Below are 115343 nucleotides of genomic sequence, written 5' to 3' on the forward strand. Positions count from 1 at the left end.
AAATTGATTTTTAAATAAAAGAAGTATGCAATCTTATTCAGGTTTATTCGCTATAAAATTGTCTTTACTGCATTTTTAAGAAGCCCAGTTTTCTTCTCATTACTATCGCTCATTTTGGGATTTCGAGAACATATTGTTACAATTAAATTAACGCAGGAACTGTAAATTTCGCTACTACACACAGTAAGAATACCTTATAACGATAAATTATCCTTTTTCTATTCGAAGGGCCTTATTACTTTTTTTCAATCTGTATGGGGAGACTTTTAATATAACTACGGAATATTACCAGACATCACGATTCGATGCCCGAAGACTTTCCCGAGCATAATTCGCTACTTCATCATTTTCGTCTCCAGTTTTTAAACGTACCTGTAAATTTTCTAGCCAGTCGACTAAAGCCTCTAAAGCCGTTTCACCGTTTCCGAAAATGCCTTGATGCGGATCGGGTCCTAGTAAACACCAATAGGACGTTTCTTCTCTAAATACAACGGGACGTAGCTCACGAATTTCAAAAGGTAATTCTTCTGAATCAAAATCCAATGGTACAATTTTATCTTCAGCTATTTTCATCTGTTCCATAACCCATTTCTACTTTTTTTAAATCTTCCTCTGCCAGGTAAGCAGCTCCTTCAACAGATATGTTTTTGGTCCCCCATCTGCTGTATCATCAGCAAACTGTTTTAAAAATTCCTGTAGATCGCCTTCGACTTTTATTAATTTTCCATCTTGAAGAACATCATAGCCCGCTGCAATCCATTCTTCAATCCTTTCCGTATTAATTTGTAGTTTCTCCATCTGCTGTATTTTGTAGTATTTTAAATGCTGCCTCTTATAACATTTAATAACACCGCATCGATTAAAATTATAATAGCCATCAATAAAAATAGCCTGAGCACTATCAAAGCTTAAAAAAGCAGCTCTCTATAATAAGAACAATACTTTAATATAATAGTTGATTTTTTTTTAGATTATCCATAAAAAAAATCTATTAAAAAAGAGGTAGTTACATATCATTTATTGTTTATCAAAATGTTAAAAAAATCTTTGGCAAACTATTTGTTTCAACAGCGAAAGCTTTCTAATCGGAAACACACAACTTATATTTTTTTAAATTATCATGAAAAAAGCAATTCTACCTTTTCTAACACTTTTTACGCTACTATTTGCTGCTCATCAGCAAGCAAACGCGCAAACTCCTTATCGCACAGCCATTGGTCTTGGCATAGATGTAGGTGATGGTCAAACCCTGTTCGGTCCACAGATAAAACACAATTTTGGTGGAAATGATGCTGGAAATGCACAAGTATTATTTGGAGACAATATTACTGTTATCGGCGTAGATTATTCATACAACAAACGTATTCCTGGATCGCGTGGTCTTTCATGGTATATTGGAGTTGGTCCACAAGTATCATTTATTGATTATGGTAAATGGCACGACGACTGGTATGACGATTACCATTGGAAAGATGGAAAAACACATACTGATTTTGCAATCCGTCCAGCCTTGGGCCTAGAGTTCAAAATTCCGTCTGCACCATTAGCCATGCATTTCGACTGGAAACCATGGTGGAATCTTTCTCATGGCTCCAATTTCGAGCCATCGCGTTTTTCGTTAGGATTTAAATTCGTTTTGAAATAGCATAACGCAAGTACAAAAACAAGAATCCTGCTCATCATCCATATGGCAGGATTTTTTGTTTTCAAAACTGCGATTTCACCAATTCTTGATTACTTAGGCTAGACCTGAAATCAGTATAGCGCTTATCCTTCAATTTGATACGTGATCGGTTGCCCGGTAGCAATCTCCCTTTCCAATATCTGTTCCGGAGAAAGATTTTCCAAAAACATGATCAGTGCCCGTAGGCTATTGCCATGCGCAACGATAAGTACATTTTTACCTTCTTTCAGTTTGGGCAGTATAAAACCTTCGTAATATGGAATAACACGTTCGTATGTATCTTTTAGGCTTTCACCCCCAGGCGGAGGAACATCAAAAGATCTTCGCCAGATATGCACTTGTTCAGCGCCATATTTTTCCGCCGTTTCGGCTTTGTTCAATCCTTCGAGCTTTCCATAACCACGCTCATTTAAAGCAGCATTGATAACAATGGAAATGTGAGGATTACCCATTTCATGCAAAATAATCTCTAACGTATGCTGCGCTCTGATAAGCGTCGATGTATATGCTATATCAATCGGCTCATTTGCCAGCGCCAAGCCCGCCTGCCGAGCTTCCTGTTGTCCCAATTCGGTAATATCAATATCCTGCCAGCCCGTAAAGCGATTTTCTAAATTCCATTGTGACTGTCCATGTCGGACCAAAAAAAGTTTTGCCATTAGTTATTCAAAGTTTACCCAAACTGTTTATCTTTATTTATCTAAATGTTTAATACAATATACTCAATTTTGTTTTATTAATGCCATTGCCGTGCTCCTGAAATATCTATTGCTATACCGCAAATTCTTATCTTATATACACACTGCAACACCAACTAATTAGCCTTCTATTTATTGTTTACATGGCATAAAAACACCTTTTTCATTCTTTCAAAAAATTTACGTTCCCAAAAGACGTCTATTAGCGGCAGATTATTGATGCAAAACCAAGCAATCGCCAGCAAAAAAAAATTTTTTATTATCTTAGATAAGATAAATCGAACAAGAAACAACTTGTTTTTTCATTAACTATAGTTCACATATATGAAATTATATGCCTTTGTTTTGGGAGTAGGCCTACTTCCAGCCGTAGGATTATGTCAAAAGACCGTCAGTCCGGGTAGCAGCGATATCAATACCAACTATATAAAACCAGAAAAATCACTGTATACAGTCTATTATGTCAAAGATAACACTTGGGACAAACAAGGATCATTGACCTACGATATTGTAGCGGCCAACAATCAGCTGACTTTAACCAATACTTATGTTCCGAAAGACAATGCCTGGACTTCGATCCGCACCACTGTCGCTGACGCAAAAACACTTCGGTCTATCAGCTATTCCAGCGATGGCAAAGAAACAAAAGTAAGCCTCAACTTTGGGGAAACAATTACAGGCAATTATTATTCGAAGAAAACTAAAAAGGAAAAAAAGATCAACTTACAGCCAACTAGACCTTTTGTAGATTTTAACTGGACAGATCATCTGATTTCAACTCTACCTTTAGATCTAGGGTATAAAGCGCGCATCCCGCAATTTTATTACAATAGTGATTCCGACATTTTTGTCGAAGACTATACCATCAAGGAAGTAAAAAGCTACAGTTATGGTTCCCCAAAAACGGGCAAACACGATAGTTGGCTGGTTACACTTTTAGAAGAAAGTACCGGAGCCATATACAATTACGTCGTCGACAAGAAGGATCGCCGATTATGGCAAAGGGAAATGTCCATGGGAAACGGCAAATGGGAAATTACCGTAAACGAGGAACTGGACTATCAACCTATTAAAAATAGATTCAACAAAGAACAGTCTGCACAACAGATTTCTCAAGGGAAAAGTGTTATTATCGGGACGGCTTACGCACGATCTAGCTCCGGAAAAAAACTTGGCGGGCTCGTGAATACTGCTAAAAAGCAATATGCTCCAAAAGGAACAGAAATTACGCTGTTTGCCAACTCTGCTTATTATGAAGAATGGCTGGAAGTCAATAAAAAGATCCGAAAACAAAAAAAGGTCCAGGAAGTTCCATTAGATCCTGATTTTGGCTATGCGGTTAAAAAAGCAAAAGTGTATGATGATGAGGGGCATTTCGAGTTTGCAGATCTCATGCCAGGCGCATACGTGATCATGGCCAGCTTCGATTTCACCAATTCATACAACTACTCCTATGTGTCGGGCTACACCAATTATTATAACTATTGGGGGTATACAGGTTCAACGACAAATTATGGTACCGCAAAATCATCTTATGTCGACAAAGCTAATATTGAAAAACATGTCACCATTGACAAAGACGGTGAGAAGAAAGAGGTAAATTTAAAAGAAATGTAATCAAAAAAATGCTGTTAAACCGCTTTGCTTAACGGCATTTTTTGTGCTTTTTGAAACATATTGATAAGACGAGAAAATCTTCGATCCTTCATTTACCGATCCCTCTACTTTTTACGAAGTTCGATATAACGATCTATGCTAATAGGAAAGTTATCAGCTGTACGGAGTAAAAAACAAGCAGCCGCTCCTACCCAGACCGAATAATCAAACGTCGATTTAATCCCTAACGATAAGGTCATCACCATCGCAAAGCTAATCAGTAAAATCCCGGCAATTAGTGCGCTAAAACGCAGCTTATAGCCGATCAACAACAGGATAGCTAAGATAACCTCCAATAATGTCGCGCCGATAGCTAGTATATTACCGAAGGATACTGGCACAAAAAAATTGAGGGTATTTGAATAGGCTACAAAATTGGCCCAATTTCCCCAAGAAACATGTGATGCGCCCGGCGCCCCCCATAGACCCAAACGATCTGCAACAGCAGACAAAAATGCTGTTGATACAGCTATACGTGCAAAAAGTTGATTATACATGGTGTAAATTATATAAATATGGTATAAACGATATGAATCAAATTTAAGCGAACAAAAACAGTCCAAACTTAAACCAGTTTAAGAAATTTTGCACAGCCAGCCCATATTGACTCTGCATCGCCCTATCTATGGTTATGTCTTTATATCGATACATCATCATTCACCAAACCGTCACTTCCATTCAGCATCATTCTAACTAGCGAATTCCATTCCATGGGTAATCAATAAGGCTGCCAACACATGGGTGCTGTACAGCCTTATACATCAATTAATACGAATAAGAATTTAATATCAGGTGTCTACTTCATTATATGATAACACACTGTTATAATGACGACCAAGATGCGCAATAGTCCTAATGGAAATAAAAATTATAAACAAAAACTAAGTATCGTCATAAGATGACCGATCTATCAAAACTGCCTTGTTTTACTGCTAAATCCCCACAATAGTGATATCGCGTGTCAACAAGCCAAAGTACAATACTATATTTCAATCTTCCTATAGAAAATTTGCTACAGCTGCAGGGTTAATTCCTGCTGCTGTTGGTTTCTAAAAATTAACACCTTAGGCTGGTCTGCGTGTACATGCTTTTTAATCGCTTGTTGCAAGTCTGTTAATTGATCTATTTTCTCGCCCTGGTAATTCAGCACAACATCACCGACACGCAAACCGCTTTTATAAAGATTGCCTTTTTCATCCAACTGAAGTAGCAGCACGCCGTTTATCGCGGGTAGGCCCGCAGCTGACTGCTCTCCCAAAGTCTCCACTGATTTAAATACCCCCGACTTCCAGGCCCATCTGCTCCCCTGCTCCTTTGCTTCGGATTGGATCAACTGAGGTATTTCAGGTCTAGCAGCAAGAGTTTTAAGCCTTTTACTCGTAACTCCGAAATGCAGCATGTCAAAATTTTTAAAATCCTGATCTTTCCAGTTCTTCAATCGGAAATCGCCACCGGCAGGATTCATAAAGTTCAATTGAATAACACGACCATGTTTTTCGATACCTTTCGCCCGATCTTTGTCTAGGTCATCCTGCCTTCTGTAGATATTATGGTCTACCTCTTGCCCCCAATACCTGACCTGTATATCCTGATGGGATTCCATCACGATATTATTACGGAAAACATCGTGACTATTCTGAAACCAGACATGTGGATGAAAACCATTGTTGATCATCACATTGTTATACACGTTACGATAAAATCCTTCTCTTAGTTTTAGTCCCCCACTTAAACAAAGATTGTTGTAAATTTCATAGTTGGAAGATCCGTCGTCCAAATCAATATCCCAACCGTGATCACAGCGAAATCTATTATCATGAATTTTAGTTGTTTTGACTGCATCCAACACTATTAAACTGGGATGCTTCCCCGTCAGTTCATCCATCTCCTTTCGATTGGGATGCCAAAATCGGTCGCGCCCCCATGAGTTGAAGGCTCCATGATCGCTGGTTTCCAGGACTGTATTAAAAACATCATTGTAAGCTATCTCATGACCGCCCCAGGTACCATCACCTACATTAATACCTGCTCGAGGCACATTATAAATGGTATTATGCAAAATTCGTAAAGATTCAGCCATAGAGACCTGTACACCTGCTACTTGTTTTTCGATCAATCCAATGTCATGAATCAGATTGTCACTCGCCTCACAGTCCATGGGATAATTATCGGTTTTTGGCCCTTTGATGGTATCCATTTGGTCAAACGGAACAAATTTTTCATATCGAAATTCCGGTGAGCGTACCGCCGCTGGATCTCCTACAAAATTGATCGCTCCGGCACCGATCTGTTCAATCCGGTTGCCTTCAATTTTGACCCCGCGATTGTAATTATTAACAAATATTGCATTGCCGCCCAAAGCGATAAAATCATTCGCGCGGAAGATACAGTTTTCCGCACCTTCAATCTTTACGGCTCCCTGTCGATAGATCGTCCAATCACTACGTAAGAGTGGTTCGCTTGTTTTCATAAAGGTAGGAGCAGCATACATGAAGCGAAGGCCACTAAACTCAATATCATGCACTGGGCTGGAAGATGAACCTGAAAGATGGATTAGATTTTCCAATTGTGGTGCTACAAACTTCAGCTGGTTGGGATCAACTCCTTTAGCAGGCATATAATATAACAGTGCCTTCTCCTCATCCAAATACCACTCCTGAAAGGTATCGAGTTCTTCAAAGATATTTTCTACAAAGCGATAGGTCTCGTGCATTTTGCTGGGACGATTATTTTGCTGTCCACCTTCAAGTGTAACAGTTGATAAGCCATCTTTTCCGGTAATCTTATAATGGAATCCTCCCCAGCGACCAGCATGCAAAGCATGTACAATTCCCCCCTTAGGGTTTTTCCAGGTTGCGACACGTTCGGGACTTAATGCATCTGCAGCATAGCCTTGAAATGGCAAGACTGTGGAATCGTAGTTTGGATAACGTGCCCGGACAAGATGCTTATCATTAGCATATAGACTTTGGAAGTTTACTCCTCTTGGGACCTTAGCCTCCCAAATACCATGATCGCCCTGTTTCCATTTGAGGTTAAGCGATTTGGCCCCACTCAGCGTAACTTGTGCTCCATCCTCGGCCTTAATCCGCAAGGGTTGCCTTCTTGTACCCGATATCCCAGCAGACAATTCAATCGGTTTATCCAGCTGATAGGTGCCTGCCATAAAGATGATTTCGATGCCTGATGTATTTCTCCCTTGTTTCTGTTTTTCTACCGATCGCAATGCGGCTTCAGCTGTGGCATAAGGGCTTCCTATGGTCCCTCGATTTCGGTCATTTCCTTTTGTGCTTATATAAATACGTTTGACAGTACCGGCCTCTTGTCCATGAACGCTAAGCGAAGTAACACAGGACAGGCCGGTAAATATTAATGTTGGAAATAGCATAAGAAATTTCTTCATAATTTTAATCGTTCATAGTAGTTTTTGCTAGAGCCTATATCGAGGTTAAAACCATTTATGTAGGCTCGATAAGTGAATAAAAATAAAGTCGTTTGCTACGCACAAACGACTTTTTTAGTTCGTGTTTCAATAGATTTCGTGTTTCAATAGATCATATCGTATTCCACCTAATACTAGCATTTCGCCTAATTAGCGAACGGTCTATTGAATCACTTCACTGATCTGTACCGCTGGCGTAATATTCGTGTACTTTGGAAAATCTTCGGCAAACTTTTTCCCATTTTCCTTCAAAGGATCCTGATAGGCAGCAACAGAATCAAAATACAAATGGCAAATGGCCAAATACGTCGGGCCTTCTGCTGAGCTACGTCCCGAAAGTCCTTTATCAATGGTTATACCTTTCAATGCTTTACCGTAAACTTTTTTGACAAGCGCAATATGTTTTGGAAGATAATAGCCCCAATCAAATGTCTTTCCAGGCCCATTTGGATAAAAGACCGTCACCTTGATCATCCCTTTTTTATGAAAAGGTGGATCTGCCTTTACATGGTGCTGAAATCCCAAAAGCATGGTTATTAGCACCAGGAATAAAATGAATTTTGTCTTCATATTTGTTGATAAGTAAGATTAAATAACACTCTTTTTTTTAAAATATTTATCATGAGTCAATAAACAGCGAATATTGCTTAGATTAGTTCTTTTTGCGCTCTTCGGCTGCTTTCAACAAAATTTCTTTATTAGCAAGCGGCACGTTGCCATTCCCATCAGGTCCAATATTGAGCAACAAATTCCCCCATTCGGCATATCCTTTGGTTGAATTTCCCTTTATACATCCCTCCAAGTTGACTATAAAGCCCAAAATGAATAAACATTCCATATTTTGCTTCCCTAAACCAATGCATCCGTTCATCAAAATCCTTTTTGGATTCCTGTAAATTATTAACTTGGGCGTTTCCCATGTTCATAAACAACATGGCTAGTAGAGAAAGAATACAATGCGTTGCTTTTATCATATTTATTATAATTGGTTAATCCAACAAGCTCAAGCGGCTGTCAAATCTTCTATTGGTATCTTGCGCATTCGACAAATGCTAAACCATTCTGCTATTGCAAAATAAATATAAAAAATATGAACAACACTTTTTATTTATTGCAAAGAAGTTACGCTTAGCGTACAGGGCTATACCTGCCTCAATTTTACAAAAATGAAAACTTTCAAAGCAACTTATCAAACAGCCTATCTGCTATGAAATTTAATATAAATTCTTTCCAAAAAGGATTTATATTTAGTAAATATTTCATTAAAAACCATCCTATAGATTGAAATTATGAGTTTAAAGACCTTAATCACAAAAAGTGTCGAGTATAACGACTGGGTTGTCAATAAATACATCAATTGGCTGGCTGATAAATCGGACGACCAACTTAACCAGGAGGTACCTTCAAGCTTCCCGACCATTTTGAAAACCTTAAACCACATCTTGCAGACACAGGAATATTGGTGGAGCCACATTGCAGAAAGCAATGATTTTGATTTTGAAAAAAAGCGAACCACAAAAGAAGAAATATTTGAAGCACTAAGAAGAAATTCAGTTCAACTTGTGGATTATGTACACAAGCTATCGGAGTTAGATCTTGAAAAAAATATCAAAGTGGAATCACCATGGTTTCAATGCGATTTCACGAAGTATGAATACATACAACAGCTGATCCTCCACGGAACATATCATAGGGGACAGATCGTTACAATGGGGCGCGCTATTGGAATAACGGATGCCCCAATGACAGATTTTAATTATTGGAATATTTATAAAGATCAAAAATAGGGATTCGAGCAGCGCTATGGACCAAATTACCAGTAAAGTACAGATCCGAGAAATTGTCGCAGCGGCGAAACAGCAAGGACAGCAATCCGGTATTGAATGCCTTATATTAAGCTTACAAGAGTGTTTACTGAAAAAGAAAGTTCGATTTCCACTTCTGGAGTTTGCGGCCAGGGAAATTATGCTATTCATGCCTGAGGCCGAACAGTTACACTTTACAGATCGTCTCATTGCCACAACAGAAATGGGAAGTTATGTTTTAACGGGAATAATTCTTCAGCAACGTCTCCCCGAACACTTTGAAGAATCCATCCATAAAGCCTGCACCTATATAACCATGGGCAATCAATGGTACGTCTGTGATATCATCGGCGAACGCGTACTTGGTCATGCGCTGTTGACTTCACCTAAAAAAGCAATACCATTATTAAAAGAATTAGCCCATCATCCTGATAAATGGATTGTTCGTACCATTGGTGTAGCTACGCACTATGCTGTAAAAAAGGGGCTTCCAGCCACATACGTAGACATTTTGTTGAAGCTGCTCATTTCATTATCAAACACGACAGATTTCCATGTGAAGAAAGGAATCGGCTGGGGGGCCAAAACAATCGCAAAGTTTCACCCTAAGGTAGTTGCTTGCTACAGTAAAGAAATTGAATCGCCAGAAAGCAAACAATGGTTTCGGACAAAAATTACGATTGGTCTCAATCGCCACAAATCGGGGGCTAAACAGATCCAGTAGGAAGCCACAATGGTTTATCATAACCAATGAAATGAATGCGTGATTTTCTTTGCGATAGTTATACATCAAGAAAGGCGAAGTCTACCATTAAACCTCGCCTTTCTTTATACATTTAGTCTATATGTAACCGCGCGCCCTCGGTTAGTGATCTTTTTTCATTGTTCCTTTTTCACGAAGATTAATATGCCAGCTAAAAGCCTCTTCTAACAAATGTGGTGTATGCCCTCCCCTTTCGCAAGCGCGGTTATAATAGTCTGATAACTGCTCCCTATAATCGGGATGTACGCAGTTCTCAATAATTACTTTCGCTCGCTCACGAGGCGCTAAACCTCGTAAATCTGCCAAGCCATAATCTGTTACCAAAATATCGACATCATGTTCGGTATGATCTACGTGAGAAACCATAGGAACAATGTGAGAAATTGCATCCCCTTTAGAGGCTGCCTGTGTAACAAAGATGCTCAAGTAAGCATTACGTGCAAAGTCACCCGATCCACCGATACCGTTCATGATATTTGTTCCCGAAGTATGGGTAGAATTTACGTTTCCATAAATATCAAACTCTATGGCTGTATTAATTGCTATAATCCCCAAACGTTTGATCAGTCCAGGTGTATTGGAAATGTTCTGTGGGCGCAATACAATTTTATCGCGGTATCGATCCAAATGATCGAACACTCTTGAATAACACTCTTCCGAAACAGTAATTGAAGAAGCAGAAGCAAAATCCAGTTTTCCAGCATCGATAAGGTCAAAGGTGCTATCTTGCAACACTTCAGAAAACATCGTTAGATTACGGAACTTACTATGTATAAATCCGGTCAGAACAGCGTTAGCTACTTTTCCAATACCCGCTTGGAGCGGCATCAAGCTTTCTGACAAATGACCTAGCTCTACTTCATTTTCGAAAAACTGTAAAATATGCTTCGCTATCGCTGTAGTTTTGGTATCCGGTTCAGCAATATCGGCTGGGCTATCAAGCTCATTCGTAAACACAATTCCCACCACCTTACTTGCGTCCAAAGGAATAGTTTTACGCCCAATTTTATTTTCAGGAGCTACAATTGGAATAACATTACGGCGAGGGTAATCTTCTGCTTGGTAAATATCATGTATGCCTTTAATCGTCATCGGTATCGCAGTATTGACCTCCAAAATAACCTGCTTAGCCAGTGCAGCAAAAGTAGCCGAATTTCCCACAGAAGTCGTTGGAACAATACTTCCGTCTGATTCTATTGCTGCTACTTCCAAAACAGCAATATCGACCTGAGGCAAATTCTTATTGTGCAGCAATTCGGCTGTTTCGCTTAAATGCTGATCAATAAACAGCACATCCCCGGCATTAATTTTATTACGTAAAATACGATCTACCTGAAAAGGCATACGCTTGGATAGTGCCCCCGCTTCCGCCAATTTACCGTCTGTTCCATGTCCCAACGAAGCCCCAGTAATCAGGGTTATTTTCAATGGATCCACTTTTGCACGTTCAGCCAATGCAGGTAAAACAACCTTACTGTCTCCAGCCTTAGTAAAACCACTCGATCCAACGACCATTCCATTTTGAAATAGCTTAGCAGCTTCTTCCGCTGTAATCACTTTATCATGTAAGCTTTGAACTTTTATTCTTTCGTAAGCCATATTGTTATAGTTTGATTTTATTCCATTATTGTAAACTTAAGAAATTGAAACCTATATATTTCCCTTATTTGTAAAGTTCTTTGTTATACTTTCCAACCGCTTAACCAAACAATTTTAGCATTTTTTTCAACTGCATATTTATTACCATTCGACACAAAATTATCCAAACGAGACTAAAAAGCCACAACTCACTACAAATCAAAAATATACAACAAATCATAATAAAAAAATATTTTATATCACACGGATCGATAATATATATCACACTGATAACAAACAACTTACAACAATAAAGGTAAAACTAAAGTAAGTAAAGACTAACTCTCCGGTCGATTAATTGCCATTTTAACGTAAGCATACACTCACTTTCAAGAAGTAAAGGTGGGGTCTAGTAAAAAAGTCTTACCTTTGTGACATCGTATTATAGGTTAAAATGAATACACAAGATATAACGACAGATGCTAAATATGTCAACCGTTATTATATGACGGAAGTAGACTCATTTGAAGATAGCATTTACTGTCACCACGCTATTATTGCAGAGAATCATATTTCCGAACATTGCCACGAAAAGGACCAATTTTTATATACAGAAGGCGGTGTCGTATTTGTTAAGACAGAGGAAAAATCATATTTTTTACCTGCCCGACATTATTTGTGGATTCCTGCTGGCATAAAACATAGTATTCATCCAAGTACCCCGGAGGTCGTTATGCGTAATTTGTACTTTCCCAAAACCAATAATGACGCACCCTTCTACAGCAAAATGGGAATTTATCCAGTAAATGATCTTTTGATAGAACTGATTATGTTTACCAACCGCTGGAATGGCAATATATTTCCGGTCGAAGAACCTAAATATAGTATCGCTACAGCATTTAAACTTATCCTGCCGGAATTATCGCTGCATGAGCTTCCTTTAGCCTTGCCTTATCCTAATCATCAGAAATTAAAGGATATCGTCACTTACCTCGAAGAGAATATAGAGGAAAATGTCAGCTTTAAAAAACTTGCCGGATTATTTAACATTAGTGAACGTACATTAGCCAGACTATTTCAAAAAGAATTAAATATGTCTTTTATCCAGTACTACACGATTCTCAGAATGCTGACTGCTCTTAAGCTCCTTTTAGCCGAAAAACTAAGTGTAAATGAAGTTGCTCTCAAAGTTGGATACAATAGCCTCCCCACGTTTAGTAACACATTCAATAAGGTCGTCGGTATCCGTCCAAGCGAATATGTCAAACAAAAAGAATTGCTTATTTAAAAATGTTTACCTAATTTAGGTCAATAAACCTAATTCAGGATGAAATTCAAACATATCATTTATAGTGCTGGAATTTTATTGCTCAGCACTTCTTTATTTGCCAAATCTCAAGATAAGAAACCCAAACCCATTCAGTTATTTAATGGGAAAGATTTGAAGAACTGGACCCCAAAAATCAGAAACCACAAAGTTGGGGATAATTATAAAAATACGTTTCGTGTAGAAGACGGTTTACTCAAAGTAAGATATGATGGTTATGATAATTTCAATTTTCAGTATGGCCATCTATTCTACAATAAAGAATTCTCAGCTTATTTATTGCGCGTCACTTACAGATTTGTTGGTGAACAGGTAAATGGTGGAGAAGGTTGGGCTTGGCGTAATAGCGGAGCCATGTTACATGGACAGGATCCAAATACCATGGGTGTTGATCAAGACTTTCCAATATCGATCGAAGGGCAGCTGCTGGGTGGAAATGGCAAGGACGAACGGACCACAAGTAACCTTTGTACACCAGGCACAAACGTTGTGATCGACAATAAGCTATTTACACCACATTGCATCAGCTCAACATCAAAAACCTATGCTGGAGATCAATGGGTAACTGCTGATTTCTTGGTATTGGGAGACTCACTTGTGCAACATATCCTTGAAAACAAGGTCGTATTACAGTATAATAAACCCCAAATTGGTGGCGGCAATGTAAGTGGTTTCGATCCTAAAGTGAAAAAGGATGGTCAGCTTTTAAGTAAGGGGACTATTTCACTGCAGAGCGAGAGTCATCCCATTGACTTTAAAAAAGTGGAACTTTACGATTTGGAACCTTACATGAAAGATCCCAACAAATTGAAAAAGGTCATCGCGGAGTTACTTCCAAATTTGCAACAATAAAAAACACTGCAAGTCAGTTTTAAAATAAAAAAGCATCGAATATCGATGCTTTTTTATTTACCATTCGCTTGGAAAGAGAAATCCAAAGTATATAACATAAAGAAAAGGGATACAGCGAGCTGTACCCCTCTATATCTATACGAAAAGCTTACGCTAAACCGTTAACAAATTTTGTTAACTTAGATTTGTTGTTAGAAGCTTTTTTCTTGTGGATCACATTTTTCTTTGCCAAACGATCAAGCATAGAAATTACGCGTGGTAACAATGTTTTTGCTTCTTCTGCAGAAGTAGTGTGACGTAATTTTTTGATTGCGTTACGTGTAGTTTTTGCTTGGTAACGGTTTCTTAAACGTTTAGTAGCGTTTGCTCTAATTCTTTTGATCGCTGATTTATGATTTGCCATTTTTTTTAGCTAATTTTTATTCAATTTTTTCTTGTAATTCGGACTGCAAAAATAACACCTTATTTTCAATATTCAAAATCTATTTTATTTTTTAGGTTTAGTATATTTGCGACATGCAAAAATTATCGATGGATGAACTTCAACGTACAGATGTTGAATCGTTTAAAAAACAAGAAAAAACTCCTATCACAATCGTTATGGACAATGTACGGAGCATGCATAATGTGGGCTCAGCCTTCCGTACTGCTGACGGATTTGCTATTGAAAAAATATACTTGTGTGGCATTACGGGCACACCTCCCCATCGCGAAATCGAAAAGACCGCCCTCGGGGCTACTCAATCAGTTGCTTGGGAATACCACAAAGATACCACAGCTGTTGTTGATCAGCTTCGGTCAGAAGGGTATGTCATTATTGCCATCGAGCAAGCAGATGATAGCGTTATGTTGCATCAGTTTAAACCAGAAAATGACAAAAAGTATGCGTTGATTTTTGGAAATGAGGTCAATGGAGTAGATGAAGATGTCATGGAAAAAATTGATACCTGCATCGAAATCCCCCAATACGGAACCAAACATTCCTTAAATGTATCTGTCGCAATTGGCATTATTCTTTGGGATTTTATCCAAAAACGCAATTTCAATTAAAAATTTATCAATAAAGGTCACATTCCTATTCACATTGCTTCCATTTTAGAAAGCAAAATAGTAGATTTGTGTGCAAAATTTAAAGAAGAAATGAGTGTATTAGTTAATAAAGATTCAAAAGTAATCGTTCAAGGTTTCACTGGCAACGAAGGTACTTACCATGCTACTCAAATGATTGAGTACGGAACAAATGTAGTTGGTGGTGTTACTCCTGGTAAAGGTGGTCAACAACACTTAGACCGTCCTGTATTCAATACTGTGCAAGATGCAGTTGACACTACAGGAGCTAATGTTTCTATTATTTTTGTACCTCCAGCATTTGCTGCAGATGCGATCATGGAAGCTGCCGCTGCTGGTATCGAAGTGATTGTTTGTATTACAGAAGGTATCCCAACAAAAGATATGATCCAAGTAAAATCTTACTTGAGCGACAAAAACTCTCGTTTGATCGGTCCTAACTGCCCAGGTATCATCACTGCAGGCGAAGCTAAAATCGGTATCATGCCAGGATTTATCTTCAAAAAAGGTAATGTAGGTGTTGTTTCTAAATCAGGAACTTTAACTTACGAAGCCGTAGATCAAACTGTAAAAGCAGGATTAGGTATCACAACAGCAATCGGAATTGGTGGTGACCCTATCATTGGTACAACAACCAAAGAAGCTGTTGAATTATTAATGAATGACCCTGAAACTGAAGCGATCATCATGATCGGTGAGATCGGTGGTGGAATGGAAGCTGAGGCTGCTCGTTGGATCAAAGAACACGGTACTAAACCTGTTGTTGGATTTATCGCAGGTCAAACAGCGCCTCCAGGACGTCGTATGGGACACGCTGGTGCAATTGTAGGTGGTGCAGACGACACTGCTGCTGCAAAAATGAAAATCATGCGCGAGTGTGGTATTCGTGTTGTTGAATCTCCAGCTGAAATTGGAAAAGCAATCGCAGAAGAATTGGCTAAATAATTAGACCATCGAGCATATAAAAAAAGGGAATCAAATTTGATTCCCTTTTTTTATATGTTTGATCAAATACATCTTTTGGTATTGCCTGATGTCCCCAGTTTTGTAGTCCGACCACGCGAGAAGCCAATTCGTCTGGACTCATTGATTTATCGTGCGGGCGCCAATCTAATTATTTATCGTCCGGTATAATTCGAGCATACGGCTGGTATTTTTCGTCTCATGATCCAATTCGATCAAATAGCTCTTTTTGATGCGCATATAAATATTAATTCATTAATTGATAGCTATTCAATGCTGTAACGACATAAGGAGCTTCCACCGCCTTATGTGCTGCTGCCCGCGCAATTTCTCCCTCTACATAGGTTACATTGAGTGGTAAAAATGTATTATTCAACACATTTTCATGGAACAAAGACTCGTACCAGGTACATGCAGCAACAAAACGTCCGTAATCCAAATTTAGATGATAACCATCGCGCGTAAAATGATCTCCCAGAAAGCTGGAACGTGCGTTCTGAACCGCCGTCCCCGATGGAACCAATAAATCAAAATTACCCCAATTAAACACTTCCTGCGAAGTACGAGCAATAGCGTTATACATTTTATCCTGACTACGGCTATAACGGACAAAGCCTTCATGCGATGAACCGTTCTGATATGCCCAAGTCTGATGCAAAATATACTTCGTTTCAGGAAATGCAACATGCTTCGTTACGTAATCATATAAAGGTGGGAGATCTTTCGCATATGAATCATAATCTCCTGACAGTGGGCTTGCTTGCTGAAAGCTAATATAATCCCAAGCCTCATCGATAAGCGCTTCAGATAAGCGCTCATTTGCTTTCTCGGACATTTGCCCGTCAGTATTGATTTTGCGGTAGCGATAAGCCGGCTTATCTTCTTTTGCGTTACTTACATGTAAACTTAAAGGAGCTCCCCCGATATAGAGATTGCCGATCACTATCTTTTTCTTCCCGGCTTTCGCCAATTCATATAAATTCTGTTCAATAGCATCTTCAGAGAAACTATTACCAATAGCCAAAATACGCAACACGCCATCGTCTAAAGATTTACTTTGTGCATATAAACGGTTATTCTTCAAAAAGAACAAGACTAAAAAGCCGAATACCAATACCTGTTTTACTTTCATCATAATACAATGCAATAACAACTAAATTAGCTAATATCTCGTAGAAATACGAATGATAGTAGAAAGAAAGGAAGTGTAGTGGCGGAAGTGTTATGGCCATGGAAGTATCTAAACGAAAGAAGCCCTTGACTGTTTCCAGCAAGGGCTTCCGTGTAAAAAAAGGCACCGACCTACTCTCCCACCTGTTACGGCAATACCATCGGCTCTGGCGGGCTTGACTGCTCTGTTCGGAATGGGAAGAGGTAGACACCGCCGATATAGGCACCTAAAAATCTTTATTGGATGATCTATGATATTCTTATCATGTTATTCATGCCAACTGACATATGTATTGAAAGAGGTTCGTTTCCTGTATGTTTCAAAAATTAAAGAGGAAGACAACAGTGTCTGTCTGCTTGAGAAAGCTTCGGGCTATTAGTACCACTTGGCTTTGGTCTCTCAACCTTTACACCTATGGCCTATCAACGTAGTCATCTTCTACGACCCTATAAGGAAGTCTCATCTCGTGGCTAGTTTCGCACTTAGATGCTTTCAGCGCTTATCTATTCCAGACGTAGCTACCCTGCCGTACACCTGGCGGCATAACAGGTTCACCAGAGGTCTGTCCAACCCGGTCCTCTCGTACTAAGGTCAGATCCACTCAAACTTCCAACGCCCACAACAGATAGGGACCGAACTGTCTCGCGACGTTCTGAACCCAGCTCGCGTGCCACTTTAATGGGCGAACAGCCCAACCCTTGGGACCTTCTCCAGCCCCAGGATGTGACGAGCCGACATCGAGGTGCCAAACCTCCCCGTCGATATGAGCTCTTGGGGGAGATCAGCCTGTTATCCCCAGCGTACCTTTTATCCTTTGAGCGATGGCCCTTCCATACAGAACCACCGGATCACTATGTCCGTCTTTCGACCCTGTTCGACTTGTCGGTCTCACAGTCAAGCAAGCTTATGCCATTGCACTCCACGTACGGTTACCAAGCGTACTGAGCTTACCTTTGAAAGCCTCCGTTACCTTTTTGGAGGCGACCACCCCAGTCAAACTACCCACCAAACAATGTCCTCCCCATAAGGGAGTTAGAAACCGAATACAGAAAGGGCGGTATTTCAAGGTTGATTCCATGACTCCTGGCGAAGCCACTTCAACATCTCCCGCCTATCCTACACATCCTGTACCCAATCTCAATGTTAAGCTATAGTGAAGGTGCATGGGGTCTTTCCGTCCCGTTGCGGGTAATCGGCGTCTTCACCGATACCACAATTTCACCGAGCTCATGGCTGAGACAGCGCCCAGATCGTTACACCATTCGTGCAGGTCGGAACTTACCCGACAAGGAATTTCGCTACCTTAGGACCGTTATAGTTACGGCCGCCGTTTACTGGGGCTTCGATTCAATGCTTCTCTTGCGATGACATCCCCTCTTAACCTTCCAGCACCGGGCAGGTGTCAGGCCTTATACTTCATCTTGCGATTTTGCAAAGCCATATGTTTTTGTTAAACAGTCGCCTGGGCCTTTTCACTGCGGCTGCTCTTACGAGACAGCGCCCCTTCTCCCGAAGTTACAGGGCCATTTTGCCGAGTTCCTTAGCCATGACTCACTCGAGCACCTTAGGATTCTCTCCTCGACCACCTGTGTCGGTTTGCGGTACGGGTCTTCATAACCTGAAGCTTAGCGGGTTTTCTTGGAAGTCTGTTTACCTGCTCTATCAGCGCCACCGGAGCTTTGCTGTACTATTGGGTTTCAGCAGGGTCGGCGGATTTGCCTACCGTCCCTATACCTACGCCTTTCAACGAACTATTCCGTCAGTTCGCGGCAGTGTCACTACTCCGTCACCACATCGCAGTTATGAAGAGTACTGGAATATTAACCAGTTGTCCATCGGCTTGCCCCCTTCGGGTGCGCCTTAGGTCCCGACTGACCCTGATCCGATTAACGTTGATCAGGAAACCTTGGTCTTTCGGTGGGCGGGTTTCTCACCCGCCTTATCGTTACTTATGCCTACATTTGCTTTTCCATAACCTCCACAGTTCATTGCCAAACTGCTTCTCCGGCGATGGAATGCTCCCCTACCAGATGCACATCTTTCAGTGCAAATCCATAGCTTCGGTACCGTTCTTGATGCCCGTTTATTATCCACGCCCGGCCGCTCGACTAGTGAGCTGTTACGCACTCTTTAAATGAATGGCTGCTTCCAAGCCAACATCCTAGCTGTCTGGGCAACCGGACCTCGTTAGTTCAACTTAGAACGAATTTGGGGACCTTAGCTGATGGTCTGGGTTCTTTCCCTCTCGGCCTTGGACCTTAGCACCCAAAGCCTCACTGCCGGCTATATTTGATAGCATTCGGAGTTCGTCTGGATTTGGTAGGATTTGACTCCCCCGCACCCAATCGGTAGCTCTACCTCTATCAAACTCTACGCCGACGCTGTTCCTAAAAACATTTCGGGGAGTACGAGCTATTTCCCAGTTTGATTGGCCTTTCACCCCTACCCTCAGGTCATCCGGAAACTTTTCAACGTTTATCGGTTCGGTCCTCCATTACATGTTACTGCAACTTCAACCTGCCCAAGGGTAGATCACAAGGTTTCGCGTCTACCTCATCTGACTATGCGCCCTATTAAGACTCGCTTTCGCTTCGGCTGCGTCCCTGAAGGACTTAACCTTGCCAGACAAGAGTAACTCGTAGGCTCATTATGCAAAAGGCACGCTGTCACAGGACCTGCCTGCTCCAACCGCTTGTAAGCACACGGTTTCAGGTTCTTTTCACTCCCCTGTTCGGGGTTCTTTTCACCTTTCCCTCACGGTACTGGTTCACTATCGGTCTCTCAGGAGTATTTAGCCTTACCAGATGGTGCTGGTGGATTCCCACAGGATTTCTCCGGTCCCGCGGTACTCAGGATACCACTATGTCAACATTCTTTACCTGTACGGGGCTCTCACCCTTATTGCGCAGTTTCCCACCTGCTTCCAGTTCATAGCGCTGTACAATGTCGTGGTCCTACAACCCCGACCATGCCGTAACATGATCGGTTTGGGCTCTTTCCCGTTCGCTCGCCACTACTTGGGAAATCATTGTTATTTTCTTCTCCTACGCCTACTTAGATGTTTCAGTTCAGCGCGTTCGCGTTTTATACGACTATTCTTCAAATAGTCAGGTTGCCCCATTCGGAAATCTCTGGATCAAGTCGCATTTGCCAATCCCCAAAGCTTATCGCAGCTTATCACGTCCTTCTTCGCCTCTGAGAGCCTAGGCATCCCCCGTGTGCCCTTATTTACTTTCTTCACCGGCATAGCCTTTTGCTACTATGCGGCTGCTTTTGATATATATACACCTATGCTACGTAAAGATTCGTTCGGCCTTGACCGAGGGTCTCCTCTTTACATCAGACACATACACGTATTGTCTCTATACTGTTGTCTTCTCTTGTAATTTTTTTTCTCTTTCAATATGTCAAAGAACTCTTTTTCCGGTATATATGAAGTATATCGCTATATACTTCCCCGGAGATGTGGAGAATAACGGATTCGAACCGTTGACCCCCTGCGTGCAAGGCAGGTGCTCTAGCCAGCTGAGCTAATTCCCCAAACGTTTTCGTAGTCCCGAGCAGATTTGAACTGCTGACCCCTACATTATCAGTGTAGTGCTCTAACCAACTGAGCTACGGGACTAGCTTATCTTGTTCATCTCTTTCTCTCGGTCCTGCTCCCTTAGGGGCGGGCACTTTCTTCTGATGTTTTTTTCTTCTGCAATCATATGTAACGTGACGAGCACCGATCTTCGATACTCTAGAAAGGAGGTATTCCAGCCGCACCTTCCGGTACGGCTACCTTGTTACGACTTAGCCCCAATTATCGGTTTTACCCTAACACGCTCCTTGCGGTAACATGCTTTAGGTACCCCCAACTTTCATGGCTTGACGGGCGGTGTGTACAAGGCCCGGGAACGTATTCACCGCGTCATTGCTGATACGCGATTACTAGCGAATCCAACTTCATGGGGTCGAGTTGCAGACCCCAATCCGAACTGTGAATGGCTTTTAGAGATTAGCATCATATTGCTATGTAGCTGCCCGCTGTACCATCCATTGTAGCACGTGTGTAGCCCCGGACGTAAGGGCCATGATGACTTGACGTCGTCCCCACCTTCCTCTCTGTTTGCACAGGCAGTCTGTTTAGAGTCCCCACCACTACATGCTGGCAACTAAACATAGGGGTTGCGCTCGTTGCGGGACTTAACCCAACACCTCACGGCACGAGCTGACGACAGCCATGCAGCACCTAGTTTCGTGTCCCGAAGGACGAGTGCGTCTCTGCACTCTTCACTAACTTTCAAGCCCGGGTAAGGTTCCTCGCGTATCATCGAATTAAACCACATGCTCCTCCGCTTGTGCGGGCCCCCGTCAATTCCTTTGAGTTTCACCCTTGCGGGCGTACTCCCCAGGTGGATAACTTAACGCTTTCGCTTGGACGCTGGCTGTCTATCGCCAACATCGAGTTATCATCGTTTAGGGCGTGGACTACCAGGGTATCTAATCCTGTTCGATCCCCACGCTTTCGTGCATCAGCGTCAATACCAGCTTAGTGAGCTGCCTTCGCAATCGGAGTTCTAAGACATATCTATGCATTTCACCGCTACTTGTCTTATTCCGCCCACTTCAAATGGATTCAAGCCCATCAGTATCAAAGGCACTGCGATGGTTGAGCCACCGTATTTCACCCCTGACTTAATAGGCCGCCTACGCACCCTTTAAACCCAATAAATCCGGATAACGCTCGGATCCTCCGTATTACCGCGGCTGCTGGCACGGAGTTAGCCGATCCTTATTCTTCCAGTACATTCAGCTTCCTACACGTAGAAAGGTTTATTCCTGGACAAAAGCAGTTTACAACCCATAGGGCAGTCTTCCTGCACGCGGCATGGCTGGTTCAGGCTTCCGCCCATTGACCAATATTCCTTACTGCTGCCTCCCGTAGGAGTCTGGTCCGTGTCTCAGTACCAGTGTGGGGGATTCTCCTCTCAGAGCCCCTAGACATCGTCGCCTTGGTAAGCCGTTACCCTACCAACTAGCTAATGTCACGCGAGCCCATCTCTATCCTATAAATATTTAATCAACTGAACATGCGAACTGTTGATGTTATGCGGTGTTAATCTCTCTTTCGAGAGGCTATCCCCCTGATAGAGGTAGGTTGCTCACGCGTTACGCACCCGTGCGCCACTCTCACCATCTTCGAGCAAGCTCTCCGATGGATCCCGTCCGACTTGCATGTATTAGGCCTGCCGCTAGCGTTCATCCTGAGCCAGGATCAAACTCTCCATTGTAAAATGAAGTTTTTGATTCCAACTATTTATAATAATCAGAATTCTTTTTTATATCTCTGATCTTGGATCGAATTGAACGAATTACTTGAATTTGTTCATGACTTTCGTTTGTCTACTCGTCACGCTTACATGATTGTGTTTTCTTAAAGAACTTTGTCGCTTCAACTTCCGTATCCGCTTTATTCCGATGGGCATTGCGCCACTCTTTATCGTTTTGTTTTTCCCTTCGTTTCCGTTGGGACTGCAAAGGTAGAAATCTTTTCTGAACTTCCAAAAACTTTTTTAAGTTTTTTTTCTTTCCCCTTTTTTCGATTTCCGCGTTTAAAATAAACTGAACGGGATTCTAGATCCTGCCAGACTTCTCTTAAACCCTTCTTTTTTTAGGATTCCCTCTTTCGAGGTAACCGTCCCTCCCTTGCGGAGTGGTGCAAAGATAGGGAGTTTAGGAACAAACTTCCAAGCCTTTTGTTCTTATTATTTTCATTTTTCCCTTAACTACCTGTAACATTGAGAGATTATTTCAGGAAAAGCCTACCGAAGAAAGGCATATAAGGGCAACGAAGACAAAATCCACAATCAATAACGACTTACATTTCCCACCAATTAGCGGATACCGATAAGGGAAATTACCTCCGCTATAAAGCATTTCGGCAGTATAAATTTCCATAATGATAAGAAAATACAACCCATTCCCTTTTCTGATCCCTAAAGATTAGGAGAAAATATACTGTAATCCGGAGGTACATAAAAACGAAAAAAGGTCCAAGTATACACTTGGACCTTTATATAAAATAATCGAGTAACGATTAATCTTCTTCTTTCGAAGCCAACAATTGATCGTATTCCTCGCGAGAACCTACGATTAAGTTGCTGTATTGACGGATACCTGTACCTGAAGGGATCAAGTGACCAACGATTACGTTTTCTTTCAAACCTAATAAGTTATCACGTTTACCTGCGATAGCAGCCTCGTTCAACACTTTAGTAGTTTCTTGGAAAGAAGCTGCTGAGATGAACGATTTTGTACCCAATGAAGCTCTGGTGATACCTTGCAACAATGGACTTGAAGTCGCTGGAATTGCTTCACGAACTTCTACAAGTTTTAAGTCACGGCGTTTCAGACTAGAGTTCTCTTCTCTTAATTTACGTAAAGAAACAATTTGTCCCGGACGTAAACTATTAGAGTCTCCTGCGTCAACAACGACTTTCTTGTCAAACAAGGAATCATTTTCCTCCATGAAATCCCATTTGTTTACAGCTTCTTTTTCTAAGAAACGAGTATCTCCTGGATCTTCAATGTTAACTTTTTGCATCATTTGGTGAACGATCGTTTCGAAGTGTTTATCGTTGATCTTCACACCTTGCAGACGGTATACCTCTTGGATACCATTTACAATGTAATGTTGCACAGCTGATGGACCTTTGATCGACAAGATATCCGCTGGAGAGATCGAACCATCTGATAATGGCATACCAGCTTTCACAAAGTCATTATCCTGAACAAGGATATGTTTAGAAAGTGGCACCAAGTATTTCTTGATTTGACCATCACGAGACTCGATAGACATCTCACGGTTACCGCGTTTCACACCACCTAATGTTACCACACCGTCGATTTCTGTTACTACAGCAGGGTTAGAAGGGTTACGTGCTTCGAATAACTCGGTTACACGCGGTAAACCTCCCGTGATATCTCGCGTTTTACCAGTAGAACGAGGGATCTTAACTAAGATACCACCTTCTTTCACGGTCACACCATTGGCAACAGCAACGTGCGCTCCCACTGGAATATTGTATGTACGGATAACTTCTCCAGATTTATCTAAAATCTTAATGGATGGGTTTTTCGTTTTATCACGTGTCTCGATAATCACTTTTTCTTTGTGACCAGTTTGCTCATCTGATTCTTCACGGAAGGTAACACCTTCAATAATTGCATCAAACTCCACCTTACCAGCAAATTCAGAAATAATTACCGCATTATAAGGATCCCATTCTACCAATTTATCACCTTTAGACACGGAGCTGCCATCTTCAACGAATAACTGCGAACCGTAAGGGATATTTTGTTGGAAAACAATTTTATTATGTGCATCGATGATTTTAACCTCACCAGAACGTCCTAAGACTACCTGATGTGTGCCATTATCGTTCGTTTGCGAAACTGTACGTACGTTTTCAAATTCGATCTTACCATCGTATTTAGAAATGATACTTGAATCAGCAGCAATGTTCGATGCCGTACCACCCACGTGGAATGTACGAAGTGTCAACTGTGTACCTGGCTCACCAATTGATTGAGCGGCGATAACACCCACAGCTTCCCCTAACTGAACACGCTTACCTGACGCCAAGTTACGTCCGTAACAACAAGCACAAACACCACGCTTAGACTCACAAGTTAATACCGTACGGATCTCAATTCCTTCGATACCTGCTTTTTCGATAGTTTCGGCAATTTCCTCAGTGATATCCTCATTTGCAGAAACGATCAATTCGTCAGTATCCGGATGAAGAACATCATGCAATGGTGTACGACCCAAAATACGATCGAACAATGGCTCAACAACATCATCATTATCTTTCAATGCTGTTGTATAAATACCACGTAAACCACCACAATCTTGCTCCACAACGATCATATCTTGCGCTACGTCATGTAAACGACGAGTCAAGTAACCCGCATCCGCTGTTTTCAATGCCGTATCGGCAAGACCTTTACGCGCACCGTGGGTAGAGATAAAGTACTCCAATACAGACAAACCTTCTTTAAAGTTTGACAAGATCGGGTTTTCGATAATCTCACCACCAGAAGTACCTGATTTTTGAGGTTTCGCCATCAAACCACGCATACCACATAACTGACGGATCTGCTCTTTCGAACCACGGGCCCCAGAATCCAACATCATGTAAACGGAGTTGAAACCTTGGTTATCATTCGAAAGAATATCCATAACGTGCGCCGTCAATCTGTTGTTGATACGCGTCCAGATATCGATGATTTGGTTGTAACGTTCGTTGTTTGTAATGAAACCCATGTTATAGTTATTCATTACTTCTTCAACCTCGTTAGTTGCTTGTTGAATCAATTCAGCTTTCGCAGCAGGAATGTTCAAATCTTCCAAGTTGAACGAAAGACCACCTTTGAAGGCTGTTTGATATCCCAATTCTTTCATATCATCCAAGAACTGCGCTGCACGGGCCATACCCGTAGTCTTCACAATTTCACCAATGATATTACGCAAAGATTTTTTCGTAAGCAATTCATTGACAAATCCCATTTCGTCAGGAACAACTTGGTTGAAGATCACACGACCAACAGTTGTTTCTAATAAGGTATCAACGATGCTACCATCTTTTTGTCTAACTTTTGTTTTTACTTTAATCCAAGCGTGAAGGTCAATTTGCTTCTCATTTAAAGCGATGATAACCTCTTCAGCCGAATAGAAAGTCATATCTTGACCTCTTACGATGTGATCGCCAGCAGTTCTACGGCCTTTAGTAATATAGTAAAGACCCAATACCATGTCTTGAGATGGTACTGTGATTGGAGAACCATTCGCAGGGTTTAAGATATTGTGCGCGCCTAACATTAAGATTTGGGCTTCCAAAACTGCAGCATTACCAAGCGGTAAGTGGACTGCCATCTGGTCACCGTCAAAATCGGCGTTGAACGCTGTACACACTAATGGGTGTAATTGAATAGCTTTACCCTCTACTAAGGTAGGTTGGAAAGCCTGAATACCCAAACGGTGAAGCGTAGGTGCACGGTTTAGCAATACAGGGTGACCTTTCAATACATTTTCAAGGATATCCCATACCACAGGATCTTTACGATCAACGATTTTCTTAGCTGATTTTACTGTTTTTACAATACCACGCTCGATCATCTTACGGATGATAAACGGTTTGTAAAGTTCTGCAGCCATATCTTTAGGAAGACCACACTCGTGTAATTTCAAGTGCGGACCTACAACAATTACCGAACGAGCCGAATAATCCACACGCTTACCTAACAAGTTTTGACGGAAACGACCTTGTTTACCTTTCAAAATATCAGATAAAGACTTCAATGCACGGTTACCTTCTGTCTTCACAGCGTTCACTTTACGTGAGTTGTCAAACAAAGAGTCTACCGCTTCTTGAAGCATACGTTTTTCGTTACGTAAGATTACTTCAGGAGCTTTGATTTCGATCAAACGTTTTAGACGGTTGTTACGGATAATCACACGACGGTATAAGTCATTCAAATCCGAAGTCGCAAAACGACCACCATCCAAAGGCACTAAAGGACGCAACTCAGGTGGAATGATTGGAACGATTTTCACAATCATCCATTCTGGACGATTCTCGATATTTTCACGTGAACTACGGAAAGCCTCAACCACATGAAGACGCTTTAACGCTTCATTTTTACGTTGTTGAGAAGTTTCGTTAGCAGCTTGGTGACGTAAATCGTATGACAATTGATCCAAATCAATACGTTTCAACAAATCTTCTAACGCCTCAGCACCCATCTTGGCAACGAATTTTTGAGGATCGTTATCGTCTAAATATTGATTTTCTTTTGGTAAGGTATCTAAAATATCTAAATATTCTTCTTCAGTCAAGAAGTCCATAAAGTTGATACCATCTTCTTCCTTAATACCAGCTTGGATAACCACATAACGTTCGTAGTAAATGATCATATCCAATTTCTTGGTAGGAAGTCCCAATAAATAACCAATTTTATTAGGAAGAGAACGGAAGTACCAAATGTGTGCAACAGGAACCACCAAATTGATGTGTCCCATACGCTCACGACGTACTTTTTTCTCAGTTACTTCAACACCACAACGGTCACATACGATACCTTTATAACGGATACGTTTGTATTTACCACAGTGACATTCGTAGTCCTTCACAGGACCAAAAATGCGCTCACAGAATAAACCGTCACGTTCTGGTTTGTAGGTACGATAGTTAATCGTTTCCGGTTTTGTAACTTCACCACTTGAGCGTTCCAAAATAGTTTCTGGAGAAGCCAAGCTGATCGTAATCGAAGTGAAGTTGCTTTTAATTTTATTATCTTTTTTGTAAGACATACTTATTCAAAAGTTAAAGCTTTATAAAGAAGCTTTGAAGGACTGGAGCCCTTCAAAGCCCTATTTGCTTAATTAATCCAATGTGATATCTAGACCCAATCCACGTAACTCGTGTACCAATACGTTGAACGATTCTGGTACCGATGGTGTCGGAAGGTTGTTACCTTTTACGATTGCCTCGTAAGTTTTGGCACGACCAACCACGTCATCCGATTTCACAGTCAAGATTTCTTGAAGGATGTTAGACGCACCGAATGCTTCCAATGCCCAAACCTCCATCTCACCGAAACGTTGACCACCAAATTGCGCTTTACCACCCAAAGGTTGTTGCGTGATCAATGAGTACGGACCGATTGAACGTGCGTGCATTTTATCATCAACCATGTGACCTAATTTCAACATGTAGATTACACCCACTGTCGTCGGTTGATCGAAACGGTCACCTGTCAATCCGTTGTACAAGTATGTACGTCCAGATTTTGGTAGGCCAGCTTTCGCAACCCAATCTTGTACCTGATCCATTTCAGCACCATCAAAGATAGGTGTAGCAAATTTCACACCCAATTTTTGACCTGCCCAACCCAATACGGTTTCGTAGATCTGTCCCAAGTTCATCCGTGAAGGTACCCCTAGTGGGTTCAACACGATATCAACCGGTGTTCCATCTTCTAAGAATGGCATATCCTCGTCACGTACAATACGTGCAACGATACCTTTGTTACCGTGACGACCGGCCATCTTATCCCCTACTTTCAACTTACGTTTTTTAGCAACGTAAACTTTAGCCATCTGCACAATTCCTGATGGAAGTTCATCACCGACAGATACTGCAAATTTATCACGTTTGAACGAACCTAGCTCTTCATTAATTTTGATGTTGTAATTATGAAGGGCCATTTTGATCAACTCGTTTTTATCTTCGTCAGTTGTCCATCCCATTGGGTTGATGTTGTTGTAATCTAATTCAGCTAAGATTTTTTGTGTAAACTTAGCACCTTTAGCAACCAACAACTCTTTATATACATTATAGACACCTTGGCTAGTTTTACCATTCACGACAGTGAATAATTTTTCAACCAAACGCTCTTTCAATGATTTAACAGCTCTATCGTGAGCAACCTCTAGTTTTTCTAAAGTTTTACGTTCAACCTCTTTAGACATTTTCTTCGCACGCGAGAATAACTTCGTATCGATAACAACACCTTTTAATGACGGTGGAGTTTTCAATGAAGCATCTTTCACGTCACCAGCTTTATCACCGAAGATTGCACGCAATAATTTCTCTTCTGGAGAAGGATCTGACTCACCTTTAGGTGTGATTTTACCAATTAAGATATCACCACCACCAACTTCAGCACCGATACGGATAATACCGTTTTCGTCTAAGTCTTTTGTCGCTTCTTCAGATACGTTAGGAATATCAGCCGTTAACTCTTCTTCACCACGTTTTGTATCACGAACTTCAAGTTCGAATTCTTCAATGTGAAGAGAAGTAAACCAGTCTTCTTTCGCTACACGCTCAGAAATTACGATCGCATCCTCAAAGTTATATCCTTGCCAAGGCATGAACGCTACTTTCAAGTTACGACCTAATGCCAATTCACCATTTTCAGTTGCATAACCTTCACATAATACCTGTCCTGGTTCAACTCGTTGACCTTTCTTAACGATAGGCTTCAAGTTCATACATGTATTTTGGTTGGTTTTCTTGAATTTGATCAATTTATACGTTTTGACATCATCATCGAATGATACAAGACGATCATCGTCGTTTCTGTCGTAACGGATTTTGATTTCATCAGCATCTACATATTCAACTACACCATGACCTTCCGCATTGATCAATGTACGTGAATCTTTCGCTACACGACCTTCAAGACCAGTACCTACGATAGGAGCTTGTGGACGCAATACAGGCACGGCCTGACGTTGCATGTTCGATCCCATCAATGCACGGTTGGCATCATCGTGTTCCAAGAAAGGAATCAATGAAGCGGCAATAGATGTAATTTGGTTTGGAGCAACGTCCATATAATCAAGCATATTAGGCTCGATAATTGGGAAGTCACCCTCATATCTGGCTTTCACTTTCGCATCTTCGAAATTACCTTTGTCATCATACAAAGCATTCGCTTGTGCGATTGTTTTACCATCTTCATCCTCAGCAGATAAATATACGACTGGCTCGTCAACCACAACAACCCCATCTTTCACCTTACGATAAGGCGTTTCGATAAATCCTAAGTGGTTAATTTTCGCATGTACAGCCAATGAGGAGATCAAACCGATGTTTGGACCCTCTGGAGTTTCAATTGTACAAAGACGACCGTAGTGTGTATAGTGAACGTCACGAACCTCGAAACCTGCACGCTCACGAGAAAGACCACCTGGACCTAAAGCTGACAAACGACGCTTGTGCGTAATTTCAGCAAGAGGGTTAGTTTGGTCCATAAACTGAGACAACTGGTTCGTACCGAAGAACGAATTGATTACCGACGAAAGTGTACGTGCGTTAATCAAATCTGTAGGCGTAAATACCTCATTATCGCGGATGTTCATACGCTCACGGATTGTACGGGCCATACGCGATAGACCGACACCAAATTGAGCATATAATTGTTCACCTACAGTACGTACACGACGGTTTGACAAGTGGTCAATATCATCTACTTCAGCTTTAGAGTTGATCAAATTGATCAAATACTTCACAATCGCAATGATATCCTCACGGGTTAATACTTTCGTATCATCCGGAGTTCCCAACTTCAACTTACGATTGATACGGTAACGACCTACATCACCTAAATCGTAACGTTTGTCAGAGAAGAATAAACGATCGATGATACCACGAGCGGTTTCCTCATCTGGTGGTTCAGCGTTACGCAATTGACGATAGATATGTTCTACCGCTTCTTTTTCTGAGTTGGACGTATCTTTTTGTAAAGTGTTATATATAATAGAATAGTCCGCATTGTTTGACTCATCGTCTTTCGCTAAGATAATAGACTTAACACCAGCTTCGATGATTAAATCAATGTGATCATCTTCTAGAACAGTTTCACGTTCAAGGATAATTTCGTTACGGTCGATAGATACAACTTCACCCGTATCCTCATCCACGAAATCTTCCACCCATTTTTTCAATACCCTAGCCGCAAGACGACGACCAACATATTTTTTAAGACCAGATTTACTAACTTTTACTTCATCCGCTAAGTCGAACAATTCTAAGATATCTTTATCCGAATCGTAACCGATAGCACGCAATAAGGTCGTAACTGGGAATTTCTTTTTACGGTCGATGTACGCATACATGACGTTATTTACGTCAGTTGCAAATTCGATCCAAGATCCTTTGAAAGGAATTACCCTTGCAGAATAAAGTTTAGTACCATTTGTGTGTCTACTTTGACCAAAGAAAACGCCTGGTGAACGGTGTAATTGCGATACGATGACACGCTCTGCACCATTTACCACGAAAGTACCTTTAGGAGTCATATAAGGGATAGTCCCTAAATATACGTCCTGAACAATAGTTTCGAAATCTTCGTGTTCTTCATCATTACAAGATAACTTTAACTTAGCCTTTAAAGGAACGCTATAAGTCAAGCCGCGCTCGATACACTCTTGGATATCATAACGTGGTGGATCAATGAAATAATCCAAAAACTCTAGCACAAAAATGTTTCTTGAATCAGAAATAGGGAAGTTTTCCGAGAATACCTTGAACAGCCCTTCCTGATGGCGGTTGTCAGAAGTAGTTTCTAATTGAAAAAACTCCTTGAAAGATTCCAATTGCACATCTAAGAAATCTGGATATTCCAATACTTTCTTACTTGTCGCAAAGTTTATTCTTTCTTGTTGAATATTATTGTTTGCCAAGGGAATATGAATTTTAGTTTTAAAAAAACTGCGCTTACACTTATGCAGTAAACCACCTTTCCACTGTGCCCAGCATATACACAGCATAGTGGCGTATTGATATAAATAGGAATAGACTCTGACGAAAAATCGTCAGAGTCTAAACCTTTTCGGGCTAATTAGTTGAGATTATTTAATCTCAACAACAGCACCAGCTTCTTCTAATTGTTTTTTCAAAGCTTCTGCTTCGTCTTTAGATACACCAGCTTTTAATTCTTTAGGTGCTCCGTCAACTAAATCTTTAGCTTCTTTCAAGCCTAATCCAGCTAAATCTTTAACCAATTTAACTACAGCTAATTTTTGACCACCAGCTTCTTTCAAGATAACGTCAAATGAAGTTTTCTCTTCTGCAGCAGCAGCACCACCTTCAGCTGGAGCAGCAGCTACAGCAACAGCAGCAGCAGCAGGCTCGATGCCATACTCGTCTTTTAAGATATCAGCTAATTCTTTAACTTCTTTTACTGTTAAGTTAACTAACTGTTCAGCAAGTTGTTTTAAATCTGCCATTTTATTTTGAATTTTTGAATGTACTTTATAAAAATTGTTAATTAAATTGTAACGAATGTTTCTGTTCTAGAGGATTCGTTAACCTCTTTCTTCTAAAGCTTTTACTAAACCTGCAACAGTATTTCCTCCTGATTGAAGAGCTGAAATAACATTTTTCGCAGGAGATTCCAAGGCTGCGATAACGTCCGCAATAAGTTCGTTTTTAGATTTAAGATTAACTAATGCAGTTAATTGATTATCTCCAACGAATGCAGTTGCTTCAATGAAAGCCGCTTTTAACAACGGTTTTTCACCTGATTTACGCAATTCTTTGATTAATTTCGCAGGCGCATTAGCGACTTCTGAAAACATCATTGTAGACGCTCCTTTAAGCGTTCCAAAGATTTCTTCTTCATCAACACCAGCTTCGATTAATGCTTTCTTGATTAAAGTGTTTTTCACAGCTTTAATCTCGATGCCTTGTTCAAAACATTTACGACGAATGTTATTCACTTTTTCAACTGACAACTCAGCAGTATCGGTAATGTAGAAGTTACCGTAAGATTTAATCTGTTCGGCCAAAGCTAGAACAATTTCTTGTTTTTCTTCTTTTCTCATGATTAAATACCTGCTACTGATTTAGTCTCAATATGAATACCAGGACTCATAGTTGAGGAAATGTGAATACTTTTAAAGTAAGTTCCTTTAGCTGCAGATGGTTTCAAACGAGCTAGAGTTTGTAATACCTCTAGTGCGTTATCATATATCTTATCTGCATCGAACGACGCTTTACCAATAGAAGTATGGATGATACCGGTTTTGTCAACTTTGAAATCGATCTTACCACCTTTTACATCTGTTACAGCTTTACCAACTTCTGTTGTAACTGTACCAGTTTTAGGGTTAGGCATCAAGTTTCTTGGACCTAAAATACGACCCAATTTACCAACTTTAGCCATAACACTAGGCATAGTAATAATGATATCAACGTCAGTCCAACCACCTTCAATTTTGCTGATGTAATCATCTAAACCTACGTAGTCTGCACCTGCCGCTTTAGCTTCTTCTTCCTTATCAGGAGTACATAAAACTAAAACACGAACAGTTTTACCAGTACCGTGAGGTAATGTTGCAATACCACGAACCATTTGATTTGCTTTACGAGGATCTACGCCCAAACGAACGTCGATATCCACAGAAGCATCAAATTTGGTCAATGAGATTTCTTTAACTAAAGCCGAAGCTTCTTTCAAAGAGTATGCTTTACCAGCTTCAATTTTGGATAGTGCCGCTTTTTGATTTTTTGTTAATCTAGCCACTTTTCTTAAATTGATTTCTTAATTAATTGTTCCAAGGAGCATTACCTGATACAGTAATACCCATACTACGTGCTGTACCAGCCACCATTTTCATAGCAGCCTCTACAGTAAATGCATTTAAATCAGGCATTTTATCTTTAGCGATTGTCTCAACTTGTTCCCAAGTGATAGCCGCAACTTTTTTACGGTTAGGCTCGCCAGACCCACTTTTTAATTTAGCAGCGTCTTTCAACTGAACTGCTACCGGTGGAGTCTTGATGATAAAATCAAATGATTTATCAGCGTAAACTGTAATGACAACAGGCAATACTTGACCTGGTTTGTCTTGCGTACGAGCGTTAAACTGCTTACAGAAATCCATGATATTCACACCTTTAGCACCTAATGCAGGTCCTACTGGAGGTGAAGGATTCGCAGCTCCGCCCTTAACTTGTAATTTTACTAACGCACTGACTTCTTTTGCCATTTTGTTTTGAATTTAATTTTGTTAAATGTCTGTTAGTAAGTTGGAAGCAAATAACGTAACATTCATCGGCCAGGACGTAACACCCCAACCGAGGTGCAAAGTTAATAAGAAGATTTGAATCCTGCAAGTATCTAACTTTTAATTTTTCAGGAATTTATACTTTTTTTAAAAAGCTGGCATCCATTCGTTTATTTTTCAAATATATCACCGACCGCCCTATTCACCCCGAGCATAAAAGCCATCAAAACTATTTACCAATACAATAAAAAAAAACACTAATAACCAACATATATAGCATGTATTTCATCGGGTTAGGTTTCAATTTTTGATAATTCGACCGTAAGCCCCGATAAGGCTACTCTCTAATTTTTAAAATATTTCCCAATTGATCTTTAATCCCTTTAGGCAAAGCGGGAATTCCGTAGCTATCGAGATCATCCCAATAAGTGTTCCGATAATTACTGCTTCCTTTCAGAAATATACTTTTTGCAAATTGCTTTTTGTATTCAGTAAATTGGTCTTTGGTGATATATTCCTTTTCAAGCACATAAAATTCATCATATGACTCTATCGGAGTATATTCAGCTTGGCTCTTTTTCTTAACGCTAGCAACAGCTGACCTAACGACACTGACCAAATGACCCATTGTTAAATTATCCAGATTTACATTCGCATACGTTTCTATCGTTACGCCACTATGTTGACGCCCCTGTATTTTAAATATCCTCTGATCTATTACAGTCCCCGGCGCTACCCGATTAAGATACACCTGCCCTTTTCCCTCCTTCGAAACTTGTACAAAACCCATGTTTGTACTCCCCTGTTTTATAAACCGCCGACCATTATCCACCTCCAACCGAAACCCTTTCGGCAACTGATAGGCGATCGAAGTACTTTTTAAATTGATCACGCTTGGGTTATAGGAAAAAAAAGTTCCCATCTTGTCTGCGAGGTCCTGCGTAGCAACTTTATTTTCAAAAATCCGGTACTCTTTCAAAATAAACCGGACCTTTTCTTTCTTATTCTTTAGTGGAATATAATACGCTATTATACCATCGACAAAATATCCCATCTTATTATTAAGTGAAGCAAGGTTCCGAAAATACCCTTTTAAAACAACATAGTCAGTCTTGGTCCGATCACCTATCGCGACTTCATCAATCTTAATTGAGCGGGAAACCATTTTGATCTTGCCCATCGTCTTTACTTCCGAAAAAGGCACCATCAAACTACTATAGGCAACATGCTGAAAAGTTAGATTAACGGTCTTTTCCTGTTTCAACGAATCCAACACAACTTCTCCGGCTATATTTGTTGCACCAAGTAAGCTACCGTTATCCGCATACAGATTGACACCACTTATAGGTTCCTGTGTTAGGCTATCAAATGACTTTAATTTGTGCATTGGTCAAAACAGAAATCATCATTAGTATCCCGATAATAAACCCTATTCTTATTTCATATTTCATTTCAGTCCTTTTTATTTGTCTTTTATTAATTAGGGATTAACAGTATCCGATAATCTTCTATAATTCTACTTATTTATTTCTAGTTCTATTATACCCTTCATTAAATGCTTCAATAAGAGCGCTACTATTCATGATAACATAAATAATGAAAGTAAGCACCGCTACTACCGCTACAAATTTTAAAAGCTTCTTAATTTCCATAATTATTTAGATTTAAGTACTGTTCCAAAAATAGACATTATGAAATAGTTGTACCACAACCTGTGGTTATATAGCGACAAATTTAACGCGAACTATCAATTAATCAATTGGAGGTTTTCACCAAGTTGTTTTGCCAGTCCATCGTTGATCGCTGGAATATGATAGTCTTCCAACTTCTCCCAAAATCGTATCTTATAATTGCTTTTTTGGGGCGTTGTGTAAATACTCTTCGTCAAGCCCTTTTGATTGGATTTATATTCCTCTTCCGTTATATACTCATTCTCCATGACATAAAATTCATTAAGTATCTCACAAGGGATATGGCCGTATTCCTTTTTGCGTTTTAAAGACGCAACAATATTTTGGTAAAGGGCTGTTAAATTGAAAGGTGTAATACTGTTTAATTCTGTTGCATTATAATTTTCGACTGTAACCTCGTGAAATGTCTTCGCCTCGAGGTTAAAAAGTTTTTCATTTACTACAGTATCTGGCAACACCTTATCCAAATACAATTGAACATTACTTCGATCAGCATCTGTCGTCAGGTACCCCACCTCATTCCCTTTTTTCAACAAGCGAATACGGCTAGACCTATCGTTTTCCTTAACGAGATCATTCAGTCGATCCGCTAATTTTCTATTATCTATTTCCGTAATCCTAGGAATCTGGAAGAAAGATCTCATTTTTGCATTATAATCTTTAGCGACAATAGAATCTACAAACACACGATAATCAACCAATCTATATTTAGGTTTACCCTTCTTTAACGGAATATAAAACTCTACAATTCCGTCCGAAAAATACTTAAACTGATGATCAAATGTCTCCAGCGAGCGGAAATACCCTTTCAAAACCACGACTTCTTTTGGCTTTGCCGTAACAGTGACTTCTTTTAAGACTTGAGGTCTTGGCTCCAAAAAATATAGTTGTTTACCGTCCAGCGATACCAACGAAAAGGTTTTGGTTTCATAGGAGATATGTTGCACCGTAATTACTAAAGGGAGTTTTTGCCTCTTTACTCCATTATCGAGAAACTGAGTTACACCAGTTTTATCTGTAAATCCAATCAATGTCCCCTTTTCATTGTAAATATTTAATGAGGGAATTGGCAACTTATTCTGAACGCCGACAAACTGTATCTGTGCCTTGCATAATAGTCCAGCAAACAAACAGATTAGAACAACTATAAATTTTATCTTCATATACATTAATGTATTCCTTAAGTCAACCTACTAAAAAGCTACTATATTGGCCATTCCTGTTGCGCAACTAATAATTCCTATACCTATATTTTCATGAGAACGGCTATAAAGTTCACCAATATATGTAAGCCCAATCCATAGATAAAGCCATGTTTTAACCTTAGAAAAACTATTAAGTACCCTAAAACTACCTGAGGAAGCACATATATTGGATAGAGAAACCAAATAGTCGTATTGATAGGCGCAAAGTTTGTAAATGTACAAGCCCAAATGAAATAGCACTTATTGACCCCATAGCTATAATAGAAATAAACCTATCAAGATACTCTTTCAGATGCTTATCTTTCAGAACTTGATAAACTACTATGCTGATCATTATAAAAAATAAGATGATAGTTACAGCCTTCAAATTTACGTGAAATAACAATTTAACTCATATAGGCGGCTACCACTGTTTAAAAACGAACGTTAGATGTAGGCACTCAAAAAGGACAGCACATTTGCTAAGGCGTGTAATGCAATTACCAATAGAATTTTGTTCCATTTACCTTGCGACCTCAAAGCCATATAATAATAGGCAAATACAAATACTGAGATAATAGTTGCTAGGAAATACCAAATATTATAACAACGAAATACGCCAAAAATGATAGCAGCAATCAAGACGCTCATTGAAGCTGAAATCTTCAGCTTGTGCAGCAGCTCTAAAACTAGCACTTGGACCAATAGCGTTTCCAAAATTGGCGCTATCACTACCAATGACACAAAAGCAAATCCCAGTCCCTGTTGCTGATATTCTTCAATATCAGCAAAACCTAGAGATAGACAACCAAAAATATAATATGCGACCCAATTTGTTATTCCTTCGATCAAAAAGAATATAAACAGAAAATATAAGTTCCTACTTCTCGGTATTTCTATTATTTTAAAAATATCTCTCATTTTACACAACTAACACAATTTAATCCCCACCTATCAAGGTACTATACTTCCTTTACCTCAAAAAATAACAATCCTAATCAATTGCCGTCAAGCTATAACCTTTTGCTCTAAGTAACGAGATCAAGCCCTTTTCACCAGACAGGTGTCCAGCTCCCACAGCAATAAAGCAACCCTGGTCTTTGATCAAATTCGGAATAATCGTTGTCCAGTTTATATTCCGCCCTGTCAAGAGCTTTTCTTTCTGTTCGACAGACATCCATGTAGGATCCTCAATCAATGCAGTTAATTCTTTGAGGTTTTCATTTTTATAGGCATTGACCATTTTGGCCGTTAGAGCGGGATATTTATCCAACTGCAATACCCAGTCCATAAATAACTTTGGCGTAATCAAGTCTTTCAATAACCCGAATTGATAATCAGCTGTTTCAAGTTCGCCAATTGTTTTACCCTGAGCGGAGGCCAGAGCCGATAGTTCAATTTCATATGATTTCAACTTTGTTGGATCAGGACAATTAAAGCCTTTCATTGAAAATAAGGAAGCCATTGTTACCGGTGAAACATGATCCAATAATTTAATTGAAAGCTGCTGTGCCAACAAGACGCTATCCATTTTACGCACTTCGCTATCGGTAAAGTTTTTAATAAAACTAGGGTCAGGTACGGCAAATGCCTGTAGGACCTCCATATTTTCAGGTTTTGACAGATCCACTTCAAATACGACTTTCTGGCTCGAATTAAGCGCGTCCAGACATTTTTGTTTGATCTCAAAATCGTCAGGACACAACATGTGGATCGTACCAAACAAATAGGAATCTTGTTTAAGTCCATTTCCCGAGATTTTCCACAGCATCGAATTCCCCTGCGCAAAACCACTAAAAGTGATTATAAAAAAGAGTAATAGAAGAATAAAATGTTTTTTCATCCGTTTAAATTTAAGGTTTTTATTTATTTCTGGTCGCATTAAAACCATCTTCAAATCCTCGAATAAGTTCGCCGACATTAGACAGCAGATAGACACAAAATGCCAGAATAGCTATTATTACCACAAATTTTAAAATTGTTTTAGTTTCCATAATGATTTAGATTTTTGTTACCGTCCCAAAAATAGACATTAAGATATATCTACACCACAACCTGTGGTTGTATTTCAATAAATTTTCTATGGAAAAAAGAGCAACAAAACAGCTTATTACATAAGTAATGAAGAAAATCAAGAGTCTTCTATTACAATGGTGGGGCTAAAGGAATTAGAAGGAAGTTAAGAATTTATCACACAAGTATTTAGGCTAGACTCTCAGATCAAATATCGTTTTATAATCACAAATCCAGAATAATCTATTATTTCATTCATTAATTTTCTCACATTATTCTCATCAACTACTCTTCAATTACCCATAGTACAAGTCAAAACACCATTACTTTCTTTAAACTAGGATAGAAAAAGTAATAGTGTCTTCAAATTATATTTATAGAAGATGCGTTTCTCCTATAAATTTATACCGTAGTTTATTTTTATAGTCTGCGATTCACCATTATTTAATGGTGCTAATTTGTATACGAGCTTTATTTTTTTGATTATGTGCAACCATTGCGCCGATAAGCAACGAAATTAGAAAAATTCCCAAGCCAAATATAATAATCAATTTACGACTTTTTACTAACAACATAATTTCAATATCTTAATTTAAAGCTCAATCCAATGGAATAATTCCTATATTCACAACTTTTTAATAATTCCAATTTCATGTTACACTCCCTTTTTTAAACTTATTTTGAACCATAACGCACGTGTGCATTTCTTTCATATCTGGAAACTGTAAATAAGATAACGCCAAACAAGATACTCCTAATCAGAAGACTTGCAAACCCTCCTTCTATCCCATAATTTCCTCCCAACCAATAATCATTGGTTGGCAAAATAAGACTATACAAACCACTTTTTGTTGTTCCACTCATTGGAAGTGAAAATAACCATTGAATATAATTCCAACCAAAGTGTAATCCAACAGGATAATATATAGATTTTGTATGAATATAAGCATATGCATAAATTATACCACCTAGAAAATGGGAAACAAATGCTGTGGTCGTAAAATGAGAATTTCCTAGATGACATGCAGCAAATAAGACAGCTGAAATTAGTACTGATTTTTTCTTATCAAAAAATCTACGCAACCCGCGAATCAAATAATACCGAAAGACAATCTCTTCAAAAAAAGCTGTACAGATACAAATTAAAAAAATATTAAATTGATCAGACATGGTAATAGTATTGGAGGCTATATCCAAGCCAAACAATAGAAAAAACACAATCAAAATAATACTTGATTGTAAAGTACCAAATATTAAAAGTTCTATTTTCTGTTTCAATAAATCAAAATTAAGACGAACCTAAGTAGCAAAGTACTTAGGTTCTTACGTAAAATAGTTTTTATTTTCAAAGCACTAAATTACCCATGAATTGCTGTAGGGCCACCAATGGATCCATCTAGATCTCTCTGTTGAGCCTGAAAAAATCGACCTAAAACCCAAAAAAAAGCTTCTGTCATACCATCTCCACCGTTTACTTCAATAATCTCAGAATTAGTCAATTCTGTTAGTTCTATTTTGTTCATAAATTTACAAGTTTATAAAGCTTCACCATTTATTCCTCTTTCAAATGCAGCAACGTTTTGTCTCCAATCAGCAACGACATTATATAAAAATGTCCCCAAAGCAGCTTGCCACCATCCCCCATCAACTACTTCCATTTCTTTCGCATCCATTTCCTGAACACCGAAACCTTTTAAATCTAATGTATTCATTTTTTTGATTTATAAAAAATTACTTCCTACTCTATTCTTAGCCTTTTCGGATTCCTGCTTTATTGATCAACACTACTAAATTACTTTTGCTCAATGCACAAAAAAAGCATTCAGAAAATGATTTGAAATAAAATTATCACCCGCATTTGCTTGCCTCATCTGATTTAAATCCAGCAAATGAATATTTTCCTGCTGAACCTCTACCTTGATTTGGATTGAATAGTCTTTTTCATAGTAATACGTATTAAGCGATCTATCAAAAGTAATTGGAGCACCAATATCTCTAAGATATTCAATAATACGGGCCAATCGTGACACAGAAAGCCCGAGGCGGACTGCTAGTTCTGACTGTGTTCCCGTCCGTCTCTGGCGGATCAACTTGTCCAACAAATTAATCCGGTCTATATATTGGAATAGCTTCATAATGATTTTAATTTATCGATCCATAAATCTGATAGCGCAGCATGAGCTGATTGAACACTACAGTATATTTGCTGCGGATCGTTTCCGACTCCGCTTTAATCAAATTACTTTTACTCGTATTGACATCATAGATCGATGCCTTGCCCGCTTCAAAACTCCGCAGGGTGTAACCTAGAGATTGCGCTGTTGCCGTGCTCGCTTCTACCGCAATACCATATTGCTTTCTGTTCTCCTCCAGTTCAAGCAATAGCCTATCTAAGATCTGCTGCTGAGCAAACTTTTCATTATCAATCGCCAATTGTATATTTTGCTGGTTCAAGTCGATCTGCTTCAACTGACGTTTAGTCTTGCTTTTGTTGAAGATGGGCACCGAAACCGTCACAGCGAGCTGCTGGGCAAAGTTGTCTTTACTCTGTACAAAAAAAGATCGCGTATTGTCCGCTTTAAAAGCATTGAAATAGGTGCTCCCCAAACCAGCGGATCCTTTTACCGTCGGAAATAACGCTGCTTTAACCAACTTGGACTCGACCTCAAGTCCAACAGCTTGACTTCGAAGCTTAGCAAATACCGGATTATGCACAAAAGCTTCTTCCCGCAGGCTTGATGAATCCGAAAAAGCATGCCCTTGCAGGAGATCATTCTCCACTACTGGGACAGCCAGTTCTAAGTTACTATAGTCCGGATAGTTCATCAGCTGGGCTAACTTAAGCAAGGACTGTCGCCGATCTTTGTGATACTGTTGGTATTGCTGTTTCTCTCGCGCCAGATTGGCTTTTGCTTCGGCAACTACCGACACAGCTGTTGCCCCTACCGCCGTACTTTTCTCGGCTTTATCCAGTAACTGCTGTGAAAATTGCATGGCCGAATCCTGTGAGACCAATAGTGCCTGAGCCAGCAATGTCTGCAGATAGGCTTCCATCAGCTGAACAGTAAGATTCCTTTTCAATATCTCCTTTTCGACACGTTCCTGTTCCGCTTCAGAAGCCGCTTTCTTGGCTTGGTTTCGAAAATAGTTATATTGATATAGGGTCAGTTCCGCATTGATCCCCATGTTGCTATTCAGATTGTCATTGCGCCGAATCGTACCAAACACATCCTGTGATGATCCAAAAGTGGTATACCCATTTGCATAGCCATTCACACTTGGCAAGCGTTCCCGCAATGCCATTTGCTGATCCAGCACTTTTATCTCAGCCTTGATATCCTGCTGTTTTATCGGTAGATTATGAGTCACTGCATAATCAATACAATCCCGTAAAGTCCAGGCTCGTTGCGCCAGTACATTCGTAGATAACAGTACCGCTAAATAAATAAACCAGCACTTTATCCTACATCTTTGATAATTTTTCATCATTGAATAAAAAACAACAGTTAGTTTAACACGATCGATTGCTTTTTCCACATATCCTTATAAGCAGACTCTTGGGTTAATAATTCCTCATGTTCGCCCTGTTCGATAAGTACTCCATCTTTAAGCACCATAATGGTATCGGCCTCAGCGATCGTACTCAGCCGATGTGCAATCACAATCATTGTCTTACCCGAATCTTTAAAGCGACGGAATGCTCGCTGGATTACCTGTTCTGTTGAAGTATCCAAAGCCGAAGTCGCTTCGTCTAAAATGAGAATATCCGGATTGCGGTATAATGCTCGTGCAATGGCAATTCGTTGTCGCTGTCCACCGGATAGCATGGATCCATTTTCACCAAGCTGGGTTTCAAAACCAGCTGGAAGCTTTTCAATAAAAGACATCATGTCCAATTCATTGACTACCTGCAACAGCCGCTGAAAATTGGGAACATCCTCTCCGACGGCAATATTACTAACGACGTTACCCGAAAAAAGATCAATCTGCTGGGGCACAATGGCAATGCGTTCCCGAAGGGAACTCTTCGAAATATAGTTCAAATCGTATTGACCGATAGAAATCTTGCCCTCCTGTAGTCGATACAACTGCTGAATAAGCGCTCCTAGCGTAGTCTTCCCGCTTCCACTCTCCCCGATCACGGCCGTCATCTTGCCTTGTTGTATCCGGCAACTAAAATTTCGGAATACCTCTACCCGTGATCCGTAAGAAAAACGTATATTATCAAAGACGATATCCCCAACCAGATCCGAAGTAAGCTGTAATTTCTCTTCTGATTCTTCACGCTCCAGATCCATAATTTCAAACAAGCGATCTGCTGCAATCAATGCATTTTGCAGTGTCTTATTCATGCCGATCAATTGTGTCACCGGCCCAGTAAAATAACCGATCAAGGCGTAAAATGAGAGTAGTTCTCCCGGCGTGATCGTACGTTCGATCACATAGTATGAACCGGCCCATAAGAGGATAATGGTAAATAACCGCGACAATAACTCGCCAGAGGTGCTGGAAAACAAGCCATTCATCACCGAAGCATAAATGGTTTTCAATAAATGCGAAAACCGATTGTCTGTACCGCTATTAAAATAAGTTTCAATCCCAAACTGCTTGATGGTCTTGACCGAATTGAGCGATTCGACCAGATGAGATTCCAGTTCGGCCCCTTCTTCCATCATCCGGCGCTCTACTTTTTTGTTCAGTTTATTGGAAAGCCAATAGACCCCTAGATAAAAAGGGATAACGAGCAGTATGATCAAGGCCAGTTTCCAGAAATAGGTAAACATAAGCGCGAAGGAAAAGATCACAATCAGCAAATTGACGACAGCCTGTATAGCTATATCATTAATAAAAGCACGAATTTTGACTGCATCGTTAACCCGCGATATAATCTCGCCCACTTTCATTGTATCAAAGAAGCGTTGCGGGAGACTCAGCAAATGTTTATAATAACCTAAAATCAGATATTTATCAATCCTTTGCCCCGTTTGCAAGACCATGACACTTTTCAATGTACCAATGAGCAACTGAAAAATCAGAATGACCAACATACCGATCGAAAGAAGGTTCAATAAGCGCACATTGCCATCGACCAGTACATAATCGGTAATTTTCTCAATGTAAAACGATGTTGAAAGCCCCAGTAGCGTATACACAGCAGCTCCCACCAATGCCTGAACGATCACCGAGCGATGGGGCCGGATCAGATTCCAGAATCGCTTGTAAACAGCGATCTTCTCATTTTTCTGTTCAAAATATTCATTGGGTTCCATTAAGATCAACACCCCAGTCCAAATCTTCTGAAAGGCCTCAAAGTTATATTTTTCCACTTTTCCGAAGCCAGGATCCATCACCGTGATTTTATCCTTTTCCACCTGATAGATTACCACATAGTGTTGGAGCTGCTCTTTGAGCACAACATGGGCAATTGCTGGTAAAGGTATCTGCGGAATGGCATCTATAGCGCCCTTGACACCTTTGGCATTAAAACCCATTTGTTGCAGTCCTTGAACCATACCTAATACATTGGTACCACGCGTATCGGTGTGACAGAATTGTCTGATCTTGGCAATAGGAATATGTGTACCATAATAGCCCGCAATAGATGCCAGACAGGCCGCCCCACAGTCACGGATATCGTGCTGCTTAATGCAAACAGGAGATTTTTTCATTACAAATTTACTGTTGTCAGATAATAAAGAAGTTTTATAATGCGCTCGTCTTAGCGCCAAGATTTGGATTGAACAGATCGTCGGCCCGATCGAACAGGAGCTGCCATAACGTACGGTCTAAGAGGTAAAACCGCGCGTTGAATGTATTTCCCTTTCCTACAAAGGCCTGATTCCCATTGGGAAGACTCAGAAAGTTTTTATCGAGGTGACATCTGACCCTAAAATAAGATCCTTTTTGTTGGTCGCTTACCAGATTGTAGTCAATATCATGCACTGTCCCAGAAAGAAATCCCCATTGGTTATAATTATACGTATCCATCTGGAATTTGACCGATTGATCCTTTTTGATATAGCCGATGGATTTGGCTGGCACCAAACATTCGGCTATAAGCTGATCCTCCGGTGAAATTTCCAGAATATCCTGTCCTTGTACGAGCTGTCCCCCTTTTTGATACCCTTTAAAATTGACCACCGTCCCAGTTATAGGCGCACGAACAATATAGTTTTGACCATCAATCAAGATTGACTTCTTCTCGGAGGACAATGATTGAGATTTCTGTCGCAGTTCGACCAACTTAGCGCTCCATTGCGCCATCTGCTGCTTGCGTATCGTCAAAAACTGATTTTCAAGTTGCTCAAAAGCATATTGTGTTTTATCGAGTTCCGCTTGGGACACCACCCCTTGGCTGAATAGCTGATTATTTCGGTCCAGTTCACGACGTGCTAAGGTAAGCTGCGACTGTATTTCGGACATACGTTGTTCCATGGACAGATATTCCAGTTGATATTGTCCACCTTGCAGACTTTTTGCCCTACCATCAAGAATAAGTTTTAGATCAGCGATTTGTCTCGCATAGTCATCTGTTAAACCCTTATTCAGGGACAGTTTATTTTCCAGATCTTCGGAAACAACGATCAGTAGTGTATCCCCCTGTTTTACCTGCTGATTGTTCCCCACAACACGGTTGTCAATAATACGGCCACTGACCAAGGATAGCATCTTTGTGTTCTCCATTGCAGGCCTGACAATTCCCTGTGCCGAAATTGAAATAGGCACTTTGATAAACGGTAATAATATCAACCCTATAATTATAGCCACTATCAGCAGTAAGTATATGATATTTGTTCTTTTCATCTTGGTTTTTAATCAATATCCAAAAATGTATATTACATTTTTGATCCACCACAACCTGAGGTTGTATTTTAAAATTTATTAATTAACTTACAACGCAAATTAATAGTGGTTAATGAAATTTTTCGACATATTCCCAACTTTCGCCGAAGCCCCCTATTCCTATATTGTCGTACCGATTATATTGATATGCAGCATAATTGGATTTTATAACAAATCGTTTTTCCACGCGCTGATCCTGCACCCCTACGAAATAGCAAGAGGTAAGCGTATTCATACTTTGCTTACCTCTGCATTAATTCACCGGAATTGGATTCATTTGCTGTTTAATTGTATTGTGATTTTTGGATTGGGATATGATACATTTGGTAATTTAAAGCAAGAATCTGGGATTACCATCACATCGCTAGTCACCCCATTGCTATTTATCATGATGATTATACTTCCAAATTTATTCCAATATCTACAAGAAAAAGGCAATTTCATCCACACGTCTATCGGCGCATCTAACCTCACATTTGGCTTATTTGGATTCAGTTTTTTGTATTTTCCTTTACAACCAACACATAGTTTCATTATTCCTTTTATTAACAATAGTGCTCAGTACTGGCTGGCTGTTTTGCTTTTATTATTTTTTTTATTAAAAATTCCTAAAAGTAAAATCAACAAAAGATTACACCTTTTAGCCTATCTGACCGGATCACTTTTAGCAATAATCGTTCGGCCTCAATCCTTTCTTGAAATTCAAACTGTTTTCAAAATTTTCCTTTAACCTAATAGACCTGTTTTTAGCCATTCCCAAAAATTAGTTCTCTTCTCATCCTTCCTTTCCGACCCCCCACCTCCAATTTCTAACACTTCATTTGCATCTAACTCGCTTACATTAATTTCTCCCAATTTTTTTTCCATAATATTTTGATTTTTATTTCCTCAAAATTCATGGAAAAGTGGCTTAGCCACCACAACCTAGGGTTATAGACTATAACTAGAAGTTTTAACATCAAAAAACTTCACAACTATAAGTTATATTTATTAAATTAGGATTTCTAAATTTTGGTATTGAAAAGAATGGCAAGAGAGGAAATCGGAACAATTATTAGACAGAAAAGAGAAAGTCTCAAGATATCGCAAGAAGCCGTTGCATTCGTTTTGGAGATATCACAGGCTGCCTATTCAAAAATAGAACGCAATGAGACGAAGCTAAAGGTAGAGCAGGTTTACAAGATTGCCGAATATTTTGGTATTACCATCTATGAGCTTTTACCACCTGCTTTAGCCAGTGACATAACAGGAGAAAATATCTTTGGCCTAATCTATCATTATAGCAAACTTCTTGCAAAGAAAATAATTGCCTTATTTCAAGGGAAACGATCTCAAGGTGAAGTCTAATCCTTAATTACACTTCGCCTTATTTTTTAATAGACTTCAACACCTTATCCAATACTGGATCTTTCCCCTTGACAACATCATCAACACTCCGTACGACAGGAACATCCGGCATGACACCCCTTCCCTCTTCTGATACTTGATAATAAGGTTTGACATCCATTAAGCCAAAACGCCAACGCAGATGGGAGTTTGGAAGTTTCAGCACAGGAAGAGATCCGGCAACTGTTCCATTGGCAGCCCCACCAGTTTCCTCCCCCACAAAAACAGCCCGCTTCCCAACTTTTAGATTTGTAGCAATTAAACTCGCTGCAGAAAAAGTCCCGCCATCAATCAGTACAAATAAATCACCGCGATAGCGACTGCCTTTTGATTTTTCGACTTTACTTCCTGTAAGATGGGTATAATTTATCCCATCTTTGGAAAAGCTCTTTGTCCAGGATACTACAGCACTTGGTATAATAAATGGTGATAAAATGGGATAAGACCAGCCCGGCAACCCTTTTACCTGATAAAACGGCAAGTTGAATTTTGAGGTGATAACTGCTGGCTGAACAAATTGGAATTTATCCTCTTCCACTAAGTAACTGTATAGTTCACGGACATCGGACAAACGTCCGCCCAAATTGCCACGAAGATCCAAGATCAGGTATTGGACCGAATTAAGCTTAAGCCGATCAAAAATCCTTCTATAGGCTTCTTTTGGACGCCCGTACGAAAAATCAACCACCTTCAGTAAAGCAACGCTGCTATCGCCTTTGACAGGAAAAGAGAGCTGTTTACTCATCCTTTTTAGATTGGCATTATACCCAAAGATTTTACGCTGCTTTTTTAGATCACTTTTCTTCTGATCAGGTTGGCCTACTTTTTTCACAGCCTTGGTCGTTACCCCCGATTTAGCCTTTGTATCGACACTGTCAAACCTTCTGACCACAGTCCGCTGATATGTACTATCGGCGCAAGAAAACAAAACCGAAATAGAATCTTTATACCCCAGTTCCAATTGGTAATACCGCGGTAATAAACGCTCAAAAGCCTGATCTATAAATGTCGTATTATAGCCATCCGACGTAAAGGTTGGACGATATTTTGTATATAAATGTTGTGGTTGTATCCCCTCAATGGCAAGAATTTTAGAGCCTGGGAGCAAGCTTGAATCTAACGTCCCATTTTTTGAGAGATAGAGTGTGTTTTCTTGCCAATGAAAGCCCAGTTGTGAAAAGGGCCCCTTACTTTTTTGATAACGGACTTTATCCTTACCTTTTGCATCAAATTTGGAAATAAGAGGACTCAGCGTCATATGCCCCTGCCGAACCTGGGCCAGTACAGATGCTAATGCCAGCTGAAACTGATTGGGCAATAAGGGTTGGCGGATCGCCCTACGAAGGCTGTCGAACTTAACCTTTAACTGATCTTCCCGCACATACAGAAACAGGTCTGGATGCATTTTCCATAAGTTATGCTCGACATAGTTGATATCTTGCTGCATAGCTTCCACCGCCAGGGGAGTTTCGATAAATCGATTGTACTTCTCGACATTTGCACAGCTCAGCAATGTCAGCACATACACCAATACGAATAGATAAATAGTTGGCCTTTTCATTTGCAGTAAGATACAAAAAAAGCCTTCCAATTTTCATGAAAAGCTTTTCTCTATCGTTAATTACTAATCTTACTCTTTTTCTACTTGCATGTAGTTTAATTCAAGTGGCGTCTTACGACCGAAGACTTTCACCATCACGATTAATTTCTTTTTATCTTCGTGGACTTCTTCGATCTCTCCAGTAAATCCGTTGAAAGGACCATCATTTACTTTCACTGTTTCACCCACATAGTAAGGAACGTTAATGGTTTCACCTTGTTCGGCCATTTCATCCACTTTACCTAGGATACGATTTACTTCTGCTTGGCGCAAAGGAACCGCATTACCAGCTTTATCGCCCAAGAAACCAATTACGCTATTGATATTTTTGATGATGTGCTCTAACTCACCGTCAAGAGCTGCTTCTAATAATACATAACCAGGATAATAGTTACGTTCTTTAGCAACTTTCTTACCATCGCGCATCAAGTAGTATTTTTCCATTGGAATCAACACTTGAGGAATCAAGTGTTCAATACCTAAACGGCTAACTTCGGCATCAATATATTGCTTTACTTTCTTTTCTTTACCACTTACAGCACGAACTACGTACCACTTTAAACCTTGATCTGCCATAAATAAATACGATTGAAAAATTAAGAAGCAATACCGTACAAGAATTCTAACCCTACACTTGAAGCTTTATCCATTACAAAGACAACCAATGCAATAAGAAGAGAAGCAACAAGCACAATAACAGCTGAACTTTGTAACTGAGACCATGTAGGCCAAGTCACTTTCTCAGTGATCTCTACATAAGAGTCTTTAAAAAAATCAAGTACTTTTGCCATTTTAGTTTATCTGTTTTTATAAGCACGGGCACCAGGACTCGAACCCAGACCAAAGGTTTTGGAGACCTTCGTTCTACCTTTAAACTATGCCCGTGTATTTCTTATTTTGTGATGCAAATATAGTGTTTTAAACCACTTTCTGCAAATCTTTTTTCACTTTTTTTTATTCTATTCCGATAAATCGCTTATCGAAAAAATAAGCTAATCAACCTCAGTCGATTAGCTTATTCTATGTGATTCTAAATCTTTATTAAAGACTAGATAATTTCAGTTACCTGACCAGCACCTACTGTACGACCACCCTCACGGATAGCGAAACGTAGACCTTTTTCCATTGCAATAGCAGAAATTAATTTCACGCTGATTGTAACGTTATCACCTGGCATAACCATTTCAGTACCTTCTGGTAAAGAGATCTCTCCAGTTACGTCAGTTGTACGGAAATAGAATTGAGGACGGTATTTGTTGAAGAATGGAGTGTGACGACCACCTTCAGCTTTTGACAATACGTAAACCTCAGCTTTGAAATGATCGTGAGGAGTTACTGAACCTGGTTTACAGATAACCATACCACGTTTGATATCAGTTTTCTCAATACCACGTAACAATAAACCTACGTTATCACCAGCCTCACCGTAATCTAAGATTTTACGGAACATCTCAACACCTGTTACTGTAGATTTCAAGTTCTCAGCACCCATACCTAAGATCTCAACTGGATCACCAGAGTTGATTACACCTCTTTCGATACGACCTGTAGCAACTGTACCACGACCTGTGATCGAGAATACGTCTTCTACTGGCATCAAGAAAGGTAAGTCAGTCAAACGTGGAGGAATTGGAATGTAGTTATCTACAGCATCCATTAATTCCATGATTTTCTCAACCCACTCAGGCTCACCGTTCAATGCACCTAAAGCAGAACCTTTGATTACAGGGATATCATCACCAGGGAATTCGTAGAATGATAATAACTCACGAACTTCCATTTCAACTAAGTCTAACAACTCAGGGTCATCAACTAAGTCAGTTTTGTTCATGAATACTACTAACGCAGGAACACCTACTTGGCGAGCCAACAAGATGTGCTCACGAGTTTGAGGCATAGGACCATCAGTCGCAGCAACTACGATGATAGCACCGTCCATTTGAGCAGCACCAGTTACCATGTTCTTAACGTAGTCAGCGTGACCTGGACAGTCAACGTGTGCATAGTGACGGTTAGCTGTAGAATATTCTACGTGTGCAGTATTGATTGTGATACCACGCTCTTTTTCTTCAGGAGCAGAGTCAATTGAATCAAATGAACGAGCTTCTGACAAACCTTTATCAGCCAATACTTTAGTGATAGCAGCTGTAGTTGTAGTTTTACCGTGGTCAACGTGACCGATAGTACCAATGTTTAAGTGTGGTTTACTACGGTCAAATTTCTCTTTTGCCATGTTTATGCGAATTAGTAATTATAAATTATTTCTATTTGTTATATACTCTTGCTTAACTTTTACACAAGTACGAGCCAAAGATGGGATTTGAACCCACGACCTCTTCCTTACCAAGGAAGTGCTCTACCCCTGAGCTACTTCGGCTTACTAAAAAACCTTATTTACGTATTAATGCCCCCACCTTTAGATACATTATTATCAAAGAAGATAGAGACTAAATTTAATACTTGAAAAATTTGAGCGGAAGACGAGGTTCGAACTCGCGACCTATAGCTTGGAAGGCTATCGCTCTACCAACTGAGCTACTTCCGCTTAATAATTAGAAACTAGAGTAAATCTAACACCCTAATTAAAATAAAGTGTGGAGGGAGAAGGATTCGAACCTTCGAAGCCGAAGCAACGGATTTACAGTCCGTCCCATTTGACCGCTCTGGAACCCCTCCAGACCTGTAACTTTCGTTACATTTAGAGCCTCTTATCGGAATCGAACCAATGACCTACTGATTACAAGTCAGTTGCTCTACCAGCTGAGCTAAAGAGGCTTCTAATATCTTTATTTAAACTTACATTCTATCAACGTCTGACCAAGTATCTCTACCTTTTCAGCGAGTGCAAATATCGAATTTACTTTTGATTTCTGCAAGTTTATTTTTTATTTTTTTCATTTAAAGAACTAAGCAAACTTTCGTTGTTTTGAACCGTTGTTCCCTTGTTTGCTGATGCAAAGATAGACACAAAACTCACTTTACAAAAATATTTATCAAAAAAAAACGACAGTTTTTGGCAATTATACTGATATGCAGCACAATAATTTTTGATTGCATATTTACCTGTTTTGGTTATTTGGCTAATATACTATCTTTGGGCATGCAAATTTTACCGCAATCACTTTCAAAACTTACCCGATACTCTGTACTATTTACGGTACTTTTAATGGGATCGGCCGAATTGAAAGCTCAAAATATTATTCAAAAATTGAGTAAAAAATTTCTTTCTTCCGAAAGGGATTCTACACGTTCCGGTAGTTTTATGGTTTTACCGGCCGTTGGTTATGCGCAGGAAACGGGTGTAGAATACGGCCTGGCCAGCGCGTATAACTTTTATCTGGACAAATCTGATCCCAAAATCCGCACCTCCACCGTCATGGCCATGGGAACCTTTACATCCAATAGCCAGTCCAACTTCAAACTACAGACCGATCTCTGGACTAAAAACAACGACTACCATCTAATAAGTGAAATACGCTACCGTAATTGGCCCTTCAACTATTATGGCATCGGTATGGACACCTGGAAAGCGGATGAGGAACGCGTTGATCAAAAATTATTTCGCGTCAAACTCGAAGCTGAGAAAAAAATCAGCAACTTCCTTTATTCGGGTGTCAACATTCAATACGATAACTTCACCATTCGAAGCGATAGTGCCGATCGCATTTTCAACCATTCCGATCTGATTGGAAAGCGTGGCGGACAACAGCTACTCGTAGGTCTTTCGCAATTGTTTGACAATAGGGACAACGTTTCTTATACAACAAAGGGGTATTATGCAAAATTGCGGCTGGCCTATGCCCCAAAGTTATGGACAAGTACTGATTTTACGGGGGCAAACCTCGATGTGGATCTCCGTGGCTTTATTCCCCTGCACAACCAAGTCACATTGGCCCTGCAAGGAATCTTTCGTTCCACATTTGGAAAAACTGTCCCATTTTACAATTACCGTGAGCTCGGTGGAGACATGATGATGCGCGGTTATTACCTCGGACGTTATCGAGACAAGAATTATCTTGCCTCACAGGCTGAACTGCGCTATCGCTTTCATCCACGCTTTGGTATCGTTGGATTTTCAGGACTCGGATCCACCTTTTCCAAGGAAAATAGCAGCCGATATGTCGCAAGTTACGGTGGTGGTTTACGTTACTTCTTTAGCCTCGAACACAATAGCAGCATACGCTTTGATTATTCTTTTGGTGAACAAAGACCCGGAGAAAAACGGCAGTCGGGTTTTTATCTGTCCTTAAGTGAAGCTTTTTAACGAACAAGAGCATCCATAAATTTATGGGTGCTCTTGTTTATTCTCGTCTAATGAGATCCACCTGTTCCTTTTTCCCTCCTTATCCAATATTGCAAGCATTAAATAATATTTTAGGTCTAAAAGGCGCAGTGGCTGGATGTCTGATCGCTCACCAAGCATTAGCAACAACAGCAGCCTAAAACCGAATCAGAAAATTCTCTTTTCGCTGTTCTTTCCTAAAGAAAACCAGACCAACGCGATATAAATCGATCGTAACCACCACGCGATCATCTTTTTTAATCTTATCCCAATAGGCCTCCCTCTTCTCCGACTGATGAGGTTCGTTTATGATGAATAGATCTCTATCGCCAACATTTCCCAAAAAATTCAGGTCAAGATCTTCCCGATCAATATAATAAATATGTCGATAGGCATAACTTCCACATTGCTGCTGCAGGAGATTAGCATAGCTTTCCTGAGGCCGATCGGCCCAATAGTTAAAATTGTCGTAAGCAAATGTTCTTAATAATCGATCCATTAATGCGTACTTTTTTTGTTCTACCTTGCTTTTGTTTTGAATAGTTGCTGGTAACTCTGAAGCGCTCGCTTTGGATGTCTTTTGATAGATCACTTCGTCTACCAATTTATAAACAAAAGGAGAATGGGTCCCATGGCGACTATGGGATACAAAATAATGCCGCCAATACTTAAGCATGTAGTTCATTTCGCTGCAAACATCGCTAAATTTTATGATTTTTCACATGGAACATCACGCTTTATTTGCTCGACCGACGTGATTACTAAAACAAGAAAGAAGTTTTGTTACCGGACAAAAAAATGTTAAAACTGGAGGACAAAAACACTCCCCTGCCCTTCGGTACTGTTAAGAAAAATGGTCCCTTTGTGCAAGAGCATAATTTGCTTACTTAAAGTCAATCCCACACCTGTCCCCGTTTTCTTCGTTGTAAAAAATGGTGTAAAGATCTGCTCCTGAAGATCAGCAGGAATTCCTGCCCCATTATCTTCAATCCGAATCTGCACCCTACCATCTATCTCTAGCGCAGATAAGCTAATGTAAGCCTCTTCCCTATGTTTAACCGCATCGATGGCATTCAACATTAAGTTAATAATAACCTGTTCGATCAAGTTAACATCCGCAGACAGCACTAATCGGGTATTTTTCAGAATAATATCAACATCAATATTTTTTTGGATCAGTGTAGGCTCAAGCAATTGATAGATATGCTCAAACAGCGGTGCAATCTGAATGGGTGCAAGCTGAGGTTGATCCACTTTATTTATCATGCGATAACTTTTGGCAAAATGCAATAGCCCCTCACTTCGGCGCTTGATGGTAGAAATACCAATTTTCAGATCTTCTATATCCTCATGTCCTTTAAAGTGATCCAAACGTCCATTCAAAGTTTCGGCAAGTGAACTGATAGGCGCAATGGAATTCATAATTTCATGTGTAAGCACGCGCAACAATTTGTGCCAGGCCTTTGTCTCCGTTTCATCGATTGCTTCGTTGATATTTTGGTAAACAACAATCCTAAATACAGCATCCTGGGTCTCAAAGCTTGAACTTTGGATCAATAATTTAATTTTCCCTTTACTCGACTGAACCGACTCCATTTGCTGCTGTCCATTTTCAAGTAGCATGGTCTTTTCATATAGATCGCTGTTTTTTTTCTTTAACCCAGCTATATTCCCGAGATGCGGTAGATGGAAAAGCTGTTTAAATGCATCGTTCACCCACATGACCTTGCCGCTATCTCTTTCGTAAAATATGATAGCAGAATTCAGCATATTGATCACACGATCCAGGTATTGATGTTGAATTTCCTGTTTGATACTGATCTCCTTATAGGTTTCGTTGATTTGATTAAAGGCAAGGAAAAGCTTTCCCTCTACTGATTTGGTATTTTTCACTAAAAACCGCCTCGTAAAATCGCGGTATTTGACCGCCTCGGAAAATTCTATCAATTGCCTCGTTAAAAAATTATATTGTGCATATAAATTAAAACCGAGATAAAGCATGACACAGAAGATCAAAGCCGCCTGTACGTATTCACGTCTTAATAGCAAGTAAGCACTCACAAAAGCTGCTACCAACAGTAAGATAATTTTGATTCCGTTTAGGATTTTTCCGTGTCTCATGGACTAAATATCATATTTCTCCAAACGTCTATAAAGTGCTGCCCGCGTGAGCCCCAATTCTTTTGCTGCTTTACTGATATTTCCATTGTAACGCTCAATCGCTGATTTGATCGCTTTACGTTCCAATTCTTCCAAATTTTGACTGCTGGGGCTAGATTCGGTGACGCGGTTATCGACTTGCTGCTCAATTGGTGAGAAAAAGAGGTCATTTCCGGCAATACTAAGCTGATCAGCCATAATAACTGCGCGCTCGATGCTGTATTGGAGTTCCCGCACGTTACCAGGGAAATGATAGGCAAACATTTTTTTTACTGCATCCGACTCAAAACCTTCTATCCGTTTATTATATTTTTTCGAATAGATATCGAGAAAATGTTCAGCCAAAAGTTTGATATCCTCCCCGCGTTCACGCAAGGGCGGTACTTGAATCTCCACGGTATTGATTCGATAAATTAAGTCTTTTCGAAAACGGCTTTCATCTGCAAGCTGCTTTAACGGCACATTGGTCGCCGAGATTAAGCGTATATCCACCGGGATAGGTTGATAGGACCCCAACGGTGTAACCTGTCTATTCTGCAATACGGTTAACAACTTGGCTTGTTGCTGCAGGGAGATATTGCCAATTTCATCTAAGAACAGTGTCCCTCCGTTTGCCGCTTCGAATCGCCCCTGACGATCTTCACGCGCATCTGTAAATGCGCCCTTTTTATAGCCAAAAAGTTCACTTTCAAACAATGTTTCTGTCAATGCTCCCACGTCAACCTTGACATAAGTCCGGTCCGAACGTAGCGATCTTCGCTGAATGGCTTGAGCAATCAGATCTTTACCGGTTCCATTTTCTCCTAATATTAATATATTGGCATCTGTAGGGGCAATTTTCTCCAATTTATATTGCAGTTCATCCATCACGATGGAATTACCAATCATATCAGGACTGTGTGTACTGCTGAGCAAGGAGCTTTTACTTTTCTTTTCTTTATTTTTTGATTCCGCGAGGGCGCTTTCGATCGTTGCAAGCAACTGCTCATTTTCCCAAGGCTTCACCACAAAATCCGAAGCTCCCTGCTTCAATGATTTTACGGCCAGATCAACAGCTCCATAAGCTGTTATCATAATAACATGTACCTGTGGGAACTTTTCTTTAATTCGAGACAACCAATACAAGCCCTCATTACCGGTATTAATCGTACTTTTAAAATTCATATCTAAAAGCACTAGATCATAGGCGGTCTTCTCCAGGTGTGCAATAAGATTCTCTGGATTAGGTTCAACTTGAATATGACTAACTTTAGGTTTAAGCAAGATTCTTGCCGCAGTTAATAAATCCTGGTCATCATCAACGACTAAAATAGATGCTTTTTTCATACTTCCTGACTTCATTGAAGATACTAAGATAACTATAAATTCAACGAGCCTGCGTAATAATCATTGATATATTTTTGCAGCAGCCATTCGTATTGTTTTACCAACAATTGAATCTGGCTGTTATCGTATTTATTTTTCGCGGTCAAAAATATAACTGAATTACTATTTCCTAATTCGAAAACGACTTTGGCAATGCGAAAAGATTCGGCGTAATTTTCATTTTGACTACGCAATTGTGTAATCATATTGCTTGCGTTCTGTAAGTTAAAAACGGCATTGGACGTCGCAGCTCGTAAAATATTTTGTTGAATCTCTTTTTGAAATTTAGCAGCTTGTAGATCTAATTTTGCCAGGCGGACGTTGTTGTATACCTGCAAATGATTAAAAATGGGAATTGAGAGATTTAAAGAAATAGACTTTCCGACGTTATTACGCATTTGGGACCAATACGTTCCTTGAATACCCAATTTAGAATAATTGGATCCTAAACCAGCTCTCAGACTCAAAGACGGATAATAGTATGACTTTGCGATCTTGATATCGCGTTCCGCCACTTTGATTCGATAATCCAACGCCTGTATATCCGGCAATTGACCAACAGCCATTTCATACAACTGTTTTGCATCCAACCGCTGCCCGCTCTCTTTTATTCCCAGATTATCCAATTCGCCCAATTGATTTTCATCCATATTTAATAGGACCGCGAGTTTCACTCGGCTATTGTATAATAACTGCCTATTATTTTCAATCGTATTGATATCATTTGCCAGTTGTCCTTTCAAATCGAAGTAATCTCCGGGATTAATCGCGCCTTCCTTATGCATACTCTCCGCTCGGCGAACCTGTTCTCGGGTTACCTCAGTCTGCATTTCGGACTGCCGCAATATATCCTGAGCAGTCAAACTTTGGATATAAGCAGTAATAACATCCAGTTTTAAGGCATTAATCTGCGTATCAAAAGTCAATTTACCTGCGGTCTTTGCGTCGGCACGCATCCGTATCTCGTGAAATAAGCGAAACCCTCTAAATATTGGCAGACTTGCGTCCAAAGAAAAATTCCCAGTTGAATTGTTTGATGAAATATATTGAAGGGTAGAATTATCCTGAGATCTTCCTGATGTCAGACTATGCTGTAGGCTTGCATCTACATCGGGCAATCTATTCGCTTTAGCCTGGGCTAAATTCACCTCCGCACGCTTCACATCGAGTTCATTCTGCAATAAGGTTGGATTGGCCTTTATTGCCAACTGGATACACTCAGCTAAGCTCCGCTTGGCAATTTGCTTATCGTCGGTTCTTGTTACTGTTGTTTGCGCCACTTTTTCCGGTAGCCGCTGCTCCATCTGCTGCGCCTCCGTCTTGGCATAACTCAATAAAAAGCATAATGTAGTATATATATAGACTCTCTTCATATCCATTTTTTATTTTCTTGCTGACCATCGCCATGCCAAACAACAAAAACATTAAATATCAGATAGATACAAAAACCATATTTTCAAAAATGTTCGTTAATGAACAGTCGGTGTGCGTAGTTGGACAATTAAAATCTACAAGTGTATAAATAGGAACATGATGAAGATCAAGTTCACCATTTATTCGTTTATTCTATGGATATTCCTCGGTGTTTCTTCGGTATTTCTTCGCTTACAACCGAAGAAGTACCGAAGAAGCACCGAACAAGCTCCGAACAAGCACCGAGTAATCTACGAATACAATAGCTATTAATTAGTTAAAAATGGCGGTATACATCGCTTTGTCCTATACTTAAATAGATCAAAATCCTGACTTTTGAACAAACTGTTTTTGCCAATCTTTGGGATCAATCGGGTAAATAGTGACATTATTTCTACCTGTTGTTAAGTAGACAGAATAACGTTTGCTCCACCGGAACTAATGTGCCTCACCACAACTGAGATTATATTTGATCAAAGCGCTTCAGTTGCTGCACTAAACAGTGAAAAAACTTCAGTTGTACGCCTTCGTACAAGAAGTGTCCGCTATCGAACACCAAACAAGAGACAATACAAAATAAACAACTACAAATCAGCCTATTAAATTATTGGCACAGCTTTCATAGTTACATATAAAATTGATATTAAATTATGGACAGACCTTTAGAAAAGAAGAAGTGGAATAGCAAACGTATCATGACTATTGTAGGGGTTGCTGGCTTAGTTGGATTAATCAGCGCCAGCTTTTATTTTACCTCCGGCAAAAGCAAACTGAATGTTGAAGCTGACCGCATCTCTATTGTCGAAATAAAAAATGGAAACTTTCAAGAATTTATCCCGATAAACGGCACCGTGCTTCCTATTAGCAGCATATACCTCGATGCTTCTGTTGGCGGACGCGTGGAAGAAAAGTTCGTAGAAGATGGGGCTATCTTAAAAAAGGGAGATGCAATTATGCGTCTATCCAATACCGATCAGGAGCTTACTTTAGTACAACAAGAAACGCAAGTTCTGAACTTATTAACCCAGTCTCAAATTGCGCAGACCAATGCACAACAAGCATCTATTAACAACCGTAACCAAATGGCTGATGTAGAACAGGCCTACCGGGAAGCAGAGCGGATCTATAATCTAAACAGAAAATTACTTGCTGAAAAAGCCATTGGCACACAAGAGTTCGAAAAATCAAAGAACGAATATAACTATCAAAAAGAGCGAGTCAACTTGACCAAACAGATCCTAAAACAGGACGAGATCTCCAATGCACAAAAAACTAATCAGGACAAGCAAACTTACCAACGTACACAGAGCGCATTGGAACTAATGAAAAGAAAAATTGGTGATCTGATCGTTAGAGCACCTGTTGACGGACAATTGACAGCCTTCGATGCAGAAATCGGTCAAAACAAAAATGCCGGAGAACGATTGGGACAAATCGACGTCTTGACAGGATTCAAAGTGCGTGCTGATATTGACGAACATTATATCAACCGTATTTTCCCAGATCTACAAGGTGAATTTTCTATTGGTGAAAAAACCTATAAACTCCGTATCAAGAAAGTGTATACCCAAGTTACCAATGGTCGATTCCAAGTTGATATGGAATTTATCAATGATGTTCCAAAGGGGATCCGTCGTGGTCAAACTTTACAGATACGTTTAGCCTTAAGTGACGAAACGAAAGCATTACTACTTGCAAAAGGAGGATTCTATCAACAGACCGGTGGTAACTGGATCTTCAAATTGGATAAAAATGGAAGCACAGCATACCGTGTGGATATCCAACTAGGAAGACAGAATCCGGAATATTATGAGGTCATCAAAGGTCTACAACCGGGAGATAAAGTTATTGTATCAAGCTATGAGACCTACGATAAGGTTCAAGAACTGAATATTAAAAAGTAACATCATATAGCGGTTATCGATAACATCAGGTCTGTCGATAACCGCCTTTATCATACGACCATAATTATGATTAAAAACTTTATTAAAACCGCTCTCCGCAACCTTTGGAAAACCAAAGGTTACAGCTTTCTCAATATTTTTGGGCTGGCGATCGGGATTGCTGCGGCATCGTTGATTTTTTTATGGGTTGAAAACCAGTTGAGCTACAACGATAATTTCGCCAACAAAAAGGATATCTATATTGTCAAATCAAAACAGACATACGATGGTGCCACCTATGTTTTTCAATCTACTCCAGGACCATTTGCCCAAAGCGTAGCGAAAGAGATTCCAGGTATTAAACATGCAGTCCGTATGACTTGGGATACGCCCATGCTCTTTTCTGTCGGCGACAATAATTTATTCCAGACCGGACTATATGCTGATGCTTCCATTGCCGACGTACTGTCCTTAGAATTTTTAGAAGGTGATCGTAAAAGCGCATTCGACCAAGTGAATAATATTATCCTATCGGAGACAGGTGCAAAAAAATTGTTTGGGGACCGCCCGGCATTGGGAAAGACCGTCAAAACAAATAATAAAGAACCCTTTATCGTGGCAGCAGTCATCAAGGATTTACCCAAAAACAGCAGTTTTAGTTTTCAGTGGCTCATCCCTTTTAAGAAATATGAAGCTGGACAGGATTGGCTGGAAACTTGGGGGAACAATGGCTTACAAACGCTTGTTCAGGTTGATGAAAACGCCAATGTAGACCAGATCAACAAACAGATGCTGGATTTTGTCAAAAAGAAAACCAATGGTGAAGTCACTTTTTCGCAGAACTACCTTTATCCAATGGATCGTTGGATTACTTATAATCAGTTTGACAACAGCGGAAATGAAAAAGAAGGTGGTATTAAGAATATTCGCCTATTTACTTTTATTGCTTGGATCGTACTATTGATTGCCTGCATCAACTTTATGAATCTGGCAACTGCCCGATCCGAAAAAAGAGCAAAGGAAGTGGGCATGCGCAAAGTTGTTGGGGCTAGCCGCCGATCCCTGATTGCACAATTCTTGGGAGAGTCGCTCGTATTAGCAACAATCTCGTCACTGATGGCGATTCTATTGATTTATATCTTTATCCGGCCGTTCAATACCATGATCGGTCAGGATCTACAGGTCAATATTTTCGAACCTTTACACATCGGTTTTTTACTTGCTGTGACGATCTTGTGCGGTCTGTTTGCAGGTAGCTACCCAGCATTTTTTCTATCCGCATTTAAACCGCTTTCGAGCATTAAAGGTGCAAAGCAAAAGACAGGCAGCGGTAGTCTAATTCGAAAAGGACTGGTTGTCGTTCAATATTCTGCTTCGGTCGTATTGATAATCAGCACCATTATTATTTACCAACAGATTCAGCACAACAAAAACAGGGATCTCGGATTCGATAAGAGTCAAGTATTGACAACAGCACTTCAAGGTGATATGGCAAAACATCTGCCCTTAATTAAAAATCAACTGCTGGCAACAGGAGTTGTCCAAGAAGTGGGTGTCAGTGATATGAGTATCCTTAATATTTATTCCAACAGTTCGGGCTTCAGCTGGGATGGAAAAGATCCAAATGCCAGTATTTTGATTGGTATGTTACGTGCTGATGAGGGGCTTATTCCAGCTCTGGATTTAAAGCTTTCTGACGGTAGAAACTTCCATCAAAATTTTGTAGGTGATAGTACCTCGGTTGTCATCAACGAAGCATTTGCAAAATTGATCAAAAAAGATGGTCTTGTTGCAGGTAACATTATCAGTTACGGTGAGGAAAAACTCACCATTGCCGGGGTCGTCAAAAACTTCGTTTATAACAATGTGTATGCCGATCCTGAGCCGATGCTGTTTCTGCCAATGAACAGAGATAATGGCATCATGACCATCAAAACAAAAGCGGGAATAAATTTACCCGATGCGATCCAGCAAATCGAAAAGGTGATCGTGAAAAATAATCCAGGCTTCCCTTTCGACTATAAATTTTTAGATGATAGCTTCAATACTAAATTTCAAGCCGAGCTTTTTGTACAGCGACTTTCTAGCGTATTTGCTATTATGTCCATTATTATATCCTGCCTCGGACTGTTTGGCCTGGCCGCATTTGCAACAGAGCAGCGTGCCAAAGAAATCAGTATCCGCAAAGTACTGGGGGCTTCGGTATCAGGACTTATCCAAATGCTCAACCGTGAATTTGTCATTCTTGTAGCGATCTCATGTATCATTGCCTTTCCTATTGCGTGGATCATTATGAGCAAATGGCTAACTAATTATGCACATCATATCGATATTTCCTGGACCATTTTTATCATCAGTGGTCTGACAGCTATTATCATTGCCCTATTGACCATCAGTTCACAGGCATTTAAAGCAGCGATAGCCAATCCGACAAAGACTTTAAGAGATCAATAAACACTAAAAAAGAATTTAATAACAGAAATAGTAACTGTCCAAAGCAATTTCGCCAAGGAGACAAAACATAAAAACCATGAGCACAAAAAATATGATCAAAATCACAAATCTTCAAAAGTATTACCGCACAGAAGAAGTTGAAACCGTCGCATTAAACAACCTCAATATTCATGTCAAAGAGGGAGAGTTTGTTGCTGTAATGGGGCCTTCGGGCTGTGGGAAATCGACATTACTCAATATCATTGGTCTACTGGATGATTTGGATGAAGGAAGCTATCTATTCAACGAGATTGAAGTTGCCAAATTCAAAGAACGCGGTCGCTCAGATCTTCGCAAACATAACATTGGTTTTGTGTTCCAGAGCTTCAATTTGATCGATGAGCTAACTGTATTTGAAAACGTGGAACTTCCACTGGTTTATACCAACGTTCCAGCGGCAGAACGCAAAAAACGTGTAGAAGAAGTTTTGGAAAAAGTGCAGATCATGCACCGTCGCAATCACTTCCCACAACAGCTGTCCGGAGGTCAACAGCAACGTGTGGCTGTCGCTCGTGCGGTTGTCAATAATCCCAAACTGATCCTTGCCGATGAGCCTACGGGTAACCTCGACTCCAATAACGGTAACGAAGTTATGCAACTCTTGACTGAATTGAACGAGGCTGGCACAACCATCGTCATGGTAACACACAGTGAGCACGATGCAAAATTCTCTGACCGTGTAATCCGCATGCTAGACGGACAAGTGATTATGGAAACAACTTCGGTATAAGACAACTCATATATAACCAAGATATTACTCCTAATAACCTATAGATGATGAGCACGATTAAATTAATTTTCAGACAACTATGGCGCAACCGTCTTTTCACATTTTTAAATGTATTTGGGCTTGCCATCGGAATAAGTGCCTGTTGGCTAATTTTCCGTATCGTCAATTATGAATTTAGTTTTGACCAGCATCATCCGGAAAGTGAGCAGATTTACAAGGTCCATACCTCCTATGAGGAAAAGGATAAATTAGATCATTTCGATGGTGTTCCCGCACCATTACCGGCATATATCAAGGAAAACTTTGTCAATGTTGAACTGACAGTACCCATCTTTAAACAATACTTCGAGCGTGTCAGTAATAATCGCGGAGCGCAGAAAATAGAGTTTGAAGATCAGCCCGAAATCATCGGTACCACGGGAGACTATTTCAAAATGACACCTTATGTTTGGTTAGCTGGCGACCAAAGGAATATATTAAAAAACAGCCATGAAGTCGTCCTGACGGAATCGCGGGCTAGATTGTATTTCCCAAACACGTCAATAGACCAAATCATAGGACAGACCTTGTCCTATGATAGTACATTGTACAATGTAACTGGTATTGTAAAAGACCTCGCGCATCCAAGCAGCTTTTTGGGAAAAGAATTTATCCGGATTCCAGAACAGGAATGGAATAGCACAAACTGGAACAATTCAAATTCAAATTGGCAGCTTTTTATTAAGGTAAAATCATCAGCTTCCCTTCCTAACCTCACAAAGACAGCCGACAAAAAGGCGTATGAGATGACACATGCCGAATTTGACAAGTTTGGATTTAAAATGCATGTAAATACAGTTCCTTTAAAAGACTTACATTTTACTTCTTACGCGCAAAATAATGTTGATCAGAAAATAATGTACGGTCTTATCGGCATAGGTATATTTTTGCTCTTACTCGCCTGTGTCAATTACATCAATCTCGCTACAGCCCAAATCCCACAACGCGCCAAGGAAATTGGTATCAGAAAGACATTGGGAGAAAGCCAGAAAAGAATTACAAAGTCCTTTCTGCTAGAAACATTCTGCATTACGGCTTTTTCGGTGCTTTTATCTTGGCCTTTACTTATTCTCATTCAATCCGTTTTAGCCGCATATATTCCCGATCAGCTCAAGCTATATCCAGATCCCTGGGGTGTATCGCTATTTTTAGCAACACTTACAATTACGATTACCTTAATTTCCTCAGGTTATCCGATTTTATTGACAAACAAAGTCAAGATTGTTGAAGTCATTAAAATCTCGAATGCGCAAACGCTCAAATTTGGCAATCTTTCTTTTCGAAAAATGCTCATTGTTTTTCAATTTTTGATTGCCCAGCTATTTGTTATTTCAACTTGCATCATTGGTCTACAATTGAAACATGCACTACAGAATAACTACGGCTTCGATAAGGATGCGATCATTACCCTACGTTTCCCGAGTAAAAGCTATCAGGACAGTAATGTCGATCCCTTTGTTTTCAAACAGGCGATTAAGCACATCGCAGGTGTAGAGCAGGCTTCCTTGGGGCATCTGCCCATGAGTAACGACCATTGGGGAAATGCACTGTTTGCAAAAAGTGATACAGGACAAGTACAAGCAGATGTGCAAATGAAATTTGTCGATCAGGATAACTTTAAGCTCTATAATTTTAAAATGCTTGCTGGCCGCCCGCTGCAATTGGCCGATACGAGCACAGGCATCGTGTTAAACTTAGCCAGCGTTCAAAAATTAGGTTTTAAATCTGCTGAAAACGCTGTAGGGAGCTTTGTTACGTATACCGACAAACAGCGTCAGATTGTGGGGGTAACCGACAATTTTCACACAAAAAATCTCCATGCAGCCATTCAGCCTGTCGTTATGCTAAGTTCCATTAAAAAATGGGAATTAAACAGACTAAGTGTCAAACTTAACAATAATTCAGCTACCTGGCCCGAAACATTAAAACAGATTGAAAAAGAATGGCAAAAATATTATCCAAAAGCCCCATTCAAATATGATTTCTATGACCAGCAAATCAAAGAACTTTATAGCAGTGATCTAAAATTCTCGAAGATCATCAATCTATTTACATCGACGACAATTCTCATCAGCTGCCTGGGATTGGTCGGACTGGTTACCATCACCACGGTACAGCGTACAAAAGAAATTGGTATTCGAAAAGTGTTGGGAAGTACCGTACTGGGGATTATTGGATTATTATCAAAAGATTATATCAAACTTATACTCATTTCTATTTTGATCGCTACCCCAATTGCTTGGTGGGCGATGCACAAATGGTTGGATGATTTTGCTTATAAAATAGATCTATCCTGGTGGATGTTTATCATTCCGGCAGCCGCAACCCTACTTATTGCATTTTTTACAATGAGCTACCAATCCATAAAAGCGGCACGTGCAAACCCCGTAAATAGTTTAAGAGATGAATAGAACAGAAAAGAAGCTCAATAGTGATCAAGGAGAATGATGGGAATCAGCAATGATCCCATCACAATCCTTGTTTTGAATAATGCACTGCAAAGAATGACTAAACAATAGAATTAATCAAAAAAAGCCTATCACCATGATAAAGAATTATTTAATAACTGCCATTAGAGAATTAAGGAAACGGAAATTCTATACTGCTATCAATATATTAGGTCTGTCGGTCAGTCTTACGGCAGCGATATTAATTATTTTCTGGGTACAGGATGAAAAGAGCTTTGATAAATTCCATCCAGATTTTGAACAGATTTACAAGGTCAATTCCCATTTGGATCCCGAGCACAACGGTTCGATATGGGGGACATCTCCCGGCCCTATAGGAAATTATGCACAAAATGTACCGGAGGTAGATTACGCAACGCGGGTTTCACAGGATTACAATACCACATTGGTCAATGACAAACTGAAACGTCCGGTAACTGATATGAACATCTATTATGTAGATGGTAATTTTTTCAAGATGTTTCATTTTCCATTACGAGAGGGCTCGCTTGCAGGTTTTCAGGAAAATTATAAACAGGCGCTTATTACCGTATCGACTGCCGAAAAACTTTTTAGTACGCAAAAAGCCATTGGAAAAACTTTCCGTTACCAGAAAGATCTCTTCACCGTAGCCGGTATCCTAAACGATATTCCACAAAACTCCTCAATGCAATTCGATGTCGTTATCCCACTGGGTTATCATGCACAGCGGTTTACAAACTGGGGCGGTAACGGTAAATGGAAAACAATAGATGAAGATATGGGTAACTACAGTTTTTCGACTTATATTAAAGTCAAACCTCATGCTTCTGCCGCACTTATCGGAAAATCGGTCACAGATACTTATACCAAAGCCCGCGACGGTGAAAACTCGACTATATTTGTTTTAGACCCTCTTAAAACCATGCATTTGATCGCTCCTGATGGAAATAAATCGACGCTTCGCATGGTTCAGATTTTTGGGATCATTGCGATATTGCTCCTGGTGATCGGTGCGGTAAATTATGTCAATCTAAGTACTGCAAGAGCATTGGATCGGGCGAAAGATGTTGGTATCCGCAAAATAATCGGCGCCAACCGTCTCCATTTATTCCTACAATTTATCACCGAAACTTTTGTTGTATTTCTTTGTTCACTACTGATTGCTTTCATCCTCATCGTGATTCTTCATACAGGCTATAATCAGATCGCGCAGAAATCAATCAGTCTTTCTTTCCATAATACGACGATATGGCTGTATATTGGGGCAGCAATTATAGGCACATTGGGACTATCCAGTATATATCCTGCGATACAGCTTTCCTCATTCAATCCCATTCATTCATTAAAAGGAAAATCAGTAAGAGGTGTTTCCTCAAATACCATGCGTAAAATATTGGTGGTTTTCCAGTTTACGCTCTCCGTGACCCTTATTGTATGTACGTTGGTGATCCGAAACCAATTGGCGTTTATCCAGAAGATCAACCTCGGCTATGACAGAGACCATGTCCTGACCCTCGGCCTTCCAGAGGAAGCCTACAAACACATGGACGCGATACGTGCCGAACTCAAAAGCAACAATGCCATACAGGCAGTCTCTCTATCCGGTGTTTACAACATGACGGATTTCGGAAATGCCACGGGCGATATCGATTGGCCAGGCAAGTCCAAAGACAACAAACTCATTGTTGCTCAAGCGACCATCGATAAGGATTTTATTCCCTTAATGAACATGCAATTCCTCGAAGGAAAAAACTTTAGCGGCATGCCGGTTGATTCGTCCGGCTATATCATCAACGAGACTTTGGCCAAACAGATGGGATTAAAACCGCCCTATGTCGGATCCAATATGAGTTTCCACGATTTCCCTGGACAAATTATCGGTGTTGTGAAAGACTTCCACTTCAAATCCATCAAAGATAAGATCGGTCCGATGGTCTTCTGGACGCGCTGGGGATCGGGCACGCTGTATGTTAAAACCAGCACGACAAAGGCTTCTGAAGCCATTAAAGCTTTAGAAAAGATCTATAACCGCTATCCATCAGATGCTCCTTTTAACTACACCTTTATTGATCAGCAATTTGATAATCTATATAAATCCGAGCAGCGCACAGGTTTGTTGTTCAATATTTTTGCCGGCATCGCCATTTTTATATCTGCTTTAGGTCTGTTTGCCCTGGCAACTCACGAAGCGCAAATGCGTGTAAAGGAAATCGGTATCCGTAAAGTTCTTGGTGCAAGCACCTTTGGAGTTGTCCGGCTTTTGGGGAAAAATTTCGTGATACTCGTCTCCATTTCCATTCTGATTGCCTGCCCTATTGCAGTTTACCTAATGAAACAATGGTTGAGCAATTTTGCCTATAAAACAGATCTAGAGGTACAAACATTTGTCTTCGGTGGTATCCTGGCCTTGCTGATCGCCATTATTACCGTCAGCTACCAGGCCGTTCGGGCAGCATTATCCAATCCCGTAGATAGTTTACGAGATGAATAATTTTCAATATAAAAGTAAGGAAAAAAACATCCATCTGGATTTTAATGAGAGGTCAATAACTGATAATACCAAATTATAAGATACAATGACAAAAACATACATTAAAATAGCCTACCGTAACTTAGTAAAGAATAAAATGCTGAGCGGCATTCATATTTTAGGATTGGCCGTGGCTATAATGACCGCAACCTTACTTTATCTCACATCAATGCATGAGTTGTCATACGACAAATCTATAAAGGATTATGAACGAGTAGGATTGATTTATTTTCAGACACACCCCGAAAAGGGTGTCAACAATAATGCTACAGTGGCAGCCCCAATGCGTGACATTCTAAAATCGGAAATACCAGAAATTAAATATCTGAGTCGTTATCTTCATAGTGTGCTGCAGCTTCGCAATGGCCAAAAACAACTAACGACGAACAACAAATTTGTAGATGCGGATTTCCTCCCTATTTTCAGCTTACCAATGTTATCAGGAAGCAATAAAGCACTTGATGATTTAAACAATATTGTCCTTGACGAACAGACTGCAAAGCACCTCTTTAACAGCAGTGATATAATCGGTCAACAAGTGGAAGTCAATTTAAATGGACAATGGGAACCTAAGACCATCAGTGCTGTCTTGAAAGCTTTACCAAGTAATTCAAGTCTTAACTTCAACACCCTGCTACGCTTTGAAAGAAATCCCAATTATCAGTCTTTTAAAGATAGTTGGGACCAACAGGATCACGTTCTATTTGCCAAAGTGAATTCAGAAAAAGTAGATGATTACATATTCAGTCAAGCAACTCAATCGTTTATGCAACAGCATTTAAAATCGAGCAATGACAAATTAAAACGTAGCGGAGCATCTCCCGATGAAAAGGGAGACTACATCTCCCTTCATATTCTACCTATTTCCAAATATCACCTAAATTCACTCGGATTGGGGAACGGAGGATCACCAACTTTTCCTTGGATGTTGTTCTTGATCGCTGGATTGATTTTATTTGTTGCGAGTTCTAATTTTGTCAATCTCTCACTAGCAAATTCGTTAATCCGCAACCGCGAAATTGGTACACGAAAAACTTTAGGTGGTACTGTTGGTCAATTAATACAGCAATTGTGGACTGAAGCTTTACTCCTATGTGTTGTAGCGCTTAGCTTAGGGATAGGTTTGGCCTTTTTAATACTGCCTGAGTATAACGCGATGACTAATTATAAGCTAAGTTTTGCTCAACTATTTACTCTACGTAATTTGATCATCTTTATTTTGGTCTTCATCATGCTGACATTGTTTGCTGGTGGATATCCAGCGTGGCGCATAGCGCGTACAAACATTATCCAGAACCTCAAAGGCACAGCGAGAGTTAAAGCTGGGCGGTTGCGCAATAGCCTTACAGTACTACAATTCAGCATCGCCATGGCACTGATTGTCGCAACCATAGTTGTGGGCAGCCAATTGCATTATATTGCTAATCGTCCATTAGGTTTTGATAAAACTGAAGTAATAAGTATTCCGATAGGTAGCAGTATAGATCCAGAAAAAGCAGTCCAGCGGATGCGCATCGAACTGGCCTCGCGACCGTGGGTAAAGAGCGTGAGTGCATCAGATATGAATATCGGTAAAGGCAGAGATGGAAGTACGGGAACCAGTATGATCGGATTCGAACATAATGGAAAGCAAATTCATACGAATTTCATGTGTATAGATTACGATTACTTACAGACTTTAGGAATACAGTTGATTGCTGGACGTGACTTTAATCGCGCTTTTGGTACAGATACCACAGCTGTGCTTATCAATAAGCAGATGGCTGAGCTCTTAGGCGGGGTAGATAAAGTCCTTAATAAAAGCATCGACATGAACGGGAAACCTACGGTTATTGGTGTAGTCGACAACTTCCATTTTCAGGATCTATACAAAAGAGTAGACCCTTTGACCCTTATCATTAATCCCCGTGGTTTCCCTGTAGAATATATTTTTGTACGTATACAGACTGATAACTTATCCAAAAGCATTGCCGATATTGAACAAATTTGGAAAAAGATTAATCCCAAAGCCAACGTTTCTCCTTCTTATCTGGATGAGAATACAGAAAATATGTATAGCACAGAAAAGCGTTTTTCTCGTATCATAATTGCTGGAGCAACAACTGCAGTTATGATTGCCTGTTTGGGACTATTCGCTCTAACACTGCTGATTATCAATCGCCGCATAAAAGAAATAGGTATTCGAAAAATATTGGGATCTTCAGTATCTGCAATTGTCTTATTGATATCCCAAGATTTTGTAAAACTACTTTTCATAGCTTTTGCTCTAGCGACACCTTTAGCATGGTGGATGCTAAATAAATGGCTTGAAAACTTTGCTTACCATGTGGAACCAAGCTGGTGGATGTTTGCTCTTGCTGGCACAACAACAATAGGTCTTGCTCTTTGCGCAATTGGCTTACAGGTCGTCAAAGCAGCTCGCGCTAATCCCGTCGATAGTTTACGAGATGAATAAAAAGAAAAATAAAGTAAAAGTGATTAAACATATTGATACACTAAAACTAAAGAAAAAAGCAATGATCAAGAACTATATAAAAATAGCCTGGCGCAATATCTCGAAAAATAAAGGGTATTCGACCATAAACATAATTGGCTTGGCAATAGGTTTGGCCTGTTGCCTACTAATAGCAATTTATGTGCAAAATGAATTGTCATACGACAAATATCATGTGAATAAAGATCGAATTTACCGCATCGTCCATGACTATAAAGATGTAAGCAGCACAGAGCAGCATCAAATCTGGGGCAATGCACCCATCGGAGATGCCATCAAAGCAGATTTCCCTGAAATCGAGAAGGTCGTTCAGTTTTCAGGACAAACGTCTATCCTGCTCAAACAAGGCGATAGAAGATTCCAGGAAGAAAATGTATTTTTTATGGATTCTACTGCATTTGACGTCTTCAGTTGGAAGATTTTGGCCGGCGATCCGCATACAGCTTTAAAAAACGCTTATTCTGTTGTATTAACAGAGAGTACAGCCAAAAAATATTTCGGCGATCAAAATCCCATTGGTAAGACGCTTGAGGGAGGTTTAGCCGCCGGCCGTGCCAACTCTGGTTTATATACGGTAACAGCAGTAATGGCCGATGTCCCCTCTAATTCACACTTTACGTTCGATGCACTACTCTCGATGAGTACATTCCGCAACGCTAGGCCCGATGTTTTTGACAAAGAAGGTTGGGATTATGTAGACTTCTACACCTACTTTCTCGCTTCAAAAGACTTTGATCCTGTAAAGTTCAACCAAAAAATACCAAAGTTTATCAAGCGGCATCTCCCAACAAATGAAAATGCAAACGCAAAATACAATTTCCATATCGAGCCACTTCTCCAGGCTTACATGTATTCGTCGGCAGATCGTCAGCCTGGCACCAACGGAAGCTATCAGAATTTATACATATTCAGCATTATTGGCGGATTCATATTACTGATTGCCTGTGTGAACTTTATGAATCTGGCGACATCTAGGTCAATGGAAAGAGCAAAGGAAGTCGGGGTCCGAAAAACCATAGGCGCCAGCAAAAGCAACCTGATCTTTCAATTTATGTCGGAGTCTTTGGTTCTTGTATTCGTCAGTAGCATTTTAGCCATACTGCTCGTTCTGGCCTTCCTTCCTTTTTTGGAAGCATTCTCGGGCAAACACCTCAATTATTCGTCCTTGCAAAATGGAACGACCTGGGCAATATTCCTATTCACTACCGTTTTTACCGGGCTACTTGCAGCTAGCTATCCAGCCTTGATTCTAGCAAATTTCAAACCCATAACAGTACTTAAAGGAAACTATAGCAGCAGTAAGGGTGGCACCTGGTTACGTCGCATATTGGTTGTTTTTCAATTTTGCCTTTCCATTGCGCTCATTGCGGGTACTGTCGTCGTCTTTTCTCAACTAGATCAATTACAGCACCGCGATCTTGGATTTCAAAAAGATCAACGGCTTGTCATTGATTATAATTTCGATGATAAGGTAAACAATAACCTGGAAGCGATAAAATCGACACTTGCAAAAGATAAAGATGTGCTGTCTGTCACTGCATCACGTACGGTACCGGGAACATTTTTTCCAAATGCAGGGACCGAAATCATGTCAGCCAACGGAACAATGACTTCATTTGCTCCTTTTTTATATGAAGTCGATGTCGACTTCATTCCTAATATCGGTTTACAAATGGCCGCAGGACGCGCCTATTCCAGAGATTTCCCTGCCGACACAGCTCATTCACTTGTTATCAATGAATCTGCTGCAAAACAATGGGGATACTCCAATCCACAAGATATTATTGGCAAGCAATTTCGTCAATGGGGAAGAGAAGGAACCGTTATTGGTGTGGTGAAAGATTTCAACTATCTTTCTTTACACCGTAAGATTGAGCCTTTAGCGCTGCGACTTGAACCAAGCAGCAGCCGGTATTTAACCTTGAATATCCAACATGTAAACCAGCCTGAGACCGTTACGAGAATCGGCAAACTATGGAACGAACTTGTACCAAACCGTCCATTTTTATATAGCTTTCTTGACGACAATTTCAATCGACAATATGAAGCGGATTTTAATTTTAGAAGACTTTTCACAGCCTTCTCTGGGCTGGCGCTTTTTATTGCCTGTTTAGGTTTATTGGGGCTTGTGACTTATACAGCCCAACAGCGGACCAAAGAAATCGGCGTACGCAAAGTTCTCGGTGCATCCATCTATCATTTAATCCTCCTGCTCTCTTCTGACTTCATTAAACTATTGGCTGTAGCACTCCTCATTGCCACTCCCCTATCTTGGATAGCGATGAAAAAATGGCTGGACAACTTTGCTTATCACATTGAACCACAATGGTGGATGTTTGCCTTTGCCGGTGTCGCCGCCATTATGATCGCGCTAATAACCGTAAGCTATCAAACGCTTAAAGCAGCGAGAACAAACCCTGTAGACAGCTTAAGAGATGAATAATCAGCTATAATCTTATTCAATCACTATACTTCTGCTATGAACAATCTTTTATTAGAACAGGTCATCAGATAACTTTGCAAACACACACGATCATGATAAAGAACTATATAAAGACAGCTTGGCGAACGATCAGGGCAAACCGATTTTTCAGTATCCTTAATATCAGTGGACTGGCCATAGGTATCTGTGTATCGCTATTGTTATTCGCTTTTATCCGACAGGAACTAAGTTTTGATACTATGTATCCTAAAGCTGAGCATATCTACCGCGTCTACATGAAACTATCCGCAGAATATAATCAGGAAAAAATGCTCTCGCTCCCTAATGCGGTAGGCCCAGCTTTAAAATCAGACATTACGCAGGTAGATAATATGGTACGTCTGGTAAAAGACGGTTATGGTGCAACGGCTTCTATCCGCAGCGGGAATGATAATTTCTCTGAAAAACAATTATACTTAGCAGATTCGACGCTGTTCTCGATATTTGATTTTCAATTTATTGAAGGGAATGCGCGTACTGCTTTTTCAAATAAAAAAAGCATCGTCCTATCCCAATCGTCCAAAGAAAAACTATTTGGAAAACAGGAAGCAGTCGGCAGAATAATCAGCATCAATCAACGGGATACCGTACAGGTAACCGGTGTCTTCAAAGATCTTCCTGCCAATAGCACATTAGATTGTAATATGGTCATGAATATTATGGATTCATGGATGGGTCAAAATGTACACTGGAGCAATGCGAGTTACGAAACTTATATCCTATTAAAAAAAGGTTCAGACCCAGCAGCCATTGCGCACGAAGCGAGCAAATTAATTGATAAGTACGTCAAAAAAGACAATCAATATTATACACAATTTTTCCTACAACCGTTATCAGCAGTACACCTCTATTCAGCAGATTTAACAAGTGGAGTTACTACACGTTCTGGAAATATAACCATCATCAGAACATTATCAGTCCTTGCCCTTCTCGTGATTATAATTGCATGCATCAATTATATGAATCTTGCGACAGCCAAATCACAGAAAAATGCAAAACAGGTAGGGGTCAATAAAGTACTTGGCGCTACCCGTCGGCAGCTCATTATCCGCTTTTTTGTAGAAACGGCAACCATTAGTCTTTCAGCTATGCTTATTGGGCTCGTCCTTGCCATAATACTCATTCCTGCGTTCAATTTGGTCGGTAAGACCGATATGACTATTCAGCATCTGCTGAATTGGAATATGCTAGGAATATTGGCTATAGCATGGCTAGTCATTACGCTGGTTGCAGGTAGCTATCCAGCATTATTCCTTTCAGGCATTAAATCAATATCTTTAATGAACAAAGGATACAATAAACAGGGTAAAACAATATTAATTAGACAAATATTGGTTGTGTGCCAGTTTTCTATTTCGATCGTACTGATTATTGGTATCAGTATTATGCTGACTCAAATGAGCTTTATCCGCAATAAGGATTTAGGATATCAACCTGAAAATGTTGTGTCTATTTCAATTCGTTCTTTAAAAAATCAAGAAAAGTTAAATACCCTTGGCCAACAAGTTCAAAACCTGACCAATACGGTAGCCACGACTTTCGCACAATCGATACCTGGATTCAATGAAAGTGGTAAATCAACTTATAAATTAACGACCGACAAACAAGGCTTACCCACACTGAGCTGCGTCACTTATGGCAAGACAATCAATACTTTAGGACTAAAATTACTTGCGGGGACAGATTTACCAAATGTGATCGGGCGTACAGACTCAACCTGTTATGTATTGATCAACGAAAAAGTAATGAAGTTTTTAGGTTATAAAACACCCGAAGAAGCTATAGGGAAACATATCGTTACAGAAATGAGTGCGACTAATTCCATTATATCAGGTGTTGTTCGAGATTTTAATTATGCCAACCTAAAATCTGAGATCGGTGGATATACCTACTATACAATGAATGCTCCTTCTGAGTCTCCTCGGAATTTATTGATCCGCTATAAAACAGCAGATCTTCAGACGTATATTGAGGAAATAAAAAAGATCTATACAGCTATTGCTCCCGATGCTGCATTTGATTTTTCTTTTTTAGACCAGCATGTACAGGATCAATATAACAATGAAATTCGTTCATCCAATGTCATGACTTTGTTTTCATTTTTGACACTATTTATTGCCTGTCTGGGTTTACTAGGGCTAGCTGCCTATACAGCTGAATCAAAAAGTAAAGAGATCGGCATACGTAAAGTTCTAGGTGCAAGTGTCAGTAGTATTATTCATTTGCTGTCCGCAAACTACATCAAATTAATCTGTATAGCATTTCTGATTGCAGGACCAATAGCATATTACTTATTTAATAGTTGGTTAAATGATTTTGTTTATCACATCGATATGCCGTGGTGGGCATATGTAGTCGCTGTCCTGACAGTGACAATTGTCGCATTTATTACAATTGGACTCCAAACTTTTAAAGCTGCATTACTAAATCCTGTCAATAGTTTGCGGGACGAATAGCAACACGCGCATATCAAATTGGAGGATTAACAAAAAACGAAATAACAATGATTGTAAATTCACTTAAAACAGCCTATCGTTTTTTAAAAAAACATAAGTTGATCACGTTTATCAATATCACAAGTCTTGCGATTGGTATTACAGCGACGCTAGTTATTTTCCTGATGATCCAATACGACTACAGTTTTGACAAACATGTTCCCAATCGACAACAGGTCTATCGTGTTGTCAATAACGGAGAGTTCAAAAATGCCGGCGTCTACGTACCGCTGGTACGCACCATGCAAGCAGAGTTGCCCAACTTGGAGGCCGTAGCCCCGATTTATCGAAGCCATGTCCAAAAACTGAAAGTTTCTCTGGCAACAGACAAATTCCAGACTTTTCCAAAAGAACAGAAGATGGTATTCACGAACAGTCAATATTTCGATATTTTCCCTTCAAAATGGTTGGCTGGTAGTGCTAAGGCTTTGAATTCATCCGGAAATATTATCCTTACAGAGAAAACATTAGAAAAGTTTTATGGAAAAGAACTGCCTGCAAATGTGATTGGCAAAACCATCATCTATGCAGATAGTATCCCACTTCAGGTCGCTGGTGTAATAGAAAATCCTCAGCATAATTCGGATTTCAATTTTGAAAGCTTCATCGCTGAGTCGACGATCCCTCAAGACAACAATTTAAAAAACATGTATACGTGGGAAGCTTGGAACAGCATATCGGATTCACATCAAGTACTCATCAAGACAAAAGCACAAAGCAATCCGCGTCTTCTGGAACGCAATATTGCTAATCTCCTTAAAAAATATAAATACAAAGAAGGAGAGAAAATTAACGATAAGCTTGAATTACAAGCATTGGCAGATGTACATTTTGATACAAGATTTAATTATGACGCGACCCATCCGGAAGCGCTTCGCAACCTTATTTTACTTGCAGTCTTCCTCTTAGCCCTGGGGGCCGTAAATTTCATCAATCTATCCACAGCGCAATCCATCGAAAGAGCCAAAGAAGTGGGTATTCGTAAGACGTTGGGTAGTTCTAAAACTACATTGATCAAACAGTTTTTGATCGAAACCTTTCTGATAACTTTGACTGCAACAGTACTTGCAGTCTTATTATTACCATTGTTCTTACATGTCTTTGAAGGATTTATTCCGAAAAACCTAAGCGTAGAAGGCCTAGACAAAACTGTTATTGTTTTCTTTCTATTTGGACAGTTGATCTTAGTAACCTTACTTGCCGGATTTTATCCTGCCTGGGTACTCACAGGATATGCTCCGGTGCTAGCGCTCAAAAATCAGCTTGGAAAGAATACCAATCTTTCCCGAAGTGCATGGATACGCAAAGCACTGACCATCTTCCAGTTTGTCATGGCCCAGGCTTTCCTGATCTGCGTGCTTATCGTCGTTCGCCAAATAAATTATGTTACGCATAAAGATATGGGCTTCCAGAAAGATGCTATAGTCAATCTATATATTCCTGGAGCGTTCCAAAATTCCGCCAAAGGTGTAGTTCTTAAAAATGAACTCAAAAAGCTAAAAGATATCAAGGCCATAAGTTTTGGGAATATCGCTCCTGCAATGAATGGCTGGATGACTACCGCAATCGCTTACGATCAATCGCCAAATAAGGAATCCTTGACTTTTGATAGCCGATCGGGTGATGAAAACTATTTAGATGTTTATCAGATTCCGCTTTTAGCAGGAAGAAATATCCGTTTATTGGATTCAACAAGTGAAATGTTGATCAATAGAAAAGGACTTGAACTACTGCATATCAAAAACCCGCAGGATGCCATTGGTAAAACCTTCGAAAATGGACAGAACATCATCGTTGGTGTGATGGAAGATTTTGATTTGGCTTCAGCACGACAAGGGGTTAAGCCAGTTCTTTATACAGGCAGTAAAGAAGGATATGTACTCCATATTGCCTTGGATCAATCGCATCCCGAAAACTGGAAAAACGCCATTGATAAAATAACATCAAGCTACAAATCGGTGTTCCCCGATGATGAATTGGACCTACGGTTTGTAGACGAGGTCATCCAGAACTTCTATACGCAAGAGAAGCAGCTGTCTAAGCTCCTTTCTTGGGCAGTAGGACTCTCTGTGCTAATTGCTGGATTAGGCTTATTTGGACTTGCCATATTTACGGCAAATCAGCGCACAAAGGAAATTGGAATTCGCAAAGTATTGGGGGCCTCTGTGTTCCAGATCACCTTTTTATTACTTCGGAATTTGCTGTCGTTGGTTGCAATAGCCTGTATAGTAGCTTTTCCAATTGCTTATTATTTTATGCATAGCTGGCTGAACGACTTTGTTTACCGAACCACAATAAGTCCTTGGATTTTCGGGCTGTCAGCCGTAGGGTTGATCGCCTTTGCCAGTCTTGTACTTTCAACCAAAAGTGTCTTTGCAGCAAAAGCAAATCCAATAAATAGTTTACGGGACGAATAGATCAGTTGATAAAACAATAGAGCGATCATTTTGACATGAATTAAGAATTTAAACCCTACAGCGATGATAAAGAACTTCATAAAAACCGCATGGCGAAGTATTTTTTCGAATAAATTCTACAGTGCCATTAATATTTTAGGATTAACCGCAGGAATGGTTGTGGGGATATTCCTATTGCTATGGATACAAGATGAGCTGTCCTTTGACCGATTCCACAAACATCAGCGCTCCATTTACAAAATTGGAATAGAAGGAGGAACGGGGATATCAAAACGAATCTTTGGATCCATCATTGCTCCGGTTGGAAATTTTGCAAAAAAGGAAATTCCTGAAGTCCAAGATGCAGTCCGTATTTTTAAGATTGGAGATGCCGCGCTTAAATACAAAGAGAAAAGGTTTAATGAAAAGAATTTTGCGTTTGTAGACCCCAGTTATTTTACTATTTTCGATTTTCCATTACTTCAGGGCAATTCAAGTCAACCTTTTCGTGATAACAATTCAATTGTCATCACCCAGCGTACCGCACACCGTTATTTTGGCGATGAAAATCCAATTGGAAAAACCGTAACGTTGGGTATTGAGGATCTTTGTGTTGTCTCAGGTGTGATTGCCGATTATCCTGAAAACTCAACCTTTCAATTTCAGGTATTGCTTCCTATTTCAAGGTTTAACGAACAGGCCTACATTAAAAATAAAACGACCTATGATAATAAGACCTTTCTATCTTCCATGGATGAAGATTGGTCCAATTTTTCATTCGAAACCTATCTGCAGCTGAGGCCTGACGCAAATCTTGCCACAGTTTCAAAAAAGCTACAGGCGATACACGAAAGGAACAAACCTGAGGATGCCCCTGTCCCATACGTTACACAAGCACTCGCAAAGGTGCATCTCTACCAAATGGATGGGAGTGATGCAGGAATTGACAATGTTCGAGTTTTTATAGGTGTAGCGATTATGATTCTTGTAATTGCAAGTATTAACTATATCAATCTTTCTACTGCACGGTCGTTGTCGCGCGCCAAAGAAGTAGGGATACGTAAAGTTATCGGCGCAGGTAAAAAGGAACTTTTTTTCCAATTTATATTGGAAACAACCATACAATTTGTCATTGCATCAGCATTGGCACTTGCCTTCGTATTTATTGGTCTCCCCTTATTTAATAATTTCTCGGGGAAGCAGATTTCCATACAACTCTTGAATCCTACACTATGGATAAGCGTGCTGATCATGCTTGTGGGAACACTTGCACTTACAAGTATATACCCTGCCCTGCTTTTATCGAAATTTGATCCGATTAAAGTACTTAAAGGCCGATTTACCATAAAAAATTCCAGTGCACGAAAAATATTGGTTGTGTTACAGTTCACAGTTTCGATCATCCTTATTACGCTAACAATTGTTATTGGCCGTCAATTGGATTTTATAAAACATCAAAATTTAGGCTACGAAAAGGATCATATTATTTCAGTTGCTATGGCACCAAAAATGTCCAATCATTTTGATGCTGTCAAAACCGAACTTCTAAAAAAAAAGGATATTGATGATGTTATCCGTCTTGGCCGGGATATGGTTTATGGTGGTGTTTCAACTGGGGACAACGATTGGGAAGGAAAACCCAGCAAATCAAATCTTTGGTTCAATATGACATACGCCGATCAATCTGCACTTAACTTTTTTAAGATAAAACTTACGCAAGGTCGTAATTTTACGGGCTCCATAGCAGATTCAACACATTTCATAATCAATGAATCGGCAGCGCGGGAAATGGGGCTAAAAGATCCGATTGGCACGCGCTTACGCATTCGAACAGTTACGGGAACTATTATTGGGGTTGTAAAAGATTTCAATTATGCGAGCGCTAGACAAAAGATTGAGCCTATGGTATTCCAATATAGCCCGAAAGATTGCTGGCAACTATACCTTAAAACAACAACTTCTGGTACAAAATCCGCATTAAACTCCTTGCAACAAATCTGGAAAAGTTATTATGATGATATGCCGATGAATTACAGCTTCCTGGACGAAAGCTATCAAAAGCAATATACGAATGAGCAGAAACAAGGCTCCTTATTCAATTTTTTTGCCCTGATCGCCATCGTCATCTCCTGCTTAGGACTCTTAGGACTATGCACCTATACAGCGCAGGTTAGAACCAAAGAAATTGGTATCAGAAAGGTTCTTGGCGCTACGGTATTCGGTATTATACGATTGTTAAACAAAGAATTTTTACTGTTAGTCATTTTAGCCAACGTCATTGCGGTACCAGTCGCTATATATTTCAGCATAAACTGGCTCAATGGCTTTGCCTTCAGAACGACTCTCCCATTTACCATATTTCTATATGCGGCGGGGATAACCATTGCTATTGCATTATTTACGGTGAGTTTCCAGTCCATCAAGGCGGCATACGCCAATCCTGTAAAAAGTTTGCACGATGAATAGTTTATATTTGAGAACCAATACAACACCATAAGATGATTCGATTATTCCTAAAAACAGCGTTGAGAAATTTGAAGCGCAGTCCCTTAAATACGACAATTAATATTTTGGGATTAGCACTAGGGTTTACTGTTGCTCTGATAAGTACATTATGGGTACTGAAACAATTTTCTTTTGATAAGCATTATAGCAATTATCAGCATATTTATCAGGTCATGATGACTGGGACTTTCAATGATGAGAAATCTACTGATCGCTCCACCCCTATTCCCTTGGTCAAAACGATCGCGTCTGATTTCAAAAATGAAATGCAAGATGCAGCACTGATCACGAATATGGAAAGCAATAATCTTAAGGTAGGTGATAAGAAGCTTAATGCACCGGGGTTTTACGCCATGGGAAAATTTGCCGAATTATTTTCTCTCGAATCTGTACAAGGAAATAGTACCACACCGAGCAATCCATCGACCATCATAATTTCAGAATCCTTAGCAAAACGACTGTTCGATAAGGTAGATATCATCGGGAAAACAATTCAATTGAACGGCAAAGAACAGTATACTGTTCAAGGTGTTTATAAAGATATTCCTGACAACAACACTTTTTATGGCTTAGATTATGTATTGCCCTTTGTCGATTATCTTGCAAAAGACCAAGGTATTGAAGAAAGCTGGTCCAGCTGCTATTTCAGCACTTTCGCCAAGATAGACAATGATGCCTTTGTTCCTGCTTTGGAAAATAAACTAACAAATATCATCAACAAAAAACTGACGGATATAAAACCTGAGATCCTGTTACATCCGATGTCCAAATGGCATTTATATGATTCGTTCAAGAATGGAAAGAACGTAGGCGGACAGATTCAATATGTATGGATGTTTGTTTGGATAAGCGTATTCATCATTTTATTGGCCAGTATCAATTTCATTAACCTGAGTACGGCAAGAAGCCTAAAAAGAGGAAAAGAAATCGGGGTTTTAAAATCTGTTGGCGTCAATCGCCGGCAGCTTATTGCAGGCTTTCTTGTTGAGTCAATCCTCGCTGTAGCCTGCGCATTTTTGTTAGCTGTTCTATTCGCTACATTGCTTTTGCCTTGGGTCAAAACGATTACACATACGACACTGTATATCCCTTTTGCCGATATTCGTTTCTATGGCTACTCCCTAGTTGGAATAGGCGTTATAGGTCTTTTAGCAGGTATGTACCCAGCTTTATTTTTATCGGCTTTTAACCCTATTCTTGCATTGAAAGGTAAAATCAACAGCCGAAAAGGCGGATCAAGAAGTAGAAAGGCAATGGTCATCGTGCAATTTGCTATTTCTATTTTCCTGATGATATCCACTTATCTGGTGATTCAGCAACTGCATTACACAAAGGATCGTCCAATAGGTTATAAAAGTTCAAATTTGATAAACATTACTTCATCCAATTCAACTATCGTCAAAAACTTTGATGTACTTCGAAAAGAACTGATCGGTCAGCGTCTTGTGGCAGATGCCGCCCTTTCTTCCAACTTTGTGAACCACCTATCCTTAACAGGTGGTGGCTTTAATTGGCAAGGTAATGATTCCAAAGACGGTGCGATCATGGGGATCTTCACCGTAGATGAAAACTTCGCGAATACTGTACAGTGGAATTTTATAAAAGGACGCAATTTTTCAAAAGATTTCAAAACAGATTCAACGGCTGTTATTCTGAACGAAGCGGCGGCCAAATTTATGGGAGTTACCGACCTAAACAGCAAACAGCTTTCACGTGCCGGTATCAATTACCACATCTTGGGTATTATTCAAAATACGCTTTCCGAATCTCCTTTCAAATCCATTACACCGACGGCTTATTTTCTAAAATTTTTACCAAAGAATAAAATAACGCTTCAACTGGATGAAAATCAAGACCTCAAACAAAACCTAAAAGCGATTTCCACAGCGTTCAATCGCATAGACCCTGATCTCATTTTTGATTATACATTTACGGATCAGGAATATGCCAAAGAGTTTCAACAGATGGAAATGATCAAGAGCTTAACCAGTTTATTTACAGGGTTGGCCATACTCATTTCCTGTCTCGGTCTCTACGCACTGGTTTCCTTTCTTACGGAGCAACGAGAAAAAGAAATCGGCATTCGTAAAGTATTGGGTGCATCAGAACTTGGCTTGTGGCGACTACTTTCCACAGAATACATTTGGCTCACAGGCATTGGCTTTTTACTCGCAGCCCCTTTAGCTTACCTCTTGATGGAATCTTGGCTCGAAAACTATGTCTATCGCATATCTATTACTTGGACGGTCTTTGCTATCACAGGCTTAACCGCGCTAATCATCACCATATTAACCGTTAGTTACCAAGCGATTAAAGCAACATTAGCAAATCCTGTAAAAACCTTAAGAAGCGAATAAGACCAATTTGTTCGGGGGCGGACACTATACTGTCCGTTTCCGAACATTTAAAACCGCCATAAAAACAAAACAAAATCCTAAAAATCAATACATTATATTTATGGCAAACGAATTGAACTACTTGGCTTTGCTATTTTTCGAATAACGGAGCCTTCTACTAAAGCGAGCTAAGTGACAAGAATATAGCCTAATTAAAGTCTAAATGCTCATAACCATGTTAAAGAACTATTTTAAAATTGCTTGGCGGAATATCAGAAAAAACAAGGGTTTTTCTCTTTTAAATATGTTTGGCCTTAGCATCGGAATAACATGTTTCCTATTGTTGGCAGCGTACATATATCATGAATCTAGTTATGAGCGTTTCCTTCCCAATGCAGACCGTCTAGCTTATATTAGCCTCACTTATAAAGCACCCAATAGCACGGAAGAAGTAAATTCCTCGGTTACACCGACCGGTTTAGCTCCGGCTTTACAAGCTGAATTTCCAGATGTAGAGCAGGCAACCAGATTCTACAGCTATTCCAAAGGCGGTAAAATAGAATCCAAAGAGGGACTAATAACTGAAAAAGGCCTACTTTATGCTGACCAAAATGTTTTTAAAACTTTAGGTTTTACCTTTCTCGAAGGTGATTCACGATCAGCCTTAGCAGAACCAAATCAGATTGTCTTAACAAAAAAGCTCGCAGCGAAATATTTCCCCAATCAGTCGGCCATCGGTCAGACACTATCCATTGACAAAGTCAACTGGAAAATCACAGGTATCATTGCAGACCTGCCAACAAATACACAGTTGAACTTCTCTGCACTCCTTTCCAATAAAAGATTAGAACGCTACAAAGAAATGGCTTGGTCATCTGCAAATGATATAACCATAGCGCTCCTAAAAAACAAAGATCAGTTCGGTTCGATCCAACAGAAATTGGACCAAATGACAAAATCAAAATTCGCCGAAGCAACAAAACAAGGCTATCAATTTCGATTTATCCTAGAAAAGCTGACCGATATCCATCTTCACTCCAAAGCAGCCGGGACAGGAAACATTACCTATATCTATATTTTAATAGCATTAGGTGCTGCGCTCATTGTGTTAACTTGCATCAATTTTACAAATTTGGTTCTAGCACATGCACTTGAACGAAAGAAAGAAATTGGTGTCAAGAAAGTTTTAGGTGCCGCAAGGAAAACGATATTCTTTCAGTTCTTTTTTGAATGTAGCATCATGGTCTTTCTAGCGGTTGCTTTTAGTCTTCTGACTACGGTACTTTTGTTACCCGTATTCAGTTCATTTATGGGTACCGAAATGAAATTAACCGTATGGACTGACCCTCGGTTTTATACGATTTTACTTGTTTTCATAGCCTTGTTGACGCTGCTTTCAGGTGGCTGGCCAGCCTATTCAATAGCAAGCTCAAAACCTATTTCCATTTTTAAGCGAAAATTGACCGAAAGACAAAGTGGTATATCTTTGAGCAAGGTACTCGTTACTTTTCAATTCAGTATCTCTATATTTTTTATTATCTGCACCTTATTTGCGAGTAGACAGATGGATTTTATCCAGTCTAAAAACACTGGATTGGATCGCTCTGATATGTTGGTCATTGATGGCCGAGGATGGCAAGATAAAGAAAGGCAGCTATTAAAAGAAAAGTTAATACAACTTAATAGTGTTCAAGGTGTAACGGCTTCCTATGATAATCCCGTGAATATCCATGGGGGGTACACTGTTGGCGAAGTAGAAGGCCAGCCTAGCGATTTTGAGATGAATGTTACTGCAATCCCAATCGAAAAAGATTTCGTCTCCGTGTTTCACATTCAGTCTGTTGCCGGCGAACCGCTTTCAGATACCGACATCTTACGTGCACGGGATAGCATATCACCTGAATATAGTTTCGTTGTAAATACACTAGCGGCATCTGCCATGGGCTTTACTCCTCAACAAGCTATCGGAAAGAAAATCAACTTAAACGGACGTAAAGGAAGCATCAAACAGGTCGTAGCCAGTTTCAACTTTGCTTCATTACACAACGAAGTCAAACCGATCGTACTCTTTCCCGAGTATTATTATTTTGGCAACATCTTTATTCGGCTCAATCCAGATACACCAATTAAAGATGCATTAGCTCAAATTAAGTCTGTCATCAAAGATATTGACTTAAAAAATAACTTCGAGTATCATTTTCTCAATGATGACTACAACAAGCTGTATCTAAAGGATCAACAAACAACACGGGTCATGCAGCTATTTTCCATCATTACAATTGCTATTGCCTGCATGGGATTATTTGCATTATCTGCATATGCCGTACAACAACGCTTCAAGGAAATAGGTATACGTAAAGTATTAGGTGCTTCAACGATCAAGATTGTCAACATATTGAGCGTTGACTTTATGGCCCTAGTCCTGTGTGCTGTATTGATCAGTGTACCCTTAGGCTGGTATGCCATGCACCGCTGGGTAGAGAATTTTGCTTACCACATCACGCTAGATTGGTGGGTATTTATTGTGGCGGCGATAAGTGCATTATTGGTATCATTTATCACCATTAGTTTTCAAACCATAAAAGCTGCGATTCTAAACCCGGTTGATAGTTTAAGAGATGAGTAATTGTTTTAGTAGCTATTAAAAATAAAGACACCCGATAAATAACAAGCTGGACCTTTAAAATTCAAGTTTTTTCTATTTATCGATACCTAATACGACAGATATGCTTAAAAATTACATCAAAATCGCATGGCGGAACCTGATGAAAAATAAATCCTTCTCCTTGATTAACATCATCGGGTTGGCGATCGGTATGGCCGGAGCATTACTTATAGCACTTTGGTTGCAGAACATGTTAACCATGGATCGCTTTCATGAAAAGGGAGATCGCCTACACATATTGAGTAATCGCGATGAGTTTCAAGGCGAAAAATCAGCCTGGGCATATACACCTAAAATACTAGCGCCCTCATTGGCTGCAGATTTTCCAGATATCGAAGCTTTTACCAGATATAATGAGGGGTCTCAATTTTTAACAACATTTAAAGAAAAGAAATTAATTGCAAACACGGTTTTTGTAGATCCTGGTTTTTTCAAGATGTTCTCCCTTCCTTTTGCCAAAGGCGAACAGAATATTAAGTTTGATAACCCAAAGGGTCTTGTTCTTACAGAAAGTTATGCAAAAGCTCTATTTGGCGGCGAAGATCCTATCGGAAAATCCGTTAAAATAGATTCGGTTAATCAGCTCTCCGTGCAAGCGGTACTCAAAGATCTTCCGAGCAATTCAAGTTTCAAATTTGACATCCTCCTCCCATTTGAATATGCAAAAATAATCGGTTATGTAGACGACAACTGGAGCAATAATTCAATAGCTACTTATGTTCTGTTAAAAGAAGGTACTTCAGTCAACGCATTTAACGACAAAATCAGAACCTATCTGAGAGATCATATCAATACGAGTAATAAAGCTGCCGGTTATACTTCTGCAAGAAATACGGGTGAGATTTTTGCCTTCCCCTATCCAGATTCTTTCCTTTACAATAGCGGAAAAGGAGGAAATTATACTTCCGGACGTATCGATATCGTCAAGCTATTTGCTTGGATCGGTGTATTTATTTTATTGGTGGCAAGCATCAATTTTATGAATTTGAGTACGGCACGTTCCGAACGCCGTGCAAAAGAAGTTGGTGTCCGCAAAGTAATTGGGGCAAATAAGACAAGCCTAATGGCGCAGTTCCTGGTTGAAAGCATATTAATTAGCCTGATCGGCATGGTACTAGCTACGTTACTTGTTTTTATTGTCCTGCCATTTTTTAACGAGCTGGTGGGAAAACAGCTGAGCTTATCGTTATTAAACTTACCAACCTGGCTTTTTTTAATTGGTTTTGCCTTATTTACGGGGGTGTTAGCGGGTATCTACCCGGCCTTTTTCCTATCTTCATTTCAGCCTATCAAGACCTTGAAAGGGAAATTTGTTTCTAAAACAAGAGGCCTTAGTATTCGCTCACTTTTAGTCGTCATTCAATTTAGTCTCGCTATTATATTGATTATCGCAACAGTCATTGTCGCGAAACAAATCCAATATACCAAAAAGCGCGACCGAGGTTACAATGAAAATGGGCTACTTTATAGCAGTATTCAAGGAGACTTGGAAAAGAATTATAAAATCCTGCGGGATGAGTTATTAGCCAGCAACGCAGTTGTTTCTGTATCGAAAAACATGTCGCCGGTAACCGATTTCTATAGCAATGGCTGGGGGTTTACGTCCGGGACACCAACGGAACAGGACAAACGCATTTCCTATAACCGTTTTAGTACCGATGCCGATGCCGTAAAAAATCTAGGCCTAACACTTATACAGGGGCGGGATATCGATATTTACAAGTTTGCGACAGACAGTACTGCCTTAATTTTAAATGAATCCGCGGTAAAAAGTTTGCACCTCAAAAACCCGGTCAATAGCATTGTGGATGGTGATGGCACCAAATGGACGGTGGTTGGTGTAGTCAAAGATTTTATCATTGGATCACCTTTTGGAGACAAAAAGCCTATGGTGATATTAGGACCGCAAGCCTGGTTTACAACGATTCACTACCGTTTAAATCCAAACAACGCAATAGCGGACAACTTAAAGACGATTGAGTCAATCTTTAAGAAATTTAATCCAGACTATCCTTTTGAATATCAATTCATCGATAAAACCTACGAAGAGAAATTTAAGGAAACTAAAGCAATAGGTACCCTTGCGATGGTTTTTGCTGGATTGACGATTTTTATTTCCTGTCTAGGTTTACTGGCATTAATCGCATATATGGCCGAAACACGCATGAAGGAAATTGCGGTTCGCAAAGTTCTTGGCGCAAGTGTCACCCAGGTAACATCTTTGCTTTCGATCGATTTTATCAAACTTGTTGTAGTGGCTATTTTTATTGCGACACCTATTGCTTGGTGGGCCATGGATAAATGGTTACAAGATTACAGTTATCGAATTGAGATACAGTGGTATTATTTTGTCATTGCTGGACTATTGGCTATTCTGATCAGTATGGCAACGATAAGCTATCAAGCAATTAAGGCTGCATTAGGCAACCCTGTTGACAGTTTACGCGATGAGTAGCCCAAAGTTTAACAACTTTGTTTCGTATAGTTTTAAAACATCAAGAAAGGCATGAATTCATTCAAACTTACTTTTCGCAGCCTCATTAGCAACCGACAATATACCTGGATCAATATCTTGGGCTTAAGTATTGGTTTTTCCTTGTGCCTTCTCGTATTTGCTCTTGTCATTGAAGAAAACTCGTATGACAAAAGCTGGAAAAATGCGGATCATCTCTTTCGGATTGTGACCATAGATTCAACTGCTGGCCTTGAACACCAAATGTCCAGAACATTCGTTAATTTAAGTACGGAACTCAAACAAGTATTCCCGGAGATTCAAAATGAGGCTCGGATAGAATCCAGAAAATATTATTTAAAACCGCATGCAAGCTCAGCACAGCCCATAGGCATACAGGTTTTGGAGTCGGAAATAAATATCTTGGATATGTTGAGCATCAAGGTTCTCGAAGGCAATCCCAAACAGCTGGTCCAAGGAAAAACAAACTTGCTCATCGGCAAAGAATTCAAAGAAAAGTACTTTAAGAACGAAGATGTCATCGGCAAAGTCATCCAAAGTGCCGACCCCTATACCGATCAGCCATCCGATTATATCATTACGGGTGTTATGGATAATCTTCCTTATAATTCAACGCTCAGAGCTTCCGCCATTGCTTTAGTGCCTAAAATGTCGATGGAATTAAGCAAAGATGGCTCGGGGTACTACACCGAACAATTTGTACAACTAAAACCCGGAACACCAAGAATAGATCTCGAGCAGAAACTAAATCATTGGTATAAAGGATACCTCAGTCCAAACACAAAACAGGTGACTTCCTTTCGCCTGCAGCCTATTCAGGATATATATATGGAGCCATTAGGCAGTGTAGATATCAGCGGCAACCAAAAAACAACAAACATATTTGTGGGTGTTGCCGTTTTGGTCTTTATTATTTCCTGTATCAATTTTATTAATATTTACGCTGTAAGAACAGTTAAAAAATTAAGGACACTTCATATACATAAAGTATTGGGGGCCAGCCGAGCCCAGATGATCAGACGGATGCTATTGGAAACAATCCTACTGTTTTTTATTTCTGCATTATGCAGTTTGGTACTCTTTAAACTTGGATTGTCCCAGCTGGAGCACTTTATAGGCTATGATCTCGCTTATATTAAATCCATACAGCTCCCGTTGCTATTGGCATTTATGATGACTGCAATTGCCCTTGGCCTGCTAATTGGTTTTTATCCAGCATGGCTGATCTCCGGTATTAAGAGTTCAGATGCCTTAAAAAATAAGCTATCAAAAATTCCCAATGCAGAAGTCCTTATCAAAAAAATGCTTATCACAACACAGTTTAGCATTGCCATTATCGTCATCATTGGCCTTATAACAATCAAGTCCCAACTCAGCTATATGCAAGCAGCTCCCTTGGGAATGGAAGTCAAAAATGTGCTGAACATCGATTATTTTAACAAGGGTACACAAAATACAAATATAAAAGATCGAATTGGTCAACTTACCGGGGTTGAATCGGTCAGCGTCGCTGCCTGGACGCCGACAATCGGGTCGGGCTACCTTGCCAAGACAATCGTCGACAAGGACGATCCAGGGAAAAATATCCAAGTCAGTTTCATCGGTGGCGATGTCGATTTGTCCAAGACTTTGGGAATCCAGTTGGTTAAAGGTCGATTATTGACTCCTGAAGATTATACGCCTGTAGAAATGGATCTGGGAGAAGACGATGGTATCAATAATGCCCTTGTGACGGAAAGTACGGCAAAAAAGCTTGGGATAGACAAACTCGGTATCCTGTATAAGGACCTTCAAATTATCCCCGTTGGAATCATTAAAGATTTCCATAGTGAGTCTTTTCGTAGCAAAATAGTACCAACAGTGATTTTGGCAAAAGATTTTAACGGAAACGGCAATATTCTGATAAAAGTAGGGAAAGGACAAGAACAACAAATCTTTCGATCGGTATCTCATATTATACAAAATACCTATCCTGATAAACACGTTTCCTTCCATTGGATAGATGATTTGATTGCAAAACAATATGAAAAAGAGAGCAAGCAAGTGCAATTATTTATCCTATTCAGTGCATTGACATTGTTGATCTCCGCCTTAGGAATCACAGGATTGATTATGCAAAATCTCGAACAGCGCACCAAAGAAATTGGCATACGCAAAGTCCTAGGCGCAACAGTGCTCGACATATCACGTCTCTTTTCAAAAGATTATCTCATCTTATCCACCTTGGCTATTTTTATTGCCAGTCCAATAGCGGGGTATTTTTCAAAAAAATGGCTCGAAGATTATGCGTACAATGTGGGCGTACAATGGTGGTTCTTTATTCTTGCCGCGCTTGCCATCTTTTTGATCAGCATCATTACTGTCAATTTCCAAACAATACGTGCCGCACTAAACAATCCAGTAGATAGCTTACGAAACGAGTAAATATTCATTTATAGTAATAAAAGGGGCCTCAATATGATCAAGAACAATTTAAAAATAGCATGGCGAAATTTAATACGCAATTTCTCCACTTCGTTTATCAACATTGCTGGGTTAGCCGTTGGAATTGCGACCTGCTTATTGATCAGCTTATATGTAATCGATGAGTTTAGTTTTGATCGTTACAACGAGCATGCAGACCGTATTGTACGTGTTGTTTTCAGAGGAACTGTAAAGGGCGGAACCATCAACGAGGCGCATGTGATGCCACCCGTGGCTTCGACTATGAAGTCAGAGCTGCCCGAAGTTGAAGAAACTGCACGACTGAGAATCGGTGGATCCCCCCTATTTGTCGTCAACAACAAAGTTTTCCACGAAGAAAAGATGGCTTACGTGGATGCATCCTTCTTCAAAATCTTTACCCTTCCTTTTATTAAGGGAAATAAGTCTACAGCAATTGCTAATCCCAATGCGGTAGTTATATCCGAATCTACTGCCTTAAAGTATTTTGGTACGAAGGACGTGGTTGGACGGGATCTTTCGGTCAAAGACAATCCGACAATCCTCAAAATCACCGGTGTCATCAAAGATATTCCTAAAAATTCTCATTTTCATTTTGATGTATTCACCTCTTTGGATGCACTGGAAGATTCACGATCAGATTCGTGGATGACTTCCGAATATTATACTTATGCGCTGCTTTCGAAAAATGCTTCACGTGAAAAGCTCGAAAAAAACTTAGCCACGCTATTCGACAAACATGTCGCCACACAATTTATGGCAGGTTTTGGCATGAGTTACCAAGAATACAAGAAAACGGGAAATCAGATCGGTCTTTACCTACAGCCGCTCACAGATATCCATCTACATTCGAATTTCAACTACGACCTCAGCGCTCCGGGGGATATACGTTACGTTTATATTTTTAGTGCTATTGCACTCTTTATGCTATTGATTGCCACAATTAATTTCATGAATCTATCTACAGCCAGTGGCTTTAGACGGTGTAAAGAAGTAGGAGTACGAAAAGTATTGGGTGCCGACAAGCAAAACCTGATGCGACAATTTATGCTGGAGGGCGTCCTCCTGACTTATATTTCTTTGGGAATAGCTTTGGGAATTGTTTTACTTGCCCTTCCTTTATTTAATCAGATTTCAGGAAAAGAGATTGAAATTCAAAAACTTGACGCTTTTAAAATTATCCCGTTCCTGCTGACTTTTGGTTTAGTCGTCGGTTTATTTTCCAGCAGCTATCCCGCGTTATATTTATCCTCATTTAATCCGCTCCGTGTATTAAAAGGGAAAATAAGTCGTTCGACTAAAGGCCTTAATTTACGCAGTGGGCTTGTTGTATTTCAATTCATCATTTCCGTCGGACTTATCTTTGGAACCGTGGTCGTTGTTCAGCAGCTGGATTATATGCGTCATATTAAACTTGGATATAACAAGGATAATGTCCTTATTATACCGAGCTGGCCTTTGGGGAAAAACGAAAAGACATATTATAATTTATTGATGCAAGACAGCAGAATCAAACATGTCTCTCATTCGTCCTATCTCCCCGCCGGAGAAAGTAACAACAACAATTTTTTCATCTATCCAGATGGCAATACTGATCAATGGGTCAAAACGATTCGTTACGATATAGATGAAGAATATATTCCGGTTATGGGTATGCAGCTTAAAGAAGGACGAAATTTCACAAAAACATTTGGTAATGACAGCCTTTCTGTCATCATCAATGAAACCGCAGCAAAAGATCTCGGTTGGAACGATCATAGTCTTGGTAAAATATTGACCAATAAAGACAACAAAAGCTATCGTGTTATCGGTGTCGTTAAGGATTTCCATTTTCGCTCTTTACATGAGCAGATCTCCCCGCTTGTGATGGTTCTTAGCGATCAAGCCGGGAGTTTGATTCTCAAAACCCAAACAGCCGATATGGAGAAGCTCATTCAAAAATTAGCATCTCTCTATCGTTCCTTTCCAACAGACATTCCATTCAGCTATTCCTTTCTGGATGACCGATACGCACAAACCTACCAAGCAGAGGTGAAAACGGGTAAATTACTGAGCATCTTTGCGGGACTGACAATTTTTGTGGCCTGCCTTGGTTTATTCGGCTTGGCTATTTTCACCGCCAATCAACGCAGAAAAGAAATAGGGATCCGAAAAGTTGTTGGAGCTACAGTTCCCGACATCACGCGCATGCTTTCCACGGAGTTCGTCAAACTCGTGCTAATAGCCATTATCATTTCTTCTCCCCTAGCTTGGTGGATGATGCATAAATGGTTAGAGAATTTTGCGTACCGTATTGAGATGCAATGGTGGATGTTTGTGCTAGCAGGAGCGCTAGCCGTTTTTATTGCTTTAATTACTGTAAGTTCACAAGCGATACGCGCGGCCCTAACAAAGCCTGTTGACAGTCTACGTGATGAATAAAAAACGTTTATAATTATCGATACAATAACCTCAAACAATGATTCAGCTATATTTTAAATCAGCTTTAAGACAATTATTTAAACATGGCTACTATACAATGCTGACGATATGCGGGCTAGGGTTAGCCATGGCCTGTAGTTTGTTTATCTACATCTACAATAGTTTCCAATTGAGCTTTGATCAGTTTCACGCCGATAAAGATCGAACCTTTTTAGTCGTACAAGATTTAAAATTGGACAAGATAGAACACAGCAAAGGGGGCGCTTATGCCATGTATGACGCCATATCTCGTGAAATTCCCCAAGTAGAAAAAACAGCATTATATATCGATAATAAAAATCTTACGCTACGTATAGAGGATCAATTATATCAGACAGCAGGCAAAGCGTCATTTACTTCCTCCAGCTATTTCAACATATTAAATTTTCCTTGGATACAAGGCAAACCGGAGGAACTGGATCAACCCAATACGGTAGCCTTGACTAAAAGTATTTCAAAAATTTATTTTAAAGATGAAAACCCGATCGGAAAAATAATTTTAGTAGATGGCAAATTCCCCATAAAGGTCATCGGTATCATCGATGACAGCAAGAGAAATTCCGATTTTCGTTCGGATATCTATATATCGTTAAATTCACTGACAAATTTATGGCAGATTCCCAAAGATGATGGATTCTTTCTCAATTGGGGCTATACTAATTCAAGTAACAACATCATATTAAAACTAAAACATACATCCGATCAGGCTGCTGTGGAGAAAAGTATACAAAAGCTAATCACGAAATATTGGGACAAGGATGTACTTCAATATTTTCATTATAAGCTACTGCCACTACCCCATTTTCATTTTGACGCGGATTATGGCAAAGGGACCCAACGAACCTTATTGAACATCTTAGTTGTTATCGCCGTGGGCATCGGTGTTATGGCATTTATCAACTATAGTAATATCGTATTTGCCCAACAAATGAACCGGAGCGTAGAAATGGGGGTCAGAAAAATACTAGGGAGTTCCAAGCAGCAACTGTATTACCAGTTTCTGACCGAAACCTTGCTGTTGACAGCGTGCTCAGTCTTATTTGCGTTATTACTATTGAGTCTTTCCATCTCCTGGGCCAATCAATACCTATTTGAAGATGAGCCCGTGCAAATTATCAACCTGTATTCATTTTTGGGTACAATTGGAATCCTCTGGACATCTACCGCACTAGTCACCTCCGTTTACCCGCTGATCTTTGTAAATCGAATGAAAATCCAGCAAGCATTAAAAAAGTTGACCATAGGCCCATGGAGCTTAACCAGAAAATCTTTTATTGTCGTACAGAATATAATCGCCATGATTCTTCTGATTGCCACGTTCGTTATTGTCTTACAGGTAAACCATCTCAAGCAGACCGATATTGGCTTTAATCGTGAACAAGTGGTTCTCTTTCCCATGACGAATAACATGCTGAAATCAAAAGAGAAAATTGCACATTTCCTTCGTGATCGAACGGAAGTGCAATCATTTACTTTCTGTGACAATCCGCCATCATACGAAAAAGTATGGGGTGGAACTTTTCAATTTGATAACAGATCAGAATGGGAAAAATGGCCTGCTAGGTATACAATCGGCGATTCAACCTATATTAGGACCTTTCACATCAAATTATTGGCCGGACGGAATTTTGATGACAATCCACAAAATCCAGAATTTTTAGTCAATCAGCAGATGGCTACTACATTGGGATTTAAAAACCCCAATGATATCCTTGGCCGAAATTTGAATGCTGGCGGGCTCAATGAAGAGCACATCGGAAAAATTGTAGGTGTAGTTGCAGATTTTAGCACCAATTCGCTCAACGAGCCTATATCCCCTACCGTAATTGGCTACAATGAAAGCCGATTAAAAAATCTGGCCGTTAAGTTTAAGGGACATAAGCAAGATATATTATTGAAAACGCTAGCGCTACAATGGAAAAACTGGTATCCTGATGAAGTTTTCCAATATAAGTTTTACGATCAGCAAATTGCTAACCTTTACAAAAAAGAAGCGTTGGTTGAAAAACTTATCTGGATTGCGGCTATTGTATCGCTATGTATCAGCTCACTTGGTTTTTTAGGTTTGCTGTCCATCAATATCCTCAAACGCACAAAAGAAATTGGCATACGAAAAGTACTTGGCGCTTCCGTTTCAGGTATTGTCATTTTGCTATCTCAGGACTTTTTCAAGTGGATGGCTATTGCCTTCACTATTGCCACTCCTGTAGCATTTTATCTCATGGAGCACTGGTTAACTAATTTCCCATTCCGAATAGAAATTAGCTGGTGGATCTTTTCCCTTGCTTTCTGCACTGGATTAATCTTGACGTTATTGGTCGTTGCACTACAATCCATCAAGGCTGCAATAGCAAATCCGGTCCATAGTTTACGGAACGAATGATTGACTGCTGCGACATGGAACAGGATCTCCAGCTACAGGCATCCGCCGAGCTGGAGGTTGAATGCTGTACAATATTGAACGGCAAACTGTCCGATATCGAACAGCATTCAGCAGCACAACAGCAATAAAAAACTAACTATCAACAATATATACACTTGGCCAAACATTTGTATTTTTATTTTTCTATGTCGAGGCCCCATTATACTAACAGCTTCACGAACGGAATAAATTCTTATTACAAAGACAATGAACTTTACAAACTTTAAGATTGCTTGGCGAAATATTCGAAAGAAAAAAGTGCAAAATCTGATCAATCTAATTGGATTGACCTGCGGTATTACTTTTCTACTACTTGTAGGCGCCTATGTCTGGGATGTACACCAAGTGAATAGCAATATCAAAAATATTGATCGGCAATTTTTGTTGCAAAGCAAGTATAAGAAAGAAGGATTTGGTATTAACTTAACCACATTAGGGGCGCTCCCCAAAGCCTTACATGAGGAGTATCCTAATCTTGTCTCTAATTATTATCGGATTGATGGATTGACAGGTATCGTAGCAAACGGAGCAACAATCCATGAGGAAGGGATGTCTCTCGGAGATCCTAGTCTATTGACGATGTTCGGATTCGATATTTTAGCGGGCAATCCCAATACGGCTTTGAATAATCCCTTTTCAGTTGTTATCAGTGAAAAAGCTGCTATAAAATATTTCGGACAAGTGGACGTACTTGGAAGGTCGCTACAAATAAAAAATTTCAAGGGTGAAAAACACGATTTTGAAATTACAGCAATCATCAAATCCGACGTCCAAAATGCCATTATGGATCTCACAAAGAATATGCATGCCGACATATTTTTACCGATCATCAACGAGCAATTCTTTGGCCGATCTATAGACAATTGGAATAATCCATATATTGCTGGTTACATTGAATTGAAGCCAGGTATCAGTTTGGAACAGGTAGACGCTGCCATAGAGACACTGGTAAGCAAAAATACAGATAAGGAATTTTCCAGCCAATATAGCCCTAGTTTAAAACCATTGAAAACCTATTATTTGGACGACAACCAGGGGGCTGTTCGCAAAATGATACGGACATTGGTCTTGACGGCTATTTTTATCTTGATCATGGCCATTATAAATTTCATTAATTTTAGTATCGCTCAGCATATTACGCGATTAAAGGAAATGGGTGTTCGCAAGATGATGGGATCGTCTCGGGTGCAACTTATTAACCAACTGATGACCGAATATATCCTGATCGTGGCCATAGCAACATTCATCAGTCTGCCAATCTATATCGTGACAAGCCCAATCTTCGAACATATCTTGATGCGCAAGCTGCCTACGTTAATGGAATTGCCGATTTATTTTTTTGGTCTACTGGGTATAATGACCTTATTAATTGGTTTGCTGGCGGGTCTATATCCTGCAATCAAGCTTTCCAATATAGCGGTACTTCCGGCAGTCAAAAATCAGTTTTCGACGCTGGGAGGCAAACAGCTGGTACGAAAAATTCTTTTGTTTTTTCAATTTGGGGTAGCCTTGCTCCTGCTTGTCTGCACACTAATTATTTCCAAACAAGTGGATCTATTTCTCCATAGCAATCTAGGTTACAACAAGGACTACTTATTAACCGTTCAAGTACCTAGAGATTGGTCCGAAAATGGTGTTCGCAAAATGGAGACTTTACAACATGAACTCAGCCAGCAACCAGAAGTAAAATCTGTAAGCTTATCTTATGAAACACCGGGATTACTGGGATTCAATATGCAATCTGCATTCGGTACGGTTGAAAACAAAGAAATCCAGGTACAACGGATTACAAGTGATAGTCACTTTTTGGGAACCTATGAAATACCACTAATTGCGGGAACTTTTCTTCCTGAAAACTATGCTACTCATGCGGATAATAGACCAGTTGTCATCAACAGGAAAGCTATGGATGATTTTGGCTTTAAAAATGCCGAGCAGGCGATTGGTCAGCAAATAGCAATAAATGATCCTAGTTATAAAATGACTATTGTGGGCGTTGCTGAAAATTTTGTAGCCAACACACTTCATCAGGCATCCCCGCCAATTATCTGGATAGATGTACATGAGAGCCTTCAATACCGATACCTCAGTATTCGCTTACAAAAAGGCTCTCTTTCCAATACAATACAACAACTAGAAAAAAAATGGAAAACCTTGCTGCCTGATGCACCATTCGAGTATCAATTTATGGATGAACGTATCAAAAGTTTATATGAAACTGAGTTGCAGCTGCATCGCGCTTCCCAGATTGCTACGGTTGTTTCGCTACTGATCGTGGCTTTGGGACTTACTGGATTAATATCGCTTTCCATCCATCTTCGCAATAAAGAAGTAGGCATTCGTAAAGTACTTGGAGCTTCACTAGCACATTTGATGTTACTCTTTTCAAAAGAGTACTACGGAATCTTCCTATTTGCTGCATTTACGACAGTTCCACTGAGTTATCTATTGATGCAATACTGGCTGCAAAATTACATTATCCGAGTAGAAATCAATGCATTTACCTACTTGTTACCGTTGGGGACTTTGATCGGTTTGCTGAGTTTATTGGTGGGCATTATTGTATTTCGATCAACCCGGTTTAATCCAGTTGAAAAATTAAGAGATGAATAATCTAAGAAACTAATCCACATAAACAGTATGATAAAGAATCACCTTAAAACCGCTTGGCGAACATTGATGCACAATCGGATCTATTCGCTATCAAATCTCATCGGCTTAACCATCGCGTTACTGGTATTTATGTTAATTAGTTCACTTGTCATTGATGAGCTTTCCTACGACAGACAATGGGGGAACTCCAATGAGCTTTACCGGATGAGGGTGGTACCCAAAGAAACACAGGAAGGTGTCAAAACCAATATTTCAGGAGCTCCTGAAGGTCTCTCAAAGGTCTTGAAAACTAATTTTCCCGAAATTTTAGGTTATACCACGATCAACAGTAGTTCACAGAAATTAACAATCGAAGGGCTGTCAAAACAACTAGCTGAAATCAGTACCTTAGAAATTGACAGTGGTTTTTTCAATCTTTTTGATACAAAAATAATTGCAGGCAATCCAAAACAAATTATTGCAGGTGCAAAAAACATTACATTGACAGCCTCTGCTGTACAAAAATACTTCAGCGGAAAAGATGTACTTGGCAGCACATTCTACAATAAACCGCAAGAAGGGGAACCAGAGGCTTATTATGTCAATGCTATTATTGAGGATATTCCTCATAATTCATCCTTTCAGGCAGAAGCGCTCGTGCTGATGCCTAAGATAATTGAATTTAATCCGACAAAGGCCGGCTCATTGCAAACACAAATTCTATTGCTCAAAAACACAACTGATATTAACCACTTTTCTACCAAAATAAACAAATGGTACAAAGGACAAAAACTGAATGACTGGGCGAAAAGTTTTAATCTTTTTATTGAACCCATCAAAGATATACACCTACAAAGTATTACAGGATGGGAGAATCCCATGCAAGATATTTACCTACTGGTGGGAATAGCGACACTTATTCTTATATTGGTCAGTATTAATTACATTAACCTAAGCTTTGCGCATGCCTTAAAACGCACACAACAGATAGGTATCCGTAAGGTATTGGGAGCAAGCCGAAAAAATCTAATCTTACAAATGGGCATAGAGAGTACAATACTCTTTGCCAGCTCTTTTCTGATCGCATTTTTTGGTTATATTCTTGTCAGTCCTGCATTTGAAAACTATTTAGAGCATCCATTGACAATGAGCTACCAGCATTCTTTATTCATGTGTGCTGGACTACTAACCACCTGGATAATTCTAGGCTGGCTGTGCAGTTTACCGACTGCGTTGTCTCTATCGAAAACACAGCCATCGCTTGAACTTCGGAAGCAACTTTCTTTCTTCAGACTTCCCTTAAATATGGCATTTACCAAAATACTGGTTGTCTTCCAATTTGCTATCTCCATCGTCGTAGCGATCTGCATGATGTCAATGCGGGCACAACTGCATTATTTGTATAGCAAAGATATTGGCTACGAACCTAAAAATCTTTTAGCCATCAACTATACCTCTTGGGAAGGAAAGGATCAGGCTTTCAAACAGGAGCTATTAAAAAATTCATACATCGCATCGGTTAGCCTCACAAGCTGGACTCCCTTTAGCGGGAGTGCAGATTTTAAAATAGTAAAAGACCCTCAGGATCCGAACAAAGAACTGCCTATTGTATTTGTTTATGCGGATTACGATTACATCAAAACAATGGGTATAAAACTCATTAACGGACGTCCTTTGAGTGCGGACTATGCACTGGACAGATCATATTTTGATTCGGTACACAATGGGCAACCAGTATTTACAAACATGCTCGTTTCCGAAGGAACAGCCCAACGGCTCCCTTTTAAACTCAATAAAAGTTTAGAGCTCCTAAAAAATACACCAGTGGGTGTATTTAAAGAATTTAACGGAGCAAGTTTAAAGTTTCCGATCGGTCCTTTTGCAATTAAGGCAGAAACTGAATGGGAAGGTGGATGTATGCTCATTCGGGTAGAGGAAGGCAAGAAAAAGGAAGCTTTAGCATTGGTGAACAGGACATGGAACAAATTTTTTCCAAACCGGATAGCGCAGATCAACTGGCAGGAAGATCAAGTACAGAATCAATATAACAAAGAAAAAAAACAATACCAGCAATTAGCACTTTTTACCGGTTCCAGTATGCTGATTGCCATCCTAGGGATCGTAGCTATTGCTATTTATACACTAGAACGAAGAGTAAAAGAAATTGGTATCCGTAAAGTACTAGGGGCTTCCGTAAATACGATCACATATATGATTTCCAAATCCTTTATCTTACTCCTGCTGATAGCGATTCTAATAGCTTTCCCTATAGCATGGTGGTTTACGCATAAATGGCTAGAAAATTTCTTCTATCATATAGATATACCGATCGTTCTATTTATTTTAACAGGATTGTTTATTGGTTTGACAACTTTAGCGATTATCGCCGCCCGCATATTCCAGACAGCCCGTATTAACCCTGTCAATAGTTTACGGGATGAATAAGAAAAAATAAGCCGTAGGTTATCTAAGCTAAAAAGTGTATTTATTATTAACCTATTGGAATGGAAGTTTATAATTGGTGTACCTACGGCTTAGGATCTTTGAAGCAATTTTTAGCTGTTCGTGTTGGACAGCTAAAAATTGCTTATTTCTTTTCTGTCGAATCCTTGGGAGCAGCTAAAATATAACTGAATCCGTATTTAGATACTTTCCGAATAATTTTGCGTTCATCAGACCTATTGAGCAAATCTTCAAGTACCTTCATCAAGTTTTTAGGATGTATATACCTTTCTAGTTTAGCACAGCATAAGTTGTGTATTTCATCAGGTCTCTTTTCCACATTAAAATATCCGATATCAATATTCTCATCCAGGAGAGTACTTATCTTTTTTACTTCTTCTATTGTCGAAATTTCATACGGGTCGAGATCATGTCGAATATCGATTAGCTTAAATTCGATTACTTTTTGATCTTGCTCTACATCAACTTTATACAGTTCATAAATAACGCGGTCACCCAATTTAGTTACATGCAATTCATATGTATACTTCTGTGACGACAAATCAATTCCGTAAGGCATCAATTCATTCATACTCTTTATTTCTAGTACAAGCTGCATGACAACCAAATCATGAACAAAAGTTCTTTTCCTTTTGAATGTCTCAACTTTATTTATAAAATCGAATGACTTTCCCATTAAAAAAGAAACTTCTTCGGGTGACAGGTGCCGCGAAATACGTTGTAGCAGCATACGATAATATATTTGCATGTCTAACTCTCCGCATCTCCTCCTATATACTTTTGTTTTTTGAATTTTCGCTGTTTTCATCATTGACACATTTAAATGATATAGATTTTCAATACAAAAGAATAGAAAATATTTTAGAAATAAAAACATTTGTATAAATAAAAATAACATTTTGTATATTTATCTATACAAAACAAGAGCATACTAAATCATAACTATGACAAAACTAGGTGAATTTTTAGAGAAGAAATCCGTTAATAAATCGCGAATTGCGCGCAAAACAGGTTTAAGTAAGGCAAGAATCAATGAGTTAACGATGACCGAAACGGCTAAATTGCGTTTGGATGAAATGTACCTGATCGCATTGGCTATTGATACAGATCCAGCTAAAATGATGTTCGAGTTATGTGATCATCTCCAGCTGAAAGAGATTGAAGACTAAGCAATTCGCTATTTATCGCCAGCACCTAGCTCGTCTGTGCGATACTGAACGCCAGACTGTTCGATATCGTACAGACTAGCTTTTTAAATTAAAGACAACAAACTAATTATCAACAAATTAACAAAATGGCAACGCAATTGATTTCAGCTTAAACGTCTGTTTTGATTATAACTACCAGTCATTCAGGCGTTAAAAATCTCTGCTATGATAGGAAATAATCTCAAAATAGCTTGGCGGAATATGGCAAAAAACAAGCTATATTCATTCATCAAGATTGGAGGCTTTGCCTTTAGTATTGCGATCTGTATTCTTATTGTTTTATATCTAAAACATGAGACGAGCTACAATAAGTTTTATCCAGCTATGGATAGAATTTACCGTCTGGTCGTTCAGTTACCAATTGAGAATAAGATCGAGCGCTGGGTTTCACTTTCTGCACCCGTAGCGCCAACCCTAAAAGCAGAAATACCCTCCATTGAGCAAACAGGGCGCATCCTACCTAATCCGTTATTCGGTGCGGGCAGCAACCAATTGTCATTAAATAACAGCCCGGATAGCCATTACGATGATGGATTTGTCTATATCGACCAGTCCATTCTCGACATGTTTCCTATGCCAATGGTTTCGGGCCAGCTGTCCCATGCACTCGATAAGCCCAACACATTGGTTATCACCAAAAGCAAAGCCGAAAAATATTTTAAAAATGATCCAATTGGACAAACGATCTATCTCAACAACAATAAATCGAAGGCCTATACCATCACTGGGGTCATTGAAGATATGCCCAACAATTCGACCCTTGCCGGTTATAGTTTTTTTATGTCGCTCGCTGGAGAACCTTTTTATCAAGGCGAACAGACTGCTTGGCTCAATAACAATTACACCGTTTATGTCAAATTAAAACCCAACGTAAATGTTGCACTGGCAGAAAAAGAAATTTCAAAGAATTACTTAGAGATACATTATCTCCCTGAATACTTAAAATCAGGACGCAAACTTAATCCGCTTTTCAAGCAGGCAAAAATAACTTTACAGAATGCACTCGACATGCATTTAAAATCTGCGGATATAAGCGACGATAAAGTTAGTACATTGAACAGAGGCGATATTCGCATGGTTTGGACCTTCGCAACAATAGCGCTATTTATTTTGTTCATTGCCTGTATTAACTTCATCAACTTATCGACAGCAAATGCAGCAACGAGAGCAAAAGAAATTGGTATCCGTAAGACTATTGGCTCCCCCAGGAAGCTGCTTGTTGTGCAATTCCTTGTTGAAGCAATTTGCTATAGTGTATTGTCACTGATTATTGGGCTCTTTCTAAGCTGGCTACTACTACCCGTATTCAACCAACTAGCCAACAAATCCTTGACCATTCCTTGGGTAGCAGCGTACTTCTTTCCTTCTCTTTTGGTGGCCATATTGGTGATCGGTGGTCTTGCCGGAATCTACCCAGCACTGTACTTATCCAAATTTAAACCAATCACCGCACTCAAAAACAATGTCATTGGCGCTAAATCTTCACTATTTAGAAATAGTTTGGTTGTCTTTCAATTTGCCACCTCAATTATCCTTATTGTTGGAGCACTGGTAACCAATAAACAGATAAACTACATATTGGACAAAGATCTGGGATTTGACAAGGAACAAGTCGTTGTGCTTCGCGGCATTGGAACATTATCGAAACAGCTTCCAAGTTTAAAAAATGAACTAAAGAGCCTCCCCAATGTTGCTTCAGTTTCCATGGGTGATTTTCTTCCAGTCCCCATCGATGGCGCTAAACGAAATGGCAATCCGTTCTGGGTCGATGGCAGAAAAGATCTTGATATGGCTACACAGGGCCAATTTTGGGAAATCGATCAGGATTATCTGAGCACATTCGGTCTTCATTTAAATAAAGGACGAAATTTTGATCCCACCAGAGCCACCGATAGCAGCTCGGCTATTATCAATCAGAAATTAGCCGACGAGCTTCACTTAAAGAATCCCATTGGTGCAAAAATCACCAATGGCAATACATGGACGGTCATTGGCGTAGTCGATGATTTTATTTTTGAGTCATTAAAGGAGAAGGGGTATGCAGGACTTTGTATGACATTACAAGGCAATCCTTCCCTCCTCTCTATTAAGGTAAAACCGCAACATCTCAAAGAGACGCTCGCTGATATCACAGGAGTATGGGACAAATTTGCCCCAAATCAACAGATTAACTACAGCTTTTTGGACGAAGGTTTTGAGGCCCTTTATCAAGACGTGGAACGGACCAAGAATATATTCACTTGTTTCGCTCTTGTTGCCATTTTTGTTGCTGCGCTCGGGCTTTTCGGTCTAGCAACTTATGTGACTCAACAACGGACCAAAGAAATTGGTGTACGTAAGGTACTTGGAGCCAATGCGATTGGATTACTCCGATTATTGTCTGGAGATTTTATAAAATTGGTGTTTGTAGCCTTGGTCATTGCCACTCCTGTTGCGTGGTGGGCAATGAACCAATGGCTTACAGATTTTAACTATCGGATCGAAATAAATTGGCTATACTTCATTCTTGCAGGAATGAGTGCCATTTTAATTGCTTTAGGCACAATCAGCTATCAGACCTGGAAAGCCATTCGCGCCAATCCTGTGGATAGCCTGCGCGATGAATAAATACAAAACCGTAAAAGACTTTTATTATGATAGGAAATAATTTAAAGATCGCTTGGCGAAATATGGTCAACAACAAACTGTACTCGATCATCAAGATCGGCGGGTTCGCTTTCAGCATTGCGATTTGCATTCTTATTATGCTGTACATTCGACATGAAACCAGTTATGATAAAATGTATCCCAACATGGAGCGTGTTTTCCGTCTTATCGTTTCGGAGCCCGATGGTGATAAAGTGAGGCAAACCTTTGCCTTTCCTGCTCCAGCAGCTAAAACCTTACAAGAGGAAATCCCAAGTGTTGAGTTAGCCGGTCGCATTTTACCCAATACCTTATTTGGTGCCGGAAGCAATCTGTTTACTGTAAATGGCCGTGCGGAGAACTATCTTGATAAAGGTTTTGTATATGTTGATCAGTCCATTTTGAAAATTTTTCCGCTTCCGGTCGTACAAGGACAGTTATCACATGCGCTGGACAAACCCAATGCGATAGTCATTACCAAAAGTAGGGCCCAGAAATATTTCAAAGGAAATGCGGTAGGACAAACGATCTATCTGAACAATAATAAAAATGTTTTATACAACATAACGGCTGTGATCGATGATGTCCCGAGCAATTCCAGTCTCTATGGCTATAATTATTTTATTTCCCTTGCAGGCGAACCATTTTATCCGGGTGAACAAAACAATTGGGGCGCGACAAATTACATTACCTATGTAAAACTAAAGGAAAATACAGATATTGCAAACGCACAACGTAGCATTTCAAAAAACTATATTCAGGACCATTATATTTTGCTCAACAAAAAAAATGGAAAGAAAATATCCCCCGAAATGATGCAATCAACCGTATTGCTTCAAAACGCCCTTGATATGCACCTGCACTCGAAGAATATTTCGGAGTATGGAATGGCGACACAATATCAAGGTGACATTAAGATGGTCTGGATATTTGCGGGCATTGCATTTTTTATATTATTGATTGCTTGTATAAACTTCATCAACTTATCAACGGCAAATGCAGCAACGCGAGCCAAAGAAATCGGGATTCGAAAAACCATTGGATCAAATCGACGGACACTGATTATCCAATTTATGACCGAAGCGATATGTTACAGTCTTATTTCACTCCTGATAGGGTTATTATTAGCCTTCCTGTTATTACCGCTATTTAACAATCTAGCCAACAAAGCGCTGTTTATACCCTGGACAGTGTGGTACTTTGTCCCCTCGCTGATCTTAAGTATGTTGTTTATTGGCATTCTTGCCGGTTTATACCCAGCGCTCTATTTATCAGGATTTCAACCTATAAACGCATTAAAAAGCAAATCGGTCACCAATCCTAAATCGTCGTTGTTACGCAATGGACTGGTTATTTTCCAGTTCGCAACATCTATAATACTGATGATCAGTGCCCTTATTGCGAATCAGCAAATCAGTTTTATGCTCAATAAAGATATTGGCTTCGATAAGGATCAGGTAATCGTACTCCGCGGTATAACGGGTATTGCTTCCCAGGCAAAAGAATTAAAAAATGAACTGAAAGCCATTCCGACAGTGCGAGATGTCTCCGTAGGCGACTACATACCTGTTCAATTGGATGGCGTAAAAAGAAATGGAAATCTTTTTTGGTCCAAAGGAAAAGAAGATCTTGAATTGGGAGAAGCTGGACAATTCTGGAATATAGACGAAAGTTACCTCACTACATTTGGACTGAAACTTATAGCCGGCCGAAACTTCGATCCGCATATCGCATCGGATAGTACTGGTGCTATTGTTAACAAAAGAATGATTGCAGATTTGGGCATTAAAGGAAATCCCATTGGTGTAAAAATTACCAATGGCATGACATGGACGATTATCGGTGTCGTCGACGATTTTATCTTTGAATCGATGAAAGATGAGGGCTACTATCCCGTCTGCATGACCCTAGCTAATAGCCCTTCCATGCTTTCCATTAAAACCAAATCAACGGACATGTCCGAAACACTAACGAACATTACTGCCGTTTGGAACAAGTTTTCACCAAATCAAAAAATCGATTACAATTTCCTCGATGCCGGCTTCGCCGATCTCTATCAAGATGTCCAACGGACAAAAAATATCTTCAGCTGCTTCGCTTTCGTAGCCATTTTTGTTGCTGCTCTTGGACTTTTCGGGCTGGCAACCTATGTGACCCAGCAACGAACCAAGGAAATCGGTGTCCGCAAGGTTCTCGGCGCAAGTTCCATCCGATTACTCCGACTGCTTTCCGGAGATTTTATAAAATTGGTGTTTGTAGCCTTGATCATTGCCACACCTGTTGCATGGTGGGCAATGAATCAATGGCTGACAGATTTCAACTATCGCATAGAAATCAATTGGTTCTACTTTATTCTAGCGGGTTTCAGTGCAATCCTGGTTGCATTTGGAACCATTAGTTATCAAACCTGGAAAGTCGTCCGTGCCAATCCGGTCGAAAGTTTAAGGGATGAATAAAGTCAGTAAATCTTAAAATTTGGTGTTTGTTGTCTTGGTAATTGCCTTTCCTGTTGCGTTGTGGGCAATGAACCAAGGGCTTAGGAGATGGATGTTCGATTCTGGACGTAAACTGTTCGAAATCGGACATCCAAAAACAAAAAAAACAACATAAAATACTTATAACAAAACAATTACAACAATGGCAAGAGGATTGTAATTTTAATTGAGTGAATTGGTTCGCATTAGTTTAAACATAATACCCTCCAAAAAATGGCAAAAAATGATTTCAAACTAGCTTGGCGCAAACTTTTAAAAAATAAAGGTTTTACTTTCTTAAATATTGTTGGTCTGACCCTGGGTTTTACGGGTTTTATCCTTTCCTATCAATACATTAATCGCGAAACGAGTTACGATAAATGGAACCCACATTTTAAGGATATCTACCAAATTGGCCTTGAATCGGAAGGTGCATTTACGGACGAAACTTCACCTTCACTGGCTCCATTGCTAAAACAGAGTTTACCTGATATTGTATATGCAGGAAGAAAAATAGTCTATAACTACGGTAGTTACCCCCTTTTTGGAGAGAAGACGGTGCTTATTAAAAATGCAGCACTGATTGACTCCTCAGCAGCACGAATCTTTCAAATCGAAAATGCGACCGGACCGCTCTACAAAAACAAGGACCAAAAGGATGCGACCATGGTCAAAAGCCATATTGCCGAACAACTATTCAAAAAAGAAGACTTAAATTTTGACAGTCCCCATTCGATTCCAGCTCTAAGTCTACAAATTGGAATGAAGGAAACAATCTACGGTACCATCAAAAAGCAAGGTCTGTCCATGATTGATTACGATCTCCTTTTTATCCGTGAACCGCAGGATCTCTTCGCCGATAATAATCCCTTTTTGTATCAAACTTATATTCAGGTTCGCCCCGGTACGGATATCACAAAGTTGACCAATCGCATCAATACGCTTTACCAGAAAGAAATTGCACCAAAAGATAAAATACGTTCTTCTAGTTATGCCAAGGGAAAAATCTATTTGGATCCATTAGCCAATCTTCATCTAAGGCCAAAAACAGGTAGTAACACAGCTTATATCATTACGTGGATTATTGGTATTCTCTCCGTTTTGATCCTCTTACTTGCCGCTGCCAATTTTGCCAATATGATTATGGCACAGGCGGATCAACGCATTAAGGAACTCGCGCTTAAAAAAATATTGGGAAGCTCACGCTGGGCTATCGTTAGGCAATTGGTACTGGAAGTATTTATTCTGACTTTCAGTGCTGCAATCTTAAGTTTCGTCACTTTGGCTCTCACAGGAAATATTCTACAAAAATGGTTCAACGATGATCTTAAGGGGTATATTTTGAGCTCGGAGACAATCGCCCAACTTGCTATTGCCGTACTATTGACAACAATTCTATCGGCAATATACCCAGCTATCGTACTCTCTGGCTTCAAATCCGTTAATCTCCTTAAAGGCGGACTAACATCAGTACTCAAAAAAGGAACCTTCCGCAATGCCTTATTAACCTTTCAAATCAGCATGGCGATTTTGTTTATCTCGGGTATGTTAATCATCCGGGGCCAACTTCAGTACATGCAGCAGGCGGATAAAGGGTTTGAGCCAGCGCAGGTTATCAATTTCAAGGGAGTAGGTATGTATTACAATAAAAACAACTACGAACAATTAAAGAGGCGATTAGAAAATGATCCGAGTATTGCATCTACCGCATCGGCGACCAATATTCCGGGAGAAGGTGAGCAACCTCCCAAAATGGATTTTTCCTATGCCCAAAAAAACATTTCATTTGCACATGTCGGCATTGATCCTGGATACTTCAAGACGTTAAACATCTCCAGTACACAGGGGAATACCAATATTTCATTGGACCAATTGCTTCGCGATTCCTTAGCCCACTATGCTATTATAAACGAATCTGCAGCCAAAAATTTAGTACTTTCAAACCCTATGGGTGCAAAAATTAAGGGCTGTGATGTAGACTTTGAAATTGTCGGTTTGGTCAAAGACAGTAAAGCTTATGGCTTTGAGAATGTAGTTCAACCGACCATCTATTCATTTAAAAATGAATGTGGCACTATGCGTTTTCAGACGACACTTATGGTCAAAACAAAACAAGGAATGGTCGATCAGGCAATTCAAACAGTCAAAGCAGAGTGGGCGAAAAACCCAACCGCAAAAGACCTCCCCCTTGATTATTCCTTTATGGATGAGCAATATGCTTTACAGCACAAAAAACAGCAAGAATTGCAGACGGCTTTTAATAGTTTCACTAGCCTCTCTGTGATCATCGCGGCCTTAGGGCTGTTCAGTATGGCGGCATATCAGGCGGCATTACGAAAAAAGGAAATGAGCATCAGAAAAGTACTGGGAGCATCGGTACAATTGCTCTTTGTTCAACTGAACAAGCCATTTTTCAAACTCTTTTTGATCGGTATTTGCATAGCCCTTCCACTAGCCTATATGCTCATGAATAAATGGCTTTCTAATTTCGCCTATCACATTCAGCTTTCCTGGTGGTCGTTTTTGATTCCAATATTTTGCATATTTATCCTCATATTGGTTTCCATCAGTTTCCAATCTCTCAAAGTCGCAAAAACCAATCCAATAGATAGTCTGCGCGATGAATAAAAGATAATATGAGCAGTGATGGCCTTAACCCAGAGTCGAACAATAATTATGGTTACCGGTAAAAATATAAATACGAATATCTAAGATCTCAATACTAAAAAATGATACAATTAAAAAATTTATTCAAGTGGTATAATGTAGGTGGTACACGCTCATTCGTCCTTAAAGATGTAAGTCTCGATATCGCTGAAGGCGATTTTATATCCATCATGGGTCCATCAGGGTCTGGAAAATCGACCCTGTTGAATATTATCGGCATGCTTGATGAACCTGACGAGGGTGAGTACTTTTTTATGGGCGAGAATGTATTGGAAATGAAAGCAAAAAAAAGAATGCAGCTTTACCAATCCCATATTGGCTATGTGTTTCAAGCTTATCATCTCCTGGATGAATTGACTGTATACGAAAATATCGAAACACCCTTGATCTATAAAGACATTTCGAGCAAAGAAAGAAAAGCCATTGTGGCCGATATGCTCGATCGCTTTGGCATTGTCGGGAAGAAGGACCTCTTCCCAGCCCAGCTATCTGGTGGTCAACAACAAATCGTAGGTATAGCGCGTGCATTAGCGGGATCCCCCAAGCTATTGCTGGCTGATGAGCCTACGGGTAATTTAAACTCCAAACAGGGGGAAGAAATCATGGATCTATTCAAACAGCTGAACGATGATGGTGTTACAATTATACAAGTAACCCATTCTGAAAAGAATGCTGAATACGGTAAAAGAATTGTCAACATGCTGGATGGTCAGCTCAAATAATTGTATACCAATTTAACCTGAATAATCCCTACCCGGTAAGTAAATTACTGTAGGGATTTTTTTATATCATTTGTCGAATCAATTTTTTAACTTCGTTAGGATGAATGAGAGAGAGTTGAAATCGCTAATATCACTGTTGGATGATACCGACCAACAGATTATTCAGGAAGTGGAACATCAGTTAAAAAGCCAAGGTCCTGAGATTGTACCCTATTTGGAAAAATATTGGGAATCAAGCTTCGATCCCAACGTCCAAGGGCGATTAGAGAATATCATTCACGAAATTCAATTTGATCAGACCAAAAACGAGTTACAGATCTGGAATCTGAGTAACTCATTCAATCTGCTGGAAGGATTAATCATCCTCAATAATTATCAATATCCTTCTTATGAAGACCACAAGATTGTTTTGGCGATAGAAGACCTCAAGACTGAGGTGTGGCGCGGTTTGCATTACGACATGAGCCCGTTGGAAAAAGTGAACCTGATGAATCATGTTCTTTTTGGTTCCTTCGGCCTAGCAGGAAATACAAAGGATTACCATCACCCACAGAATTCCTATATTGGTCAAGTGCTCGATACCAAACAGGGGAATCCCTTAACGCTATCCTGCATTTATAGTATCATTGCACAAAAACTGGACATTCCAATCTACGGGATTAATTTACCCAAGCATTTTGTATTGGCGTATATGGATTCAGATGAAGAAGGGAATGAAAATGTGTTGTTTTACATCAACGCCTTTAATCGTGGGCAGGTTATGCAAAAAAGCGATGTAAATTCATTTTTGAAGCAACTGAACCTCAATCCCGATAGAGAGTTTACCTATCCCTGCGATAATGTGACCATCATTAAACGCGCTTTGCGGAATTTGATGTCAGCCTACGAGGAACATGAAAGTTCAAGCAAGCAACAGGAAATCAGAGCGCTTTTCGAATTGCTTGGCTGAACTATTATGCTTTCAACTAAAATTGGGGAGTTGATCTCCCGTCCAAAAAGATATAATTAGGAGTAAGTGTACCATATTTTTTAGCAGTTATTTCGGGTGAAGCATTGCCCTGATCCGTTAATAGAAACCTCGATATGGTTTTATTTGTTAAATCTGACACATAGAAGAATTTCCCTTCATTGAGGCGGTCGTCTATTGCTATTCCCCAAGGCTCTTCCAACCCTGTATTTGTACCTCCAACAACATAATCAGGCGAAATTTCTTTATCACCTGCTCCACTAAAGATCTCATCCGGATTTTTAAAGAATAACACTTCTTTTCCGGCAGTTACCGCTAATAATTTTTTATTGATCGCATAACATACAGGCCCCAATCCTGTTTTTCCTTTAATGTATACTTTCATCACAGGGCGAAAGTTGTCGGAGATCACAATCGTATCTTTGGCACGGTCAATTAATTCTGTTTTAAGTCCGGTATAAACAGCGAAACCACTTCCTTTGTTTGTTCCATCATTATTAAATCCTACCAAAACGGCTTTCTCGTTACCGCTTCCAATTAGTGTTAAGGAGCTCGGAACAACTTTCCCTAGATTAATCTGCTTATCGATAATTCTAGCGCCGCCGTTAGAACCTTTTCCACTGGGGTTTGCAATTGCATAAAGCATCGATCTATCCGTGTCTTTATCTGATACCGCAAGGAGGAAGGGTATAGTTGATGATCCAGAAGTACCATTCTGCTGGGCATAAGTATAAAATCCTAATCCTTTCACATTTGTGAACCCTGTATAGCCAATGTTAACAGAAGTACCAGGGATACCATAAATATCATTGTTAAAAGGAATATACCTAATAAAAGTGTCTTGGGTCGCGGCTCCAGTTGCGCTCGCCTGGAAAACAGCCTTCGCATCGGGACTAAAAATAATTGGTCCTCCTCCCTTTGCCGGAGACAGATATTGGTAGATATTATCCAAATTGTTGGTATCGGCCGGATCGACAATCATCATATTTTTAAGCGAAGAATTACTTGCCTGATAATCTGAGAAAGAGATATATAATCTTGATATCTGCGTGACACGTCCAATATTGCTTGGTTCATCATCCAATTTCTTACAGGCAGTGAAACCTATTATACTGGCAAAGAATAGAATAATACAGGATTGAAACGAAAATTTCATATATTTTTTATTAAAAATAGCGTATTGCGTTAAACATACAAATCTACGAATATATGCAGAATATCAATGCATTTATATGATTCTTTTAAGGGAAAACCCTACGAAGTAAAAACGGAAATATTTGTCAATTCGCTACTTTTTGATTAAAATTGCCTTTGTTTTTGTTAGCATATACGATTATGGAAAATAAGGAATTTGTAAGGGAGAGGTTGACATTACCGGGAGAAGGCAAGAAATTACTTTTACACTCCTGCTGTGCTCCTTGTTCTGGAGAAGTGATGGAAGCACTGATTGCTTCAGATATCGATTTTACGATTTATTTTTACAATCCCAATATTCATCCCCGCAAAGAATATGATTTACGCAAAGACGAGAACATCCGATTTGCGGAAAAACACAATATTCCTTTTATTGATGCCGATTACGATGTTGACCATTGGTTTGATTTGGCTAAGGGAATGGAGCAAGAGCCCGAAAGAGGCATCCGTTGCACCATGTGTTTTGATATGCGTTTTGAAAAAACAGCGGAATATGCAGCTGCCAATGGTTTTGATGTGATTTCAAGTTCACTGGGTATATCACGCTGGAAAAACATGGAGCAGATCAATGACTGTGGTTTACGCGCGGCCTCTCGCCATGAAGGGATGGAATATTGGACATTCAACTGGCGCAAGAAAGGTGGTTCTGCCCGTATGCTGGAGGTCTCTAAAAAGGAGAAATTCTATATGCAGGAATATTGCGGCTGTGCTTATTCACTACGCGACACCAACAAGTGGCGTATGGCAAATGGGCGTGAAAAGATAGAGTTAGGCAAAAATTATTATGAATAAGCCCTGTTACCGGTGTATATAAAGCTTTGCTTCGGAATATTTAAAAAAATATTTCTATCCTAATGATTTTATACATACCTTTGCAGGCTCAAATGCAAGATTGTGAAACATCTAAAACAATACAGAATTCCCTTTTCGGGGCTCAACGCTGGAAAGCACAATTTTGAGTTTGACATTAATAAAAAGTTCTTTGACTGCTACGAACATTCGATTGTAAAAGACGGCAATCTAAAAGCAGAGGTTGAATTGCAAAAACAGGAAAATCTTTTGATTTTGCATTTTGATATCCAAGGTGAAATTCAATTGACTTGTGATACCTGCTTAAAAGAGTTTATGTCGCCGATTTCAATTCAAGAACGAATATTAGTCAAATTCACGGATGAAGATTGGACAGATAATACCGAAGAGGTGTTGATTTTATCCAAAAGCGACCATGAGTTGGATATAGCTGAATTATTCTATGAATACATTAATTTAGCTGTTCCCTATATCGTAAAATGTGAAGAGCAGGGACAGGGGATACAATGTGATCCTGAGATGCTCGCATTATTCAAAAGCGAGCCAGATTCAGAGGAACAAAAAGAAGAAGAAATTATCGACCCACGTTGGGAAGCATTGAGAAATATTAAAAATAACTAAAACAAAAATACGAGATGGCACATCCAAAACGTAAAACTTCTAAATCAAGAAGAGACAAAAGAAGAACACATTATAAAGCTGAAGCTCCAAGCTTGACAGTATGTAAAGAAACTGGCGCAGTTCATTTACCTCACCGTGCATATACTGTAGACGGAAACTTGTACTACAACGGTAAATTGATCATTGAAAATACAGCTGTTGTCTAAGGTAAACCTTTCATAACACCAAAACATCCCAGACAAGCACTATTTTAGAAATTTGCTTTACTTTGGGATGTTTTTTGCGTATTATTGATTTACTAAATAATAACGGATGAAGATTGGTTTAGATATTTTAGGAGGAGATTATGCTCCTAAAGCAACGATAACAGGTGCTATTGAAGCACAAAAACAGCTTACTGGAGACCAAAAGATAGTCCTTTTTGGTAATACTGAAGAGACTAAACAATTAATCAATCAAGCCGGAGGAAATTCATCTGACTTTGAATATGTAGAGGCTCCAGAAGTCATTGCAATGGGTGAACATCCAACCAAAGCAATAACTCAAAAACCCAACTCAAGTATTGCGAAGGGATTTGAATATTTAAAAAACAAAGAAATTGACTCATTCGCTTCTGCTGGTAATACCGGTGCCATGCTTGTGGGCTCAATGTTCAGCGTTAAAGCTATCCCAGGCGTATTGCGTCCTGCTATAGCATCCATTGTTCCCAAATTAAAATCAGGCTTCGGAATCTTACTGGACGTCGGCGCAAATGCAGACTGTAAACCAGAGATGTTGAACCAATTTGCAATCTTGGGAAGTGTCTTTGCCGAACATGTGTTTAATGTATCCAATCCTAAAGTTGGATTATTGAATATCGGAGAAGAAGAAGAAAAAGGAAACATCCTAACAACCTCTACCTACCCCCTACTAAAAGCCAACGACAAGATTAACTTTATCGGAAATGCAGAAGGCCGCGACCTATTTAGTGACCATGCCGACGTTTACGTCTGTGATGGGTTTACAGGTAATGTCGTCTTGAAACTTGCAGAATCATTTTATGTAGTAACGTTGAAAAAAGGTTTTAAAGATGATTTCTTCGACCGATTCAACTACGAACAGTACGGCGGTAGCCCCATTTTGGGAGTTAATGCTCCTGTCATTATTGGCCATGGTATTTCGACACCTGAGGCCATTAAAAATATGGTTTTATTTTCAAGAGATATGATCGAGTCTAAGTTCATTGACAGCATCAGGTCTATTTTCAATTAGAATATTTATGTCAAAGATTCACGCCGCAATCACGGCTGTAAATGGTTACGTTCCGGATTACATCCTTACTAACAAAGAATTGGAAACAATGGTCGATACCAACGACGAATGGATTGTTTCCAGAACGGGGATCAAAGAGCGTCGCATCTTAAAAGGTGAAGGGCTTGCTACTTCAGATCTTGCTGTACCTGCTGTTCAAGGTTTATTGAAAAAAAGAGGTATAGCTGCTACAGATATTGACCTCATCATCTTTTGTACGAGTACCCCAGATATGCTGTTCCCCGCCACGGCTAATATTTTGGCCGATAAAATCGGAGCGACCAATGCATGGGGATTTGATCTTCAAGCCGCTTGCTCAGGTTTCTTGTTCGGTCTGAATACAGGAACACAGTTTATCACTGCGGGCACGCATAAAAAAGTCCTTGTTATCGGTGCAGATAAAATGTCTTCGGTAATCAATTACCAAGACCGTAATACCTGTATCCTCTTTGGCGATGGATGTGGATGTGTACTATTGGAACCAAATGAAGAAGGTTTAGGTATACAAGATGCTATTTTAAAAACCGATGGTTCCGGAGGACAATTTTTGAATATCAAAGGTGGGGGTTCACTTAATCCGGCCTCACATGCAACTGTAGATGCAGGATTACACTATGCCTACCAAGAAGGCCGTACAGTGTTCAAATTTGCGGTAACCAATATGGCAGATGTTGCGCACGAAGTTATGGTCAAGAATAACTTGAAATCAGAGGATATTGCTTGGTTGGTACCGCATCAGGCCAACAAACGTATCATTGATGCGACAGCAGAACGCGTGGGATTGCCAGAAGAGAAGGTTATGGTGAACATTCAAAAATATGGTAATACGACGAGTGGAACAATCCCTTTGTGTTTATGGGAATGGGAATCGCAATTGAAAAAAGGGGATAATCTTATCCTTGCTGCTTTCGGCGGTGGTTTT

The 115343-nt window shown here is 39.8% G+C and carries 79 protein-coding genes, 7 tRNA genes and 3 rRNA genes (1 of these 89 only partly in view); 40 read left to right on the forward strand and 49 right to left on the reverse strand.

Annotated elements, in window-relative coordinates:
- Window positions 1-285: 285 nt before the first annotated feature.
- Window positions 286-582, reverse strand: a complete 297-nt coding sequence (locus OK025_RS02950) for a hypothetical protein (protein ID WP_317668286.1) — start codon at window positions 580-582, stop codon at window positions 286-288.
- Window positions 583-600: 18 nt separating this feature from the next.
- Window positions 601-798: a hypothetical protein gene (locus OK025_RS02955; RefSeq protein ID WP_317668287.1), complete on the reverse strand. Its 198-nt coding sequence runs from the start codon at window positions 796-798 to the stop codon at window positions 601-603.
- Window positions 799-1120: 322 nt separating this feature from the next.
- On the opposite strand from OK025_RS02955, the gene OK025_RS02960 reads away from it, so the two are divergent.
- Window positions 1121-1645 carry a hypothetical protein gene (locus OK025_RS02960; protein WP_317668288.1) on the forward strand — a complete coding sequence of 175 codons (525 nt, stop codon included), beginning with the start codon at window positions 1121-1123 and terminating at the stop codon, window positions 1643-1645.
- A 122-nt stretch (window positions 1646-1767) separates the two neighbouring features.
- Here the strand turns inward: OK025_RS02960 and OK025_RS02965 are convergent, their stop codons facing one another.
- Window positions 1768-2343, reverse strand: coding sequence for a 2,3-bisphosphoglycerate-dependent phosphoglycerate mutase (locus tag OK025_RS02965; protein WP_317668289.1), 576 nt, complete (start codon window positions 2341-2343; stop codon window positions 1768-1770).
- A gap of 363 nt (window positions 2344-2706) precedes the next feature.
- Between OK025_RS02965 and OK025_RS02970 the strand changes: the two genes are divergently transcribed.
- Window positions 2707-3999 (forward strand): hypothetical protein, encoded by a 1293-nt coding sequence (locus OK025_RS02970; RefSeq protein ID WP_317668290.1) that lies wholly within the window; start codon window positions 2707-2709, stop codon window positions 3997-3999.
- Between the two features lie 104 nt (window positions 4000-4103).
- Here OK025_RS02970 and OK025_RS02975 read toward each other — a convergent pair whose 3' ends face one another.
- The 4 genes from OK025_RS02975 to OK025_RS26735 all read right to left on the reverse strand — a co-directional run bounded on the left by OK025_RS02975 (window position 4104) and on the right by OK025_RS26735 (window position 8454).
- A complete protein-coding gene (locus tag OK025_RS02975; RefSeq protein ID WP_317668291.1) occupies window positions 4104-4535 on the reverse strand; it encodes a DoxX family membrane protein in 432 nt (143 codons plus the stop codon).
- 515 nt (window positions 4536-5050) lie between these two features.
- Window positions 5051-7441: a PDZ domain-containing protein gene (locus OK025_RS02980; RefSeq protein WP_317668292.1), complete on the reverse strand. Its 2391-nt coding sequence runs from the start codon at window positions 7439-7441 to the stop codon at window positions 5051-5053.
- 201 nt (window positions 7442-7642) lie between these two features.
- A complete protein-coding gene (locus OK025_RS02985; protein WP_317668293.1) occupies window positions 7643-8050 on the reverse strand; it encodes an EthD family reductase in 408 nt (135 codons plus the stop codon).
- Between the two features lie 155 nt (window positions 8051-8205).
- Window positions 8206-8454, reverse strand: a complete 249-nt coding sequence (locus tag OK025_RS26735) for an alpha-L-fucosidase (RefSeq protein WP_411567688.1) — start codon at window positions 8452-8454, stop codon at window positions 8206-8208.
- 315 nt (window positions 8455-8769) lie between these two features.
- On the opposite strand from OK025_RS26735, the gene OK025_RS02995 reads away from it, so the two are divergent.
- Window positions 8770-9267, forward strand: coding sequence for a DinB family protein (locus OK025_RS02995; protein ID WP_317668295.1), 498 nt, complete (start codon window positions 8770-8772; stop codon window positions 9265-9267).
- Window positions 9268-9283: 16 nt separating this feature from the next.
- The gene (locus OK025_RS03000; protein ID WP_317668296.1) at window positions 9284-10009 is read left to right on the forward strand and encodes a DNA alkylation repair protein; all 726 of its coding nucleotides are present in this window, start codon (window positions 9284-9286) and stop codon (window positions 10007-10009) included.
- Window positions 10010-10150: 141 nt separating this feature from the next.
- Here the strand turns inward: OK025_RS03000 and OK025_RS03005 are convergent, their stop codons facing one another.
- On the reverse strand, window positions 10151-11647 hold the full coding sequence (locus OK025_RS03005) for a succinate CoA transferase (protein WP_070564668.1): 1497 nt from the start codon (window positions 11645-11647) through the stop codon (window positions 10151-10153).
- A 433-nt stretch (window positions 11648-12080) separates the two neighbouring features.
- Here OK025_RS03005 and OK025_RS03010 point away from each other — a divergent pair, with 433 nt between their 5' ends.
- Together OK025_RS03010 and OK025_RS03015 are read left to right on the forward strand one after the other, a co-directional pair.
- Window positions 12081-12914: an AraC family transcriptional regulator gene (locus tag OK025_RS03010; protein ID WP_317668297.1), complete on the forward strand. Its 834-nt coding sequence runs from the start codon at window positions 12081-12083 to the stop codon at window positions 12912-12914.
- A gap of 39 nt (window positions 12915-12953) precedes the next feature.
- Complete coding sequence (locus OK025_RS03015) at window positions 12954-13805, forward strand: DUF1080 domain-containing protein (RefSeq protein ID WP_075991192.1); 852 nt, start codon at window positions 12954-12956, stop codon at window positions 13803-13805.
- A gap of 148 nt (window positions 13806-13953) precedes the next feature.
- On the opposite strand, the gene rpsT is transcribed toward OK025_RS03015, so the two are convergent.
- On the reverse strand, window positions 13954-14208 hold the full coding sequence (gene rpsT / locus OK025_RS03020; protein ID WP_046671646.1) for a 30S ribosomal protein S20: 255 nt from the start codon (window positions 14206-14208) through the stop codon (window positions 13954-13956).
- Between the two features lie 113 nt (window positions 14209-14321).
- On the opposite strand from rpsT, the gene OK025_RS03025 reads away from it, so the two are divergent.
- Window positions 14322-14855, forward strand: coding sequence for an RNA methyltransferase (locus tag OK025_RS03025; protein WP_317668298.1), 534 nt, complete (start codon window positions 14322-14324; stop codon window positions 14853-14855).
- A gap of 90 nt (window positions 14856-14945) precedes the next feature.
- Window positions 14946-15818: a succinate--CoA ligase subunit alpha gene (sucD, locus tag OK025_RS03030; protein WP_070564656.1), complete on the forward strand. Its 873-nt coding sequence runs from the start codon at window positions 14946-14948 to the stop codon at window positions 15816-15818.
- 265 nt (window positions 15819-16083) lie between these two features.
- Here sucD and OK025_RS03035 read toward each other — a convergent pair whose 3' ends face one another.
- From OK025_RS03035 to OK025_RS03150, 24 genes are all read right to left on the reverse strand, one after another.
- On the reverse strand, window positions 16084-16971 hold the full coding sequence (locus OK025_RS03035; RefSeq protein ID WP_317668299.1) for a DUF4886 domain-containing protein: 888 nt from the start codon (window positions 16969-16971) through the stop codon (window positions 16084-16086).
- A gap of 154 nt (window positions 16972-17125) precedes the next feature.
- Window positions 17126-17237 (reverse strand): 5S ribosomal RNA (rrf, locus tag OK025_RS03040).
- A gap of 126 nt (window positions 17238-17363) precedes the next feature.
- Window positions 17364-20245 (reverse strand): 23S ribosomal RNA (locus OK025_RS03045).
- A gap of 228 nt (window positions 20246-20473) precedes the next feature.
- A tRNA-Ala gene (locus OK025_RS03050) sits at window positions 20474-20547 on the reverse strand.
- An 11-nt stretch (window positions 20548-20558) separates the two neighbouring features.
- Window positions 20559-20632 (reverse strand) — tRNA-Ile (locus tag OK025_RS03055).
- Window positions 20633-20753: 121 nt separating this feature from the next.
- Window positions 20754-22283 (reverse strand): 16S ribosomal RNA (locus OK025_RS03060).
- Together the 16S, 23S and 5S rRNA genes with 2 tRNA genes alongside form the textbook arrangement of a ribosomal RNA operon.
- Before the next feature lie 112 nt (window positions 22284-22395).
- Window positions 22396-22557 (reverse strand): hypothetical protein, encoded by a 162-nt coding sequence (locus OK025_RS03065; protein ID WP_201670127.1) that lies wholly within the window; start codon window positions 22555-22557, stop codon window positions 22396-22398.
- A gap of 532 nt (window positions 22558-23089) precedes the next feature.
- Entirely contained in the window at window positions 23090-27367 is a 4278-nt protein-coding gene (gene rpoC, locus OK025_RS03070) for a DNA-directed RNA polymerase subunit beta' (RefSeq protein ID WP_294345514.1), read from the reverse strand.
- A 72-nt stretch (window positions 27368-27439) separates the two neighbouring features.
- Window positions 27440-31249 (reverse strand): DNA-directed RNA polymerase subunit beta, encoded by a 3810-nt coding sequence (gene rpoB, locus OK025_RS03075; RefSeq protein WP_317668300.1) that lies wholly within the window; start codon window positions 31247-31249, stop codon window positions 27440-27442.
- Between the two features lie 168 nt (window positions 31250-31417).
- On the reverse strand, window positions 31418-31795 hold the full coding sequence (gene rplL, locus OK025_RS03080) for a 50S ribosomal protein L7/L12 (RefSeq protein WP_002992785.1): 378 nt from the start codon (window positions 31793-31795) through the stop codon (window positions 31418-31420).
- A gap of 78 nt (window positions 31796-31873) precedes the next feature.
- Complete coding sequence (gene rplJ, locus OK025_RS03085; RefSeq protein ID WP_046672239.1) at window positions 31874-32392, reverse strand: 50S ribosomal protein L10; 519 nt, start codon at window positions 32390-32392, stop codon at window positions 31874-31876.
- 2 nt (window positions 32393-32394) lie between these two features.
- On the reverse strand, window positions 32395-33093 hold the full coding sequence (gene rplA / locus OK025_RS03090) for a 50S ribosomal protein L1 (RefSeq protein ID WP_046672240.1): 699 nt from the start codon (window positions 33091-33093) through the stop codon (window positions 32395-32397).
- 22 nt (window positions 33094-33115) lie between these two features.
- Complete coding sequence (rplK, locus tag OK025_RS03095) at window positions 33116-33559, reverse strand: 50S ribosomal protein L11 (protein WP_070566323.1); 444 nt, start codon at window positions 33557-33559, stop codon at window positions 33116-33118.
- 355 nt (window positions 33560-33914) lie between these two features.
- The gene (locus OK025_RS03100) at window positions 33915-34964 is read right to left on the reverse strand and encodes a hypothetical protein (RefSeq protein WP_317668301.1); all 1050 of its coding nucleotides are present in this window, start codon (window positions 34962-34964) and stop codon (window positions 33915-33917) included.
- Between the two features lie 360 nt (window positions 34965-35324).
- Entirely contained in the window at window positions 35325-36431 is a 1107-nt protein-coding gene (locus OK025_RS03105; protein WP_317668302.1) for a hypothetical protein, read from the reverse strand.
- 468 nt (window positions 36432-36899) lie between these two features.
- Window positions 36900-37373 carry a type II CAAX prenyl endopeptidase Rce1 family protein gene (locus OK025_RS03110; RefSeq protein ID WP_317668303.1) on the reverse strand — a complete coding sequence of 158 codons (474 nt, stop codon included), beginning with the start codon at window positions 37371-37373 and terminating at the stop codon, window positions 36900-36902.
- 73 nt (window positions 37374-37446) lie between these two features.
- Window positions 37447-38295, reverse strand: a complete 849-nt coding sequence (locus OK025_RS03115; protein ID WP_157698365.1) for a TraB/GumN family protein — start codon at window positions 38293-38295, stop codon at window positions 37447-37449.
- An 845-nt stretch (window positions 38296-39140) separates the two neighbouring features.
- The gene (locus OK025_RS03120; protein ID WP_317668304.1) at window positions 39141-39743 is read right to left on the reverse strand and encodes a CPBP family intramembrane glutamic endopeptidase; all 603 of its coding nucleotides are present in this window, start codon (window positions 39741-39743) and stop codon (window positions 39141-39143) included.
- Window positions 39744-39823: 80 nt separating this feature from the next.
- Window positions 39824-39988, reverse strand: a complete 165-nt coding sequence (locus tag OK025_RS03125) for a hypothetical protein (protein WP_157625908.1) — start codon at window positions 39986-39988, stop codon at window positions 39824-39826.
- Window positions 39989-40000: 12 nt separating this feature from the next.
- Entirely contained in the window at window positions 40001-40177 is a 177-nt protein-coding gene (locus OK025_RS03130) for a hypothetical protein (RefSeq protein WP_157625906.1), read from the reverse strand.
- A gap of 90 nt (window positions 40178-40267) precedes the next feature.
- On the reverse strand, window positions 40268-40600 hold the full coding sequence (locus OK025_RS03135; protein WP_070566309.1) for a hypothetical protein: 333 nt from the start codon (window positions 40598-40600) through the stop codon (window positions 40268-40270).
- A gap of 7 nt (window positions 40601-40607) precedes the next feature.
- Entirely contained in the window at window positions 40608-41954 is a 1347-nt protein-coding gene (locus OK025_RS03140; protein ID WP_317668305.1) for a TolC family protein, read from the reverse strand.
- Between the two features lie 17 nt (window positions 41955-41971).
- Window positions 41972-44134 (reverse strand): peptidase domain-containing ABC transporter, encoded by a 2163-nt coding sequence (locus tag OK025_RS03145; protein WP_317668306.1) that lies wholly within the window; start codon window positions 44132-44134, stop codon window positions 41972-41974.
- Between the two features lie 34 nt (window positions 44135-44168).
- Window positions 44169-45269: an HlyD family secretion protein gene (locus tag OK025_RS03150; RefSeq protein ID WP_317668307.1), complete on the reverse strand. Its 1101-nt coding sequence runs from the start codon at window positions 45267-45269 to the stop codon at window positions 44169-44171.
- A 112-nt stretch (window positions 45270-45381) separates the two neighbouring features.
- On the opposite strand from OK025_RS03150, the gene OK025_RS03155 reads away from it, so the two are divergent.
- Complete coding sequence (locus tag OK025_RS03155) at window positions 45382-46038, forward strand: rhomboid family intramembrane serine protease (RefSeq protein ID WP_317668308.1); 657 nt, start codon at window positions 45382-45384, stop codon at window positions 46036-46038.
- Here the strand turns inward: OK025_RS03155 and OK025_RS03160 are convergent.
- Entirely contained in the window at window positions 46035-46175 is a 141-nt protein-coding gene (locus OK025_RS03160) for a hypothetical protein (protein WP_312331629.1), read from the reverse strand. The two genes, OK025_RS03155 and OK025_RS03160, sit on opposite strands and share 4 nt — an antisense overlap.
- 159 nt (window positions 46176-46334) lie before the next feature.
- On the opposite strand from OK025_RS03160, the gene OK025_RS03165 reads away from it, so the two are divergent.
- A complete protein-coding gene (locus OK025_RS03165) occupies window positions 46335-46655 on the forward strand; it encodes a helix-turn-helix domain-containing protein (protein ID WP_120333427.1) in 321 nt (106 codons plus the stop codon).
- Between the two features lie 19 nt (window positions 46656-46674).
- On the opposite strand, the gene OK025_RS03170 is transcribed toward OK025_RS03165, so the two are convergent.
- From OK025_RS03170 to OK025_RS03210, 9 genes are all read right to left on the reverse strand, one after another.
- On the reverse strand, window positions 46675-48255 hold the full coding sequence (locus OK025_RS03170) for a S41 family peptidase (protein WP_317668309.1): 1581 nt from the start codon (window positions 48253-48255) through the stop codon (window positions 46675-46677).
- A 69-nt stretch (window positions 48256-48324) separates the two neighbouring features.
- Window positions 48325-48870: a transcription termination/antitermination protein NusG gene (gene nusG / locus OK025_RS03175; protein ID WP_046672242.1), complete on the reverse strand. Its 546-nt coding sequence runs from the start codon at window positions 48868-48870 to the stop codon at window positions 48325-48327.
- Between the two features lie 20 nt (window positions 48871-48890).
- Window positions 48891-49085: a preprotein translocase subunit SecE gene (gene secE / locus OK025_RS03180; RefSeq protein WP_028072657.1), complete on the reverse strand. Its 195-nt coding sequence runs from the start codon at window positions 49083-49085 to the stop codon at window positions 48891-48893.
- A gap of 23 nt (window positions 49086-49108) precedes the next feature.
- Window positions 49109-49179 (reverse strand) — tRNA-Trp (locus OK025_RS03185).
- 163 nt (window positions 49180-49342) lie between these two features.
- Window positions 49343-50527, reverse strand: coding sequence for an elongation factor Tu (gene tuf, locus OK025_RS03190; RefSeq protein WP_075991174.1), 1185 nt, complete (start codon window positions 50525-50527; stop codon window positions 49343-49345).
- Between the two features lie 72 nt (window positions 50528-50599).
- A tRNA-Thr gene (locus OK025_RS03195) sits at window positions 50600-50671 on the reverse strand.
- Between the two features lie 95 nt (window positions 50672-50766).
- A tRNA-Gly gene (locus tag OK025_RS03200) sits at window positions 50767-50839 on the reverse strand.
- A 50-nt stretch (window positions 50840-50889) separates the two neighbouring features.
- A tRNA-Tyr gene (locus tag OK025_RS03205) sits at window positions 50890-50970 on the reverse strand.
- A 26-nt stretch (window positions 50971-50996) separates the two neighbouring features.
- Window positions 50997-51069: transfer RNA gene (locus OK025_RS03210), tRNA-Thr, on the reverse strand.
- 325 nt (window positions 51070-51394) lie between these two features.
- On the opposite strand from OK025_RS03210, the gene OK025_RS03215 reads away from it, so the two are divergent.
- Entirely contained in the window at window positions 51395-52558 is a 1164-nt protein-coding gene (locus OK025_RS03215) for a BamA/TamA family outer membrane protein (protein WP_317668310.1), read from the forward strand.
- A gap of 175 nt (window positions 52559-52733) precedes the next feature.
- On the opposite strand, the gene OK025_RS03220 is transcribed toward OK025_RS03215, so the two are convergent.
- The 4 genes from OK025_RS03220 to OK025_RS03235 form a co-directional block, all read right to left on the reverse strand.
- The gene (locus OK025_RS03220) at window positions 52734-53252 is read right to left on the reverse strand and encodes a hypothetical protein (RefSeq protein ID WP_317668311.1); all 519 of its coding nucleotides are present in this window, start codon (window positions 53250-53252) and stop codon (window positions 52734-52736) included.
- A gap of 125 nt (window positions 53253-53377) precedes the next feature.
- Entirely contained in the window at window positions 53378-54697 is a 1320-nt protein-coding gene (locus OK025_RS03225; protein WP_317668312.1) for a HAMP domain-containing sensor histidine kinase, read from the reverse strand.
- 3 nt (window positions 54698-54700) lie between these two features.
- Window positions 54701-56062 carry a sigma-54 dependent transcriptional regulator gene (locus tag OK025_RS03230; RefSeq protein ID WP_317668313.1) on the reverse strand — a complete coding sequence of 454 codons (1362 nt, stop codon included), beginning with the start codon at window positions 56060-56062 and terminating at the stop codon, window positions 54701-54703.
- Window positions 56063-56094: 32 nt separating this feature from the next.
- Complete coding sequence (locus OK025_RS03235; RefSeq protein ID WP_317668314.1) at window positions 56095-57474, reverse strand: TolC family protein; 1380 nt, start codon at window positions 57472-57474, stop codon at window positions 56095-56097.
- A gap of 690 nt (window positions 57475-58164) precedes the next feature.
- Here OK025_RS03235 and OK025_RS03240 point away from each other — a divergent pair.
- The 18 genes from OK025_RS03240 (at window position 58165) to OK025_RS03325 (ending at window position 99825) form a co-directional block, all read left to right on the forward strand.
- Window positions 58165-59418 (forward strand): efflux RND transporter periplasmic adaptor subunit, encoded by a 1254-nt coding sequence (locus OK025_RS03240; protein ID WP_046672247.1) that lies wholly within the window; start codon window positions 58165-58167, stop codon window positions 59416-59418.
- 66 nt (window positions 59419-59484) lie between these two features.
- Window positions 59485-61851: an ABC transporter permease gene (locus OK025_RS03245; RefSeq protein WP_317668315.1), complete on the forward strand. Its 2367-nt coding sequence runs from the start codon at window positions 59485-59487 to the stop codon at window positions 61849-61851.
- Between the two features lie 91 nt (window positions 61852-61942).
- Complete coding sequence (locus tag OK025_RS03250) at window positions 61943-62620, forward strand: ABC transporter ATP-binding protein (RefSeq protein WP_046672289.1); 678 nt, start codon at window positions 61943-61945, stop codon at window positions 62618-62620.
- 44 nt (window positions 62621-62664) lie between these two features.
- Entirely contained in the window at window positions 62665-65070 is a 2406-nt protein-coding gene (locus OK025_RS03255; RefSeq protein ID WP_317668316.1) for an ABC transporter permease, read from the forward strand.
- A gap of 133 nt (window positions 65071-65203) precedes the next feature.
- On the forward strand, window positions 65204-67579 hold the full coding sequence (locus OK025_RS03260; RefSeq protein ID WP_317668317.1) for an ABC transporter permease: 2376 nt from the start codon (window positions 65204-65206) through the stop codon (window positions 67577-67579).
- A gap of 85 nt (window positions 67580-67664) precedes the next feature.
- Window positions 67665-70073, forward strand: a complete 2409-nt coding sequence (locus OK025_RS03265; RefSeq protein ID WP_317668318.1) for an ABC transporter permease — start codon at window positions 67665-67667, stop codon at window positions 70071-70073.
- Window positions 70066-72555, forward strand: a complete 2490-nt coding sequence (locus OK025_RS03270) for an ABC transporter permease (RefSeq protein ID WP_317668319.1) — start codon at window positions 70066-70068, stop codon at window positions 72553-72555. Before OK025_RS03265 ends, OK025_RS03270 begins: the two co-directional genes overlap by 8 nt.
- Window positions 72556-72647: 92 nt before the next feature.
- Complete coding sequence (locus tag OK025_RS03275) at window positions 72648-75050, forward strand: ABC transporter permease (protein ID WP_317668320.1); 2403 nt, start codon at window positions 72648-72650, stop codon at window positions 75048-75050.
- 47 nt (window positions 75051-75097) lie between these two features.
- Window positions 75098-77506 carry an ABC transporter permease gene (locus tag OK025_RS03280; protein ID WP_317668321.1) on the forward strand — a complete coding sequence of 803 codons (2409 nt, stop codon included), beginning with the start codon at window positions 75098-75100 and terminating at the stop codon, window positions 77504-77506.
- A gap of 63 nt (window positions 77507-77569) precedes the next feature.
- Window positions 77570-79951, forward strand: coding sequence for an ABC transporter permease (locus tag OK025_RS03285; RefSeq protein ID WP_317668322.1), 2382 nt, complete (start codon window positions 77570-77572; stop codon window positions 79949-79951).
- 32 nt (window positions 79952-79983) lie between these two features.
- Window positions 79984-82347 (forward strand): FtsX-like permease family protein, encoded by a 2364-nt coding sequence (locus tag OK025_RS03290; protein ID WP_317668323.1) that lies wholly within the window; start codon window positions 79984-79986, stop codon window positions 82345-82347.
- A 214-nt stretch (window positions 82348-82561) separates the two neighbouring features.
- Window positions 82562-84952 carry an ABC transporter permease gene (locus OK025_RS03295; protein ID WP_317668324.1) on the forward strand — a complete coding sequence of 797 codons (2391 nt, stop codon included), beginning with the start codon at window positions 82562-82564 and terminating at the stop codon, window positions 84950-84952.
- 100 nt (window positions 84953-85052) lie between these two features.
- On the forward strand, window positions 85053-87446 hold the full coding sequence (locus OK025_RS03300) for an ABC transporter permease (protein WP_317668325.1): 2394 nt from the start codon (window positions 85053-85055) through the stop codon (window positions 87444-87446).
- Between the two features lie 51 nt (window positions 87447-87497).
- Window positions 87498-89888: an ABC transporter permease gene (locus OK025_RS03305; protein ID WP_317668326.1), complete on the forward strand. Its 2391-nt coding sequence runs from the start codon at window positions 87498-87500 to the stop codon at window positions 89886-89888.
- Window positions 89889-89921: 33 nt separating this feature from the next.
- Complete coding sequence (locus OK025_RS03310) at window positions 89922-92327, forward strand: ABC transporter permease (RefSeq protein ID WP_317668327.1); 2406 nt, start codon at window positions 89922-89924, stop codon at window positions 92325-92327.
- 37 nt (window positions 92328-92364) lie between these two features.
- A complete protein-coding gene (locus OK025_RS03315) occupies window positions 92365-94749 on the forward strand; it encodes an ABC transporter permease (RefSeq protein WP_317668328.1) in 2385 nt (794 codons plus the stop codon).
- A 246-nt stretch (window positions 94750-94995) separates the two neighbouring features.
- Window positions 94996-97401, forward strand: a complete 2406-nt coding sequence (locus OK025_RS03320; protein WP_317668329.1) for an ABC transporter permease — start codon at window positions 94996-94998, stop codon at window positions 97399-97401.
- A 27-nt stretch (window positions 97402-97428) separates the two neighbouring features.
- Complete coding sequence (locus OK025_RS03325) at window positions 97429-99825, forward strand: ABC transporter permease (protein WP_317668330.1); 2397 nt, start codon at window positions 97429-97431, stop codon at window positions 99823-99825.
- 142 nt (window positions 99826-99967) lie between these two features.
- Here OK025_RS03325 and OK025_RS03330 read toward each other — a convergent pair whose 3' ends face one another.
- Complete coding sequence (locus tag OK025_RS03330) at window positions 99968-100591, reverse strand: hypothetical protein (RefSeq protein ID WP_317668331.1); 624 nt, start codon at window positions 100589-100591, stop codon at window positions 99968-99970.
- A 196-nt stretch (window positions 100592-100787) separates the two neighbouring features.
- Between OK025_RS03330 and OK025_RS03335 the strand changes: the two genes are divergently transcribed.
- From OK025_RS03335 to OK025_RS03360, 6 genes are all read left to right on the forward strand, one after another.
- Window positions 100788-101012, forward strand: a complete 225-nt coding sequence (locus tag OK025_RS03335; RefSeq protein ID WP_312188547.1) for a helix-turn-helix transcriptional regulator — start codon at window positions 100788-100790, stop codon at window positions 101010-101012.
- 204 nt (window positions 101013-101216) lie between these two features.
- Complete coding sequence (locus OK025_RS03340) at window positions 101217-103658, forward strand: ABC transporter permease (protein ID WP_317668332.1); 2442 nt, start codon at window positions 101217-101219, stop codon at window positions 103656-103658.
- 26 nt (window positions 103659-103684) lie between these two features.
- Window positions 103685-106132, forward strand: coding sequence for an ABC transporter permease (locus tag OK025_RS03345; protein ID WP_317668333.1), 2448 nt, complete (start codon window positions 103685-103687; stop codon window positions 106130-106132).
- 252 nt (window positions 106133-106384) lie between these two features.
- Complete coding sequence (locus tag OK025_RS03350) at window positions 106385-108778, forward strand: ABC transporter permease (RefSeq protein WP_317668334.1); 2394 nt, start codon at window positions 106385-106387, stop codon at window positions 108776-108778.
- Between the two features lie 101 nt (window positions 108779-108879).
- Window positions 108880-109539: an ABC transporter ATP-binding protein gene (locus tag OK025_RS03355; RefSeq protein ID WP_317668335.1), complete on the forward strand. Its 660-nt coding sequence runs from the start codon at window positions 108880-108882 to the stop codon at window positions 109537-109539.
- A gap of 100 nt (window positions 109540-109639) precedes the next feature.
- Window positions 109640-110488 carry a transglutaminase-like domain-containing protein gene (locus tag OK025_RS03360; RefSeq protein WP_317668336.1) on the forward strand — a complete coding sequence of 283 codons (849 nt, stop codon included), beginning with the start codon at window positions 109640-109642 and terminating at the stop codon, window positions 110486-110488.
- 16 nt (window positions 110489-110504) lie between these two features.
- On the opposite strand, the gene OK025_RS03365 is transcribed toward OK025_RS03360, so the two are convergent.
- Window positions 110505-111662 (reverse strand): hypothetical protein, encoded by a 1158-nt coding sequence (locus OK025_RS03365; protein ID WP_317668337.1) that lies wholly within the window; start codon window positions 111660-111662, stop codon window positions 110505-110507.
- A gap of 179 nt (window positions 111663-111841) precedes the next feature.
- Between OK025_RS03365 and OK025_RS03370 the strand changes: the two genes are divergently transcribed.
- From OK025_RS03370 to OK025_RS03390, 5 genes are all read left to right on the forward strand, one after another.
- Window positions 111842-112492, forward strand: a complete 651-nt coding sequence (locus tag OK025_RS03370) for an epoxyqueuosine reductase QueH (RefSeq protein WP_317668338.1) — start codon at window positions 111842-111844, stop codon at window positions 112490-112492.
- Between the two features lie 102 nt (window positions 112493-112594).
- Window positions 112595-113131 carry a DUF177 domain-containing protein gene (locus OK025_RS03375; protein WP_317668339.1) on the forward strand — a complete coding sequence of 179 codons (537 nt, stop codon included), beginning with the start codon at window positions 112595-112597 and terminating at the stop codon, window positions 113129-113131.
- A 14-nt stretch (window positions 113132-113145) separates the two neighbouring features.
- Window positions 113146-113337, forward strand: coding sequence for a 50S ribosomal protein L32 (gene rpmF / locus OK025_RS03380; protein WP_046672269.1), 192 nt, complete (start codon window positions 113146-113148; stop codon window positions 113335-113337).
- Window positions 113338-113443: 106 nt separating this feature from the next.
- The gene (gene plsX, locus OK025_RS03385; RefSeq protein ID WP_075991146.1) at window positions 113444-114382 is read left to right on the forward strand and encodes a phosphate acyltransferase PlsX; all 939 of its coding nucleotides are present in this window, start codon (window positions 113444-113446) and stop codon (window positions 114380-114382) included.
- A gap of 7 nt (window positions 114383-114389) precedes the next feature.
- Window positions 114390-115343, forward strand: partial view of a beta-ketoacyl-ACP synthase III gene (locus OK025_RS03390; RefSeq protein WP_317668340.1) — the 5' portion only. Its footprint extends 36 nt past the window's final position; 954 of the gene's 990 nt are visible here — the first part of the coding sequence; it begins with the start codon at window positions 114390-114392; its stop codon lies beyond the right edge, outside the window.

Origin of the sequence: Sphingobacterium sp. UGAL515B_05 (assembly GCF_033097525.1) — a bacterium.
Classification (GTDB): Bacteria; Bacteroidota; Bacteroidia; order Sphingobacteriales; family Sphingobacteriaceae; genus Sphingobacterium.

Coding starts and splice junctions, on each gene's coding strand:
- OK025_RS02950 (WP_317668286.1), bottom strand. CDS start 582: ATGGAACAGATGAAAATAGCTGAAGATAAAATTGTACCATTGGATTTT.
- OK025_RS02955 (WP_317668287.1), bottom strand. CDS start 798: ATGGAGAAACTACAAATTAATACGGAAAGGATTGAAGAATGGATTGCA.
- OK025_RS02960 (WP_317668288.1), top strand. CDS start 1,121: ATGAAAAAAGCAATTCTACCTTTTCTAACACTTTTTACGCTACTATTT.
- OK025_RS02965 (WP_317668289.1), bottom strand. CDS start 2,343: ATGGCAAAACTTTTTTTGGTCCGACATGGACAGTCACAATGGAATTTA.
- OK025_RS02970 (WP_317668290.1), top strand. CDS start 2,707: ATGAAATTATATGCCTTTGTTTTGGGAGTAGGCCTACTTCCAGCCGTA.
- OK025_RS02975 (WP_317668291.1), bottom strand. CDS start 4,535: ATGTATAATCAACTTTTTGCACGTATAGCTGTATCAACAGCATTTTTG.
- OK025_RS02980 (WP_317668292.1), bottom strand. CDS start 7,441: ATGAAGAAATTTCTTATGCTATTTCCAACATTAATATTTACCGGCCTG.
- OK025_RS02985 (WP_317668293.1), bottom strand. CDS start 8,050: ATGAAGACAAAATTCATTTTATTCCTGGTGCTAATAACCATGCTTTTG.
- OK025_RS26735 (WP_411567688.1), bottom strand. CDS start 8,454: ATGATAAAAGCAACGCATTGTATTCTTTCTCTACTAGCCATGTTGTTT.
- OK025_RS02995 (WP_317668295.1), top strand. CDS start 8,770: ATGAGTTTAAAGACCTTAATCACAAAAAGTGTCGAGTATAACGACTGG.
- OK025_RS03000 (WP_317668296.1), top strand. CDS start 9,284: ATGGACCAAATTACCAGTAAAGTACAGATCCGAGAAATTGTCGCAGCG.
- OK025_RS03005 (WP_070564668.1), bottom strand. CDS start 11,647: ATGGCTTACGAAAGAATAAAAGTTCAAAGCTTACATGATAAAGTGATT.
- OK025_RS03010 (WP_317668297.1), top strand. CDS start 12,081: ATGAATACACAAGATATAACGACAGATGCTAAATATGTCAACCGTTAT.
- OK025_RS03015 (WP_075991192.1), top strand. CDS start 12,954: ATGAAATTCAAACATATCATTTATAGTGCTGGAATTTTATTGCTCAGC.
- rpsT (WP_046671646.1), bottom strand. CDS start 14,208: ATGGCAAATCATAAATCAGCGATCAAAAGAATTAGAGCAAACGCTACT.
- OK025_RS03025 (WP_317668298.1), top strand. CDS start 14,322: ATGCAAAAATTATCGATGGATGAACTTCAACGTACAGATGTTGAATCG.
- sucD (WP_070564656.1), top strand. CDS start 14,946: ATGAGTGTATTAGTTAATAAAGATTCAAAAGTAATCGTTCAAGGTTTC.
- OK025_RS03035 (WP_317668299.1), bottom strand. CDS start 16,971: ATGATGAAAGTAAAACAGGTATTGGTATTCGGCTTTTTAGTCTTGTTC.
- rpoC (WP_294345514.1), bottom strand. CDS start 27,367: ATGTCTTACAAAAAAGATAATAAAATTAAAAGCAACTTCACTTCGATT.
- rplL (WP_002992785.1), bottom strand. CDS start 31,795: ATGGCAGATTTAAAACAACTTGCTGAACAGTTAGTTAACTTAACAGTA.
- rplJ (WP_046672239.1), bottom strand. CDS start 32,392: ATGAGAAAAGAAGAAAAACAAGAAATTGTTCTAGCTTTGGCCGAACAG.
- rplK (WP_070566323.1), bottom strand. CDS start 33,559: ATGGCAAAAGAAGTCAGTGCGTTAGTAAAATTACAAGTTAAGGGCGGA.
- OK025_RS03100 (WP_317668301.1), bottom strand. CDS start 34,964: ATGCACAAATTAAAGTCATTTGATAGCCTAACACAGGAACCTATAAGT.
- OK025_RS03105 (WP_317668302.1), bottom strand. CDS start 36,431: ATGAAGATAAAATTTATAGTTGTTCTAATCTGTTTGTTTGCTGGACTA.
- OK025_RS03110 (WP_317668303.1), bottom strand. CDS start 37,373: ATGAGAGATATTTTTAAAATAATAGAAATACCGAGAAGTAGGAACTTA.
- OK025_RS03115 (WP_157698365.1), bottom strand. CDS start 38,295: ATGAAAAAACATTTTATTCTTCTATTACTCTTTTTTATAATCACTTTT.
- OK025_RS03125 (WP_157625908.1), bottom strand. CDS start 39,988: ATGAACAAAATAGAACTAACAGAATTGACTAATTCTGAGATTATTGAA.
- OK025_RS03130 (WP_157625906.1), bottom strand. CDS start 40,177: ATGAATACATTAGATTTAAAAGGTTTCGGTGTTCAGGAAATGGATGCG.
- OK025_RS03135 (WP_070566309.1), bottom strand. CDS start 40,600: ATGAAGCTATTCCAATATATAGACCGGATTAATTTGTTGGACAAGTTG.
- OK025_RS03140 (WP_317668305.1), bottom strand. CDS start 41,954: ATGATGAAAAATTATCAAAGATGTAGGATAAAGTGCTGGTTTATTTAT.
- OK025_RS03145 (WP_317668306.1), bottom strand. CDS start 44,134: ATGAAAAAATCTCCTGTTTGCATTAAGCAGCACGATATCCGTGACTGT.
- OK025_RS03150 (WP_317668307.1), bottom strand. CDS start 45,269: ATGAAAAGAACAAATATCATATACTTACTGCTGATAGTGGCTATAATT.
- OK025_RS03155 (WP_317668308.1), top strand. CDS start 45,382: ATGAAATTTTTCGACATATTCCCAACTTTCGCCGAAGCCCCCTATTCC.
- OK025_RS03160 (WP_312331629.1), bottom strand. CDS start 46,175: ATGGAAAAAAAATTGGGAGAAATTAATGTAAGCGAGTTAGATGCAAAT.
- OK025_RS03165 (WP_120333427.1), top strand. CDS start 46,335: ATGGCAAGAGAGGAAATCGGAACAATTATTAGACAGAAAAGAGAAAGT.
- OK025_RS03170 (WP_317668309.1), bottom strand. CDS start 48,255: ATGAAAAGGCCAACTATTTATCTATTCGTATTGGTGTATGTGCTGACA.
- nusG (WP_046672242.1), bottom strand. CDS start 48,870: ATGGCAGATCAAGGTTTAAAGTGGTACGTAGTTCGTGCTGTAAGTGGT.
- secE (WP_028072657.1), bottom strand. CDS start 49,085: ATGGCAAAAGTACTTGATTTTTTTAAAGACTCTTATGTAGAGATCACT.
- tuf (WP_075991174.1), bottom strand. CDS start 50,527: ATGGCAAAAGAGAAATTTGACCGTAGTAAACCACACTTAAACATTGGT.
- OK025_RS03215 (WP_317668310.1), top strand. CDS start 51,395: ATGCAAATTTTACCGCAATCACTTTCAAAACTTACCCGATACTCTGTA.
- OK025_RS03220 (WP_317668311.1), bottom strand. CDS start 53,252: ATGCTTAAGTATTGGCGGCATTATTTTGTATCCCATAGTCGCCATGGG.
- OK025_RS03225 (WP_317668312.1), bottom strand. CDS start 54,697: ATGAGACACGGAAAAATCCTAAACGGAATCAAAATTATCTTACTGTTG.
- OK025_RS03230 (WP_317668313.1), bottom strand. CDS start 56,062: ATGAAAAAAGCATCTATTTTAGTCGTTGATGATGACCAGGATTTATTA.
- OK025_RS03235 (WP_317668314.1), bottom strand. CDS start 57,474: ATGAAGAGAGTCTATATATATACTACATTATGCTTTTTATTGAGTTAT.
- OK025_RS03240 (WP_046672247.1), top strand. CDS start 58,165: ATGGACAGACCTTTAGAAAAGAAGAAGTGGAATAGCAAACGTATCATG.
- OK025_RS03245 (WP_317668315.1), top strand. CDS start 59,485: ATGATTAAAAACTTTATTAAAACCGCTCTCCGCAACCTTTGGAAAACC.
- OK025_RS03250 (WP_046672289.1), top strand. CDS start 61,943: ATGATCAAAATCACAAATCTTCAAAAGTATTACCGCACAGAAGAAGTT.
- OK025_RS03255 (WP_317668316.1), top strand. CDS start 62,665: ATGATGAGCACGATTAAATTAATTTTCAGACAACTATGGCGCAACCGT.
- OK025_RS03260 (WP_317668317.1), top strand. CDS start 65,204: ATGATAAAGAATTATTTAATAACTGCCATTAGAGAATTAAGGAAACGG.
- OK025_RS03265 (WP_317668318.1), top strand. CDS start 67,665: ATGACAAAAACATACATTAAAATAGCCTACCGTAACTTAGTAAAGAAT.
- OK025_RS03270 (WP_317668319.1), top strand. CDS start 70,066: ATGAATAAAAAGAAAAATAAAGTAAAAGTGATTAAACATATTGATACA.
- OK025_RS03275 (WP_317668320.1), top strand. CDS start 72,648: ATGATAAAGAACTATATAAAGACAGCTTGGCGAACGATCAGGGCAAAC.
- OK025_RS03280 (WP_317668321.1), top strand. CDS start 75,098: ATGATTGTAAATTCACTTAAAACAGCCTATCGTTTTTTAAAAAAACAT.
- OK025_RS03285 (WP_317668322.1), top strand. CDS start 77,570: ATGATAAAGAACTTCATAAAAACCGCATGGCGAAGTATTTTTTCGAAT.
- OK025_RS03290 (WP_317668323.1), top strand. CDS start 79,984: ATGATTCGATTATTCCTAAAAACAGCGTTGAGAAATTTGAAGCGCAGT.
- OK025_RS03295 (WP_317668324.1), top strand. CDS start 82,562: ATGTTAAAGAACTATTTTAAAATTGCTTGGCGGAATATCAGAAAAAAC.
- OK025_RS03300 (WP_317668325.1), top strand. CDS start 85,053: ATGCTTAAAAATTACATCAAAATCGCATGGCGGAACCTGATGAAAAAT.
- OK025_RS03305 (WP_317668326.1), top strand. CDS start 87,498: ATGAATTCATTCAAACTTACTTTTCGCAGCCTCATTAGCAACCGACAA.
- OK025_RS03310 (WP_317668327.1), top strand. CDS start 89,922: ATGATCAAGAACAATTTAAAAATAGCATGGCGAAATTTAATACGCAAT.
- OK025_RS03315 (WP_317668328.1), top strand. CDS start 92,365: ATGATTCAGCTATATTTTAAATCAGCTTTAAGACAATTATTTAAACAT.
- OK025_RS03320 (WP_317668329.1), top strand. CDS start 94,996: ATGAACTTTACAAACTTTAAGATTGCTTGGCGAAATATTCGAAAGAAA.
- OK025_RS03325 (WP_317668330.1), top strand. CDS start 97,429: ATGATAAAGAATCACCTTAAAACCGCTTGGCGAACATTGATGCACAAT.
- OK025_RS03330 (WP_317668331.1), bottom strand. CDS start 100,591: ATGCAAATATATTATCGTATGCTGCTACAACGTATTTCGCGGCACCTG.
- OK025_RS03335 (WP_312188547.1), top strand. CDS start 100,788: ATGACAAAACTAGGTGAATTTTTAGAGAAGAAATCCGTTAATAAATCG.
- OK025_RS03340 (WP_317668332.1), top strand. CDS start 101,217: ATGATAGGAAATAATCTCAAAATAGCTTGGCGGAATATGGCAAAAAAC.
- OK025_RS03345 (WP_317668333.1), top strand. CDS start 103,685: ATGATAGGAAATAATTTAAAGATCGCTTGGCGAAATATGGTCAACAAC.
- OK025_RS03350 (WP_317668334.1), top strand. CDS start 106,385: ATGGCAAAAAATGATTTCAAACTAGCTTGGCGCAAACTTTTAAAAAAT.
- OK025_RS03355 (WP_317668335.1), top strand. CDS start 108,880: ATGATACAATTAAAAAATTTATTCAAGTGGTATAATGTAGGTGGTACA.
- OK025_RS03360 (WP_317668336.1), top strand. CDS start 109,640: ATGAATGAGAGAGAGTTGAAATCGCTAATATCACTGTTGGATGATACC.
- OK025_RS03365 (WP_317668337.1), bottom strand. CDS start 111,662: ATGAAATTTTCGTTTCAATCCTGTATTATTCTATTCTTTGCCAGTATA.
- OK025_RS03370 (WP_317668338.1), top strand. CDS start 111,842: ATGGAAAATAAGGAATTTGTAAGGGAGAGGTTGACATTACCGGGAGAA.
- rpmF (WP_046672269.1), top strand. CDS start 113,146: ATGGCACATCCAAAACGTAAAACTTCTAAATCAAGAAGAGACAAAAGA.
- plsX (WP_075991146.1), top strand. CDS start 113,444: ATGAAGATTGGTTTAGATATTTTAGGAGGAGATTATGCTCCTAAAGCA.